Source organism: Pseudomonas sp. S5F11 (assembly GCF_019641515.1).
Taxonomy (GTDB): domain Bacteria; phylum Pseudomonadota; class Gammaproteobacteria; order Pseudomonadales; family Pseudomonadaceae; genus Aquipseudomonas; species Aquipseudomonas rhodesiae.
Genome location: NZ_JAIFJZ010000001.1, coordinates 1,492,453 through 1,605,804, shown reverse-complemented (window position 1 = coordinate 1,605,804; position 113,352 = coordinate 1,492,453). Strand labels below are relative to the sequence as shown.

The 113,352-nt window shown below is 59.7% G+C and carries 100 protein-coding genes, 10 tRNA genes, 2 rRNA genes and 1 pseudogene (1 of these 113 only partly in view); 61 read left to right on the top strand and 52 right to left on the bottom strand.

Annotation, left to right across the window (positions count from 1 at the left end; translation table 11 throughout):
• The 10 genes from sdhD to K1567_RS06930 all read left to right on the top strand — a co-directional run.
• Nucleotides 1–325: the 3' portion of a succinate dehydrogenase, hydrophobic membrane anchor protein gene (sdhD, locus tag K1567_RS06975; RefSeq protein ID WP_003172805.1), read on the top strand. 44 nt of this gene lie to the left of the window's left edge; 325 of the gene's 369 nt are visible here — the last part of the coding sequence; its start codon lies off the left edge, out of view; the stop codon is at nt 323–325.
• A 3-nt stretch (nt 326–328) separates the two neighbouring features.
• A complete protein-coding gene (sdhA, locus tag K1567_RS06970; protein WP_034096663.1) occupies nt 329–2,101 on the top strand; it encodes a succinate dehydrogenase flavoprotein subunit in 1,773 nt (590 codons plus the stop codon).
• Between the two features lie 11 nt (nt 2,102–2,112).
• Complete coding sequence (locus K1567_RS06965; RefSeq protein ID WP_034096664.1) at nt 2,113–2,817, top strand: succinate dehydrogenase iron-sulfur subunit; 705 nt, start codon at nt 2,113–2,115, stop codon at nt 2,815–2,817.
• Between the two features lie 261 nt (nt 2,818–3,078).
• A complete protein-coding gene (locus tag K1567_RS06960) occupies nt 3,079–5,910 on the top strand; it encodes a 2-oxoglutarate dehydrogenase E1 component (protein WP_034096665.1) in 2,832 nt (943 codons plus the stop codon).
• A 44-nt stretch (nt 5,911–5,954) separates the two neighbouring features.
• Nucleotides 5,955–7,178, top strand: a complete 1,224-nt coding sequence (gene odhB, locus K1567_RS06955) for a 2-oxoglutarate dehydrogenase complex dihydrolipoyllysine-residue succinyltransferase (protein WP_034096666.1) — start codon at nt 5,955–5,957, stop codon at nt 7,176–7,178.
• Between the two features lie 99 nt (nt 7,179–7,277).
• Nucleotides 7,278–8,714 (top strand): dihydrolipoyl dehydrogenase, encoded by a 1,437-nt coding sequence (gene lpdA, locus K1567_RS06950; RefSeq protein WP_034096667.1) that lies wholly within the window; start codon nt 7,278–7,280, stop codon nt 8,712–8,714.
• 204 nt (nt 8,715–8,918) lie between these two features.
• Entirely contained in the window at nt 8,919–10,085 is a 1,167-nt protein-coding gene (gene sucC / locus K1567_RS06945) for an ADP-forming succinate--CoA ligase subunit beta (RefSeq protein WP_034096668.1), read from the top strand.
• The gene (sucD, locus tag K1567_RS06940) at nt 10,085–10,966 is read left to right on the top strand and encodes a succinate--CoA ligase subunit alpha (RefSeq protein WP_034096669.1); all 882 of its coding nucleotides are present in this window, start codon (nt 10,085–10,087) and stop codon (nt 10,964–10,966) included. Before sucC ends, sucD begins: the two co-directional genes overlap by 1 nt.
• Nucleotides 10,967–11,376: 410 nt before the next feature.
• Entirely contained in the window at nt 11,377–12,690 is a 1,314-nt protein-coding gene (brnQ, locus tag K1567_RS06935) for a branched-chain amino acid transport system II carrier protein (protein ID WP_034096670.1), read from the top strand.
• Nucleotides 12,691–12,862: 172 nt separating this feature from the next.
• Complete coding sequence (locus K1567_RS06930; protein ID WP_047882242.1) at nt 12,863–13,603, top strand: DUF599 domain-containing protein; 741 nt, start codon at nt 12,863–12,865, stop codon at nt 13,601–13,603.
• Between the two features lie 83 nt (nt 13,604–13,686).
• On the opposite strand, the gene K1567_RS06925 is transcribed toward K1567_RS06930, so the two are convergent.
• Nucleotides 13,687–13,929 carry a hypothetical protein gene (locus K1567_RS06925; protein WP_017477534.1) on the bottom strand — a complete coding sequence of 81 codons (243 nt, stop codon included), beginning with the start codon at nt 13,927–13,929 and terminating at the stop codon, nt 13,687–13,689.
• A 158-nt stretch (nt 13,930–14,087) separates the two neighbouring features.
• Between K1567_RS06925 and K1567_RS06920 the strand changes: the two genes are divergently transcribed.
• The 4 genes from K1567_RS06920 (at nt 14,088) to K1567_RS06905 (ending at nt 17,803) form a co-directional block, all read left to right on the top strand.
• Nucleotides 14,088–14,564 (top strand): PaaI family thioesterase, encoded by a 477-nt coding sequence (locus tag K1567_RS06920; RefSeq protein ID WP_220698281.1) that lies wholly within the window; start codon nt 14,088–14,090, stop codon nt 14,562–14,564.
• On the top strand, nt 14,561–15,013 hold the full coding sequence (locus K1567_RS06915) for a PaaI family thioesterase (RefSeq protein ID WP_034096673.1): 453 nt from the start codon (nt 14,561–14,563) through the stop codon (nt 15,011–15,013). Before K1567_RS06920 ends, K1567_RS06915 begins: the two co-directional genes overlap by 4 nt.
• A gap of 89 nt (nt 15,014–15,102) precedes the next feature.
• On the top strand, nt 15,103–17,007 hold the full coding sequence (gene htpG, locus K1567_RS06910) for a molecular chaperone HtpG (protein WP_047882274.1): 1,905 nt from the start codon (nt 15,103–15,105) through the stop codon (nt 17,005–17,007).
• Nucleotides 17,008–17,074: 67 nt separating this feature from the next.
• On the top strand, nt 17,075–17,803 hold the full coding sequence (locus K1567_RS06905) for a dienelactone hydrolase family protein (RefSeq protein WP_184336666.1): 729 nt from the start codon (nt 17,075–17,077) through the stop codon (nt 17,801–17,803).
• A gap of 99 nt (nt 17,804–17,902) precedes the next feature.
• Here the strand turns inward: K1567_RS06905 and K1567_RS06900 are convergent, their stop codons facing one another.
• Together K1567_RS06900 and K1567_RS06895 are read right to left on the bottom strand one after the other, a co-directional pair.
• The gene (locus tag K1567_RS06900; RefSeq protein ID WP_220698280.1) at nt 17,903–18,769 is read right to left on the bottom strand and encodes a pirin family protein; all 867 of its coding nucleotides are present in this window, start codon (nt 18,767–18,769) and stop codon (nt 17,903–17,905) included.
• A gap of 64 nt (nt 18,770–18,833) precedes the next feature.
• Entirely contained in the window at nt 18,834–19,250 is a 417-nt protein-coding gene (locus K1567_RS06895) for an OsmC family protein (RefSeq protein ID WP_169903252.1), read from the bottom strand.
• Between the two features lie 141 nt (nt 19,251–19,391).
• Here K1567_RS06895 and K1567_RS06890 point away from each other — a divergent pair, with 141 nt between their 5' ends.
• Nucleotides 19,392–20,414, top strand: a complete 1,023-nt coding sequence (locus tag K1567_RS06890; protein ID WP_047882239.1) for an amidohydrolase family protein — start codon at nt 19,392–19,394, stop codon at nt 20,412–20,414.
• An 87-nt stretch (nt 20,415–20,501) separates the two neighbouring features.
• On the opposite strand, the gene fabB is transcribed toward K1567_RS06890, so the two are convergent.
• The 5 genes from fabB to K1567_RS06865 form a co-directional block, all read right to left on the bottom strand.
• On the bottom strand, nt 20,502–21,722 hold the full coding sequence (gene fabB / locus K1567_RS06885) for a beta-ketoacyl-ACP synthase I (protein WP_034096678.1): 1,221 nt from the start codon (nt 21,720–21,722) through the stop codon (nt 20,502–20,504).
• A gap of 11 nt (nt 21,723–21,733) precedes the next feature.
• Entirely contained in the window at nt 21,734–22,249 is a 516-nt protein-coding gene (gene fabA / locus K1567_RS06880; RefSeq protein WP_010211704.1) for a 3-hydroxyacyl-[acyl-carrier-protein] dehydratase FabA, read from the bottom strand.
• Between the two features lie 249 nt (nt 22,250–22,498).
• Nucleotides 22,499–24,400 carry an ATP-binding protein gene (locus K1567_RS06875; RefSeq protein WP_169868326.1) on the bottom strand — a complete coding sequence of 634 codons (1,902 nt, stop codon included), beginning with the start codon at nt 24,398–24,400 and terminating at the stop codon, nt 22,499–22,501.
• Nucleotides 24,397–25,326, bottom strand: coding sequence for an ABC transporter substrate-binding protein (locus tag K1567_RS06870; protein ID WP_034096680.1), 930 nt, complete (start codon nt 25,324–25,326; stop codon nt 24,397–24,399). Before K1567_RS06870 ends, K1567_RS06875 begins: the two co-directional genes overlap by 4 nt.
• Nucleotide 25,327: 1 nt before the next feature.
• Entirely contained in the window at nt 25,328–27,448 is a 2,121-nt protein-coding gene (locus K1567_RS06865; protein ID WP_405045999.1) for a TonB-dependent receptor plug domain-containing protein, read from the bottom strand.
• A gap of 195 nt (nt 27,449–27,643) precedes the next feature.
• Between K1567_RS06865 and K1567_RS06860 the strand changes: the two genes are divergently transcribed.
• From K1567_RS06860 to K1567_RS06820, 9 genes are all read left to right on the top strand, one after another.
• A complete protein-coding gene (locus K1567_RS06860) occupies nt 27,644–28,669 on the top strand; it encodes an NAD(P)H-dependent glycerol-3-phosphate dehydrogenase (RefSeq protein WP_034137574.1) in 1,026 nt (341 codons plus the stop codon).
• 10 nt (nt 28,670–28,679) lie between these two features.
• Nucleotides 28,680–29,027, top strand: coding sequence for a DUF4389 domain-containing protein (locus K1567_RS06855; protein ID WP_034096682.1), 348 nt, complete (start codon nt 28,680–28,682; stop codon nt 29,025–29,027).
• The gene (gene sixA, locus K1567_RS06850; protein WP_169868322.1) at nt 29,024–29,473 is read left to right on the top strand and encodes a phosphohistidine phosphatase SixA; all 450 of its coding nucleotides are present in this window, start codon (nt 29,024–29,026) and stop codon (nt 29,471–29,473) included. The genes K1567_RS06855 and sixA overlap by 4 nt, the downstream gene beginning before the upstream one ends.
• Nucleotides 29,474–29,558: 85 nt before the next feature.
• Nucleotides 29,559–31,214, top strand: a complete 1,656-nt coding sequence (locus tag K1567_RS06845) for an AMP-binding protein (RefSeq protein ID WP_220698279.1) — start codon at nt 29,559–29,561, stop codon at nt 31,212–31,214.
• A gap of 31 nt (nt 31,215–31,245) precedes the next feature.
• A complete protein-coding gene (locus K1567_RS06840; protein WP_034112721.1) occupies nt 31,246–31,689 on the top strand; it encodes a hotdog fold thioesterase in 444 nt (147 codons plus the stop codon).
• 97 nt (nt 31,690–31,786) lie between these two features.
• Nucleotides 31,787–32,590: an alpha/beta fold hydrolase gene (locus tag K1567_RS06835; protein ID WP_034096686.1), complete on the top strand. Its 804-nt coding sequence runs from the start codon at nt 31,787–31,789 to the stop codon at nt 32,588–32,590.
• A complete protein-coding gene (locus K1567_RS06830; protein WP_040266362.1) occupies nt 32,587–33,441 on the top strand; it encodes an alpha/beta hydrolase in 855 nt (284 codons plus the stop codon). The genes K1567_RS06835 and K1567_RS06830 overlap by 4 nt, the downstream gene beginning before the upstream one ends.
• A gap of 114 nt (nt 33,442–33,555) precedes the next feature.
• Nucleotides 33,556–34,374 (top strand): DUF4892 domain-containing protein, encoded by an 819-nt coding sequence (locus tag K1567_RS06825; RefSeq protein WP_220698278.1) that lies wholly within the window; start codon nt 33,556–33,558, stop codon nt 34,372–34,374.
• 74 nt (nt 34,375–34,448) lie between these two features.
• Nucleotides 34,449–35,510 (top strand): AI-2E family transporter, encoded by a 1,062-nt coding sequence (locus tag K1567_RS06820; RefSeq protein ID WP_034096689.1) that lies wholly within the window; start codon nt 34,449–34,451, stop codon nt 35,508–35,510.
• On the opposite strand, the gene K1567_RS06815 is transcribed toward K1567_RS06820, so the two are convergent.
• Nucleotides 35,507–36,541, bottom strand: coding sequence for a HAMP domain-containing sensor histidine kinase (locus K1567_RS06815; protein WP_034096690.1), 1,035 nt, complete (start codon nt 36,539–36,541; stop codon nt 35,507–35,509). The two genes, K1567_RS06820 and K1567_RS06815, sit on opposite strands and share 4 nt — an antisense overlap.
• Complete coding sequence (locus K1567_RS06810) at nt 36,541–37,305, bottom strand: response regulator (RefSeq protein WP_034096795.1); 765 nt, start codon at nt 37,303–37,305, stop codon at nt 36,541–36,543. Before K1567_RS06810 ends, K1567_RS06815 begins: the two co-directional genes overlap by 1 nt.
• A gap of 259 nt (nt 37,306–37,564) precedes the next feature.
• Here K1567_RS06810 and pyrF point away from each other — a divergent pair, with 259 nt between their 5' ends.
• Nucleotides 37,565–38,263, top strand: a complete 699-nt coding sequence (gene pyrF, locus K1567_RS06805; protein WP_034096691.1) for an orotidine-5'-phosphate decarboxylase — start codon at nt 37,565–37,567, stop codon at nt 38,261–38,263.
• Between the two features lie 80 nt (nt 38,264–38,343).
• Here pyrF and K1567_RS06800 read toward each other — a convergent pair whose 3' ends face one another.
• Nucleotides 38,344–39,348 (bottom strand): NADP-dependent oxidoreductase, encoded by a 1,005-nt coding sequence (locus K1567_RS06800; RefSeq protein ID WP_034096692.1) that lies wholly within the window; start codon nt 39,346–39,348, stop codon nt 38,344–38,346.
• A 228-nt stretch (nt 39,349–39,576) separates the two neighbouring features.
• On the opposite strand from K1567_RS06800, the gene K1567_RS06795 reads away from it, so the two are divergent.
• The 4 genes and pseudogenes from K1567_RS06795 (at nt 39,577) to K1567_RS27920 (ending at nt 44,034) form a co-directional block, all read left to right on the top strand.
• On the top strand, nt 39,577–40,338 hold the full coding sequence (locus K1567_RS06795; RefSeq protein ID WP_034096693.1) for an SDR family oxidoreductase: 762 nt from the start codon (nt 39,577–39,579) through the stop codon (nt 40,336–40,338).
• 202 nt (nt 40,339–40,540) lie between these two features.
• Nucleotides 40,541–41,953 (top strand): PLP-dependent aminotransferase family protein, encoded by a 1,413-nt coding sequence (locus K1567_RS06790; protein WP_169903249.1) that lies wholly within the window; start codon nt 40,541–40,543, stop codon nt 41,951–41,953.
• A gap of 80 nt (nt 41,954–42,033) precedes the next feature.
• Nucleotides 42,034–43,125: pseudogene (locus K1567_RS27925) on the top strand (HAMP domain-containing protein); the annotation flags it as partial.
• Entirely contained in the window at nt 43,117–44,034 is a 918-nt protein-coding gene (locus K1567_RS27920; RefSeq protein WP_373873647.1) for a methyl-accepting chemotaxis protein, read from the top strand. The pseudogene K1567_RS27925 and the gene K1567_RS27920, both read left to right, overlap by 9 nt.
• 34 nt (nt 44,035–44,068) lie before the next feature.
• Here K1567_RS27920 and K1567_RS06780 read toward each other — a convergent pair whose 3' ends face one another.
• A complete protein-coding gene (locus tag K1567_RS06780; RefSeq protein ID WP_169903248.1) occupies nt 44,069–44,881 on the bottom strand; it encodes an alpha/beta fold hydrolase in 813 nt (270 codons plus the stop codon).
• A gap of 117 nt (nt 44,882–44,998) precedes the next feature.
• On the bottom strand, nt 44,999–45,769 hold the full coding sequence (locus K1567_RS06775) for a hypothetical protein (RefSeq protein WP_080761411.1): 771 nt from the start codon (nt 45,767–45,769) through the stop codon (nt 44,999–45,001).
• A gap of 379 nt (nt 45,770–46,148) precedes the next feature.
• Between K1567_RS06775 and K1567_RS06770 the strand changes: the two genes are divergently transcribed.
• From K1567_RS06770 to K1567_RS06755, 4 genes are all read left to right on the top strand, one after another.
• Nucleotides 46,149–46,224 (top strand) — tRNA-Glu (locus K1567_RS06770).
• Nucleotides 46,225–46,226: 2 nt separating this feature from the next.
• Nucleotides 46,227–46,302: transfer RNA gene (locus tag K1567_RS06765), tRNA-Gly, on the top strand.
• A 105-nt stretch (nt 46,303–46,407) separates the two neighbouring features.
• Nucleotides 46,408–46,483: transfer RNA gene (locus tag K1567_RS06760), tRNA-Glu, on the top strand.
• A gap of 3 nt (nt 46,484–46,486) precedes the next feature.
• Nucleotides 46,487–46,562, top strand: a tRNA-Gly gene (locus K1567_RS06755).
• 99 nt (nt 46,563–46,661) lie between these two features.
• On the opposite strand, the gene K1567_RS06750 is transcribed toward K1567_RS06755, so the two are convergent.
• From K1567_RS06750 to K1567_RS06725, 6 genes are all read right to left on the bottom strand, one after another.
• The gene (locus K1567_RS06750; protein ID WP_220698277.1) at nt 46,662–48,401 is read right to left on the bottom strand and encodes a dipeptidase; all 1,740 of its coding nucleotides are present in this window, start codon (nt 48,399–48,401) and stop codon (nt 46,662–46,664) included.
• Nucleotides 48,402–48,496: 95 nt separating this feature from the next.
• Nucleotides 48,497–49,714 carry a phospholipase D-like domain-containing protein gene (locus tag K1567_RS06745; protein ID WP_034096699.1) on the bottom strand — a complete coding sequence of 406 codons (1,218 nt, stop codon included), beginning with the start codon at nt 49,712–49,714 and terminating at the stop codon, nt 48,497–48,499.
• A gap of 50 nt (nt 49,715–49,764) precedes the next feature.
• A complete protein-coding gene (locus tag K1567_RS06740; protein ID WP_034112732.1) occupies nt 49,765–50,412 on the bottom strand; it encodes a MotA/TolQ/ExbB proton channel family protein in 648 nt (215 codons plus the stop codon).
• Between the two features lie 18 nt (nt 50,413–50,430).
• The gene (locus K1567_RS06735; protein ID WP_034096701.1) at nt 50,431–52,710 is read right to left on the bottom strand and encodes a TonB-dependent receptor; all 2,280 of its coding nucleotides are present in this window, start codon (nt 52,708–52,710) and stop codon (nt 50,431–50,433) included.
• 24 nt (nt 52,711–52,734) lie between these two features.
• On the bottom strand, nt 52,735–53,460 hold the full coding sequence (locus K1567_RS06730; RefSeq protein ID WP_034112736.1) for an energy transducer TonB: 726 nt from the start codon (nt 53,458–53,460) through the stop codon (nt 52,735–52,737).
• A 2-nt stretch (nt 53,461–53,462) separates the two neighbouring features.
• The gene (locus K1567_RS06725) at nt 53,463–53,870 is read right to left on the bottom strand and encodes a biopolymer transporter ExbD (RefSeq protein WP_034096703.1); all 408 of its coding nucleotides are present in this window, start codon (nt 53,868–53,870) and stop codon (nt 53,463–53,465) included.
• A gap of 190 nt (nt 53,871–54,060) precedes the next feature.
• Here K1567_RS06725 and K1567_RS06720 point away from each other — a divergent pair, with 190 nt between their 5' ends.
• Together K1567_RS06720 and K1567_RS06715 are read left to right on the top strand one after the other, a co-directional pair.
• Nucleotides 54,061–54,615, top strand: a complete 555-nt coding sequence (locus tag K1567_RS06720) for a GNAT family N-acetyltransferase (protein WP_034096704.1) — start codon at nt 54,061–54,063, stop codon at nt 54,613–54,615.
• Entirely contained in the window at nt 54,612–56,186 is a 1,575-nt protein-coding gene (locus K1567_RS06715) for an alkaline phosphatase (RefSeq protein WP_034137622.1), read from the top strand. Before K1567_RS06720 ends, K1567_RS06715 begins: the two co-directional genes overlap by 4 nt.
• Before the next feature lie 31 nt (nt 56,187–56,217).
• On the opposite strand, the gene K1567_RS06710 is transcribed toward K1567_RS06715, so the two are convergent.
• The gene (locus K1567_RS06710) at nt 56,218–56,844 is read right to left on the bottom strand and encodes a serine-tRNA(Ala) deacylase AlaX (protein WP_034096796.1); all 627 of its coding nucleotides are present in this window, start codon (nt 56,842–56,844) and stop codon (nt 56,218–56,220) included.
• An 89-nt stretch (nt 56,845–56,933) separates the two neighbouring features.
• Between K1567_RS06710 and K1567_RS06705 the strand changes: the two genes are divergently transcribed.
• Complete coding sequence (locus K1567_RS06705) at nt 56,934–57,866, top strand: LysR family transcriptional regulator (protein ID WP_220698276.1); 933 nt, start codon at nt 56,934–56,936, stop codon at nt 57,864–57,866.
• Nucleotides 57,867–57,892: 26 nt separating this feature from the next.
• On the opposite strand, the gene K1567_RS06700 is transcribed toward K1567_RS06705, so the two are convergent.
• Nucleotides 57,893–58,300 carry a PA2817 family protein gene (locus tag K1567_RS06700; RefSeq protein ID WP_034096707.1) on the bottom strand — a complete coding sequence of 136 codons (408 nt, stop codon included), beginning with the start codon at nt 58,298–58,300 and terminating at the stop codon, nt 57,893–57,895.
• Between the two features lie 74 nt (nt 58,301–58,374).
• Nucleotides 58,375–60,822, bottom strand: coding sequence for an acyl-CoA dehydrogenase (locus tag K1567_RS06695; RefSeq protein ID WP_220698275.1), 2,448 nt, complete (start codon nt 60,820–60,822; stop codon nt 58,375–58,377).
• A gap of 192 nt (nt 60,823–61,014) precedes the next feature.
• Here K1567_RS06695 and K1567_RS06690 point away from each other — a divergent pair, with 192 nt between their 5' ends.
• From K1567_RS06690 to K1567_RS06675, 4 genes are all read left to right on the top strand, one after another.
• Entirely contained in the window at nt 61,015–61,674 is a 660-nt protein-coding gene (locus K1567_RS06690; protein WP_169868313.1) for a transglutaminase family protein, read from the top strand.
• Between the two features lie 44 nt (nt 61,675–61,718).
• Complete coding sequence (locus K1567_RS06685) at nt 61,719–62,336, top strand: glutathione S-transferase family protein (protein ID WP_034096710.1); 618 nt, start codon at nt 61,719–61,721, stop codon at nt 62,334–62,336.
• Nucleotides 62,337–62,470: 134 nt separating this feature from the next.
• Nucleotides 62,471–63,403, top strand: coding sequence for an ABC transporter ATP-binding protein (locus tag K1567_RS06680; RefSeq protein ID WP_034137625.1), 933 nt, complete (start codon nt 62,471–62,473; stop codon nt 63,401–63,403).
• The gene (locus tag K1567_RS06675) at nt 63,400–64,179 is read left to right on the top strand and encodes an ABC transporter permease (RefSeq protein ID WP_034096712.1); all 780 of its coding nucleotides are present in this window, start codon (nt 63,400–63,402) and stop codon (nt 64,177–64,179) included. The genes K1567_RS06680 and K1567_RS06675 overlap by 4 nt, the downstream gene beginning before the upstream one ends.
• A gap of 61 nt (nt 64,180–64,240) precedes the next feature.
• Here the strand turns inward: K1567_RS06675 and K1567_RS06670 are convergent, their stop codons facing one another.
• Nucleotides 64,241–64,780 (bottom strand): TetR/AcrR family transcriptional regulator, encoded by a 540-nt coding sequence (locus K1567_RS06670; RefSeq protein WP_034137626.1) that lies wholly within the window; start codon nt 64,778–64,780, stop codon nt 64,241–64,243.
• Nucleotides 64,781–64,871: 91 nt separating this feature from the next.
• Between K1567_RS06670 and K1567_RS06665 the strand changes: the two genes are divergently transcribed.
• From K1567_RS06665 to K1567_RS06650, 4 genes are all read left to right on the top strand, one after another.
• Entirely contained in the window at nt 64,872–66,065 is a 1,194-nt protein-coding gene (locus K1567_RS06665; RefSeq protein WP_213549196.1) for an MFS transporter, read from the top strand.
• A 42-nt stretch (nt 66,066–66,107) separates the two neighbouring features.
• Nucleotides 66,108–66,419 (top strand): cupin domain-containing protein, encoded by a 312-nt coding sequence (locus K1567_RS06660; RefSeq protein ID WP_034112745.1) that lies wholly within the window; start codon nt 66,108–66,110, stop codon nt 66,417–66,419.
• Between the two features lie 106 nt (nt 66,420–66,525).
• Nucleotides 66,526–67,674: a TDT family transporter gene (locus K1567_RS06655; protein ID WP_034137628.1), complete on the top strand. Its 1,149-nt coding sequence runs from the start codon at nt 66,526–66,528 to the stop codon at nt 67,672–67,674.
• Between the two features lie 68 nt (nt 67,675–67,742).
• Complete coding sequence (locus K1567_RS06650) at nt 67,743–69,617, top strand: MFS transporter (RefSeq protein ID WP_034137629.1); 1,875 nt, start codon at nt 67,743–67,745, stop codon at nt 69,615–69,617.
• Nucleotides 69,618–69,677: 60 nt separating this feature from the next.
• Here K1567_RS06650 and sugE read toward each other — a convergent pair whose 3' ends face one another.
• The 3 genes from sugE to rdgC form a co-directional block, all read right to left on the bottom strand.
• On the bottom strand, nt 69,678–69,992 hold the full coding sequence (gene sugE, locus K1567_RS06645; protein WP_034096718.1) for a quaternary ammonium compound efflux SMR transporter SugE: 315 nt from the start codon (nt 69,990–69,992) through the stop codon (nt 69,678–69,680).
• 105 nt (nt 69,993–70,097) lie between these two features.
• On the bottom strand, nt 70,098–71,063 hold the full coding sequence (locus K1567_RS06640; RefSeq protein WP_034137630.1) for a bile acid:sodium symporter family protein: 966 nt from the start codon (nt 71,061–71,063) through the stop codon (nt 70,098–70,100).
• 160 nt (nt 71,064–71,223) lie between these two features.
• Nucleotides 71,224–72,144 (bottom strand): recombination-associated protein RdgC, encoded by a 921-nt coding sequence (rdgC, locus tag K1567_RS06635; protein ID WP_047882847.1) that lies wholly within the window; start codon nt 72,142–72,144, stop codon nt 71,224–71,226.
• Nucleotides 72,145–72,303: 159 nt separating this feature from the next.
• On the opposite strand from rdgC, the gene K1567_RS06630 reads away from it, so the two are divergent.
• A tRNA-Val gene (locus K1567_RS06630) sits at nt 72,304–72,379 on the top strand.
• Between the two features lie 19 nt (nt 72,380–72,398).
• Nucleotides 72,399–72,475 (top strand) — tRNA-Asp (locus tag K1567_RS06625).
• A gap of 139 nt (nt 72,476–72,614) precedes the next feature.
• On the opposite strand, the gene K1567_RS06620 is transcribed toward K1567_RS06625, so the two are convergent.
• The 3 genes from K1567_RS06620 to K1567_RS06610 all read right to left on the bottom strand — a co-directional run bounded on the left by K1567_RS06620 (nt 72,615) and on the right by K1567_RS06610 (nt 76,634).
• Entirely contained in the window at nt 72,615–75,047 is a 2,433-nt protein-coding gene (locus tag K1567_RS06620) for a TonB-dependent siderophore receptor (protein WP_034096721.1), read from the bottom strand.
• A 78-nt stretch (nt 75,048–75,125) separates the two neighbouring features.
• Nucleotides 75,126–76,109 (bottom strand): FecR domain-containing protein, encoded by a 984-nt coding sequence (locus K1567_RS06615; protein ID WP_220698274.1) that lies wholly within the window; start codon nt 76,107–76,109, stop codon nt 75,126–75,128.
• A 6-nt stretch (nt 76,110–76,115) separates the two neighbouring features.
• A complete protein-coding gene (locus K1567_RS06610) occupies nt 76,116–76,634 on the bottom strand; it encodes a sigma-70 family RNA polymerase sigma factor (RefSeq protein WP_034096723.1) in 519 nt (172 codons plus the stop codon).
• A 202-nt stretch (nt 76,635–76,836) separates the two neighbouring features.
• Between K1567_RS06610 and K1567_RS06605 the strand changes: the two genes are divergently transcribed.
• Together K1567_RS06605 and K1567_RS06600 are read left to right on the top strand one after the other, a co-directional pair.
• A tRNA-Val gene (locus tag K1567_RS06605) sits at nt 76,837–76,912 on the top strand.
• 19 nt (nt 76,913–76,931) lie between these two features.
• Nucleotides 76,932–77,008: transfer RNA gene (locus K1567_RS06600), tRNA-Asp, on the top strand.
• Nucleotides 77,009–77,315: 307 nt separating this feature from the next.
• Here the strand turns inward: K1567_RS06600 and K1567_RS06595 are convergent.
• Together K1567_RS06595 and K1567_RS06590 are read right to left on the bottom strand one after the other, a co-directional pair.
• Nucleotides 77,316–78,482 (bottom strand): catalase family protein, encoded by a 1,167-nt coding sequence (locus K1567_RS06595; RefSeq protein ID WP_169868309.1) that lies wholly within the window; start codon nt 78,480–78,482, stop codon nt 77,316–77,318.
• A complete protein-coding gene (locus K1567_RS06590) occupies nt 78,479–80,287 on the bottom strand; it encodes a di-heme-cytochrome C peroxidase (RefSeq protein ID WP_169868307.1) in 1,809 nt (602 codons plus the stop codon). Before K1567_RS06590 ends, K1567_RS06595 begins: the two co-directional genes overlap by 4 nt.
• A gap of 247 nt (nt 80,288–80,534) precedes the next feature.
• Between K1567_RS06590 and K1567_RS06585 the strand changes: the two genes are divergently transcribed.
• The 4 genes from K1567_RS06585 (at nt 80,535) to K1567_RS06570 (ending at nt 82,823) form a co-directional block, all read left to right on the top strand.
• Nucleotides 80,535–81,266: an FKBP-type peptidyl-prolyl cis-trans isomerase gene (locus K1567_RS06585; RefSeq protein WP_034096726.1), complete on the top strand. Its 732-nt coding sequence runs from the start codon at nt 80,535–80,537 to the stop codon at nt 81,264–81,266.
• Nucleotides 81,267–81,564: 298 nt separating this feature from the next.
• Nucleotides 81,565–82,020 carry a YkvA family protein gene (locus tag K1567_RS06580; RefSeq protein WP_034096727.1) on the top strand — a complete coding sequence of 152 codons (456 nt, stop codon included), beginning with the start codon at nt 81,565–81,567 and terminating at the stop codon, nt 82,018–82,020.
• Between the two features lie 96 nt (nt 82,021–82,116).
• The gene (locus K1567_RS06575) at nt 82,117–82,455 is read left to right on the top strand and encodes a helix-turn-helix transcriptional regulator (protein WP_034096728.1); all 339 of its coding nucleotides are present in this window, start codon (nt 82,117–82,119) and stop codon (nt 82,453–82,455) included.
• Entirely contained in the window at nt 82,452–82,823 is a 372-nt protein-coding gene (locus tag K1567_RS06570; protein ID WP_034096729.1) for a hypothetical protein, read from the top strand. Before K1567_RS06575 ends, K1567_RS06570 begins: the two co-directional genes overlap by 4 nt.
• Here the strand turns inward: K1567_RS06570 and K1567_RS06565 are convergent.
• From K1567_RS06565 to K1567_RS06530, 8 genes are all read right to left on the bottom strand, one after another.
• Entirely contained in the window at nt 82,820–84,589 is a 1,770-nt protein-coding gene (locus K1567_RS06565; protein WP_034096730.1) for a bifunctional diguanylate cyclase/phosphodiesterase, read from the bottom strand. The two genes, K1567_RS06570 and K1567_RS06565, sit on opposite strands and share 4 nt — an antisense overlap.
• Before the next feature lie 118 nt (nt 84,590–84,707).
• The gene (locus tag K1567_RS06560) at nt 84,708–86,789 is read right to left on the bottom strand and encodes a carboxy terminal-processing peptidase (RefSeq protein ID WP_169868305.1); all 2,082 of its coding nucleotides are present in this window, start codon (nt 86,787–86,789) and stop codon (nt 84,708–84,710) included.
• A 277-nt stretch (nt 86,790–87,066) separates the two neighbouring features.
• Nucleotides 87,067–87,720, bottom strand: coding sequence for an HAD family phosphatase (locus K1567_RS06555; protein WP_220698273.1), 654 nt, complete (start codon nt 87,718–87,720; stop codon nt 87,067–87,069).
• A gap of 28 nt (nt 87,721–87,748) precedes the next feature.
• Nucleotides 87,749–88,738 (bottom strand): ABC transporter ATP-binding protein, encoded by a 990-nt coding sequence (locus K1567_RS06550; RefSeq protein ID WP_034096733.1) that lies wholly within the window; start codon nt 88,736–88,738, stop codon nt 87,749–87,751.
• Entirely contained in the window at nt 88,735–89,535 is an 801-nt protein-coding gene (locus tag K1567_RS06545; RefSeq protein WP_103387496.1) for an ABC transporter permease, read from the bottom strand. Before K1567_RS06545 ends, K1567_RS06550 begins: the two co-directional genes overlap by 4 nt.
• Nucleotides 89,522–90,358 (bottom strand): ABC transporter permease subunit, encoded by an 837-nt coding sequence (locus K1567_RS06540; protein ID WP_162276720.1) that lies wholly within the window; start codon nt 90,356–90,358, stop codon nt 89,522–89,524. The genes K1567_RS06545 and K1567_RS06540 overlap by 14 nt, the downstream gene beginning before the upstream one ends.
• Before the next feature lie 5 nt (nt 90,359–90,363).
• On the bottom strand, nt 90,364–91,170 hold the full coding sequence (locus K1567_RS06535; RefSeq protein WP_034096736.1) for an alkaline phosphatase family protein: 807 nt from the start codon (nt 91,168–91,170) through the stop codon (nt 90,364–90,366).
• 127 nt (nt 91,171–91,297) lie between these two features.
• Nucleotides 91,298–92,374, bottom strand: a complete 1,077-nt coding sequence (locus K1567_RS06530) for an ABC transporter substrate-binding protein (RefSeq protein ID WP_034096737.1) — start codon at nt 92,372–92,374, stop codon at nt 91,298–91,300.
• Between the two features lie 350 nt (nt 92,375–92,724).
• Between K1567_RS06530 and K1567_RS06525 the strand changes: the two genes are divergently transcribed.
• On the top strand, nt 92,725–93,438 hold the full coding sequence (locus tag K1567_RS06525) for a UTRA domain-containing protein (protein WP_034096738.1): 714 nt from the start codon (nt 92,725–92,727) through the stop codon (nt 93,436–93,438).
• Nucleotides 93,439–93,481: 43 nt separating this feature from the next.
• On the opposite strand, the gene K1567_RS06520 is transcribed toward K1567_RS06525, so the two are convergent.
• From K1567_RS06520 to soxR, 10 genes are all read right to left on the bottom strand, one after another.
• On the bottom strand, nt 93,482–94,402 hold the full coding sequence (locus K1567_RS06520) for a metal ABC transporter solute-binding protein, Zn/Mn family (RefSeq protein ID WP_220698272.1): 921 nt from the start codon (nt 94,400–94,402) through the stop codon (nt 93,482–93,484).
• Nucleotides 94,402–95,301, bottom strand: coding sequence for a metal ABC transporter permease (locus K1567_RS06515; RefSeq protein ID WP_040266411.1), 900 nt, complete (start codon nt 95,299–95,301; stop codon nt 94,402–94,404). Before K1567_RS06515 ends, K1567_RS06520 begins: the two co-directional genes overlap by 1 nt.
• Nucleotides 95,298–96,044 (bottom strand): metal ABC transporter ATP-binding protein, encoded by a 747-nt coding sequence (locus tag K1567_RS06510; protein ID WP_034096741.1) that lies wholly within the window; start codon nt 96,042–96,044, stop codon nt 95,298–95,300. Before K1567_RS06510 ends, K1567_RS06515 begins: the two co-directional genes overlap by 4 nt.
• The gene (locus tag K1567_RS06505; RefSeq protein WP_034096742.1) at nt 96,041–96,961 is read right to left on the bottom strand and encodes a metal ABC transporter substrate-binding protein; all 921 of its coding nucleotides are present in this window, start codon (nt 96,959–96,961) and stop codon (nt 96,041–96,043) included. The genes K1567_RS06510 and K1567_RS06505 overlap by 4 nt, the downstream gene beginning before the upstream one ends.
• Before the next feature lie 19 nt (nt 96,962–96,980).
• On the bottom strand, nt 96,981–97,541 hold the full coding sequence (locus tag K1567_RS06500) for a DUF6162 family protein (RefSeq protein ID WP_034096743.1): 561 nt from the start codon (nt 97,539–97,541) through the stop codon (nt 96,981–96,983).
• Nucleotides 97,538–97,858, bottom strand: coding sequence for a hypothetical protein (locus K1567_RS06495; RefSeq protein ID WP_034112764.1), 321 nt, complete (start codon nt 97,856–97,858; stop codon nt 97,538–97,540). The genes K1567_RS06500 and K1567_RS06495 overlap by 4 nt, the downstream gene beginning before the upstream one ends.
• On the bottom strand, nt 97,855–98,394 hold the full coding sequence (locus tag K1567_RS06490; protein WP_034096745.1) for a hypothetical protein: 540 nt from the start codon (nt 98,392–98,394) through the stop codon (nt 97,855–97,857). The genes K1567_RS06495 and K1567_RS06490 overlap by 4 nt, the downstream gene beginning before the upstream one ends.
• Nucleotides 98,391–99,593, bottom strand: a complete 1,203-nt coding sequence (locus K1567_RS06485; RefSeq protein WP_034096746.1) for a PepSY domain-containing protein — start codon at nt 99,591–99,593, stop codon at nt 98,391–98,393. Before K1567_RS06485 ends, K1567_RS06490 begins: the two co-directional genes overlap by 4 nt.
• A gap of 280 nt (nt 99,594–99,873) precedes the next feature.
• Nucleotides 99,874–100,335, bottom strand: coding sequence for a VOC family protein (locus K1567_RS06480; RefSeq protein WP_034112802.1), 462 nt, complete (start codon nt 100,333–100,335; stop codon nt 99,874–99,876).
• Between the two features lie 101 nt (nt 100,336–100,436).
• Nucleotides 100,437–100,877 (bottom strand): redox-sensitive transcriptional activator SoxR, encoded by a 441-nt coding sequence (soxR, locus tag K1567_RS06475; RefSeq protein ID WP_034096748.1) that lies wholly within the window; start codon nt 100,875–100,877, stop codon nt 100,437–100,439.
• A gap of 99 nt (nt 100,878–100,976) precedes the next feature.
• Here soxR and K1567_RS06470 point away from each other — a divergent pair, with 99 nt between their 5' ends.
• A complete protein-coding gene (locus K1567_RS06470) occupies nt 100,977–101,342 on the top strand; it encodes an antibiotic biosynthesis monooxygenase (RefSeq protein WP_040266416.1) in 366 nt (121 codons plus the stop codon).
• Here the strand turns inward: K1567_RS06470 and K1567_RS06465 are convergent.
• Nucleotides 101,331–102,434, bottom strand: a complete 1,104-nt coding sequence (locus K1567_RS06465; protein ID WP_040266418.1) for a sigma-54-dependent Fis family transcriptional regulator — start codon at nt 102,432–102,434, stop codon at nt 101,331–101,333. The genes K1567_RS06470 and K1567_RS06465 overlap by 12 nt on opposite strands.
• A gap of 272 nt (nt 102,435–102,706) precedes the next feature.
• On the opposite strand from K1567_RS06465, the gene K1567_RS06460 reads away from it, so the two are divergent.
• The 3 genes from K1567_RS06460 (at nt 102,707) to K1567_RS06450 (ending at nt 106,229) form a co-directional block, all read left to right on the top strand.
• Nucleotides 102,707–102,976: a hypothetical protein gene (locus K1567_RS06460; protein ID WP_034096751.1), complete on the top strand. Its 270-nt coding sequence runs from the start codon at nt 102,707–102,709 to the stop codon at nt 102,974–102,976.
• A 234-nt stretch (nt 102,977–103,210) separates the two neighbouring features.
• Entirely contained in the window at nt 103,211–104,371 is a 1,161-nt protein-coding gene (locus K1567_RS06455) for a cysteine desulfurase family protein (RefSeq protein ID WP_169868286.1), read from the top strand.
• Nucleotides 104,372–104,420: 49 nt separating this feature from the next.
• A complete protein-coding gene (locus K1567_RS06450) occupies nt 104,421–106,229 on the top strand; it encodes an aminopeptidase P family protein (protein ID WP_169868284.1) in 1,809 nt (602 codons plus the stop codon).
• Nucleotides 106,230–106,287: 58 nt separating this feature from the next.
• Here the strand turns inward: K1567_RS06450 and K1567_RS06445 are convergent, their stop codons facing one another.
• Together K1567_RS06445 and rhtA are read right to left on the bottom strand one after the other, a co-directional pair.
• On the bottom strand, nt 106,288–106,569 hold the full coding sequence (locus tag K1567_RS06445) for a hypothetical protein (protein ID WP_034096797.1): 282 nt from the start codon (nt 106,567–106,569) through the stop codon (nt 106,288–106,290).
• Nucleotides 106,570–106,733: 164 nt separating this feature from the next.
• Nucleotides 106,734–107,621 carry a threonine/homoserine exporter RhtA gene (rhtA, locus tag K1567_RS06440; protein ID WP_047882859.1) on the bottom strand — a complete coding sequence of 296 codons (888 nt, stop codon included), beginning with the start codon at nt 107,619–107,621 and terminating at the stop codon, nt 106,734–106,736.
• Nucleotides 107,622–108,315: 694 nt separating this feature from the next.
• Here rhtA and K1567_RS06435 point away from each other — a divergent pair.
• From K1567_RS06435 to K1567_RS06420, 4 genes are all read left to right on the top strand, one after another.
• Nucleotides 108,316–109,852: ribosomal RNA gene (locus tag K1567_RS06435) — 16S ribosomal RNA — on the top strand.
• A gap of 81 nt (nt 109,853–109,933) precedes the next feature.
• Nucleotides 109,934–110,010: transfer RNA gene (locus tag K1567_RS06430), tRNA-Ile, on the top strand.
• A gap of 30 nt (nt 110,011–110,040) precedes the next feature.
• Nucleotides 110,041–110,116, top strand: a tRNA-Ala gene (locus K1567_RS06425).
• Nucleotides 110,117–110,363: 247 nt separating this feature from the next.
• Nucleotides 110,364–113,255, top strand: a 23S ribosomal RNA gene (locus K1567_RS06420).
• The 16S and 23S rRNA genes sit together here with 2 tRNA genes alongside, the layout of an rRNA operon.
• Nucleotides 113,256–113,352 lie beyond the last annotated feature (97 nt).

Below are 113,352 nucleotides of genomic sequence, written 5' to 3'. Positions count from 1 at the left end.
TTGGATGGCGCAGCGTGTGTCTGCGGTTGTTCTCGCGGCTTATTTCATTTTCCTGATCGGATACCTCGTCGCAAACCCGGGCATCGGCTATGAGCAATGGCATGGCCTGTTTTCCCACAATGCGATGCGAATCTTCAGTCTGCTGGCCCTTGTAGCCCTGGGCGCTCACGCCTGGGTCGGCATGTGGACCATCGCGACCGACTACCTCACGCCGATGGCGCTGGGCAAGTCCGCGACTGCAGTACGTTTCCTCTTCCAGGCAGTATGCGGCGTCGCGATGTTCGCTTACTTCGTCTGGGGTGTGCAGATTCTTTGGGGTATCTGAGTCATGGCTAACATTCCAACTATTTCCTTCGACGCCATCATTATTGGTGGCGGCGGTGCCGGCATGCGCGCTGCGCTGCAGCTGGCCCAGGGTGGTCACAAGACTGCCGTGATCACCAAGGTATTCCCGACACGTTCCCACACCGTGTCCGCCCAGGGTGGCATCACCTGCGCCATCGCTTCGGCCGACCCGAACGATGACTGGCGCTGGCACATGTACGATACCGTCAAGGGTTCCGACTACATCGGTGACCAGGACGCTATCGAATACATGTGTCAGGAAGGCCCGGCAGCGGTGTTCGAACTGGACCACATGGGTCTGCCGTTCTCGCGTACCGAGCAAGGCCGTATCTACCAGCGTCCGTTCGGCGGCCAGTCGAAGGATTACGGTAAAGGCGGGCAGGCTGCCCGTACTTGCGCCGCTTCCGACCGTACCGGTCACGCGCTGCTGCACACGCTTTATCAGGGCAACCTGAAAGCCGGTACCACGTTCCTGAACGAGTACTACGCTGTCGACCTGGTCAAGAACGCCCAAGGCGAGTTCGTCGGTGTAATCGCTATCTGCATCGAAACCGGTGAAACCACCTACATTCGCGCCAAGGCTACCGTGCTGGCAACCGGCGGTGCAGGCCGTATCTACGCATCGACCACCAACGCCCTGATCAACACCGGCGACGGCGTGGGCATGGCCCTGCGTGCCGGCGTGCCGGTGCAAGATATTGAAATGTGGCAGTTCCACCCGACCGGTATTGCCGGCGCCGGCGTTTTGGTGACCGAAGGTTGCCGTGGTGAAGGTGGTTACTTGATCAACAAGCACGGCGAGCGTTTCATGGAGCGCTATGCTCCGAACGCTAAAGACCTTGCCGGTCGTGACGTTGTTGCCCGTTCGATGGTTAAAGAGATCATCGCTGGCAACGGTTGCGGTCCGAATGGCGACCACGTAATGCTCAAGCTCGATCACCTGGGCGAAGAAGTGCTGCACAGCCGTCTGCCAGGTATCTGCGAACTGTCCAAGACATTTGCGCACGTTGACCCGGTTGTTGCTCCGGTCCCGGTTGTTCCGACTTGCCACTATATGATGGGCGGCGTGCCGACCAATATTCATGGTCAAGCGATCACTCAGGACGCCGATGGCGTCGACGCGATCATCCCTGGTCTGTTTGCAGTGGGTGAAGTGGCGTGCGTATCGGTTCACGGTGCCAACCGCCTGGGCGGTAACTCGTTGCTCGACCTGGTGGTATTCGGTCGCGCCGCTGGCCTGCACTTGGAAAAAGCCCTGAGCGATGGCATCGAGTACGACGACGCCACCGACGCCAACATCGAGGCCGCCCTGGCGCGCCTGTCCGCTCTGAACGAGCGTACCGATGGCGAAGACGTGGCAACCCTGCGTCGCGAGCTGCAAAGCTGCATGCAGAACTACTTCGGTGTATTCCGTACTGGCGAATACATGCAGAAGGGTATTGCCCAGCTGGCCGACCTGCGCAAGCGCATCGCCAACGTCAAGATCAACGATAAGAGCCAGGCGTTCAACACCGCTCGTATCGAAGCCCTTGAGCTGCAAAACCTGCTGGAAGTGGCCGAAGCGACCGCGATTGCCGCCGAGGTTCGTAAAGAATCCCGTGGTGCTCACGCTCGTGAAGACTACGAAGACCGCGACGACGAGAACTGGCTGTGCCACACCCTGTACTTCCCGGGTGAAAAGCGCGTTGCCAAGCGTGCCGTGAACTTCTCGCCGAAAACGGTTCCGACGTTTGAACCGAAGATTCGGACTTACTAAGGGTGGCTGCCATGTTGAAAGTCAGTGTTTATCGCTACAACCCTGATCAGGACGCTGCGCCGTTCATGCAGGAATTCCAGGTCGATACCGGTGGTAAAGACCTGATGGTGCTGGACGTGCTGGCCCTGATCAAAGAGCAGGACGAAGGTTTCTCCTATCGTCGCTCTTGCCGTGAAGGTGTCTGCGGCTCCGACGGCATGAACATCAACGGCAAAAACGGCCTGGCGTGCATCACGCCGCTGTCCGCCGTGGTGAAAGGCAACAAGCTGATCGTTCGTCCACTGCCAGGTTTGCCGGTTATCCGTGACCTGGTCGTCGATATGAGCATCTTCTACAAGCAATACGAGAAAGTTAAGCCGTTCCTGCAGAACGACACGCCGGCCCCGGCCATCGAGCGTCTGCAGTCCCCGGAAGAGCGCGACAAGCTCGACGGTCTGTACGAGTGCATTCTGTGCGCCTGCTGCTCGACCTCCTGCCCGTCCTTCTGGTGGAACCCGGACAAATTCCTGGGTCCAGCTGCCCTGCTGCAAGCGTACCGCTTCCTGGCAGACAGCCGTGACACCAAGACGTCCGAGCGTTTGGCTTCGCTGGATGACCCGTTCAGCGTATTCCGCTGCCGCGGGATCATGAACTGCGTCAACGTATGTCCCAAAGGCCTGAACCCGACTAAGGCCATTGGTCACATCCGTAACATGCTGCTGCAAAGCGGCGTGTAACTGACGTTGTAACAAAGCAGGACCGTTGTGCCCGTAAATGCTGCGGCGCAGGCTTCAACCGGCGCCGTAGTTTTAACTTGAGCAGCGACTTACAAAGCCGCGGCTCTTATTTTGAAGAAATGAGACAAGCAGGGGCATTCGGGTTGGTACCCGAACTATCAGCGTGATCCTAAGTGGCTTGTTTTGGTCGCTGCACTTGGCCTTTTGCAAGCAAACTCGGTGTTTTCGCCGGTGGTGTCCCCAAATCGAGGGTGACCAAGCATGCAAGAAAGCGTGATGCAGCGCATGTGGAACAGCGGCTATCTTTCAGGTGGTAACGCTGCCTATGTGGAAGAGCTTTATGAGCTCTACCTGCACGACCCTAACGCTGTGCCAGAAGAATGGCGCACCAAATTTCAGACGTTGTCTTCAGACGGCAACGCTGCCACCGATGTATCGCATGCAACAATTCGCGATCAGTTTGTGCTGCTGGCAAAGAACCAGCGCCGCGCCCAACCGGTTTCCGCCGGCAGCGTGAGCAGTGAGCATGAGAAGAAGCAAGTTGAAGTACTGCGACTGATCCAGGCCTACCGGATGCGTGGCCACCAGGCGGCCCAGCTTGACCCGCTGGGGCTCTGGCAGCGTCCTGCACCGGCTGACCTGTCGATCAATCATTACGGCTTGACCAATGCCGATCTTGATACGACCTTCCGTGCCGGCGACCTGTTCATCGGCAAAGAGGAAGCGAGCCTACGCGAAATTCACGAGGCGTTGCAGCAGACATATTGCCGCACCATCGGCGCTGAGTTCACGCACATCACCGATTCCGAGCAGCGCCAGTGGTTCCAGCATCGCCTGGAAGGTGTGCGCGGCCGTCCGGCGCTGTCCGCCGACGTTCGCAGCCACCTGCTTGAGCGCGTGACCGCTGCCGAAGGCCTGGAAAAATACCTGGGGACCAAATACCCGGGCACCAAGCGTTTCGGTCTGGAAGGCGGCGAAAGCCTGATCCCGATGCTCGACGAGCTGATCCAGCGTTCCGGTTCCTACGGCACCAAGGAAGTCGTGATCGGTATGGCCCACCGTGGTCGCTTGAACGTGTTGGTCAACACCTTCGGCAAGAACCCGCGTGAGCTGTTCGACGAGTTCGAAGGCAAGAAGAAGGTCGAGCTGGGTTCCGGTGACGTTAAATACCACCAGGGCTTCTCGTCCAACGTGATGACCTCCGGCGGTGAAGTTCACCTGGCCATGGCATTCAACCCATCCCACCTGGAAATCGTTTCGCCAGTGGTCGAGGGGTCGGTGCGTGCTCGCCAGGACCGTCGTAACGACACTACTGGTGAAAAGGTTCTGCCGATTTCCATCCACGGTGACGCGGCATTCGCCGGTCAGGGCGTGGTTCTGGAAACCTTCCAGATGTCGCAGACTCGCGGCTTCAAGACTGGCGGTACCGTTCACATCGTCATCAACAACCAGGTGGGCTTCACCATCAGCAACCCGTTGGACTCGCGCTCCACCGAGTACGCCACCGACGTTGCCAAGATGATCCAGGCGCCGATCCTCCATGTGAATGGTGATGATCCGGAAGCCGTATTGTTCGTGACCCAACTGGCCGTCGACTACCGCATGCAGTTCAAGCGTGACGTGGTGATCGACCTGGTTTGCTACCGCCGTCGCGGTCACAACGAAGCGGACGAGCCAAGCGGCACCCAACCGTTGATGTACCAGCAGATCACCAAGCAGCGCACCACCCGTGAGCTGTACGCCGAAAGCCTGACCAAGGCCGGCGTGGTGGACGAAGCGCGTGTTCAGGCGAAAGTCGACGAATACCGCAACGCTCTGGACAACGGTCTGCATGTAGTGAAAAGCCTGGTCAAAGAGCCGAACAAAGAGCTGTTCGTTGACTGGCGTCCGTACCTGGGCCACACCTGGACCGCGCGTCACGATACCTCGTTCGACCTCAAGACCCTGCAGGAACTGTCCGCCAAGCTGCTGGAAATTCCGGAAGGCTTCGTGGTTCAGCGTCAGGTCTCGAAGATCTACGAAGACCGTCAGAAGATGCAAGTCGGCGGCCTGCCAATCAACTGGGGTTACGCCGAAACCATGGCGTACGCGACCCTGGCGTTCGAAGGTCACCCGATCCGCATGACCGGCCAGGACATCGGCCGCGGTACGTTCTCGCACCGTCACGCGGTACTGCACAACCAAAAAGACGCCAGCACCTACGTGCCGTTGCAGAACCTGTACGAAGGCCAGCCACGTTTCGACCTGTACGATTCGTTCCTGTCCGAAGAGGCTGTACTGGCCTTCGAATACGGTTACTCGACCACCACGCCGAATGCGCTGGTGATCTGGGAAGCCCAGTTCGGCGACTTCGCCAACGGCGCCCAGGTGGTGATCGACCAGTTCATCACCAGCGGCGAGCATAAGTGGGGCCGTCTGTGCGGTCTGACCATGCTGCTACCGCACGGTTATGAAGGTCAGGGTCCGGAGCACTCCTCGGCCCGTCTGGAGCGTTACCTGCAGCTGTGCGCCGAGCACAATATTCAGGTCTGCGTACCGACCACCCCGGCTCAGATCTACCACTTGCTGCGTCGCCAGGTGATTCGTCCTCTGCGCAAGCCGCTGGTTGTGCTGACTCCGAAGTCGCTGCTGCGTCATAAATTGGCCGTCTCGACCCTGGAAGATCTGGCGGACGGTTCGTTCCAGACCGTGATTCCAGAAATCGACACGCTGGACGCGGCCAAGGTCACTCGCCTGATCCTGTGCAGCGGCAAGGTCTACTATGACCTGCTGGAAAAACGCCGTGCCGAAGGCCGCGAAGATATCGCCATCGTGCGTATCGAGCAGCTTTACCCGTTCCCGGAAGACGACCTGATGGAGGTCATCGCGCCTTACACCAACCTCACGAATGTGGTCTGGTGCCAGGAAGAACCGATGAACCAGGGCGCGTGGTACAGCAGCCAGCATCACCTGCGTCGCAGCATTGGCAACCATAACAAGGCCCTGGGCCTGGAATACGCCGGCCGTGATGCTTCCGCCGCACCTGCGTGTGGTTATGCGTCGATGCACGCCGAACAGCAGGAAAAACTGCTGCAAGATGCTTTCACTGTTTAACGCCTTCGCGCTGACTGAAACCGAATTTTAAGGACCCACAGATAATGGCTATCGAAATCAAAGCCCCGTCATTCCCGGAATCGGTTGCCGATGGCACCGTTGCCACCTGGCACAAAAAACCAGGCGAAGCTGTCAAGCGCGACGACCTGATCGTCGACATCGAGACCGACAAAGTCGTGCTGGAAGTGCTGGCCGAAGCTGACGGCGTGCTGGGCGCAATCGTTGCCGAGGAGGGCGCTACCGTCCTGTCCAACCAGGTGTTGGGCTCGATCGAAGAGGGCGGCGCTGCTGCACCTGCACCTGCTCCGGCTGCTGCACCTGCTGCTTCGGCTCCAGCTGCCGCTCCGGCCGCTGGTGCTGAAGACCCGATCGCTGCACCGGCTGCGCGCCAGTTGGCTGAAGAAAACGGTATCAACCTGGCTTCCATCAAAGGCACCGGCAAAGACGGTCGCGTGACCAAGGAAGACGTGGTTGCTGCGGTTGAAGCCAAGAAGAACGCTCCAGCTGCCGCACCTGCCAAGCCGGCTGCCCCGGCTGCCGCTGCTCCTGTGTTCGCCGCCGGCGACCGCACCGAGAAGCGCGTACCGATGACCCGCGTGCGTGCCACGGTGGCCAAGCGTCTGGTTGAAGCCCAGTCGAACATGGCAATGCTGACCACCTTCAACGAAGTCGACATGACCGAAGTCATGGCCCTGCGTTCGAAGTACAAAGACCTGTTCGAGAAGTCTCACAACGGCGTGCGCCTGGGCTTCATGTCGTTCTTCGTGAAAGCGGCCACCGAAGCGCTGAAACGCTTCCCGGCAGTCAACGCTTCCATCGATGGCAACGACATCGTCTACCATGGCTATGCAGACATCGGCGTTGCCGTGTCCAGCGACCGTGGCCTGGTGGTTCCGGTCCTGCGTAACGCCGAACTGATGAGCCTGGCTGAAATCGAAGGCGGCATCGCCACCTTCGGCAAGAAAGCCCGTGACGGCAAGCTGACCATCGACGAGATGACCGGTGGTACCTTCACCATCACCAACGGTGGTACCTTCGGTTCGATGATGTCGACGCCGATCGTCAACCCGCCACAAGCCGCGATCCTGGGCATGCACAACATCATCCAGCGTCCGATGGCCATCAACGGCCAAGTCGTGATCCGCCCGATGATGTACCTGGCACTGTCCTACGATCACCGCCTGATCGATGGTAAAGAAGCCGTGACTTTCCTGGTGACCATCAAGAACCTGCTGGAAGACCCGGCTCGTCTGCTGCTGGATATCTAAAGACGCAGCTGCAAGTTGCAAGCTACAAGCTGTAGGAAAAAGCAGCTTGGCTTGCAGCTTGTCGCTTGAAGCTTGTCGCTGAATAGAGGAATTTTTTTCATGTCGCAGAAATTTGACGTTGTAGTGATTGGCGCGGGCCCTGGCGGCTATGTTGCCGCCATCAAGGCTGCTCAACTGGGCCTCTCGACTGCTTGCATCGAAAAATACACTGACAAGGAAGGCAAACTGGCGCTGGGCGGTACTTGCCTGAACGTTGGCTGCATTCCTTCCAAGGCGCTGCTGGACAGCTCCTGGAAATTCCACGAAGCCCAAGACGGCTTCGCGATCCACGGTATCAACCACGCCGGCGTGACCATGGACGTGCCAGCAATGGTCGGCCGTAAAGCCAACATCGTTAAAGGCCTGACTTCCGGCGTTGCCACCTTGTTCAAGGCCAACGGCGTGACTTCCCTGCAAGGCCACGGCAAATTGCTGGCCGGCAAGAAAGTCGAAATCACCAAGCCTGACGGTTCGGTTGAAGTGATCGAAGCTGAAAACGTGATCCTGGCCCCAGGTTCGCGCCCAATCGACATTCCGCCTGCTCCAGTCGACAACAACGTGATCGTTGATTCGACCGGCGCCCTGGAATTCCAAGCTGTGCCTAAGCGCCTGGGTGTGATCGGTGCTGGTGTGATCGGCCTGGAGCTGGGTTCGGTATGGTCCCGTCTGGGTGCTGAAGTGACTGTTCTGGAAGCTCTGGACACGTTCCTGCTGGCTGCCGATACCGCAGTCTCCAAGGAAGCGTTCAAGACCCTGACCAAACAGGGCCTGGACATCAAGCTGGGCGCTCGCGTGACCGGCTCGAAGGTCAATGGCGAAGAAGTGGTCGTGACCTACACCGACAAAGATGGCGAACAAACCATCACCTTCGACAAGCTGATCGTGGCCGTGGGCCGTCGTCCAGTGACGACCGACCTGCTGGCGGCCGACAGCGGCGTGAACATCGACGAGCGTGGCTTTATCCACGTTGACGATCACTGCGCTACCACCGTTCCAGGCGTGTACGCCATCGGTGACGTGGTGCGCGGCATGATGCTGGCGCACAAGGCTTCCGAAGAAGGCATCATGGTTGTCGAGCGCATCAAGGGCCACAAAACCCAGATGAACTACGACCTGATTCCATCGGTTATCTACACCCACCCGGAAATTGCATGGGTCGGCAAGAACGAACAGCAGTTGAAAGCTGAAGGCGTTGAAGTTAACGTCGGCACCTTCCCGTTCGCCGCTTCTGGCCGTGCCATGGCAGCCAACGACACCGGTGGTTTTGTCAAAGTCATCGCTGATGCCAAGACTGACCGTGTATTGGGCGTCCACGTGATTGGCCCAAGCGCAGCAGAACTGGTTCAGCAGGGCGCAATCGGTATGGAATTCGGCACCAGTGCCGAGGACCTGGGCATGATGGTCTTCTCCCATCCGACCCTGTCCGAAGCGTTGCACGAAGCCGCGTTGGCAGTGAATGGCGGCGCCATCCACATCGCCAACCGCAAGAAGCGCTAAGCGAGATAATAAGAAACCACGGCGGAGTTGCCCGTCGTGAGCCTTGCGCGCAAGACTCACCGCGGAATATCCGCTGGACGCAGCCTTGCGCAGCTTTACGGGCCATAAGCCCCGCAAGTTGCGCAAGCAGCAGTCACAGGTGGTGCGGCACTCATAATGAGCGCAGCGCCGAATGCGCAGTACCTAACGAAGACGGTAAAAAGCATGAATCTTCACGAGTATCAGGGTAAGCAGCTGTTCGCTGAATACGGCCTGCCAGTATCCAAGGGCTACGCAGTAGACACCCCGGAAGCAGCAGCAGAAGCTTGCGACAAAATCGGTGGTACCGAGTGGGTTGTCAAAGCCCAGGTCCACGCGGGTGGTCGCGGTAAAGCGGGCGGCGTTAAGCTGGTTCGCAACAAAGAAGACGCCAAGGCCTTCGCACAGCAGTGGCTGGGCAAGCGTCTGGTGACTTACCAGACTGATGCCAATGGCCAGCCAGTCACCAAGATCCTGGTTGAATCGTGCACTGATATCGCTAAAGAGCTGTACCTGGGCGCTGTCGTTGACCGTTCGAGCCGTCGCATCGTGTTCATGGCTTCCACCGAAGGTGGCGTGGACATCGAAAAGATCGCTCACGAAACCCCAGAAAAAATTCTGAAAGCCACCATCGATCCACTGGTTGGCGCTCAGCCGTTCCAGGGTCGCGAGCTGGCTTTCCAGCTGGGCCTGGAAGGCAAGCAAGTTGCCCAGTTCGCCAAAATCTTCGTAGGTCTGGCCAAACTGTTCCAGGATCACGATCTGGCTCTGCTGGAAGTGAACCCGCTGGTGATCAAGGCTGACGGCGATCTGCACTGCCTCGATGCCAAGATCAACATCGACGCCAACGCCATGTACCGTCAGCCTAAGCTGAAGACTTTCCACGATCCGTCGCAAGACGATCCGCGCGAAGCCCACGCTGCCAAGTTCGAACTGAACTACGTGGCCCTGGAAGGCAACATCGGTTGCATGGTCAACGGTGCCGGCCTGGCCATGGGTACCATGGACATCGTCAACCTGCATGGCGGCAAACCAGCCAACTTCCTCGACGTGGGCGGTGGTGCTACCAAAGAACGCGTGACCGAAGCTTTCAAGATCATCCTGTCCGACGCCAACGTCGCTGCAGTATTGGTCAACATCTTCGGCGGCATCGTTCGTTGCGACATGATTGCCGAAGGCATCATCGGTGCAGTGAAAGAAGTCGGCGTTAAAATCCCGGTTGTTGTTCGCCTTGAAGGTAACAACGCTGAACTGGGCGCTAAAGTACTGGCAGAAAGCGGTTTGAACATCATCGCGGCTACCAGCCTGACCGACGCTGCTCAACAAGTTGTCAAAGCTGCGGAGGGCAAATAATGAGCGTCCTGATCAATAAAGACACCAAAGTTATCTGCCAGGGTATTACCGGTTCGCAAGGTAGCTTCCACACCCAGCAAGCCATCGAATACGGCACCCAGATGGTTGGCGGCGTAACGCCAGGCAAAGGCGGCACCGAGCACCTGGGCCTGCCGGTGTTCAACACCGTGAAAGACGCTGTAGCTGCCACTGGCGCCACCGCCAGCGTGATCTACGTTCCGGCTCCTTTCTGCAAGGACTCGATCCTGGAAGCGGCATTCGGCGGCATCAAGCTGATCGTTTGCATCACCGAAGGCATTCCTACCCTGGACATGCTGGACGCTAAAGTTAAGTGTGACGAACTGGGCGTAGTCCTGATCGGCCCTAACTGCCCAGGCGTGATCACCCCAGGCGAATGCAAGATCGGCATCATGCCAGGTCACATTCACTTGCCAGGTAAAGTCGGTATCGTTTCCCGTTCCGGCACCTTGACCTACGAAGCTGTGAAGCAGACTACTGACGCCGGTTTCGGTCAGTCGACTTGCGTCGGCATCGGCGGTGACCCGATCCCAGGCTCCAACTTCATCGACATCCTGAAGCTGTTCCAGGAAGACCCGAAGACCGAAGCGATCGTGATGATCGGCGAGATCGGCGGTTCGGCTGAAGAAGAAGCGGCTGCCTACATCAAGGCACACGTGACCAAGCCAGTTGTTTCCTACATCGCTGGTGTGACTGCCCCTGCTGGCAAGCGCATGGGCCATGCGGGCGCAATCATCTCTGGCGGCAAAGGCACTGCAGACGAGAAATTCGCTGCGCTGCAAGACGCAGGCGTGAAAACCGTGCGTTCGCTGGCAGACATCGGCAAGGCCCTGGCCGAGCTGACCGGTTGGGCTGTCAAGTAAGCCTCGCGCTTAACTGACGCTCCGCCCACAAAGGCCACCTTCGGGTGGCCTTTGTGCTTCTTGGATGTCTTCGACCAATGTGGGAGGGGGCTTGCCCCCGATGGCAATGGGGCCGCCACGCAATCATTGGCTGACACACCGCCGTCGGGGGCAGGCCCCCTCCCACATGTGTTCGTATTGCCAAGTTAAGTACGAAAATGCGACATCGTGATGTCGCTTATCGGACAGTTCGCCCCGCAACAGTGCGTTTGTCGCCCTAATTCTGTACTCTGGCCGCCTCTTTATGCGCCCGCATCCCAAAAGGACGCTTCGCGCTGGAACGGTCGGTCCCCAAAAGGGCCGCCGGTATTTCCCTCATCCACAGGGAATCCCTCTCTAAATTCCGATTCAGCAGTGTGGTATTTCCTTAAATGAAAGTGTTGAAAGGCCAGGATATCCTGGCGTTGGGCTTTATGACCTTTGCCCTGTTCGTGGGCGCCGGCAACATCATCTTCCCGCCTATCGTTGGCTTGCAGTCCGGACCTAACGTCTGGATGGCGGCACTGGGTTTTCTGATCACTGCGGTCGGCCTTCCGGTGGTCACCGTAATCGCGCTGGCCAAAGTCGGTGGCGGCATGGACGCGCTGAGCAGCCCAATCGGCAAAATCGCCGGTGGCCTGCTGGCGGCAGCGGCGTATCTGGCGGTAGGCCCGCTGTTCGCCACGCCGCGTACGGCGACCGTGTCCTTTGAAGTGGGCCTTGCGCCCTTGACTGGCGAAAGCCCTCTAGCGCTGTTTCTCTACAGCTCCGTGTACTTTCTGGTGGTGTTCTTTGTGTCCCTGTATCCAGGGCGCCTGCTGGATACCGTGGGGCGTTTCCTCGCGCCGCTGAAGATCATAGCGCTGGCCGTGCTGGGCATCGCCGCATTTGCGCTGCCGGCCGGTGACGTCGGTGTCGCCACCCCGGAATATGTCGCTGCGCCGTTTTCCCAGGGTTTTATCAATGGTTACCTGACCATGGATACCCTGGGCGCGCTGGTGTTCGGCATCGTCATCGTCAATGCGATTCGCTCCCGTGGTGTTGAATCGCCAAAGCTGATCACCCGTTACGCCATCATCGCCGGCCTGATCGCGGGTGTGGGCTTGGCGTTGGTGTATGTAAGCCTGTTCCGCCTCGGTTCGGGTAGCCATGCGGTAGCCGCTGGGGCCAGCAACGGCGCTGCGGTACTGCATGCTTACGTGCAGCATACCTTCGGCTCTCTGGGCAGCGGTTTCCTGGCCGTGCTGATCTCCCTGGCGTGCCTGGTGACGGCGGTGGGCCTGACCTGCGCCTGCGCCGAGTACTTCAGCCGCATCCTGCCGCTGTCCTACAAGACCCTGGTGGTGATCCTGGCGCTGTTCTCCTTGTTTGTGTCGAACTTGGGCCTGACCAAGCTGATCGCTTTCTCGATCCCAGTACTCACCGCCATCTATCCGCCCTGCATCGTGTTGGTGGCTCTTAGCTTCTGCAAAGGCTTCTGGCAGGAGCAAGGGCGTATTGTTGGACCGGTGATGCTGGTGTCGTTTATCTTCGGCTGCATCGATGCCCTCAAGGGTGCGGGCTTGGCGGATTGGCTGCCGGCGCAGTTGGCTAACCTGCCGCTGAGCGAGCAGGGCCTGGCCTGGTTGGTGCCGTCGGTGATGATCCTGGTTGTGGCGGTGGTGATTGACCGTCTGCTCGGCAAGCGCAGCGAAGCCATCGCATAAAGCGCCCGCTTTGAGGATTATTGAAATGCCCCGTATCAATCGATACGGGGCATTTTTTATGCTTTATGAGAGCGCAGCTTCTAAAGTTGCAACTGGATCAATGTGGGAGGGGCTGGCTCCCTCCCAACGTTGGAGCGCATCGCGCCACCATTCACCTTCTAACAGGACCCTCATGTCATTCGTCGAAGCCAATCAGATCCACTTGCTTGCCGCCCTGTGGTTCGTGCTGTGTTGGGGCGGCTATACCCGTTATGCCACTTGGAAGGCGCGAGACACCGCGTGCCTGGCCAGTGTGTTGCACTTGTATCGCGAAGACTGGATGCGGCGCATGCTGCTGCGGGACAACCGTATCGCCGACGCCAGCGTGATCGGCAATCTGGAGCGCAATGCCTCCTTCTTCGCCTCCAGTACCTTGATCATCCTCGCCGGTATTCTCACGGTGCTCGGCGCCTCCGAACGCGCCGTGTCGTTGCTGGCGGATATCCCCTGGGTACAACAGGCATCCCAGGGCATGTCGGAAATCAAATTGCTGTGCCTGGCGCTGGTGTTTGTCTACGCGTTTTTCACCTTCAGTTGGTGCATGCGCCAATACAATTTTGCGGCGGTGCTGGTGGGGTCGGCGCCGATGATCGGCGAGCGACATGTGTCCGAACAGGAGCGTAAAGCCTTCGCACTGAGGGCGGCGCGGGTGATCTCCATGGCGGCCAACCAGTTCAACTTCGGCCTGCGTTCTTATTACTTCGGCATGACCATGCTGGCGTGGTTTGTCAGCCCATGGTTGTTCATGTTGATGAGCGCCGGTGTAGTGTTCGTGCTGTATCGCCGAGAGTTTCATTCCGACGTATTGGAAGTGATGGTGTATACCCCAACCGACACGCCATTGCCGGAGCCGACGAAGGAGGCGGTGTCTTAGCCATCTAGTTAAATGCCGGACAAAGTAAAGCCCGCTATATAAGCGGGCTTTCTTTTTGCAGCACTGCTAATTCAAGCCAGGTCTCAAGAACCGGTGGCAGGTGCTGCTTCTTTCGCGGCGGCTTCGTTGGATTCGGCCTGAGCTTTGGCAGCATCGGCGTTTTCTTTCGCAGCGTCGTTCACTTTATCCTGAGCCTTCGCCATATCTTTCTGAGCTTGCTCAGAATGTGCAGCGGCGTCTTGGGCTTTGTCTTCGGATTTCTTGTCGCAGGCAGCCAGACCGAGGGCAGCGGCCAGCATCATGGAAATAGCTAAAGTCTTGCGCATGGGGTGTTTCTCCTTATTGAAGATATCTACTGGCCTTTCGAGCCTGAGGGTTCAGCATTAGTTCCTTTAATTACGCAGATATATAAACCGCACCCTGCAAGGAACTTTGGCCCGCACCACATACTCCGCGGATTAACACGAATAAGAGTCTAGACCGAATGACCGAAAACTCACTATTAAAACGTGCCCGACGCTTCGTTTCGGCATTGCGCCATTGCCAGGTGCTGGGCATTACCGTGCATGAGGCCAATCGGGACGGCATGACCCTCGTCTTGCCTTACAGCCCGGCGATTGTTGGTGACCCCCAGTCCGGCGTGATCCACGGCGGTGCGCTGACCTCCTTGATGGACACGGCCTGCGGCATGGCGACTCTATGTGTGCTGGAGGAATTCGAGGTGTGCCCGACCCTCGATCTACGCATCGATTACATGCATCCGGCCGCACCTCACAAGCCGGTGTATGGCTTCGCCCAGTGCTACCGAGTCACGACCGACGTGATCTTCACCCGTGGCTTCGCCTATCAGGATGACCCGCAGCAACCCATCGCCCATGTGGTGGGCACGTTTATGCGCATGGGCAAGCGCCTCAAGGGCGCGCAGGGGCTGGGCGATACGATCAAGGGAGCGCAGGCATGAGTCATCGATTCAAAACACGCCTCGAACAAGCCCATACGCGCGGTGACTATACGGCGCTGCTGGACGGGATTCCGTATGCCCAATTGATCGGTATTGAATGCACACGGTTGGGCGATGAATTGCTGTTTCGCCTGCCGGCCAACAAAGACAACATTGGTAACCCCATCTTGCCGGCCCTGCACGGCGGAGTGATCGCCGGGTTCATGGAGTTGGCCGCAGCGTTGCACTTGCTGGTGTTTACCGGGGCGCCGGGGCTGCCGAAAATCATCGACTTTTCCCTGGATTACCTGCGTGCCGGTCAGTTCCGCGACACCTACGCCACGTGTCAGGTGTGGCGCCAGGGGCGGCGTGTGGCGAATGTGGCGATCACCGCGTGGCAAAGCACGGCGGCAGAGCCGATTGCCACGGCCCGTGCGCATTTCAAGATCGAGGAGGCGAGTCGCCCTTGAAATCCTGGTCTTAGCCCCCAACTTTGATGACAACCCGCCGCCGACCCTAAAGGTCGGGGCCACTGCCATCCAATTGGAGTTTGATGACCATGAGTGTGGAAACTCAAAAGGAAACCCTGGGCTTCCAGACCGAGGTGAAGCAACTGCTGCACCTCATGATCCATTCGCTGTATTCCAACAAGGAAATCTTCCTTCGCGAATTGATCTCGAACGCCTCTGACGCTGTCGACAAATTACGTTTCGAAGCCCTGTCCAAGCCCGAGTTGCTGGAAGGTGGCGCCGAACTGAAAATCCGCGTGAGCTTCGACAAGGACGCCAAAACCGTCACCCTCGAAGACAACGGTATCGGCATGAGCCGTGACGATGCGGTCACCCACCTGGGGACCATCGCCAAATCCGGCACTGCCGATTTCATGAAGAACCTGTCGGGTGACCAAAAGAAGGATTCGCACCTGATCGGCCAGTTCGGCGTGGGCTTCTACTCGGCCTTTATTGTCGCCGATAAGGTTGAAGTGTTTAGCCGTCGTGCCGGCCTCGACGCCAGCGAAGGCGTGCACTGGGCGTCGAAAGGCGAGGGCGAATTTGAAATCGCCACCATCGACAAGCCAGACCGCGGTACTCGCATCGTGTTGCACCTCAAGTCCGGTGAAGAAGAATTCGCCGATGGCTGGCGCCTGCGCAATATCATCAAAAAGTACTCCGACCATATCGCACTGCCGATCGAGCTGCCTAAAGAACAAGCTGCCGCTGAAGGCGAAGAAGCCCCGGCCCCGGAATGGGAAGTGGTCAACCGCGCCAGCGCCCTGTGGACCCGTCCTCGCACCGAGATCAAGGACGAGGAGTACCAAGAGTTCTACAAGCACATCGCTCACGATTACGAAAACCCGCTGAGCTGGAGCCACAATAAGGTTGAAGGCAAGCTGGAATACAGCTCGCTGCTCTACGTACCGGCCCGCGCGCCGTTTGACCTGTACCAGCGTGAGGCGCCGAAAGGCCTGAAACTCTACGTACAGCGCGTATTCGTGATGGATCAGGCGGAATCCTTCCTGCCGTTGTACCTGCGCTTTATCAAAGGCGTGGTCGACTCCAACGACTTGTCGCTGAACGTGTCGCGGGAAATCCTGCAGAAAGACCCGATCATCGACTCCATGAAGTCGGCGCTGACCAAGCGCGTACTCGACATGCTGGAAAAACTGGCGAAGAACGAGCCTGAGCAATACAAAGGCTTCTGGAAAAACTTCGGCCAGGTCATGAAAGAAGGCCCGGCGGAAGATTTTGCCAACAAGGAAAAAATCGCTGGCCTGCTGCGTTTTGCTTCGACTCAGGGCGAAGACGGCGAGCAAGTGGTGTCCCTGGCCGAGTACCTGGCACGCGCCAAGGAAGGGCAGGACAAGATCTACTACCTGACCGGCGAAACCTACGCTCAGGTCAAAAACAGCCCACACCTGGAAGTCTTCCGTAAAAAAGGCATCGAAGTGCTGCTGCTGACCGATCGTATCGACGAGTGGCTGATGAGCTACCTCAGCGAGTTCGACGGTAAGTCGTTCGTCGACGTGGCCCGTGGCGACCTGGACCTGGGTAACCTGGATTCGGAAGAGGACAAAAAAGCCGCTGAAGAAGTGGCCAAGTCCAAAGAAGGCCTGGTTGAACGCATCAAGACCGCCCTGGGCGAAGCTGTCAGTGAAGTACGGGTTTCCCACCGTCTGACCGATTCCCCGGCGATCCTGGCCATCGGCGAGCAGGACCTGGGCATGCAAATGCGTCAGATCCTTGAGGCGAGCGGGCAGAAAGTGCCGGACTCCAAGCCGATCTTCGAATTCAACCCTGCGCATCCGTTGATCGAGAAGCTCGACGGCGAGCAGAACGAAGAGCGTTTTGGCGACCTGTCGCACATCCTCTTCGACCAGGCAGCCCTGGCCGCCGGCGACAGCTTGAAAGACCCGGCCGCCTATGTGCGCCGACTGAACAAGCTGTTGGTTGAACTGTCGGTTTAACAACGTTGTAGGAAAAACCCGCTTCGGCGGGTTTTTTCGTTCCAGTGCACCTTAATCGGAGTCAATGATGAGCCAAGTCACCGTGCGTTCCGTGGTCTATCAGATCGATGGCCAGCCGTATGAAAGCCGCCTGGCGTTCGACGCCAGCCAAAAAGGCCCGCTGCCGGGTCTGTTGATGGCGCCCAACTGGATGGGCGTCAGTGCCGGCGCCGAAGAAATTGCCAAGGCCGTTGCCGGCAAGGGCTATGTGGTGCTGATTGCTGACCTGTATGGGCAAACCGTGCGCCCGTCCAATGCCGATGAGGCCGGTGCGGCGATGATGCCGTTGAAGAATGATCGCCCGTTGCTCAACAAGCGCATGCAGGCTGCTCTCGACCAACTGCAGGCCCAGACCGAGGCGGCAGTGGATACCTCCCAGCTCGCTTCGTTCGGCTTCTGTTTCGGCGGATGCTGCACCCTTGAGCTGGCCCGTACCGGCGCGCCGTTGAAGGCTGCGGTGTCGTTCCACGGCACCCTCGACACACCAAACCCGGCGGATGCCAAGAACATCCAAGGTTCCGTCCTGGTGCTGCATGGCGCCTCGGACCCCTTGGTGCCCAAGGAGCAGTTGCCGGCGTTCGAGGATGAAATGAACGCCGCTGGTGTGGATTGGCAGTTGCTCAGCTACGGCGGTGCGGTGCATTCCTTCACCGACCCGCACGCCAATGTGCCGGGCAAGATGATGTACGACGCGAAGACTGCCGCGCGGGCCTTCCAGTCGATGCATAACTTGCTGGATGAAGTGTTCAAGGGCTGAGTTTTCAGCGCCTGTTCCGGCGTTATCGGGGGCGAGCCCCCTCCCACACATGATTGGATTCAGATCGTCAAAATGTGGGAGGGGGCTTGCCCCCGATGGCTATCTCCCAGGCAACTCAATCCTTTCCGATTCCCCCGGCACCGTTGGCCAATCCCCAGCCGCCCAACGCTGCCTGGCCTGCTCGATCACCGCAGGATCACTCGCGACAAAATTCCAATTGATCCGCCTCGGTCCATCCAGCGGTGCTCCGCCCAACACCACCAGATGACAGTCGGATTCGGCAGACAACGTCATCGTCTCTCCCTTCGGCAATACCACTAGGCTATGCGTCTGCAACGGTTCGCCGTCGAGCTGCGCGTCACCTGCCAGCACATACACGGCGCGTTCCTCATACTCATCGGGAATCAGCAGCGTGGTGGCCGTTTGCATGTGCACATCGGCGTACAACGTGGGCGACAGTACGGGCACCGGTGACTTAAGGCAGAAGCCAGTGCCGGCAATCAAGCGAATCTGCACGCCCAGTGCGTCGCTGACTGGCAAACTCGCCGCCGGGTGATGGCTGTAATGGCCTGGCCCGGTTTCGTGGTCCCTGGGGGACGCCAGCCACACTTGCAGGCCATGCAGCGCAAAACCGCTGGCCTTGAGCGCCTCGGGTGTGCGCTCGACGTGGGCAATTGCGCTGCCGGCGGTCATCCAACTGACATCGCCCGGCTGCACCACTTGATCGGAGCCCAGGCTGTCTTTGTGCTGCAGTTCGCCCTCGAACAGGTAGGTAAGGGTAGAAAGCCCGATGTGCGGATGCTGGCGGATATCCATGCCGGTGCCGGGGGCATAGCGAGTCGGCAGCATATGATCGAAGAAAACGAATGGCCCGACGCTGCGGCAGTCTCGCGACGGTAGCGGGCGCAGAATCGGCTGGCCCTCGACATCTTCCTGGCGCGGGCGAATCACGGTGAGGGTGGTCATGGTGCATCCCTGTCTGAGCGGGTTGGAATGCGCTGAGCATAACCCGCTCGACAGGAGCTTGCCGCTATTGGCTGAAGGCGCCTTCGGAGAGGGTGGTCTCGATGTTGATGTCGGCGGTGGTCATCAGTTTGTGGACCGGGCAGCGATCGGCCACGTGGTGCAGCTCATCACGCTGAGCGTCGCTGAGCACGCCCTTGAGGGTCAGCTTGACGTTGAGCGCGTAGCGGCCTTTTTGCTCTTGGGCGGCGTCGTGGGTCACTTCAACGGTGACACCGGTCAGCGGAATATCCTTTTTTTGCGCGTAGAGCCTGACCGTCAAGGCCTTGCACGAGGCCAGCGCGGCGTCGAAATAATCGTGGGGGGAGGGCGCAGAGTCGTCGCCACCCAGGTCTTTGGGCAGGTCGGTAAACAGCTCGTGGTGATTGATATTGACGCTGTGGCGATAGTTTTCGGTGTTCAGCGTGTTGACGATAACAGGCATGGCAAACCTCACAGGGATGGCAGGATGAAGGTCATGCAGTTATAGAGCATGCTGGCACTTAGGTGTTCCTGCTTTTTTTGGGATGAACCCGGCAAGGGAGGGCAGGGTCTACCTGTATCCCACGCCTATCGAGAGCTTACCGTGCCCTGGACCCGCTTGAGTCTTGCCCTGTTGGTCGCCTGCAGCAGCACCGCCTTGGAGGCGCGCGACTATGCCTACAGCGATGCGCACCTGCATTACGTGGATTTCTTTCAAGAAAGCGCGGGCATGGACAAACTGCTCAAGGCCATGACGGAAAATCGCATCGAGCATGTGATGATTTCTGGCATACCCGTGGCCAAGAAATGGCATGAAGACGAACCCAAGCGCCCACGCTACTACGCTGGCGATGATGCTGATGCCTACTGGTACAGCGCCACCGATGTGATCGTGGCGGCCGCGGTGAACAAGCTGACCCCGGCCCAGCGCCGGCACTTTCACCCGTTTCTGTCTGGCTTCAACCCCAATGACAAAAACTCCGACGCGCATATCCAGCGCATGCTCGACCTCAATCCGGGGCTGTGGCAGGGCATCGGCGAGGTGTTCACCCGTCACGATGATCTGACGGCCCTGACGTCCGGCGACACCCCGCGCGCTAACAACGAGGCCATGACCCGCATTTATCACTTGGCCGCCGAAAACGACCTGCCGGTGATGCTGCATTCCAACATCACCTCCAAGCGCGAGCGCAACCCGCTGTACCTGGCCGAAGTGGAAGAACCGCTGCGCAACCACCCGCACACCCGGTTTATCTGGGCGCATGCCGGTACCAGCAAAGAGATTCACCGGCATCAGGTGCAGATGGACTTTCTATTGCCCACCTTGAGCCGTCTGCTGGAGTCGTACCCCAACCTGTATGTGGATTTGTCTTGGAGCATGCTCACGCCTTATCTGCTGGACGAGGCGGGCAAGCCACGGCCTGAGTGGGTGGCCCTGGTGGAGCGTTTCCCGGAGCGCTTTATGCTGGGCTCTGACGTCGTCGGACGCTTCAATAAGCTGGGTAAGGAAATGCACCGCTTCGACCCCTTTCTTGACGCGCTGCCTGAAGCGGTGGCCCGTAAAGTGGCGCGGGATAACTTCCTGGCCGTGCTGCCTAAGAGCAATCAAGATGACGGCGCTCCTTGAGCCCCCGTACCTGCACCAGGATTTTCCGAAGCCCATAAAAAAGCCCCGAACTAGTCGGGGCTTTTTTATGGGAACAACCTACAGGGCTTACTTGCCCTGCCAGCGCTTCAGCACCAGGGTGGCGTTGGTGCCACCGAAGCCGAAGCTGTTGCTCATCACGGTGTCGATCTTGGCGTTCTCGACAGTCTTGGTCAGGATCGGCATATCGGCGACGACCGGGTCGATCTCTTCGATGTTGGCCGAGCCGGCCATGAAGTTGCCTTCCATCATCAGCAGGCAGTAGATCGCTTCGTGAACGCCGGCCGCGCCCAGGGAGTGACCGGATAGGCTCTTGGTGGAGCTGATTTTCGGAGCCTTGTCGCCGAATACCGCACGCACGCCTTCCATTTCCTTGGCATCGCCGACCGGGGTCGAAGTGCCGTGGGTGTTCAGGTAGTCGATAGGGGTATCCACGGTGGACATGGCCATCTGCATGCAGCGGATGGCGCCTTCGCCGCTTGGCGCAACCATGTCGTAGCCGTCGGAAGTGGCGCCGTAGCCGACGATTTCCGCGTAGATCTTGGCGCCACGGGCCAGAGCGTGTTCCAGCTCCTCGACCACCACCATGCCGCCACCGCCGGCGATGACGAAACCGTCACGCTTGGCGTCGTAGGCACGGGAGGCTTTTTCCGGAGTTTCGTTGTACTGGGTGGACAGCGCGCCCATGGCGTCGAACAGGAACGACTGGCTCCAATGTTCCTCTTCACCGCCGCCGGCGAAGACGATGTCCTGTTTGCCCAGCTGGATCTGCTCGACCGCGGTACCGATGCAATGTGCACTGGTGGCGCAGGCGGATGAGATCGAGTAGTTCACGCCCTTGATCTGGAACGGCGTGGCCAGGCAGGCCGAAACGGTGCTGCCCATTGTGCGGGTGACACGGTACGGGCCGACGCGCTTCACGCCTTTTTCGCGCAGGATATCCAGCGCTTCCATCTGGTTCAGGGTGGATGCACCGCCCGAGCCGGCGATCAGGCCGGTGCGCACGTTCGAAACCTGGTCGTCGCTCAGGCCGGAGTCGGCGATGGCGTCTTTCATGGCCAGGTAGGCGTAGGCGGCGGCGTGGCCGACGAAGCGGTAGATCTTGCGATCGATCAGTTCTTCGAGGGGCAGGTCGATGGAGCCGGAAACCTGGCTACGCAGACCCATTTCGGCATATTCCGGGTTGAAGCGGATGCCAGGGCGACTTGCACGCAGGTTAGCGGTGACGGTCTCTTTGTCATTGCCCAGGCAAGAAACGATGCCCAGACCAGTGATAACGACGCGGCGCATGCGGATAACCCTTAAAAGTTGTCAGTGGAAGTGAATACGCCGACCCGAAGGCCTTCGGCAGTATAGATCTCGCGACCGTCGACGCTCACCGAACCATCGGCGATGGCCAGGTTCAGCTTGCCCTTGAGGACGCGCTTGATTTGAATGTTATAGGTGACTTTCTTGGCGGTCGGCAGGACCTGGCCGAAGAACTTCACTTCGCCCGAACCCAGGGCGCGGCCGCGGCCCGGCAGGCCTTGCCAGCCGAGGAAGAAACCGACCAGCTGCCACATGGCGTCAAGGCCCAGGCAGCCCGGCATGACAGGGTCGCCTTCGAAATGGCACGCGAAGAACCACAGGTCCGGGGTGATATCCAGCTCGGCGACCAATTCACCTTTGCCGTACTTGCCACCCTCTTCGCTGATATGGGTGATGCGATCCACCATCAGCATGTTAGGGGCGGGCAGTTGCGCGTTACCTGGGCCGAACAGCTCACCGCGACTGCAGCGCAGCAGGTCTTCCCGGGTAAAGGCGTTTTGTTTGGTCATGCGAGCTCCTCAATAATCCCATGCGGCAGGGTAGGGCAAATCTTCCCGAACCGACTGAAGCGTTCATGCCTCAGACCGGCAGCCTACACATAGACTATTGCGTTGTAGTGAAAGTCACAGCGTCAAGGTACTGAATGTACACTTGTTCACTGAAATTTTAAACCGGGCCCGTTCAAGGGCCCGTTTGGGTGCCTAAGACTGCCGCACTTTCGCCTTTCACGCCAGTCGCAGTTGGCTGATAAGGCCGTATTACTGCACCCAACGCTGCAGGACATGCTGCAAATCCGTACGTTTGAACGGCTTGGCCAGGTAATCGTTCATTCCGGCCGCCAGACAGGCTTCACGGTCGCCCTGCAAGGCATTGGCGGTGAGCGCAATGATCGGCAAATCGGCGCAGCCGGGTAACTGGCGAATCTGTCGGGTGGCTTCGTAGCCGTCGATCAGCGGCAGTCGGCAGTCCATCAGGATCGCGGTGAAAATCAGGCTCTCGGCGCTGCGTATCGCCTCGGCGCCGTCGGTGGCCAGGCTCACCTCAAACCCCAGACTGCGCAGCATGGCCTCGACCACCGTGCGGTTGACCGGGTTGTCCTCCACCAACAGCACATGGCGCCCTTCGCCAGCGCTATTTTTACGTTCGGCATCCGGGGCGATGGACGGCAGGCTCTGCTGATCAATAGCCAGAGGGATTTCCAGGGTAAACACCGAGCCGCGACCTTCTTCGCTCTGGGCGCGCAGGGTGCCGCCCATGCGTTCGGCCAGTGTGCGGGCGATGGGCAGGCCGAGGCCGGTGCCGCCGTAACGTCTTGAAATGGAACTGTCGGCTTGCTGGAACGCGTCGAACATCAATTCCAGGCGTTCGGCGGAAATCCCGATGCCGCTGTCGCGCACCGTGCAGGTGAACCACACCAGTTCATGGTCGAGGGGCTGCCAGTGCGGCTCGACACTGACGCTGCCGTGTTCGGTGAACTTCAGCGCATTGCCGATCAGGTTCACCAGAATCTGGCGGATACGCGTAGGGTCGCCCCGCACCCGTAGTGCGTCCATATCCGGCGGGATCGGCAAGCGCAGCGCTAGCCCTCGTTGCTGGGCGCTATGTTGGAAGGCCTGGGCGCAACTGTTGATCAGGTCGGTGAGGTTGAACGGAATATGTTCCAGTTCCAGAGCCGCGCGTTCGATGCGCGAAAAATCAAGAATATCGTTGATCACCTTGAGCAGATGCTCGGTGGATTCGGAGGCTAGCGCCGCGTATTCGGTCTGCTCCTCAGTCATCTCGGTGGTTTCCAGCAATTGCAGCATGCCCAGTACACCGTTCATCGGCGTGCGCAATTCGTGGCTCATCATCGCCAGGAAATCCGATTTGGCATTGTTGGCGCGCTCGGCTTCTTCGCGGGTCTGGATCAACTGGGCCATGGCTTGCTGCTGTTCGCGGCTGGCCTGGTTGAGGCCTTCGGCCAAGTTGTTGATATGCCGCGACAGGTCACCCAGTTCCGAGTCGTCCACAATCGGCAGTGCCGTCTTGTACTGGCCTTGCTGAATGGCCTTCACGGCGTTGCCCATGGCGCTGATCGGCTGGGAAAGGCTGGCGGCCAGGCGCCGGGCGAGCAAGAAGGTAAACAGCAGCGTGAACAGCGCGAGAATCCCGGCCTTGAACAGGATTTCCTGCTGGCGTTGGCTGAACGCATCGTTGGACATGCCGACAATGACCCGGCCCAGATAATCCGCGCGCGGGGCTTTGGGCTCGGTGAGGTTGTCCTGGAAAAAGTCATTGCCCAGTTGAATGTGCTGTAGACGGATCGGCGCCTGGAACACTTTCACCGACAGCGAGCGGTCATGTTTTTCCGAGGGCTGTTCGACATATACCAAGATGTTTTCGGCGCTGTCCTGGATTTCCAGAAAACGCACATGGGGCGTTGCCAGGGTGGCGCGCAGCAGGCTTTCGAGCACATCGTTGTTGCCGGAAATCACCCCGTATTCAGTGGCCGGGGCCAGTTGGTTGGCGATCAATTGGCCGGTGTGATCCAGCTCCTGGCGCAAGTCCTGGATACGCACGAAGGTAAAGAAGCTGATCAACAGCAACGTCAGTAGCAACGCCGGCCCCAAGGTAATGAGCTGGGTGCGGGTGTTGATGCCCCAACGACGGCGCAGGCTCATGGGCGTTTTTCTCCTTCGGCCAGGCGGGCGGCGACGTTGGCTTCGTCGAACTGTTCGATGCCCAGTGAGCGCGCCACTTGCGGGTTGCCCACGACTTTGAAGTGGTCCGGATACAGCGAGCGCGGCCAGTTGGCCGGGGCGTGGTCGAGCAGGCGGTCCAGTACCGCCAGCCAATCGGCCTGGTCGCTGTAGGTACTGGCCAAGCTGCCGGCCCGCACGAATCCTGCATTTGGGCCCACCAATGGCAATTGTTGGGCATAACTGCTCAGTAACAGGTTTTTCGCGGTTTTCGGGTTGTACAGCTGCGGGTCATCCAGGCCGAGCAGTACGTCGCTATTCCTGAACAGGTTTTGCAGCGGGCGACTGTCACTGATGGTGTCCCAGCGCTGGGGCACGATGGTCATGTCCAGGGGCTCCGCATGCTGGCGCAGTTCCGGCAGCAGGAACTCGCTCTCGGTGCCGTAAAGCACACCGATGCGGCGGGCTCGCGGCAGGATGCTGGCAATCAGGCGCAATTGCCGTTCCAGAGGCGGATCGCTCCACAGCAAGCTCACGCGCGGATGCTGGGCGGCGCCAGGACGCTGGTGAGCCTGCAACCGGCTGATACGCAGCACCAGTGTCGGTGGGCCCAGGTTGTCTTGCAGGCGCCAATCGAGGCTGGCCAAGTCCAGCAGGATCAGGCGCGTGCTGGCAGGCACGCGACCGGGGGCGGGTAAGTCTTTGAGCGGGGTGAACGTTACGTGGTCTTCGGGACGTTGCTGGGCCAGGGCCTGGGTGAAAGCATGCACACCGTCACTGTCTTCGGCGGCGGTCAGCAGGATCTCGGCCGCCCACGTCGGCGACGCCAGCAGCAGGCACGCCAGCAGCGCACAATGGCGCCAGAGCTTATGGATAGAAAGGGAAGTCATCCGTGACGGGCCGGCCATGCTAGAACTCTAACTCTGCGCTGAAATACAGCACATGGCGCTGGTCGTAGGTGTTATCAGCCCAGGTGGTCGGCTGGTCGTCGAGGCGTTGTTGCAACATGCCGGCCAGCTCCACATTGGCTTTGCCCAACGCGATGCGCTTGGCCACCCGCAAGTCGACCCGTTCGAAGCGGTATTGGTTGAGCGCATCGTCGCCGTAGTAGAACAGCGCGCTGGACCAGCCATGCCCCCATTCACGCAGCCAGCCGGCCGAGCCACTGTTGCGCGCGGTTTGCGCTTTGTCCAACCGGTTGCTGGCGCTGGCATCGACATACGCATACGTCAGCCGCAGGCGGTCGGCGTTACTCACGCGCCAGTCGAACTGAGATTCGGCGCCGGTAAAGCGCGAGCTGTTGGCGTTGCTGGCGATGTATTGGTTATTGCGCAACGGCGAACTGATCATGTCGGTGATTTCGTCATAGAACAGTTTTACGTCCATGTTCAACCCGAGGTCGGCGAAGAAGCCGTTATAGCCCAGTTCCCGCGAGCGCATCCGCTCTTTGTCGAGGTTACCCGGCCCCCGGGTTTTGACGAAGTATTGCGCGGAGGTCTGGCCAAACGCCGGGGAACTCAGGTTGGTGACGCGGTAGCTCCAGTTGACGTTGTTCTCGAACATGTCCGGCGAGCGGATCGCCTCGGAGTACACGGCGCGCAGGCCATGGCGCGGGTTGATCAGATAGTTGACCGCCACCCGCGGTGTCAGTGAATTGCCGCTCAGGTGGGTGTCTTCATACATGGCGCCGCCCTGCAGCAGCCAATGTTCGCTGGCGCGCCATTCCAATTGGCCGAACAGGCGCCAGGTGGTGTCGTCCAGGGTGCCGTTGAAGTAGGTGTCGGAGTCGGCGCGGTCGTAGCGGTAGTTCATGCCGCTGACCAGGCGCAGGCTGTCGGACAGGCTCAGCGTGTCCTGCAGCTCCAGGTCGTAGCGGCTTTCGCGGGTGCTTTGGTCGATATCGCCGCAGACGCTCTGGTTGGCGCCGTTGCGCCATTGATCCAACACCTGATTGGCCAGCGCTTGTTCGGCGGCACTGCCCGGCGGTGCGCTGCCTTGGCTGTAGACCTCCATATGCCGGGCCAGTTTTTCCGCGTAGTTGGGGTTCAATTGCCACAGCTGGGTCAGCTCGGGGCTGAACGAGACCTTGGCGTCGCAGGCTTTCCAGATTTGCCGACGATCCCATTGCTGGGCCGACCCTTGGATGTACAGGCTGTGTTCGGGGTTGAAATCGACATTCCAGCGCAGGGAAGCGGCGTAGTCCTTGGCGGTAACGTCAGAATTATTACCGCCTTCGGTGATGCCGGCGAACACCGGGCTGTAGGTATATGGACGCTGATTGGTGCCTTCCTTGGCATCCAATTGCCAGTCGATGCTTTGCTGCGCATTCAGCGTCTGGCTGACCGCCAGGCTGAAGCGGTTGAGGCGTCGGCCGTCACGGCGGTCGGCGCCGGCGGCGTCGTTGTCGAAGCCGTCGTCCTGTTGCCCGGACAAAGACAGGCGCAGATCGCCGGTCTCCCAACCCACGCCCTGGCTGGCATAGAAGTCGTTGATGCCGCGCTCGCCGCGAATCACCTTGACCCGCGAACCGTGGCTGTTGGCCGGGGAGCGCGTGAGGATATTGACCACCGCCATCAGTGCATTGGCGCCATAGCTGACGGTGTTGGGGCCGCGGAACACCTCGATGCGCTCGATATCCTCCATGGCCACCGGGATGTCGCTCCAGTCCACGGTGGCCAGACCCGCGCGATACACCGAACGGCCGTCGATCAACACCTGCATGCGCCGCGCGTCGCTGGCGCTGGTGCCGTGGTAGTTGACCGCCGCCTGATTGCCGCTGGTGTAGCCGACCATCATGCCCGGCACCAGACGCAGCAGTTCGCTGATGTCCCGCGCGCCGCTGGCCTTGATCAACTCGCTGTCGATCACCGTCATGCTGCCGGGTACGGCGGCGGCCGATTGCTTGAGGCGCGTGGCGGTCAATACCTGCGGCAGCGGCTGGCTGTCGAGGAACAGATCGTCGGCCAGCACGGCGTTGCTGCACAACAGCATCAGCAAGAGAGAGGAACGCGGAGGAGGGCCCGAATACACGGTGCGGCCTTGATAATGACGGATAGCCGCCCATGTTAACTGAGGCGCGGCCATTTGCCATTCGTCGCGCCCGTAATTACGTCATGCCGCTATGGCATTTTCCGACAAACGCGCGAATTGACACGGGGGCTGGCCGCAAGCGGGTCGCTCCGTATAATGCCGCCATCGCCACTGGTATGGATTAACGGATTGCATATGACTGAACAGCGCCCTATTGCGGTCCTGGGAGGCGGAAGTTTCGGTACCGCCGTGGCTAACCTGCTGGCGGAGAACGGCCACCCGGTGCGCCAGTGGATGCGTGATCCCGAACAGGCCGAGGCCATCCGTGTACACCGGGAAAACCCGCGCTACCTTAAAGGCATCAAGATTCATCCGGCAGTCGAGCCGGTCACCGATCTGCTGGCCACTCTTACAGACTGCGAGCTGTGTTTCGTCGCGCTGCCCTCCAGCGCCTTGCGCGCGGTGCTATCGCCCCATGCCGAACGCCTGGCGGGCAAGATGCTGGTCAGCCTGACCAAGGGCATCGAGGCGCAGACTTTCAAGCTGATGAGCCAAATCCTCGAAGAAATCGCGCCCCAGGCCCGCATCGGCGTGCTATCCGGGCCGAACCTGGCGCGGGAAGTGGCCGAGCACGCCTTGACCGCCACTGTGGTGGCCAGTGACGACGAGGCGCTGTGCGAGCGCGTCCAGGCGGTGTTGCATGGCCGCACGTTCCGGGTCTACGCCAGCAGCGACCGTTTTGGCGTGGAGCTGGGCGGCGCGTTGAAAAACGTCTACGCGATCATCGCCGGCATGGCGGTGGCACTGGGCATGGGCGAAAACACCAAGAGCATGCTGATCACCCGCGCCCTGGCGGAGATGACCCGCTTCGCGGTGAATCAGGGGGCCAATCCGATGACCTTCCTCGGGCTGGCCGGCGTGGGCGATTTGATCGTCACCTGCTCGTCGCCCAAGAGCCGCAACTACCAAGTGGGCTTCGCCCTCGGCCAGGGGTTGAGCCTGGATGAGGCCGTCACGCGCCTGGGCGAAGTGGCCGAAGGGGTCAACACGCTCAAAGTGCTCAAGGCCAAGGCCCAGGAGGCGGGTGTGTATATGCCGCTGGTCGCCGGGTTGCACGCGATCCTGTTCGAAGGGCGCACCTTGAACCAGGTCATCGAACTGCTGATGCGGGCCGAGCCCAAAACCGACGTCGACTTTATTTCCACCAGTGGTTTCAACTGAGGAACGCACCATGAACGATCCGAAAGCAGCCCCCAAGTATGAAGCCATCGGCCTGCGCATCCTGTGGATGCTGGTGTTTGCCCTGGTCTGGCAAGTGGCGCAGTTTCTCCTCGGTGTGCTGGTGGTGGTGCAATTGATTTATCGCCTGATCTACGGCGCGCCGAACCTCGGCTTGATGAATGTCGGCGACAGCCTCAGCCAGTTCCTGGCGCAGATCGGTCGTTTCGGCAGTTTCCATACCGAGCAAAAGCCTTGGCCGTTCGCTGATTGGCCGGCACCGCGCGTACCCGAAGGCGAAGCGGCTCACAGCGTGCCACCGGCGCCGCACCCGGTCCGCGACGAAGAGCCGAAACTGTGAAGCTGTGGATTCTGCGCCACGGCGAGGCCGAGGCCCATGCGCGCACCGACGCCGAACGCAACCTTACCGAGCGTGGCCGCGCTGAAGTATTGCGCAGCGCCGCGCACCTGATCGGTCAGCCCCTTAACGCGATCATCGCCAGCCCCTACGTGCGGGCACAGCAGACCGCCCGACTGGTGCGCGAGGCGTTGGGTTTTGTGCCGGACATTCGCACGGTGCCGTGGTTGACACCCGAGGGCAGCCCAGAGCAAGTGCTGGCGCATCTGGAGGCTGAGGACAACGTACTGCTGGTCAGTCATCAACCGTTGGTGGGCAATCTGATCAGCTTTCTGCAACACGGCCATTCGCGCCAGCCGCAGCCGATGTACACCGCCAGCCTGGCGCAGCTGGAGGGCGAATTTGCGTTGGCGGGGCTGATGAGCCTGGTGAGCGTAAAAAATCCTTAAGGGATGGATCTTCTTTGTGGGTGCTCTATAGTCAGCCGAGCAAGTGCTTGGTTGGTTATAGTCGGACCACAGAGGAGCGCGTTCCATGCCTGTCGCTGTTCGTTTGCCGCTACCGGTGTTATTCGAGCGAGAAACCCGTCACCCACACAAGACGTTTCTGGTGCAGCCCTTGGGCGGCGGCGAGGTGCAGCGCCTTACCTGGGCGGACGCGGGCCAGCAGGCCCGCCGCGCCGCCCAATGGCTGCGTGAGCGGGCGTTGCCCCCCGGCTCGCACATTGCCCTGATTTCGAAAAACTGCGCCCACTGGATCATCGCCGATCTGGCGATCTGGATGGCCGGGCACGTTTCGGTGCCGCTGTACCCCAATCTCACCGCTGATTCCGTCGTCCATGTGCTGACCCATTCCGAGGCGGCGCTGGTGCTGGTCGGCAAGCTCGACGACTGGCCCGCCATGGCGCCTGGCGTGCCCCACGGCGTGCCGACCATCAGTCTGCCGTTGTGCCCGCCTGGCGTGTTCGATTTCAGTTGGGCCGATCTACAAGCCTGCGCACCGATTGAGGACGATCCGACGCCCGATGCCACGGCGCTTGCAACCATCATCTACACCTCCGGCACCACCGGCCTGCCTAAAGGCGTGATGCACAGCTTCGGCGCCTTGGGGTTTGCCGCCACCCGTGGCACGCAACTGTTCGGCCTGGGGGAGGGCGATCGGTTGCTGTCGTACCTGCCGCTGTGCCATGTGGCAGAGCGGATGTTCGTGGAATTGGCGGCGATCTACACCGGGCAAACGGTATTTTTCGCCGAGAGCCTCGACACATTTTTAACCGACCTGCGCCGGGCGCGGCCCACCGCTTTGTTCGGCGTACCGCGGATCTGGAGCAAATTCCAACTGGGTGTCTACGCCAGGGTGCCGCCGCGCCGCCTGGATAGGCTATTGCGCCTGCCGTTTATCGGGCCGCGTATAGGCCGCAAGGTACTTGCCGGCCTGGGGCTGGACGCGCTGCGCATTGCGCTGTCCGGTGCGGCGCCAGTGCCCGAAGCTCTGCTGCACTGGTATCGGCGCCTGGGGCTGGATGTACTGGAGGTGTACGGGATGACCGAAAGTTGCGGCTATTCCCACGTATGCCGCCCCGGCCAGCAGACCATCGGCTGGATCGGCACCCCATGCCCCGACGTCGAGGTGCGCATCGACCCCGCCGGTGAAGTGCAAGTGCGCAGCGAGGCCACCATGCTCGGTTACTTCAAAGACCCGGTTAAAACCCGCGAAACCCTCACCGCCGACGGCTTCCTGCGTACCGGTGACAAGGGCGAGCAGGATGCCGACGGGCGCCTGCGCCTGACCGGACGGCTCAAGGAAATCTTCAAGACCAGTAAGGGCAAATACGTCGCGCCGGCGCCCATCGAAAACCGCCTGGCCGAGCATGCACGGATCGAACAGGTGTGCGTGGTCGGCGATGGCCTGGCGGCGCCGATGGGCCTGTGCGTGTTGTCGCAAGCGGCCCCGAGCGAAGCGCGCGCGGCCTTGCAAGGCAGCCTTGAGCGTTGGTTGCAACAGACCAACGCCACGCTGGATAAACATGAGCGCTTGAGCCGATTGGTGGTGGTCAACGGCGTATGGGGCGTGGAAAACGGCTTTCTCACGCCCACCCTCAAAATCAAGCGCAACGTGATCGAAGCGACTTACGGCGCACATTTGCACGCTTGGAGCGAGCGCACCGAAGCGATTGTGTGGCAGGATTAGGGTCATCATAAAAACACCAAAGGACACCTGCATGAGCCTGTGGCGCACCCAACCGAATATCGAACACCTCAATGCCAGCCAGAAAAACACCATCGGTGAATTGCTGGATATCCGCTTCGAAAGCTTCGACGACGAGTCCCTGACCGCGAGCATGGTAGTCGATGCGCGCACGCACCAGCCATTTGGCCTGCTGCATGGCGGCGCGTCGGTGGTGCTGGCCGAGAGCATCGGCTCGATGGCCGCGTACCTGTGCGTGGACACCAGCAAGTACTACTGCGTGGGCTTGGAAGTAAACGCCAACCACCTGCGCGGTGTGCGTAGCGGGCGGGTAACGGCGGTGGCCAGGGCCGTGCATATCGGCCGCAGCACGCAGGTATGGGATATCCGCTTGAGCAACGAAGAAGGCAAGCCCACCTGCATCTCGCGCCTGACCATGGCCGTGGTGCCGTTGGGCGAGAACCCGCCGGCCCGATAGGCATGGCGTGAGTGTCATCATTCCTGGCAGTTACAGTCATTGCCGTGCCTGCCGGGCATGCTGACAATCGAGTTCGGTTATTGCAGATGGATCCGGTATGTCGCAGCACGTGTTTTTCGCCCACGCCAATGGGTTCCCATCGGCCACCTACGGCAAGCTCTTTGCGGCCCTGGCCCCGGAATATACGGTGGCCCACCTGCCGCAGCACGGTCACGACCCACGGTTTCCGGTGGATGATAACTGGCAGAACCTGGTGGACGAACTGATCCACCATCTGGAGCAGCAGCCGCAACCGGTGTGGGGCGTGGGCCATTCCCTGGGCGGCGTTTTGCACCTGCACGCCGCCCTGCGATGCCCGCAGTTGTATCGTGGCGTGGTGATGCTCGATTCCCCGGTACTGACCCGCGCCGACCGCTGGGTGATCCGTGCCGCGAAGCGCTTTGGGTTTATCGACCGGCTGACCCCGGCCGGGCGCACCCTCGGCCGGCGCGAGGAGTTCGCCGACCTGGATGCCGCGCGCAGCTACTTCGCCGGCAAGACCCTGTTTCGGGGCTTCGATCCGGATTGCTTCGACGCCTACCTGCAACATGGCCTGCAAACGGTGGGCGATCGTCTGCGCCTGCGCTTCGACCCGGCTACCGAAATCAGCATCTACCGCGGCGTGCCCCACACCAGCCCTGGCCAAGTGCGCCAGATGAAGGTGCCGCTGGCGGTGGTGCGCGGTCGGCAGAGCCGCGTGGTAATGCGTCACCACGCCAGCGGCGTCGGGCGTTTGCCCATGGGCGAAATGCTCACCATGCCTGGCGGCCATATGTTCCCCCTCGAACGCCCGCAGGACACCGCGACCTTGATCAAGAACCTGTTCGCCCGTTGGGACGCCCGTGAGCGCAGCTGCGCATGAGCACATCAGTCGAAGAAGTGCGCCTGAGCCTGCCCCATATCGAGTTGGCCGCCCATTTGTTTGGGCCCGAGGACGGTTTGCCAGTGATCGCCTTGCATGGCTGGCTGGACAATGCCAACAGCTTCGCGCGCCTGGCGCCGAAGTTGACCGGGCTGCGCATTGTGGCCCTGGACATGGCCGGCCACGGGCACTCGGCGCACCGCCCGGTGGGCGCCGGCTATGCCTTGTGGGATTACGTGTTCGACGTGCTGCAAGTGGCCGAGCAACTGGGGTGGAAACGTTTTGCACTACTGGGGCATTCCCTCGGCGCCATTGTGTCCATGGTGCTGGCCGGGGCCTTACCCGAGCGTGTGACCCACCTGGGGTTGATTGACGGTGTGATCCCACCCACTGCGCCGGGCGAAAATGCGGCCGAGAGGCTAGGCATGGCATTGCAGGCGCAATTGAACCTGCAGGGCAAACGTAAACCGGTGTACGGCACGCTGGAGCGCGCGGTCGAGGCGCGCATGAAAGGCTTGGTGGCCGTCAGCCGCGAGGCCGCTGAACTGCTGGCCCAGCGCGGTTTGATGCCGGTGCCTGGCGGTTACACCTGGCGCACGGACAGTCGCTTGACCCTGGCTTCGCCGATGCGCCTGACCGATGAGCAGGCGATGGCCTTCATACGGCGAGTTGACTGCCCTACGCAGTTGGTGGTCGCTGCCGACGGCATGCTATCGAAACATCCCGAATTGCTTTCCCAGCTACCCTTTACGGTAACCACGCTGCCGGGTGGCCATCATTTACACCTGAATGATGAGCCTGGCGCGGTCCTTGTTGCAGACTGTTTCAATCGGTTCTTCTCCGCGCCTTGACTTGGCGCGGTCAACTGCCGAGGCTGGGCGGATTGAACGGGAGTCAACCATGCACATATTCAACACCGATCTTAATACCGCGACGCTTACCCTCGGTCAGGGCTCACCAATCCGATGAGCGTGCGCAACCGATCTATTCGTGCTCTGGGGTTATGCGTATTCAGCCCGTTGGTGTTCGCCGCCGACGTGCCGGGCAGCCAGGACCTGCCCGCCGTGGCCCGTCAGGTCGACGCGCAGATTGTCGATTATCGCCCCGCCGAAGAAAAAGAACGCATCTACCCCCTGGGCGCGATCCGCAAGATCAGCGGCCAACTGCGTTATGAAGGCCAGGCCCTCGCGCGGGGCCAGACTACCGCCATTACCTATGAACTGCCCCCCGAGCACAGCTCCAGTGCGGCGTTCACCGCCACGCGCGAGGCGTTGCAGGCCCAGGGCGCGCAACTGCTGTTCTGGTGCAAGGCCCGGGACTGCGGCGAAAGTAGCCTGTGGGCCAACGAGGTTTTCGGCAACGCCAAGCTGGTGGGCGCCGATAGCCAGCAGGAATACCTGCTAGTGCGCCTGGCCGAGCCCCAGGCCAATTCGCTGGTCGCGCTGTACGGCATCACCCGCGGTAATCGTCGCGCCTACTTGCACATCGAGCAATTGGACGCCGCGACACCGCTGGGCGACCTGTTGCCCACCTCGGCCACACTGTTGCGCGAGCTCAAAAGCACCGGCGAGCTGGACTTCCCCGCATTGAACGGTGAACCGGACGCCACGTGGCTGACCCTCATTTCCCGTGGCCTTAACCTGGATACCACCCTGCGCGTAAGCCTCAGCGGCCCGAATGCCGAAGCCTGGCGTCAGGCGCTGATCGAGCAGGGCGTGCGCGCGGCGCGTATGGAGAGCGGCAACGGTGAAACCCAAGGTCTGCACCTGCATCTGATACGCTGATCGCCACCTGGCGAACGGGCCCGCACCGTTCGCCTAATCTTTCTTCCTAAAGCCTCCTTTTTCAGAGATTCCCCATGCTCAATAACGATCGCCTGCTGGTGCAAATCCTGCTGCTGGTGCTGTTCGGTGCCAGTTTCTGGGTGTTGGCGCCGTTCTGGTCGGCGCTGTTCTGGGGCGCGGTGCTGGCATTTGCCAGTTGGCCGCTGATGGTGTTGCTCACGCGTTGGCTGGGTGGGCGCGAGTCCCTGGCTGCCGCGATCCTGACCTTGGGTTGGATGCTGTTGGTGGCGGTGCCGCTGGTATGGCTGGGGTTCAACCTGGCCGACCATGTGCGTGATGCCGTGGCATTGATCAAGGATATTCAGGTCGATGGCCTGCCCGAGGCGCCGACGTGGCTGGGCGCGATCCCGTTGGTAGGCGAGCGATTGGCGGCGATGTGGGACAGCATCGATCAGCAGGGCGCTGCGTTGATGGTCAGCCTCAAACCGTACCTGGGGCAGGTGGGCAACTGGCTGCTGGCGCGCAGCGCGCAGATCGGCGGGGGCATTCTGGAACTCACCCTGAGCCTGGTCTTCGTGTTCTTTTTCTACCGCGACGGGCCGCGTTTGGCGATGTTCGTCCATCGTTTGCTGGAACGCTTGATCGGCGACCGCGCCGGTTACTACATCGAACTGGTGGCCGGAACCGTGCAACGGGTGGTCAACGGCGTGATCGGCACGGCTGCGGCCCAGGCCGTGCTGGCGTTGGTGGGGTTCATTATTGCCGGCGTGCCTGGGGCGCTGGTGCTGGGCATCGTCACCTTTATGCTCAGCCTTATTCCCATGGGCCCGCCGCTGGTGTGGATCCCGGCCACCGCGTGGCTGGCCTGGAAGGGCGATTACACCTACGCGATATTCCTCGGCGTGTGGGGCACCTTCATCATCAGCGGCGTGGACAACGTGCTCAAACCCTACCTGATCAGCCGTGGCGGCAACCTGCCGCTGGTGATCGTGCTGCTGGGGGTGTTCGGCGGCTTGATTGCCTTTGGCTTTATCGGCTTGTTTATCGGTCCGACCTTGCTCGCAGTGGCCTATAGCCTGTTGATGGATTGGAGCGCAACTCACGCCCAGGGCCGTCGGGACGACCAGGCTCTTTAAGCCCTGGGCAAGCGCATCACCGCGGTCAAGCCGCCGCCCGGGGTTTCTTCCAGGCACAGGCGGCCGCCGAGGCGTTCCACGGCTTCCTTGGCAATCGTCATGCCCAGGCCGACACCGCCGGAGTTGCGGTTGCGTGAGCCCTCCAGTCGAAAAAACGGCTCGAACACCGCCTCGCGCTTGTCCGCCGCAATCCCGGGGCCGTGGTCGATTACCCGGATCACCAGCGCTTCACGGCTGTCGGTCAGTTCGATACGCGCCGTGCCGGCGTACCGCAGGGCGTTGTCGATCAGATTGTTCAGGCACGAACGCAAGGCCATGGGTTGCACCTGCAGCGGTGCGCAGGTGCCGGCAAACTGCACGTCGCAGCCTTGGTCCTGGGCGTTTTCGCTCAGGGATTCCACCAGCGCCTGCACGTCCAGCCAGTGTCGGGTCTCGCTGGTGCGTTGTTCGTGCAGGTAACTCAACGTCGCGTCCAGCATGCCGATCATGTCGTCCAGGTCCTGGCGCATCTGGCCCTGGAGGCGGGTGTCTTCGATCTGCTCCAGGCGCAACTTGAGGCGCGACAACGGCGTGCGCAGGTCATGGGACACCGCGCCGAGCATGCGTGCGCGTTGGCTGACCTGCTCGCGGATGCGCCGTTGCATCAGGTTGAAGGTCGATGCGGCCTGTTGCGCTTCCAGCGGGCCGGATTCGTTGAGCGGCGGGCTGTCGAGGTCCAGGCTCAAGCGTTCGGCGGCTTCGCTCAGACGCTGTATCGGCCGGCTGAGCAGCTTGGCGCCATACCAGGCGGCAATGATCAGCGAAATAAATTGAAACGTCAGGGGCACCACCGGGCCGCCGAACCAGGGTCGCTGATGCTTGGGCAAGGGTTTCATCGTGCCGTCCGACTGCTCGATAAAGGTCTCCTCGGGCGGCGGCGGGGGCGGGCCGTAGTGGTGAAACCAGAAAAACGCCAGACCATGGGCCAGCACAATGGCCACCAGCAACACGCCGAACAGCCGCCCAAACAGCGTGTTGAAGGTGCCGCGCATCAGCCGATGTCCCGTGCGTCGAACAGGTAGCCTTCGCCGCGCACGGTCTTGATCAACTGCGGTGCCTTGGGGTCATCCCCGAGTTTTTGCCGCAGGCGCGAGACCAGCAGGTCGATGCTGCGATCGAACGCTTCGATGGAACGCCCGCGCGCGGCATCCAGCAATTGCTCGCGGCTCAGCACCCGGCGCGGGCGTTCGATAAATACCCAAAGCAGGCGAAATTCGGCATTGGACAGCGGCACCACCAGGCCGTCGTCGGCCACCAGCTGGCGCAGCACGCTGTTCAGGCGCCAGGTGTCGAAGCGGATATTGGCGCGCTGCTCGCTGCGATCGTCGCGCACGCGGCGCAGGATGGTCTGGATGCGCGCCACCAGCTCGCGGGGCTCGAAGGGTTTGGACATGTAGTCATCGGCCCCCAGTTCCAGGCCGATGATGCGGTCGGTGGGTTCGCAGCGCGCGGTGAGCATCAGGATCGGAATATCCGACTCGGCCCGCAGCCAGCGGCACAGCGACAGGCCATCCTCGCCCGGCAACATCAGGTCGAGCACCACCACGTCGAAAGTCTCGGCGTGCATGGCCTGGCGCATCTCGGCGCCATCGTTGACACCGGTGGCCAGAATACTGAAGCGGGCCAGGTAGTCGATCAGCAGTTCGCGGATCGGCACATCGTCGTCGACCACCAGTGCGCGGGTCGTCCAGCGCTTATCGTCGGCGCTGGCCGGGTCTTTTTGCTCGTCGTTCACAGGGGCGCAAGGAGTTTGCATAGTGCGGTCATCTGCCAGGTGATTGCGGTCAGCATAGGCGCCCAGCCCCATGGCTGGTAGTGCTGGTCGGTGGGTCGTGCGAGCGAGGCTAGCGGCGGGGCGTGTTGGGGGCGTGTCGTGAATGTATCGGATTTGAAATATATGCGCGAAATGCCGGCCTGCGCACGCTTGGTCAGTATTTACCGATCATCGGATCCCGCAACGGCGTCGCTTGCGCTACAATCCGCGCCGATTTCGACTTGCCTGAGAGCCCATTCCAATGTCCGCCTGCCAGACTCCTATCATCGTCGCCCTGGATTACCCCACCCGTGACGCCGCACTGAAGCTGGCTGACCAGTTGGACCCAAGCCTCTGCCGGGTCAAGGTCGGCAAGGAACTGTTCACCAGCTGCGCCGCGGACATCGTCGGCACCCTGCGTGACAAAGGCTTCGAGGTGTTCCTCGACCTGAAATTCCACGATATCCCCAACACCACCGCCATGGCTGTCAAGGCGGCTGCGGAAATGGGCGTGTGGATGGTCAACGTGCATTGCTCCGGCGGCCTGCGCATGATGAGCGCTTGCCGTGAAGTGCTGGAACAGCGTAGCGGCCCCAAGCCGCTGTTGATCGGTGTGACCGTGCTGACCAGCATGGAGCGCGAAGACCTGGCCGCGATCGGCCTGGATATCGAGCCTCAGGAGCAGGTACTGCGCCTGGCGGCCCTGGCGCAGAAAGCCGGCCTCGACGGTCTGGTGTGCTCGGCCCTGGAGGCCCAGGCGCTGAAGGCCGCGCACCCGTCGCTGCAACTGGTCACCCCCGGCATTCGCCCGGCGGGCAGTGCTCAGGACGACCAGCGCCGCATCCTGACCCCGCGCCAGGCACTGGACGCCGGCTCCGACTACCTGGTGATCGGCCGTCCGATCAGCCAAGCGGCGGATCCGGCCAAGGCGCTGGCGGCAGTGGTTGCCGAGATCGCCTGATCACGTCAAGCGCGAGCCACTGACGAGAACGCCTGCACCCTGAACCGACGGGATGCAGGCGTTTTTTTTGGCCAGTGCGCTTAGACCTTCAACACCAACTTGCCAAAGTTCTCGCCGTTGAACAGTTTCATCAGGGTTTCCGGGAACGTCTCCAGCCCCTCGACGATATCTTCCTTGCTCTTGAGCTTACCTTGCGCCATCCAGCCGGCCATTTCCTGCCCGGCGGCGGCGAAGTTCGCGGCATGATCCATGACCACGAAGCCTTCCATCCGTGCGCGATTGACCAACAGTGACAGGTAATTGGCCGGGCCTTTGACCGCTTCCTTGTTGTTGTACTGGCTGATTGCGCCGCAAATCACGACCCGAGCCTTGAGGGCCAGGCGGCTGAGCACCGCGTCGAGAATATCGCCGCCAACGTTATCGAAATACACATCCACCCCTTTGGGGCATTCGCGCTTGAGGGCGGCGGGTACGTCTTCGTTCTTGTAATCGATGGCCGCATCGAAGCCCAGCTCATCCACCAGGAATGCACATTTGTCGGCTCCGCCGGCAATGCCCACCACGCGGCAGCCTTTGAGCTTGGCGATCTGACCGGCAATGCTGCCCACGGCGCCGGCGGCACCGGAGATCACCACCGTCTCACCGGCCTTCGGCGCGCCAGTCTCCAGCAAGGCGAAGTAGGCGGTCATGCCGGTCATGCCCAGGGCGGACAGATAGCGCGGCAATGGTGCCAACGTTGGGTCGACCTTATAGAAACCTCGGGGCTCGCCGAGGAAATAATCCTGCACCCCCAGGGCGCCGTTCACGTAATCGCCGACGGCAAACTTGGGGTTGTTGGACGCAATCACTTTGCCTACGCCCAGCGCGCGCATTACTTCGCCGATGCCGACCGGTGGGATGTAGGACTTGCCCTCATTCATCCAGCCGCGCATGGCCGGGTCGAGGGACAGGTATTCGTTACGCACCAGTACTTCACCGTCCTTGGGGGTGCCCACTGGGACTTCCTGGTACGTGAAGGTATCCCGCGTAGCGGCGCCGACCGGGCGTTTGGCGAGCAGGAATTGGCGATTGGTCTGGGCGGTCATGGCAGGGACTCGTTAGAAATGAATGCTCAGTGATAGACCCTGGCGGGCCTGGGAGCAAGGTCGGCGAGAGGTGCGAATGCTCGTCGATAGGCCGCGCTGATGGTAGGCCCAGTCGCCTTATCACTGCCGCTCATGCAGCGCCAACCGGCCTTTTGATAGTGCTGACGTGTGCATCATGACCTTGGCTAGACTCCCGCCACGTATATTTCCTCCATAGGACATCCCTCCATGAGCATGACGTTTTCCGGCCAGGTCGCCCTGGTCACCGGCGCCGCTGCGGGTATCGGCCGCGCTACTGCCCTGGCGTTCGCCGCCGAAGGTTTGAAAGTCGTGGTGGCCGACCTGGATGTGGCCGGCGGCGAAGGGACGGTGACGCTGATCCGTCAGGCCGGTGGCGAGGCGTTGTTCGTGCGCTGCGACGTGACTCAGGAAGCCGAGGTGCAGCAATTGATGGCGCAGACCCTGGCGGCGTATGGGCGTCTGGACTACGCCTTCAATAACGCCGGTATCGAGATCGAAAAGGGCAAACTTGCCGACGGCAGCCTGGACGAGTTCGATGCCATCATGGGCGTCAACGTCAAAGGCGTGTGGCTGTGCATGAAGCACCAGTTGCCGCTGCTGCTGGCCCAGGGCGGCGGTGCCATCGTCAACACCGCTTCGGTGGCGGGCCTGGGGGCGGCGCCGAAGATGAGCATATATGCCGCGTCCAAGCATGCGGTGATCGGCCTCACCAAGTCGGCGGCCATCGAATATGCGAAAAAGAAAATCCGCGTCAATGCCGTATGCCCGGCGGTGATTGACACCGATATGTTTCGGCGCGCCTATGAAGCCGACCCGCGCAAGGCCGATTTCGCCGCCGCCATGCACCCGGTGGGGCGTATCGGCAAGGTCGAGGAAATCGCCAGCGCGGTGCTGTACCTGTGCAGCGATGGCGCGGCGTTCACCACCGGCCAGGCATTAGCGGTGGACGGTGGCGCAACAGCGATTTAGGACGCGGTGTGACGCCCCATTCGAAAAGGTCTGGGAGGGATGTGGGGCGTTTCCGGAGCTGGCTAAACGCCGCGATCGAATATGTATCACAAGGTAAATAACTCAATAAAATCAATACTTTAATAAATCTTGGCCACCGGTCATTACGCGCTTCTGTGCTTAACTCGTTGGGTTGAAAACAAACAGTTGAAGTGAGTGGCGCATGGATTTAGGGATCGATCGACAAGCCCTTGTACCGGTGGTGCAGCAAATCGTCAGTGCAGTGACGCAATGGATTCGCAAGAACGAGGTGAGCCCCGGCACTCGCTTGCCGTCGGTGCGGCGGTTGGCCCTCGATAATCTGCTCAGTCAGTCCAGCGTGATCGAAGCTTTAGAGCGCATGGTCGCCCAAGGATTGCTGGCCCACAGGCACGGCGCCGGCTTTATGGTGGCCGAGCCGCCTGTGGCCCATGAGTGCCAATGGTATGAAGGCGCCGAGCGCGACTGGGGCGATTTTGCCGATAGCCCCTTGGGCGAGTTGAAGCTAGGCTGCGGCTGGCTGCCGGAGGCCTGGCATGAAAGCGATGACATCAGTTACGCGATTCGCGAAGTCAGCCGTACCGACACCGCCGGGCTGTTCAATTACAGCACGCCATTGGGCTTGCCCGTGTTGCGTGAACAACTGCTTAAGCGCCTGACGCACCTTCATATCGACACTCGTCTTGATTGCATTCTCACCACCGGTGGCGCCAGTCATGCCGTGGATTTGCTGATCCGTGTGCTACTGCGCGCCGGTGACTGCGTGGTGGTGGAAACCCCGGGATACGGCAATCTTTACCGGCAACTGGCGTTCCATGGTGTGCACCTGCTGGAAGTGCCGCGCACACCGGGCGGGCCGGACATCCAGGCGCTCGAAGCGCTGTTGCAGCGCCATCGTCCAAAATGCTTGTTCACTCACAGCCTGTATCACAACCCGACTGGCTCCAGCCTGTGCCGTGTCGTGGCCGAACGGCTACTGGAGCTGGCTCGTCGCGATGACTTCCTGATCATTGAGGAGGATGTCTACGGCGACCTGCAGCACGCCACCTGCACCCGGCTCGCGGCGTTGCCCCATGAAGGTCGGGTGATTTACGTGGCCAGCTTTTCCAAGACCTTGAGCAGTGCTTTGCGCGTTGGCTACCTCTGCGCGGAAGCAAGTCTTATCGCCCGGCTGGCCACCCTCAAGACCTCCACCGGTTTCGGCACCTCGCGGTTTGCCGAAGCGGTGGTCAGCACGCTGCTGGCCAACGGTACCTATCGCAAATGGGTGCAGCGCTTGCGCAAGCGGCTGAGCACTGAGATGGCTGCTACCTTACAGGTGCTGGAAGACGAAGAGTGGGAGGTGTTTACCGTGCCCGCCGGCGGCATGTTCCTATGGGCGCGACCGGGGGCGAATGCCGTCTCGCGGGTGCAGGCGTTTGCCCGCCGGCTCGGTGTTTTGCTCTCGCCGGGCTCACTTTTCAACCCAACCGGCGAATACAGTGAGTGGCTGCGCATCAATGTAGCCTATGCTTCAGACCAACGGGCTCTGGCGCTGATGCGTGCCGTGGGGCCCGCTAGATCGACCTCGACCATTCTGAAAACGACGGGCGTGTAGCTTTTTGCCATTATTCCGGCGTCAGTGTCTTGTGTTGAGGCCCCTGTCGTTGCCAATCTGCTGCTTGTCTACCGGGCTTGATGGCATCTGCCATTGCAAGAGGATCAAGTGCAATGATTTCGGCCGTGCAACGACGTTTCGCCAACCTGGGTATGGCGAAAAAACTGGGCTTGGGTTTCACCCTGGTGCTGCTGTTGACGGCGGTAGTGGCGGCCATCGGCGTATGGTCCCTGCAAACCGTCGGGCAACGGTTCGAAGGGCTCAAGGCCATGTCCTCGCTCAACAGCGGTTTGCTCAAGGTGCGCTTGATCGAACAGGACTACGCTTTGCACGCCGACCCCAAGGCGGTCGACGCGCTGCATGAGGCCGTCGATGCCCTGGCCGCTGAGGCGGCCAGCCTCAAGACCCAATCCGCTGCCAATGTGCCAGCCATGACCGATGTCGAGCAGGCCCTTGCCGCCTATCGCAAGGCTTTCGATGAGTTTGTCGAACTGACCCAGACCAAGGACCTGGCCCTGGAAATGGCCAGTTGGTCAGTGTCCAGCGTGGCCAACAACCTTGATGTGTTGCAGGCCGGTCTGGCGGACGACGGTGCCTATGGGCTCAAGGAAAGCCAGGGCAAGGAGGGCGCCGAGTTTATCGAGCAGGCCGGTCAGGTTAGCCAGGTGTCGCGCTTGATGCTGCAAGCCATGAACGAAGCCCATGTGCGTCTGAATCAGAGCCGTAAGGTAGACGAAGACAATATCGAGCAAGGCAAGATCGAGCAGGCAGAACAGGCCCTGGCGCAGGTCGAGCAGTTGAAAACCTCAGTCAAGGATGCGGGCTACCAGACCGTACTTGGCGAGGTGTCGGGACATATTGCCGCCTTCGGCGAAAAACTCGGCGAATACACGGACCTGCTGGCTCAGGAAAAACTGGTTTACACACAATTGCATGATCGAGCGGAGCAGGTGGTCAGTCGGGTCAACCAGGCCTATAACGCCGAAGATCAGTCGATGCAGGCGCAATTGAAGAAAAGCGCGTTGCTGATAATCGGCTCGTCGGCACTGGCCCTGCTGGTGGGCTTGATTGCATCTTGGGTGATTACCCGCTTGATCGTTGCGCCCCTGCGCAGTGTGATCTCCGTGGCTCAGCGGATTGCCGATGGCGATTTAAGCGGTCGGATGGAGGTCAACCGGCGCGATGAAATCGGCCAGTTGATGCAGGCCATGCAGCAGATGGGTAATGGTTTAAGCCATATGGTCAGCGGGTTGCAGGCCGGTATCGAGCAATTGGCCAGCTCCGCTCATTCGCTGTCCAGCGTGACCGAGCAGACCAATGTCGAGGTGAGCAGCCAGAAGGAAGAGACCGAGCAGGTGGCCACCGCCATGAACCAGATGACCGCCACTGTGCACGATGTGGCGCGCAACGCCGAAGAAGCGGCGCAGGCGGCACAGACCGCCGACGAGAAAGTCGACAGCGGCCAGCAGGTGGTGCGTCAGAGTTTGCAGCGCATCGAGCTGTTGGCCACGTCCAGCACAGGCGCCAGTGCCAGCATCGAAAGCCTGAGTGCGGAAATCCAGCATATCGGTACGGTGTTGAGCGTGATCAAAAGTGTTGCCGAGCAGACCAACCTGCTGGCGCTGAACGCCGCCATTGAAGCCGCACGGGCGGGCGAACAGGGCCGCGGCTTTGCCGTCGTGGCCGATGAAGTGCGAGCGTTGGCCAAGCGTACGCAACAATCGACCGAAGAGATCGAACGGCTGGTCGGCACCTTGCGCAGCGCCGCACAAACGTCGGTGCAGCAGATTCAACAGAGTGGTGAACTGGTGAAGCTGGCGGTCAGCGATGCGCTGGAAACCGAAAGTGCTCTGGGCAGCATTGCGTCAGCGGTGTCGCTGATCCAGCAGATGAATCAGCAGATTGCCGCCGCCGCCGAGGAGCAAAGCTCGGTGGCCGAAGAGATCAACCGCAGTGTCACCAGTATTCGAGCCAGCGCCGATCAGTCGGCGTTGAGCATGCAGGAGAACGCCGCGTCGAGTATCGAGCTGGCGCAGTTGGGCGCCGAACTCAAGGGTATGGTGGGGCACTTCCGCCTCTGATTGCCGCGCTGACGGCGACCAAAGGCGCGGGCAATTAAGCGTGGTTGGCCAGAAACGTCAGCAGGGCTTCATTGACGAAGTCCGGGTTTTCCCGCGAAGAGATATGCCCCGCGTCCGGAATCGGGATCAGGCTGCAACCGATCAGCTTGGCCATTTCTGCCGATTCTGCCGGTGGCCGAGGCTTGTCCTGCTGGCCGCACATTACCAAGGTGGTGTCGCGGTCCAGGCGCGGCAGCTGCGCGAGCACATCCTTGCGACTGAAGATCAGCCGGCCCAGAGGCACAATGCTGTCCAGCAGGCGTTCCCGGGGGAAGTCTCGCAGGGACTGGCGAAAGTTCTGATACAACGCCGACTCGCGGTCAATTTCGGCGCGGAAGAAAATCGGTGCGATCACATCCAGCAGCGGCTCAGGGATAGCGCCGGCTTCTTCAATCATCTTGAACAGTGAGAAATAGTACTGAAGCGTGGCCTCGGGCTCGGCGCCCAGGTACGTGTCCATCAGTACCAGGCTGTTAACGCGTTCAGGCGCGAGCAGGGCAAGGCGCGCGCCCCACATGCCGCCGACCGACAGACCCACCAGGTTTACGCTGGGGATATCCAACTGGTCCAGCAGGGCCAGGGACTGGCGCGCCAGGTCGTCAAGAGATTGGGTGCGCGGGGGCAGTGGGCCCGATTCGCCGTGGCCCCATAGCTCGGGCACGATCACGCGGTACTTTTGCGACAGTGCCTCGACCTGCGGCGCCCACATAGTGCGGTCCCACAGGTAACTCGAGCCCAGCAGGACAGCCGGGCCGCAGCCCTGGTCGATGTAATGCAGCGGTTGTCCATCAATCACGGCGACAGGCATAGCAGGCCTCTTTCTTCACGGTGTGAGGGGCACTTTTTTACGCTAGTCGTAGGCGGGAGGATAGATGCAAAGTGATGGCATCTGGCGAACAAGGTTCGCCAGATAGGGAGGAGGGGATCAGTCGTAAATGACTTTCTTTTTCCACTCGGCGTCGGCGTCCACCACTTTCAAGCCTTCGGTCAATTCATTGACCTCGTCTTCGGCCGGCTTGCTGTTGGTCAGCACGGTGGAGTTGGCGCGGGCCAGCTGGGATTCGAGCATTTGCAGTTGGGCGCTGTAGAGCACCGGCTCCGGCTGCTTACGCAGGTACTGCACGCCACGCTCGAAAGCCAGGCGCGCCTGGCCCGGCTGGCCTTGTTGCAGCGCATGCTGGCCGAGATTGTTGAAAAACTCGATGTGCAGCAACACCAGAATGTGGCGAATTTCCCTGATCCAGTGCTTGGCTTCGTTGGCCGGCAGGAAACCATCCTGGGCGGCGCGGGTAACCTGGCCGTGCAGGGCTTCGAGGAGGAAGCGTACATCCTTGGCCTTAGCTTCGGTCTGGATCGGTGCGGGCGGGTTGTTAACCGGTATCGATTCGCCCTGGCCAACCAGCGCATTCAGCTCAGTAATTCGGGCCTTGAGCGCGGCGTTGGTCTTATTGAGGTTCAACAGGCGCTGATTGACGTTCAGTTCAAGGCGGGTCATCAGCAACTTGAGTGCCGGGGTCATGAGCTGGCCAGGAAACGTCTCGGTGATTTCACCGCAACGGCGCAGGCGATCGTTGAGTTCGATCTCGGTGCGCTGTTTTTCCAGCTTGTTGTTTTCCACCACATGGTTCATGTAGCCAATGGCGATCAGTATTGCGATCCCGGCTATTACCAGCAGGGTGATCATGAGTGGTGTCACCGGTGTGACCTCTTTATAGGGTTTACAGGAGAGTGTAGTGACTGGACCATCAGGCGGATAGGTCTGATCGACCAGATGCCGCGTAGTTCTTTCTTCTCAGGCTCCCTTGCTATCTATATAGGTGAGCGCTGAAATGGTTGGCTTCATATTGCCATCACTCGTCAGGGTGGACTATAGCGTCTTGTCATGCGCCAGAATATAGGCGTCAAGGTGCGGGCGGGCAAAGTGCCCTCGCAGGCCCCAGAACGGGGGCGAAGTCATTGATTTAAATAAATTTATCCTTGGGGGTTGACGACCTTTCAATCCATCCATAGAATGCGCGCCACTTACAGCGTAAAGCACACAGCGAAACGCGGTAGGGAGTGAATGTTGTACGTGTGTCCCCTTCGTCTAGTGGCCTAGGACACCGCCCTTTCACGGCGGTAACAGGGGTTCGAGTCCCCTAGGGGACGCCAATGCGGGAATAGCTCAGTTGGTAGAGCACGACCTTGCCAAGGTCGGGGTCGCGAGTTCGAGTCTCGTTTCCCGCTCCAATTTTTAAGCAGTGTTGCTCTCGGGCGGCACTGAGTGAAACCAGGACCAAGTCTTCGGATGAGGCCTCTGGGCACTGAAATACACACCATGTGTTTCAGTAGCGTGTCCCCTTCGTCTAGTGGCCTAGGACACCGCCCTTTCACGGCGGTAACAGGGGTTCGAGTCCCCTAGGGGACGCCATTTGCGGGAATAGCTCAGTTGGTAGAGCACGACCTTGCCAAGGTCGGGGTCGCGAGTTCGAGTCTCGTTTCCCGCTCCATATTCAATGAAAACGCCGATCAGCGATGATCGGCGTTTTTGTGTGCGCTTGATTTTTATCAAGCTGGAGAAGCCCGCCAACACGGCGGGCTTTTTGCTATTACAGCTTCGGCAACTGCCCGACGCGCCCCATCATTTCAGTGACGATCTGCAAGTCCAGCAAGAACTGATCGACCGTCTTGAACTCATTGTCGGTATGCCCGGTGTACTTCACTTCCGGGCGAGCCAGGCCGAATTGCACGCCGTTGGGCAGTTCATGCACCGAGGTGGCGCCGGCCGAGGTGCCGAATTTATGTTCCATGCCCAGGTTTTCAGTGGCGACCGCCAGCAACGCTTTGACCCATTCGCCTTCCGGGTTGCGGTACATCGGCTCGGCAATCGAATAGGTGAAGTCCACCGCCACTTTGCTGTTTTTGTCCCAGGCGCTGAGTTTGTCGGCGATTTCTTTTTTGAGCGTTTCCGGCGACTTGCCCTTCGGCACGCGCAGGTTCACCGCTAGCTTGAAGGCTTTGTCGTCCTGGCCGACGAATGTCAGCGAGGTGGTCAGCGGGCCCATAAATTCGTCGGCAAAGCCCACGCCCAACTTGCCGCCCAGGTAATCCAGGCCCCAATTGTCCGACGCATAACGCGCGGCATCGGTGATGTGGTTGTGCTTGAGGGCAATCTTGCCGTCGACGCTGTGGATCAACTCCAGCATGCGCGCCACCGGGTTGACACCCGACTCCGGCTCGGACGAGTGTGCCGACACGCCGGTGACGGTCAGTTTCACATCCTTGCCCTCAACCTTGGCGGCCACTTCGAAATCACCACCGTTGCGCTTGGCATATTCCGCGCCGGCCTTTTGCAGGCTAGCCGCCAGTTCGGCCGGCTGATCGGTGACAAACGTGGCAACCGATGCCGATGGAATCTGGTTGGTGGCCATGCCGCCGGTCATCGCCACGATTTCCGCGCCGCTGCCTTCACCTTTGCGACGCGGGAACGTGGCCATGACCGTGCCGTAGCCTTTCTCGGCAATCACCACCGGGTAACCGCCATCCAGTGCCAGGTTGTACTGCGGGGTCGGGTTGTGTTCGAAGTAATACGGGATGGCGTCGCCGGACGTTTCCTCGGTGGTGTCCACCAGCAGCTTGAACTGGCGCGCCAGCGGCAGCTTCTCTTCCTTGATCACCTTCATGGCATATATCGCCACTACGATGCCGTTTTTGTCGTCTTCGGTGCCGCGGCCGTACATGCGATCGCCGATCAGTGTGACTTTGAACGGGTCGAGCTTGGTGCCGTCCTTCAGCACCCAATTTTCCGGGGTCACCGGCACCACATCGGCGTGGGCATGGATGCCGACCACTTCATCGCCGCTGCCTTCCAGGGAAATTTCGTACACGCGGTTGTCGATGTTACGGAAGTTCAGGTTGAAAGCTTTGGCCAGGGCCTGGATCTTGTCGGCGATCTTGAGGAATTCCGGGTTCTGGTACTGCGGTACGCCGTCCACGTTGAAGGTCGGGATTTCCACCAGTTCCCGCAGCGTCTCCAGAGCGGCCTTGCCGTATTTGATCCGCGTGTAAATGCCCAGCAAACGGTTGATTTCGTTCTGCTGCTCGGCGCTCAGGGTTTTGTTGTCGAGAAAGGCGTTGATCGCCGGGCCCACATCGGTGGTCTTGCCCAGATCGCCCTTGCCCAGGGTGGCCAGGAAACCGCGGAAATCGCTGACCGGCGTTTCGCCGAAGTGCTTGAGAATCGCCGTGCTTTGCTCGGCGGTGATATTGGCGAATGCCGGGGAGCTGACTGCCGTTAGCGTGGCCGCGAACAGGCTCGCAGCCACCAATTGCTTGAGTGGAAAGTGCATGGAAAGTCGCATTCCTTTGCCAGTAGTGAGTAGGACGTTTCTGATCAAACTGTCAGAAACATTTCTACACACTACCACCACTCAGGTGTATCGGGTCAATGCTGGCCAGGGTGGGGCGCTGGATACTCATCGGTCACGTTCAGGGCTCTAGCGTAGGGGCCGTCCCACAACTGTCGGTGCAAATCCCCGACACGCTTGGCCATGGTTTCGCTGCGCATCACCACCTCCAGGTTGCGCGAATTATCCAGATAGCCGCCCAGCCAATTACTGGTGCCCACCCACGCGAGCTGACCATCGATCTCCATGGTCTTGCTGTGAATTACCCGCGCGTAGGGGATAAAACCCTGTTTGGCCTCGGGCAGGGTGACAATTTTGATCTGCACATTGGGCAGCACGGCCAGACTCTTGAGGTAAGGCAGTTCCAGTTTGTCGGTGTTCCAGTTGGACACCATCAGCTTGATCGACACACCGCGCGCGGCCGCGGCCCGCACGGCATTGTCGATCACTGCATAGTAGGGGCGCGTATTGTCCGGTCCATAGGACAGCGGTGCGTAGTCGAGCAATTGCACGCGGACTTCTTTTTTCGCTTCCGCCAACAAGCGGGGCAATTCCAGCTGTGAGTCGCCCACCCCCGGCGGGTTGTAACGCTGCGGGCTGGCCACCAGGTAATTGCCGGTGCGTACAGGCGCCTGGCCGGTCGCCGGCAATGGCACCGGTCGGTGCTCGGCCAGCGCCTGCTGGGCTTGCCAGTCCTGATCGAAAATCGCCTGTACCTGGCCCACCACCGTGGCATCGCTGATGCGCAACCCGGTTTCATGGATATGTTCCAGGGAGCGCCAGTCGAAATTCTGGCTGCCGACAAATGCCTGCCGAGCGTCCACAATCATGTATTTGGCGTGGATGATGCCGCCGCTGACTTGCCCGTAGGGCATCACGCGGAAGGTCAGGTTGGGGATCGCACGCAAGCGTTCCAGGGTTGAACCCTCCGATAACTTGATGCCTTTTTCTTCCATCAAAAAGCGAATCTTCACACCGCGCTTGCCAGCGGCTTCCAGGTGGTCGATGACCTTGTCCATGACCGACCCAGGATGATCGGCCGCGTAGAACTGGCCGATATCAATGGTGTTTTTCGCCCCGTCGAACAGTTCGATCCAGACCGGGCCCGGCTGACGTAGATCGGCGGTGCCGAGGGCAGTGTCCACTGGTACGGTGTGTACCAATTCAAATCCTGGAATTGAAAAGTCCGCCTGGGCAAGCGGACTGAGGAGCAAACCGGCAAGGCCTGCGATACGCATTTTCAAGGAGGCGGACATAAGGCTCTCTTTTAAATAGAAGCGGGCGCATTGCGCGCCCGCTCAAACGGTTATGCGGTGCGGCTGTGCAACGGCGTCGGCACCAGGTGCGGCGTTTCGCTCTGCACGCGGGCGCCAGTGGCGGCGCGGATCAGCAGGATTTTCAACTGATCGTTGATGCGCTCCAGGCTGTCTTGGAAGAAGTTATGAAACACCACGCAGAACAGCGCGATGGCAATCCCCAAGCCCGTGGCGAACAACGCCGTACCGATGCCGCCGGAAATCTGCCCAGGGTCCGACACCCCCGCCGTGGCCAACGCCTTGAAGGTGTCGATAATGCCGAGGATGGTGCCCAGCAAGCCCAACAAAGGCGCGGCGGTGGTGATGGTTTCGATGATCCACAGGCTGCGGGCCAACGGTGCGCGAGTGCTCAGGTACTGGGTTTCGATTACGTCATCCAGGTCTTTGCGCGAGCCGTGGGAGGCTTTTTGTGCCAGTACTGGCAAGACCATATCCAACGGCAGGCTATGGCGACGGGCCAACTCCTGAGGCAAGTCGCGTTCGCTGTGCACATTGGCGCCAAGCACTTTGTTAAGGGCGCGGGCCTGGCGGCGCACATAGGCGAAGTAGATGCCGCGCTCGATGGTGATAAAGATGGCAATCGCCATCGCGGCGTACATCACATAGAAGGTGATGTCGTGGAGCAAATTCATGTCCATGTTCACTGACCTCGCAAGTTAGAAATTGGCTTCCAGGGAAACCGTCACGGTACGTTCCAGGCCTACGATGTACGCCGGGTCGCCGTCGCGAAAACCGCTGTAGCTGGCGGAGTTGGTCTTGGTGGTGTAGACGCCGTCCAGGTACTTCTTGTCGAACAGGTTGTCGACGTTCAGGCGCAGGGTCGCGTCCTTCACCACTTTCTTGTCCACCGGCAGGTAGATACCGGCACCGGCGTTGAATACGGTGCGGCCGGAGATGGCTTCGTCGTTGGTCAGGTCGCCGTAGAGCTTGCTGGTGTATTTGCCGCCGAAGGTGCCGTAGTAGTGGCCATCGTCATAACCGATGTTGGCCGCCAGCATGTTCTTCGGCACGTTGGCGAACTGCTTGCCGCTGGTGGGCAACAGGATGGCTTTGCCGGCGTTATAAACGGTGAGGTCGTCTTGCTGCTCGGCCTTGGTGTAGGTGTAGGAGGTGTAGTAGTTGAAGTGGTGGGGCAGCAGGCCGCTCCATTCCAGTTCCAGGCCACTGTTGTTGACGGAGCCGGCGTTGATATCGGCGAAGTCGCCGTTGATGTCCTTGGAGGAGACCTGGCGATCCTTGAACTGCATGTAGAACAGCGTGGCGGCCACGGTCATGTCGTCATCGGTGTAGCGCCAGCCCAGCTCGTGGTTCCAGCTGGTTTCCGGTTTGGCGTCGATGGAGCCGGCGCCCTTGTCGTACAGCACGTAGTTCTGCGGGATGCGCATGTTGCGCGAGAGGCTATAGAACAACTGGTCCCGCTCATCCAACTGGTATTTGAGGCCGGCGTTGGGCAGCAGTTTGTTGTAGGTCTGGTTACGTTTTTCGGCTTGCTCGGTGAGGCTGCCGTGGTTGGTGCCGTCACGCTTGACGTTCATGTAGGCAAGGCCGGCCACCAGGGTCCAGTCCGGGTTGATGTACCAGGTGTCCTGGGCCCAGACCTTCTGCGCCGGGGTCACGGTAAAGCGGTCGCGACCCTGTACGGTGTTGCCGTTGGCATCGACCACGGCATCGCCATCCGGCCAGGTGTCGCTGGGCTTGCCGCTGTTTTTCAGGGCAATGAACGGCTGGGTCTGGCTTTGGCGCGCGCGCTCATACCAGTAACCGAATTGCAGGCTGTGCTCTTCCAGGTCCCAGTTCAGCTTGGTGGTGATGCCGGGGCGCCAGGTCTGCGTGCGTGAAGGACGGTAGTAAACGCCGGTGGTGGACGAACCGTCGGCGTTGTACTGCGCGGCGGTCGGCAAATTGCTCAGGTCGAACACCCCACCGACGTTGGAGCCGCGGTTGAGTGCATAGCTGGACGAACCGACCCCGCTGCCGTTGCCCCAGTAGTAATACGGGATCACCGACAGGGCCAGGTTGTCGGCCAGTTTGAATTGGGTGTTGAGCACGCCGGTAAAAGTCTGGAACGGGTTCTGTGCCAGGGCGTAATAGCTGTTGACCTTGCCGTTGCTGCCCACCGATGGGGTGGCGGGGTAGGGGTCGAACTTGCGGCCGTTCTGTTGGAACTGGCTCTTGGTCAACTGGCTGTAACTGTTGTTGTCCTGCTCGTGGTACTTGAGGATCAGGTTGGCGGTGTTGCCATCGCCGGCGTCGAAAAAGCTGTTCCACTCGACTTTATCCGCGCGCACGGCGCCGGAACCACGCCACATGTCCCCTTCGGTATGCGAAGCCGACAGCCAGTTGCTCAGGCCGTTGATCTCTCCGGTATTTAGCCGCGCGAAGGTCTTGCGCGTGGCGTTGCTGCCCATGATCTGTTTGACGAATGCGCCGGTTTCTTTGGTTGGGCGAACGGTCACGATCCCGATGTTGCCGCCGCTGGAGCCGATGTGCGGGCCGTCGGCCTCCGCTGAGCCCTGGGTGACGAAGATCTGCTCGATGTTTTCCGGGTCGCCCAGCAGGTTGGAATACAGCGCGTAGTTGCCCGAGTCGTTGATCGGCATGCCATCCACCGACATCCCCACCTGGTCGGAGTTGAGGCCGCGCATGGTGAAGCGAAAGCCCGACAGCCCGGTGTTGTCTTCGCTGGAGATGTTCAGGCCCGGGGTGTATTTGAGCTTGTCCACGGCGTTGCCGGTGGCGGTCTGTTTATCCAGCGCTTCCTTGGTCACCGTGGAGCGGCCCTTGATGCTTTCTTCCTGCACCATGTAGCCGCCACCCGCCGTGGCCTTGCCTTGCACGCCAATGGTGCCGACATCGCTGTCGTTGGTGTCGGCCATGACCATGCCATGCCCCATGCTCGCGGCAACGAGTGCCAGATGAATCCGTGTGAACCTCATCAGTGTCGTCCTGGTGTCGGGTGCTTATTGCACGCTGTAGTTAAAGGTGGCGGTGAAGCGCTGCTCATTGCGGCCCCCGAAGGCTTGCTCGGGGAACGGCTTGACTTGCTTGATACGACGCAAGCTGTTGGTGGCGGCCCGGTTGAGCAACATGCTCGACGCCGGGGTCTGTAGGCCGGAATCCAGCACGCGGCCCTGGCGATCCACCAACAACCACACCACCACCTCGCCGCTCGGGCGTTCGAGGGATGCCTGGCGGCCGGTGGGATACTGCTTGTACGTGTCCAACTCGTTGCGCAGGCCCTTGAGATAGCCACCCTCCAGGGCTTGGCCGTCGACTTTCGGCGGCGCGGGCGGTGCCGGCGCAGGTGCCGCTGGGGCGGTTACGGCTGGTACCGGTTTGGCGGCGGCAACCGGGGGCGGAGTAGGCGCGGCTTTCGCCACTACCGGTTTGGGCAGCGGTTTGGGCTTGGGCTTGGGTTCGGGTTTTGGCAACGGTTTAGGCGGTGGAGGCGGCGGCGCCGGCTCGGCGTCGGCTTCCTCGATCACCGGTGGTGGCGGCTCAACCACCGGTTCCGGGATGACTGGCGGCTCTGGCTCCGGATCGACCAGGGCCAGCTCGACCGCCGACTCGTCATACACCGGCTCGACCTTCAATGTCTGGGACTGGATCCCCATGGCAATCAGCACCAGGGCGATCACGGCCGGGACACTGCCCAGCAGTTGGCGCACACGAAACAGAACGTACATGGTCAGGACTTACGCGTGGCAATGGACACGGAGGTGAAGCCACCCAGGCGCAGGGTGTCCATCACTTCCACCAGGCGCGAAACCTCCACGCCCTTATCGCTGTTGACGATGATCGTCGACTTGGTATCGGGCTTCTCTGCGGCTTTGAGCGCCGGTACCAGGGCGTCGACGGTGAGGTCCTTGCCGTCGAGTTGCAACTGGCCTTCCACGCCCAGGGTCAGGATGAATTTGTTCTGCGGCTTGAGCTGCTGCGAGCTGCTGGCGCTGGGCAGTTGCGTCTTCATGCCGAGGGCCGGAATCACGTTCAGGCTCACGAGTACGAAAAACACCAGAAGGAACATCATCACGTCGATCATCGGGATCAATTCGATGTGCGCCTTGCGTTTTTTCGGTTCGTCCCAGGTTCTCATTCCCTTACCCCGTTATTGAATTAGGGGCGACACGCTAACAAGCAAAAATGACCGATTGGTTAACTTTAATTGACGTTTTGAGGGCTCTAGGACGGGTCTTACAGAAGACTCTAGGGTCATTTTTCCGGCGTAACAGAATTGAAATCCAAGGCGCGCATTCTCAAAAAATTTACATTGAGGGCCCTTAGGAATGAGTTGCCAATTGCCGTATCTGTCGACCCCGCGCCTGCTGCTGCACGCACTGGAACCGCACCAGGCCGAGCGGTTATGCGCCCTGGCCAACGGGCCGAAGATCGCCGATAACACGGCCAGCATTCCGTCGCCCTACACGCTGCAAACCGCGCAGGATTTTATCGAGGGGATGCAGGAAAAGTTTCGCGCCACGGGGTTGCTGAGCCTGGGTATGCACCGGCGCGACGATGATGAATTGATCGGCGTCGTCAGTCTGCGCATCAACGCGGCACACGGGTATGGGCACTTGGGCGGCTGGGTGGCGGCGTCTGAGCGCAACCAAGGGTTTGCGGCTGAGGCCGCCACTGCCTTGATGGCCTATGGGTTTGAGGCGTTGGGGCTGCACCGCGTGGGCAGTCAGTGCTTCAGCCGTAATAAAGAATCGGCGCGGGTCATGGAAAAAATCGGTCTGCACTACGAGGGGTGTCTGCGCGGGGCGTTTCTTAAGAACGGTGTGCATGAGGACATGCTGGTGTTCGCCGCCCTGCGTTCTGAGTGGGAGCACCGCGTATGAACGGCCCGGTCGATCAGGGGCGACGTCGGGTGCTGGCCGGGCTGGCGGTGGCCACCACGTTTTCGATCCTCAGTCCGTTCGCCCGCAGTGCCGGGGTGGACTATCCGTTCACCCTCGGGGTGGCCTCGGGGGATCCGCTGCCGGATGGCTTTGTGATCTGGACGCGGCTGGCGCCGCGGTTCAATGCCGTAGACGGGCGCGGTGGCTTGAGCCGCGCGGTGCCGGTGCGTTGGCGGGTGGCCAGCGATGCGGCGATGACGCGCATCGTGCGCCAGGGGGAGGTCATGGCCAGCGAGCGCTGGGCGCATTCGGTGCATGTGGAGGTGGCAGGGCTGCAGGCGGGGCGGCCGTATTGGTATCAGTTTGAAGGGCTGGGCGCGCAGAGCCCGGTGGGGCAATCACGTACGGCGCCACCGTTGCAGGCAATGACATCGGCGCGTGTGGGATTTGTCTCGTGCTCCCATTGGGAGCGTGGCTATTTCAGTGCGTATCGCCACTTGGCCGCCGAGCAGCCGGACCTGGTGTTTTTCCTGGGCGACTATATCTACGACAGTTCCTACGCGCCGGAGTCAGGCAAGGTATTTCGCGCCCATGGCAGTGGCAACGCGGTGAGCCTCAGCGATTACCGCAACCGCTATGCACTGTATAAAACCGATCCGGATTTGCAGGCCCTGCACGCTGCCGCCCCCAGCGTGGCGACCTGGGACGACCACGAAGTGCAGAACGACTACGCCAACCGTTGGTCCCAGGACCCGAGAACCCCGATGGCGCCATTTCTCCAGCAGAGGGCGGCGGCTTATCAGGCGTATTACGAACATATGCCGCTGCGCGCCAGCAGCCAGCCCAAAGGCGCCGATATGCGCATTTACCGGCGCCTGGACTACGGACGACTCGCCCGTTTTCATGTACTCGATGGTCGGCAATACCGCTCCGAGCAACCCTGCGTGTTGGCCAATGGCAGTCATCAGGGGCATGTGGTGACTAACCCGTGCAGCGAGTTGCGCGATCCTGGTCGCACGATGCTGGGTTGGCAGCAAGAGGCTTGGCTGGATCAGGGCTTTGCCCACTCCAGGGCGCAGTGGAATGTGATCGCTCAAGACTTATTGGTGGCGCCGCTGGTGCAACGGGACCTGACCAACCACAAGCCGGGGCGCTGGACCGACGGTTGGGATGGCTACATGGCCAATCGTTCAAGGATGCTGGCGTCTATTCAGCGCAACCGGGTGAACAACCCGGTGTTCTGGGGCGGTGATATCCACTCGTTTTGGGCCAACGACCTACACGTCGATGGCAATGACCCGGATTCGCCGGTGATCGCCACCGAATTCGTCGGCACCTCGGTGACTTCCGATGGGCCGCCGTTCGAGGCGTTCAGCAAAATCCTGCCCATGAACCCCCATGTGAAGTTTTTCGACAGCCGCCAGCGCGGCTACGTTTCGGTGGAGATGCAGGAGCGGCAGATGCTTACGCACCTGCGTGTCATCAGTGACCCGCAGGACCCTGCGGCGACGGTGTCGACCCTCAAATCGTTCGCGGTGGAGCCGGGGAGAGCAGGGGCGGTCGCGATTTGAGGGCGTCAGGGGTGAACGCTCAACACACGCTTCAATCCAGGGTATAGCGCACCGACAGCGCGCCCTTTTTCTCGGACAGGGCCTGGATGGTAACTTGGCCCAATTCGCTTAATGTCTGCACATGCGTACCGCCGCAGGCGTAGGCGGGCAGTTCGCCGAAGCCGACTTCGCGAGTGCCGTTGTCCACGGCCATATGACGGGGATAGTCGGCGGCGATCCATTCGTTGAGCTGCTGTTGAATCGCCTCGGCCTGCATGGCTTGCGCCGCGTCGCCTCGGATAAACGTCACTTTGGCTTCGCCCGGCCAGTGGTGGGCTTTGATCGGCATCCAGCCGAGGGTTTCGCCGACGTTGCCGATCAAGTGACCGGCCGAATGCAGGCGCGTGTGCAGGGCGCGGCGCTGTTCATCGACCCTTGCGGTGATCGGACCGGGTTCTACAGGGCAGTCGACATAATGCACCACGCGGTCGGCCTCCTGGGTGACACGCAGCACCTGGCTTTCGCCCAGCCAGCCGGTGTCGAACGGCTGCCCGCCGCCTTGAGGGTGGAAGAGGGTCGATTGCAGGATCACCGCGAAGTGATCGTCGTGGGGCGTGCAACTCAGCACTTCAAGCTCGGCGGTCAGGTGGTCGTGGGTAAAAAACAGGCGTTCGGTCATCATCTGCATCCGCATCAGGGTTCTACGGGCAGTATAAATACTGCTCGAATGGGTGATAATCCGTTCAATTATCAATGGACCTGTGCGTCATGAGCATTAATCTTCCGTTGCCCCTGCTGGGGGAAATGGCGATGTTCGTCAAAGTGGTGGAGGCCGGCAGCTTTTCCGAAGCGGCGCGCCAACTGAGCGTTTCGCCTTCGGCGGTGAGTCGCAGTATTTCGCGTCTTGAGCGGGCGCTGGCGACCCGCTTGCTGCAACGCACCACGCGCAAACTGCGCCTTAGCGAGGGCGGTGAAGAGGTGTTCAAGCGCTGCCAGGAAATGGTCAACGCGGCGCGTTCGGTGATGGAGATCAGTGGCCAGTTCACCCATGAAGCCGAGGGGCTGGTGCGGGTCAGCGTGCCCAAGGCGGTGGGGCGGTTTGTCGTACATCCGCACATGCCGGAATTCCTGCGACGCTATCCCCAGGTGGATGTGCAGCTGATCCTTGAGGATCGCCATGTGGACCTGATCGACGACAACGTCGACCTGAGTATTCGCATCACCGACAGCCCGCCGCCGGGGCTGGTGGGCCGGCAGTTGTTGCCGATCGAACATTTGCTCTGTGCGACACCGCAGTACCTGGCCGAGCACGGTACGCCGGGCCATCCCCATGATCTGGCGGCGCACAGCTGCATTTATCTTGGCGAGACACCGGCGGATTCACGCTGGAAGTTTCGCCAGGGCCCCAAGGCCGTGACCGTTGCGGTACGCGGGCGCTATGCGGCGAACCATACCGGCGTGCGTCTGGATGCGGTGTTGCAGCATGTGGGTATTGGCAGCCTGCCGTATTTCACGGCGCGCCATGCCTTGGAGGAGGGGCGCTTGGTGCAGGTGTTGCCGGCGTGGGATTTTATTGCGTCGTACCACGGCGAGGCGTGGCTGCTGCATTCGCCGACACGCTATTTGCCGCCGAAGCTACGGGTATTTATCGATTACCTGGTGGCGTGCATGGCCAAGGAGCCGACGCTGAGAAAACGTTAGGAGCGAGCAGGCTCGCTCCTGGCAGATCAGTGTTTGCTCTGGTCGTCCGGCATGGCTAGCAGCTGCTTTTCTTGGTTCCAGTCGAACGGTTCGTCGTTCTGTTCGGCTTCGTAGCGACGTTCTTCCAGGGCCTGGTACAGGTCCAGTTCTTCATCGGGCATGAAGTGCAGGCAGTCGCCGCCAAAGAACCACAGCAGGTCGCGCGGTACGAGGTGGGCAATTTGCGGGTACCGCAGGATGACCTGACTCATCAGGTCTTGGCCCAGGTACTGGCTTTCGATTGGGTCGATGGGCAACAGGGCGCGCAGTTCGTCGAAGCGCTCCAGGAACAGGGCGTGACTTTCCTCGGGCACCTGTTCGGCTTCGCCGACGGCTACCAGGATGCTGCGCAGGTGGTCGAGCAAGACGAGATGATCGGCAACGACGTTGGACACGAGATAAGTCCTCAAAGCAAAAACGGGCGCGAGAGTATATAGCTCACGCGCCCGTAATTATATGACCGCTCGTATCAGCGGACTTTGCCCTCAGCCTGGGCCAGTTCTTCCTTGCTGAAATCATCCACGTCGATCACCTTGCGGCGTGCCGCTTCGGCGTCGCGCAGTGTCTGCGCTTCAGCCGCCTGCAACACGCCGGCGGTGAGTGCCGCGTCGATGGCGTGCTCGCCGGCAGCCGGTTTGAGCTGGCCGCTTTTGAGCGCGGTGTGCAGTTTCTTTTGCAGCGGGTGGCTGGCGTTCAGCAGATCGTAGGCATGTTGCAGGGCGCCCACCGGATCTTCCGCCGATTGCGGGCGATAGCAGCCGGCCAGCAATTCTTCCAGGGTCGGGTCGCCTTTCGCACGACCGATCACTGCGGCCACTTCGGCATCCAGCGCATCCGACGGACCAGTATGGCGACGCCCAAACGGGAATACGATTACCCGCATCAGGCAGCCAAGCACCTTGTTCGGGAAGTTGCTCAGCAGTTCATCCAATGCACGCTCCGACTCACCGAGGCTTTCCTCCATGGCCCAGACGAACAAGGGTTCCAAGTGATCCGGCGAATCCAGGTCGTGGTAGCGCTTGAGTGCCGCCGATGCCAGGTACATGTGGCTCAGTACATCCCCCAGACGCGCCGAGAGGCGTTCGCGACGTTTCAATTCGCCGCCCAGCAACATCATGCTCAGGTCGGCGAGCAGCGCAAACGCCGCTGCCTGGCGGTTCAATGCACGGAAGTAGCCCTGGCTCAGGCGGTTGCCCGGCGCTTTCTCAAAGTGGCCGATGCCCAGGTTCAGCACCAGCGTGCTGGCAGCGTTACTGACAGCGAAGCCGATGTGCTGCATCAGCAGGCTGTCGAATTCCTTGAGTGCCTGGTCCTTATCTTCACGCCCGGCCAGCGCCATTTCCTTGAGCACGAAGGGATGGCAACGGATGGCACCCTGGCCAAAGATCATCAGGTTGCGCGACAGGATGTTCGCGCCTTCCACGGTGATGAAGATCGGCGCGCCTTGCCAACTGCGGCCCAGGTAGTTGTTCGGGCCCATGATGATGCCCTTGCCGCCATGCACGTCCATGGCGTGGCCGATACATTCGCGGCCCCGCTCGGTGAGGTGGTACTTGAGAATCGCCGACAGCACCGAAGGTTTTTCGCCCTGGTCGACGGCATTGGCGGTGAGCATCCGCGCGCTGTCCATCAGCCAGGCGTTACCGCCGATACGGGCCAGGGCTTCCTGGATGCCTTCGAAGGCCGATAGCGGCACGTTGAACTGTTCACGTACCTGGGCGTACTGGCCGGTCACCAGGCTGGTGAACTTCGCGGCGCCGGTGCCCACCGCCGGCAGGGAAATCGAACGGCCTACCGACAGGCAGTTCATCAGCATCATCCAGCCCTTGCCGAGCATTTCCTGGCCGCCGATCAGGTAGCTCAGGGGGATAAAGACGTCCTTGCCGGAGTTGGGGCCATTCATAAAGGCCGCGCCCAAAGGCAGATGGCGACGGCCGATTTCAACACCGGGGGTGTCGGTGGGAATCAAGGCCAGGCTGATGCCCAGGTCTTCTTCCTCGCCCAACAGGTGGTCGGGGTCGTAGGCCTTGAACGCCAGCCCCAGCAGGGTCGCGACCGGGCCAAGGGTGATGTAGCGTTTTTCCCAGTTCAAACGCAGACCGATGGTTTCCTGGCCTTGCCATTCACCTTTGCAGATCACGCCGGTATCGGGCATGGCGCCGGCGTCGGAACCGGCCAGCGGACCTGTCAGGGCGAAGCAGGGGATATCGTCGCCACGCGCCAGGCGCGGCAGGTAGTGGTTGCGTTGTTCGTCGGTGCCGTAATGCAGCAGCAATTCGGCCGGGCCGAGGGAGTTGGGCACCATTACGGTGGAAGCCAGGTCACCGCTGCGGGTTGCGAGCTTCATCGCAACCTGTGAGTGGGCGTAGGCCGAAAAGCCCTTGCCACCGTATTCCTTGGGAATGATCAGGGCGAAGAAACCGTGGGTCTTGATGTGCTCCCAGGCGGCTGGAGGCAGGTCCATGGCCTGGCCGATTTCCCAGTCGCTGACCATCGCACAGAGTTCTTCGGTGGGGCCGTCGATGAAGGCTTGTTCTTCTTCAGTCAACTGCACCTTGGGGTAGGCGAGCAATTTGTCCCAGTCGGGACGCCCGCTGAACAGTTCGCCGTCCCACCACACCGTACCGGCGTCAATGGCGTCGCGCTCGGTTTCGGACATCGGCGGCAGGACTTTCTGGAACCAGCTGAACAGCGGCCTGGTGAAATATTGGCGACGCAGGTCCGGCAGCAGCAGCGGCGCCGCGACGACGGCCAGCAGCACCCAAAGGATCACCAACAACCAGCCCGGTGCGTGGCTCCAGGCGCCAATCGCCAACAGGTAAACGGCGACCACTCCCAGGGCGGGCAGGGGCGCGGTGCGGCGGTGTGCCAGGTAGGCAATGCCGACCACCAGAACCAGTATCCACAACAACAGCATATTCAATCCTCCGTGAAACCAAGGGCGAAACCACCAAGGAGCTTAGTCGGCATCCGGGAAAACGCGGTGGTCAGGGTGTAACCAGTTGTGCTGACAGCCCCCTGCAGCGGGCGCCGACATTTGGCCGAATCGTCGTTATCCGTGGGGTGAGCCTGTGGTTAAACTCCAGGCTTGCCTCGGAGATGAAACATCATGAATGCGTACTTGAGTCCCAGCCGCTTCATCGATAGTGACCACCCTGCGGTGGTGGAGTTCGCGGTAAAACATCGCGGAACCAGCGCGGATTTAAGTGACCAGGCGGTCAGTCTTTACTATGCCGTGCGTGAGGCGATTCGCTATAACCCCTACACCTTCAGTCGCGATCCGCGCACCCTCAGTGCCAGTTTCGCCCTGGCCAGCCGTGAGAGTTACTGCGTGCCCAAGGCCACTTTGCTCGCCGCCTGCGCCCGGTATTGCGGCATCCCCGCACGCATCGGCCTGGCGGACGTGCGCAACCACCTGTCGACCCCACGCCTGATCGCATTGCTCAAGAGTGATGTGTTCGCCATGCATGGGTACACCGAACTGTATCTGCACGGTCGCTGGGTCAAGGCCACGCCGGCGTTCAATGCCCAGCTGTGCGAACTTTTCGATGTGCCGCCCTTGGCGTTCGACGGTATCAACGATAGCGTTTTCCACCCCTTCAATCGCCAAGGCCAGCGCTCGATGGAATACGTGGTGGACCATGGGCAATTTACCGATGTGCCGGAGGCTTTTTTCTTTTCCCACCTGCAGAAATGTTACCCGCACCTGTTTGACGATGGGCTGCCTCCCTTGCTCGGCGACTTGCAGGCGGATTTAAGCCGCTCGTGAACCGGCGTATGCTGCTGCGTCCACCCATCCACTAAGGCGCGGTCATGCTGAAAATCTGGGGTCGTAAAAATTCATCGAATGTCAGGAAGGCACTGTGGTGCGCCGAGGAACTCGGCCTGGACTATGAAGCCATCGATGCGGGCGGCGCTTTTGGGGTGGTCGACACGCCGCAGTACCGTGCATTGAACCCCAATGGTCGGGTGCCGATGATCGAAGACGGCGACTTCGTGTTGTGGGAATCCAATACCATCGTGCGCTACCTGTGCGCCAAGCACGGGGCGAGCTGGTATCCGACCGACCTCAAGGCCCGCGCCAACGCGGAAAAGTGGATGGACTGGACCACCTCGACCCTCGCCGAGCCATTCAAAGCAGTGTTCTGGGGCATCGTGCGCACCCCAGCGGAGCAACGGAACTGGGATGCCATCAATGCCGGGCGCAACGCCTGCATTGACGCGCTCGGTATGGTGGACAAGGCGCTGGCCGAACAACCCTACCTGTCCGGCGACGCCATCGGCATGGGCGATATTCCCCTGGGCAGCTTTATCTACGCGTGGTTTGAAATGCCCATCGAACGGCCGGCCATGCCGCATCTGGAGGCGTGGTACCAGCGTTTGCAGCAACGCCCGGCCTACCGAAAAGCCGTCATGACCGCGTTGACTTAATACCTACTATTAATACGGGTGACTGTACTTGTGCGGCGCGGCCAAGCACCATGCCTGTCCTGCGCTGTCGTTGAACTAAGGGCGGTGCGCCCTCATCTACTCTTTCTATTCCCTTCTCTGGTGCGTAATCCGATATGAGTTCCGCTCTGTCCATCCGGCAGCTAACCAAAACCTACGGCAACGGTTTCCAGGCCCTGAGTGGTATCGATCTGGACGTTGCTGAGGGTGACTTCTTCGCCTTGCTCGGCCCCAACGGTGCCGGCAAATCCACCACCATCGGCATCTTGTCGACCCTGGTCAACAAAACCAGCGGCACGGTGAATATTTTCGGTAATGACCTGGACCAGTCCCCGGCGGCGCTCAAGCGTTGCATCGGTGTGGTGCCCCAGGAATTCAACTTCAACCAGTTCGAAAAGACTTTCGACATCGTCGTGACCCAGGCGGGCTACTACGGCATCCCGGCGAAAATCGCCAAGGAGCGCGCCGAGCAGTACCTCACCCAATTGGGCCTGTGGGACAAGCGCGACGTGCCTTCGCGTTCGCTGTCCGGCGGCATGAAGCGGCGTTTGATGATCGCCCGCGCCTTGGTGCATGAGCCGCGCCTGCTGATCCTCGATGAGCCCACCGCCGGCGTGGACATTGAGCTGCGGCGTTCGATGTGGACCTTTCTCACCGAGCTGAACGAGAAGGGCATCACCATCATCCTCACCACCCACTACCTGGAAGAGGCTGAGCAGCTTTGCCGCAATATCGGCATCATCGACCACGGCACCATCGTCGAGAACACCAGCATGCGTAACCTGCTGAGCCAGTTGCATGTGGAAACGTTCCTGCTGGACTTGAAGAACAATCTGACCGTCGCACCGCAACTGCTCGGCTACCCCTGCCGCCTGGTGGATAGCCATACCCTGGAAGTCCAGGTGGACAAAGCCATGGGCATCACCGCGCTGTTCACGCAATTGGCGACCCAGAACATCGAAGTGCTGAGCCTGCGTAATAAAACCAATCGCCTTGAGGAGTTGTTCGTGTCCCTGGTGGAGAAAAATCTGGCGAAGGTGGCGGTATGAGTTCCGAACTGCAACCCAACCTCGTCGCCCTGCAGACCATCGTCTATCGCGAAGTGAAGCGCTTTACCCGGATCTGGCCGCAGACGTTGCTGCCGCCTGCAATCACCATGGTCTTGTACTTTGTAATCTTCGGGAACCTGATCGGTCGGCAGATCGGCGACATGGGTGGCTTCACCTACATGGAGTACATCGTGCCGGGCCTGATCATGATGTCGGTGATCACCAACTCTTACGGCAACGTGGTCTCCAGCTTCTTTGGCAGCAAGTTTCAGCGCTCCATCGAGGAACTGATGGTGTCGCCGGTGTCGCCCCACACCATCCTTATCGGTTACACCCTGGGCGGTGTGTTGCGCGGTTTGATGGTGGGCGTGATCGTGACGCTGTTGTCGCTGTTCTTTACCCATCTGCAGGTGCATCACCTGGGGGTGACGATTCTGGTGGTGGTGCTAACGGCGACGATTTTCTCGCTGCTGGGCTTTATCAACGCGGTGTTTGCGCGCAATTTCGATGACATCTCGATCATCCCGACTTTCGTGCTGACACCGCTGACGTACCTGGGCGGGGTGTTCTACTCCATCAGCCTGCTGCCGCCGTTCTGGCAGACCGTATCGTTGGCCAACCCTGTCCTGCACATGGTCAATGCCTTCCGTTACGGCATCCTCGGCGTATCGGATATCAAGATCAGCGTGGCGATCACTTTTATGATCGTGGCCACTGTGGTGCTTTACATCGGGTGTGCACGGTTGCTGGTCAGTGGGCGCGGGATGCGCACCTAAGCTGCTCCGAACGCAGTGAAAATGTGGGAGGGCCAAGCGCTCTCCCACCTATGGTTTTGCATCAGGTCTTCAGTGCCAGCTCGATCAGCTCGTGCAGTTCTTCAACTGCCAACGGCGCGCTCGAGAACAGAATACGAAACACTGTCGGCGCCGCCAGCAGGTTGATCAAGCGGTCCACGCTTGGCGCTGTTTCGCCGGGGTAGCGATCGACAATTGTCTGCAACTGCCCGCTCAGAATGCTAACGCAGTAGCCTGGCGTTGGGCTGCATTGCACGTCGCGCATCATCATGCGCCCCGGTTCCGAACTCATCTCATCCAGGTACTGCTCGGCCCAAGCTCGCAGGTCGCCGCGCAGGCTGCCGGTATCGGCCGGCTCGCTGTCCGGGCGCATGCGTGCCACGGCCACATCGGCGAGCAGGGCGGAGAGGTCCCCCCAGCGTCGGTAGATGGTCGACGGCGTCACCCCGGCGCGCGCGGCAATCATCGGCACAGTCACGCTGGATCGCTCGTGGGCTTCCAATAGTTCACGCACGGCACAATGTACCGATGCTTGTACCCGGGCACTGCGGCCTCCCGGGCGAAGGCCTTCTTTAATCACCATGGACGCGACCTTAACACAAAGAATTTGCTTTAAGCGTCGGCGAGTCGCACACTGCGCAAAAGCAAAATATTAGCTTTAGCGGAGCGTGCCCATGTCCAGTCTCACTTCCCATCGCCCCAGCCTGGTGTTCCTGGCGATCACCTTGCTGACGTTTCTCGCCGCCTCCAGCGCGCCGACGCCGTTGTATCACCTGTATCAGCAGCACTTGGACTTTTCCGCAGGCATGCTCACGCTGATCTTTGGTGTGTACGCCCTGAGCTTGTTAGCGGCGCTGCTGACCGTGGGCTCGCTGTCGGATTACCTGGGGCGCAAGCCGGTGATCTTCGCCGCACTGATCCTTGAGATGCTGGCGATGCTGCTGTTTATCAATGAAAGCAGTGTGGCCTGGCTGATCGTCGCGCGCACATTACAGGGCTTCGCCACTGGTATGGCCACCGCAGTGCTGGGCGCAGCGCTGCTGGATACCGATCACGAACAGGGCCCACTGATCAACAGCCTTGCGCCGTTGCTGGGCATGGCCTGCGGAGCGATGGGCTGCAGCCTGCTGGTGGAGTTCGCGCCATTTCCGACCCAGTTGATTTACTGGGTGCTGTTCGGCGCGATGCTGCTACAAGCCTTGCTTGTGTTGCGCCTGCCGGAAACCGTCAGTCCCATCGCCGGGGCGTTGGCGTCGTTGTGGCCTACGTTGCATGTGCCTGCCCAGGCGCGCCGCGCATTGTGGATTGCATTGCCGGTGGATATCGCGGTTTGGGCCATGGGCGGTTTCTATTTATCCCTGGCGCCTTCTCTGGTGCGGGCGGCGACCGGGTCGACATCGAACCTGATCGGCGGTGGATTGGTGGCGGTGCTGACCGTCAGCGGGGCGCTGATGATTTACGGCCTGCGCCACCGTGCGGCTGACAAAGTCCTGCGTCTGGGCGCCATGCTGTTGGCGCTGGGCGTGGCGCTGATCCTCGGCGCCGTACACACAGCCAGCCTGCCGCTGTTCTTCGTCGCCACCCTGATCGCCGGCAGCGGGTTCGGCGCCGGGTTTCTGGGCGCTGTGCGCAGCGTCGTGCCATTGGCTCAGCCCCACGAGCGCGCAGGCTTGATGTCGGCGTTTTACGTCCTGAGCTACTTGGCGTTCTGCATACCCTCGTTGTTGGCGGGCACCCTGACGCGCACGTTCGGCCTGATCGCCACCACCGACGGCTATGGCGCCTCGTTGATCGTGTTGGCCCTCAGTGCCTTGATGGCGTTGCTGCTCCAGGACTGCACCAGGAGCCGCGCGACATCCAGTCGGTGATCCGGTCATAATCCGCGACTTCAACAGCCGAAGGGTTCGACGATGAAGATTATCCGCAGCAAAGACTTCACCGGCAGCCGTGCCTGGGAGGCGCTGGATATCGCCACTATGAACGGCATTACCACCCGTTTGCACTGGACCGATCAACCATACCGCTGGCACATCAACGACGGCGAAGAAGTATTTGTCGTGCTCGACGGTCGGGTGCTGATGCACTACCGCGATAACGGCTTTGAACAGGTAGCTGAGTTGGCGGTGGGGGACATCTTTTATGCCAGCGTCGGTACCGAGCATGTCGCCCATCCCCAAGGTCCGGCACGCATCCTGGTGATCGAAAGTGAAGGCAGTGTCTGATGCTTATCGGTTAAATAGATAACAGTTAGAGAAATTACCCGTTATATAGATATGTGAACAGGTTCTATCATGAAATCAACCTCATAAGAGGAAGAGGACTGACACGATGACCTGCTCCACAACGCTTAGATATAAACCTTTCAGTCACCTGACCCGGCCTCGGGAAGTGATTCGCCAGTTCACACCCAATTGGTTCGCCGCGACCATGGGCACCGGCGTGCTCGCGCTGGCCTTGGCCCAATTGCCGGTGGCGCTGCCGGGCCTGCATGTTTTGGCCGAAGCGCTGTGGCTGTTCACCATCGTCTTGTTCATGCTGTTCAGTGGGCTGTATGCCGCGCGTTGGGTGATGTTCTTCCATGAAGCGCGACGGATCTTCGGGCACTCCACGGTTTCGATGTTCTTCGGCACCATCCCCATGGGCCTGGCCACGATTCTCAACGGCTTGCTGCTGTTCGGTCTGCCGCGCGGGGGCAGTGCCGTGGTGCCGTTGGCCGAGGTGCTGTGGTGGCTGGATGTGGCTATGGCCTTGGCCTGCGGCGTGCTGATCCCGTTCATGATGTTCACGCGCCAGGAGCACAGCATCGACCAGATGACCGCCGTGTGGCTGTTGCCCGTGGTCGCCGCCGAGGTCGCTGCTGCCAGTGGTGGGCTGTTGGCGCCGCACCTGGCCGATGCCCATTCGCAACTGGTGATGTTGGTGACCAGCTACGTGCTGTGGGCGTTTTCCCTGCCGGTGGCATTCAGCATCCTGACCATTCTGATGCTGCGCATGGCCTTGCACAAACTGCCCCACGCCAACATGGCCGCATCCAGCTGGCTGGCCTTAGGTCCCATCGGCACCGGCGCCCTCGGCATGTTGCTGCTGGGGGGCGATGCACCGGCGATCTTCGCCGCCAACGGCTTGCCAGGCATCGGTGACATCGCCAACGGCCTCGGCATGGTGGCCGGTATTACGCTGTGGGGCTTCGGTTTGTGGTGGATGCTGATCGCCGTGTTGATCACGCTGCGTTACCTGCGCGCCGAAATCCCCTTCAACCTGGGCTGGTGGGGCTTTACCTTCCCTCTGGGGGTGTACGCATTGACCACTCTGAAACTGGCGAACGTGTTGCACTTGGCGTTCTTCAATGTAGTGGGCAGCGTGCTGGTGGCGGCGTTGGCATGGATGTGGTTGATCGTGACCAAGCGCACCGTGGTGGGGGCCTATAAAGGTGAGCTTTTTGTTTCACCGTGTATTGCAGGATTAGGGAATAAGTAACCAGGATTAGGTAAAGTCGTGGCCTGATAATCGATAAGCCTTCAGGCCACGCAGGAACACGGACGACGATGAGCCATCCTTCCCAATTCACCTTGCTGCGCACTCGGCGATTTTTGCCGTTTTTCATCACCCAGTTGTTGGGTGCGTTCAACGACAACATCTTCAAGCAATCGCTGATCCTGGCGATCCTCTACAAACTCGCAATCGACGGCGATCGCGCCATTTGGGTCAACCTGTGCGCGCTGCTGTTTATTCTGCCGTTCTTCCTGTTCTCGGCGCTGGCCGGGCAGTTCGGCGAAAAATTCAATAAGGACGCGCTGATTCGGGTGATCAAGATCGCCGAGATCGTGATCATGGCCGTGGGCGCCACCGGTTTTTTGTTCAACCACCTGGAATTGATGCTGCTGGCGCTGTTCGCCATGGGCACGCACTCGGCGCTGTTCGGCCCGGTGAAGTATTCGATCATGCCCCAGGCATTGCGCGACGACGAGTTGGTCGGCGGTAACGGCCTGGTGGAAATGGGCACCTTCCTGGCGATCCTGGCGGGCACTATCGGCGCTGGGATCATGATGTCGTCCACCCATTACGCCAAGGTGGTGTCGGTGGCGATTGTCGGCGTGGCGGTGCTGGGTTACCTGGCCAGCCGCAGCATCCCGCGCGCGGCGGCCTCCACGCCGCAATTGCGCCTGAACTGGAATATCTTCAGCCAATCGTGGGCCACCTTGCGCATGGGCCTGGGGCAAACGCCGGCGGTGTCGCGCTCGATTGTAGGCAACTCGTGGTTCTGGTTTGTCGGCGCGATCTACCTGACGCAAATCCCGGCCTATGCCAAGGAGTGGCTGTACGGCGACGAAACCGTGGTGACGCTGATTCTTACCGTGTTTTCGGTGGGCATCGCCCTGGGTTCGATGCTGTGCGAAAAGCTCTCCGGCCGTAAGGTGGAAATTGGTCTGGTGCCGTTCGGATCATTCGGCCTGACGGTGTTCGGCCTGTTGCTGTGGTGGCATTCCGGCGGCTTCCCGCAGAACGTCCAGGCCAACGATTGGCTGGCGGTGCTCAGCTACGGGCAGGCCTGGTGGGTACTGGCGGATATTCTCGGCCTGGGTGTGTTCGGCGGTTTCTATATCGTGCCGCTGTATGCGTTGATCCAGTCGCGCACGGTTGAACATGAGCGCGCACGGGTGATCGCCGCCAACAACATCCTCAATGCGCTGTTCATGGTGGTGTCGGCGCTGGTGTCGATTCTGCTGTTGAGCGTGGCCAAGCTGTCGATTCCGCAGCTGTTCCTGGTGGTGTCGCTGCTCAATATCGCGGTCAATACCTACATCTTCCGAATCGTCCCCGAGTTCACCATGCGCTTCATGATCTGGCTGCTCAGCCATTCCATGTACCGCGTGGAGCACCGCAACCTGCAGGCCATCCCGGACGAAGGCGCGGCGTTACTGGTGTGCAATCATGTGTCGTTTGTCGATGCGCTGCTGATCGGTGGCGCGGTGCGTCGGCCGATTCGTTTTGTCATGTACTACAAGATCTACCGTTTGCCGGTGCTCAACTTTATCTTCCGCACCGCCGGGGCGATTCCGATTGCCGGGCGCAACGAAGATATCCAGATCTATGAGCAAGCCTTCAAGCGGATTGCCGAGTACCTGAAAGAAGGGGAGTTGGTGTGTATCTTTCCGGAGGGCAAGCTGACCGCCGATGGTGATATGAATGAGTTTCGCGGTGGTGTGACGCGCATTCTGGAAGAGACGGCGGTGCCGGTGATTCCCATGGCGTTGCAGGGGTTATGGGGCAGTTTCTTCAGTCGCGATCCGAATAAAGGCTTCTTCCATCGCATCTGGTCGCGGGTGGTGCTGGTGGCCGGCGAGCCGGTTGCGGTGGAGGCCGCTACACCTGCGCAGTTGCAGGAAGTGGTAGCGGGACTGCGCGGCACGGTCCGTTAGATTTGTACGGCTAATCAGCGCTTACCGCGGTCGGGTTTGCCCACGGTAAGCGCTGGCGACCTAGGTGCTGAGCTTGAGACCAATCAACCCGAAGATGATCAATGCCACGCTGGCCAGCCGGAACAACGCCATGGATTCGCCAAACAGGATAATCCCGGCGATGACCGTCCCGACGGCACCCACGCCCGTCCATACGGCATAGGCAGTACCCAGCGGCAGCTCTTTTACGGCCAGCCCCAGCAGGCCAAGGCTCACGGCCATGGCGGCAAGCGTCAGGACGGTGGGCAGCGGCTTACTGAAACCATCGGTGTACTTCAAGCCGACGGCCCAGCCCACTTCGAACAACCCGGCAAAAAAAAGAATGATCCAAGACATGGGTAACCCCTTCTGTGGATGGGGTCGTCCCCGGAATTGGCGCTTGGAAGCGTCGCGGGGTCGTCCCCGCGAAGGGCGTTAGAGTGCCGAACATCGATCACGCGATCAAGTTGGCGGGGTGCTCTCCAGTGGGAGACGGTCTTGCGCTTCGCTCATCCGGCGGAAGTAAGTCGACAGCAATGCCCCGGAAATATTGTGCCAGACGCTGAACAGCGCGCTCGGCACCGCCGCCAATGGCGAGAAGTGCGCGCTGGCCAGCGCGGCGCCCAGCCCGGAGTTTTGCATGCCCACCTCCAGCGCCAGGGATTTGCGTTGTGCCAAGGGCAGTTTGAACAGGCGACCGGTGAAGTAACCCAGCAAGTAGCCGAAGCTGTTATGCAGCATCACCACTGCCATGATCAACAGGCCCGACTCGGCAATCTTGGCCTGGCTCGCCGCAACCACCGCCGCGACGATCGTCACGATGCTGATCACCGACACCAGCGGCAGTACCTCCACCGCATGGCGCACGCGCTCACCAAGCACGCGTTGCGCCACCACGCCGAGCACGATCGGCAGCAGCACCACTTGCAGGATCGACCAGAACAGCTCCATGAACGACACCGGCAACCAGGCTGACGCCAGTAACCAGATCAGCGCCGGCGTCAGCAGCGGGGCGAGGAGGGTGGTGACGCCGGCGATGGCCACCGACAACGCCAGATCGCCACGGGCCAGCCAGGTCATGACGTTGGACGAGGTACCGCTTGGGCAGCAGCCCACCAGGATCACACCGACGGCAATCTCCGGCGGCAGATGAAACACCTGGCACAACAACCAGGCCACGCCGGGCATGATCACAAAGTGCGCCACCACGCCCAGCGCCACGCGCCATGGGTGCCGGGCGACTTCAGCGAAGTCATCCAGCTTCAGGGTCAGCCCCATACCGAACATCACCAGCCCCAGTAACGGCACGATGGCGCTTTTCAGGCCAATGAACCAGGACGGTTCGAAGAACGCCACAACGGCGAAAATCAACACCCAATAGGCGAAGGTGTTGCCGACGAAGCGGCTCAGGCTGGCGAGGGCGCGCATGGGAATGTCCTTTTTCGTTGGTCTTTTTTTGAGGGGTTGATACGGTCAAAATGTGGCAGGGGGCTTGCCCGTGATCGCACTGTGTCAGCCAATGAATAAGTTGACCGACACAGCGCAATCCCGAACACGCGCCTCTAACGCCTCCCGATCCTCACACGGCTTAGATGCCCTGCGGGGTCTCTTCTCCGCCCAGCGCTTCGATCAGCGCCGGCAGGAAGTCGCCGAAGGTCAGCATCATCAGGGTAAAGCTGGCATCCAGCTGGCCCAGGGCTTCGTCGCCGCCGTCCTGTTCCGCCTGGTCCTGCAGCAGGTCTTCGAACTTCAGGCGCTTGACGGTCATTTTGTCGTCGAGCATGAAGGACAGTTTGTCTTGCCAGGCCAGGGCCAACTGAGTCACGACTTTGCCGGTGGTCAGGTGCAGCTGGATTTCTTCGCTGGTCAGGTCCTGACGCTTGCAACGTACGATGCCGCCGTCTTCGTGAGTGTCGCGCAGCTCGCACTCGTCGAGGACGAAGAAGTCATCGGCCGGTTTCTGGGTGGTGACCCAGTCGGTCATGATGGCGGTCGGTGCGGTTTTCACCGTCAGCGGACGTACCGGCAGGGTGCCGATCACTTCACGCAGGGTGGAGAGCAGGTCTTCGGCGCGCTTGGGGCTGGCCGAGTTCACCAGGATCAGACCCTGTTTCGGCGCGATGGCGGCAAAGGTCGACGAGCGACGAATAAATGCGCGGGGCAGGAAGGCCTGGATGATCTCATCCTTGATCTGGTCGCGTTCTTTCTTATAGACCTTGCGCATCTGCTCGGCCTCGATCTCTTCGACTTTCTCCTTGAGCGCATCGCGCACCACGCTGCCCGGCAGAATGCGTTCTTCCTTGCGCGCGGCGATCAGCAGGAAGTCACCGCTGACGTGCACCAGGGGCGCATCTTCACCTTTGCCGAACGGGGCGACAAAACCGTAAGTGGTCAACTCCTGGCTTGCACATGGGCGCGCCAGTTTGGTGGCCATGGCCGCTTCCAACGCCTCGGCATCAACAGGCAGATCTTGGGTCAGGCGATAGATAAGCAGGTTCTTGAACCACATGGGGTGAGTCTCTCCTTTATACAAAGGGGGGCATTATTCTCTTCATATCGCGCCAGGCCAACCCTGCCTAAGCCATTGGAAGCTATCAAAAAAAAGATTTAAGAAAGTGCTTGCCAGACTTGGGGACGCTCCGTAGAATGCGCGCCACACCGAAACGAAGGGTGATTAGCTCAGCTGGGAGAGCATCTGCCTTACAAGCAGAGGGTCGGCGGTTCGATCCCGTCATCACCCACCATTCGCTTCAAGTGTTACGCGCAGCGGTAGTTCAGTCGGTTAGAATACCGGCCTGTCACGCCGGGGGTCGCGGGTTCGAGTCCCGTCCGCTGCGCCATATTCGGTAACCTGGAACACTGAACGCCAGGTCACCACAGAAAGCCCGCTCATTGAGCGGGCTTTTTGCTGTCTGGACTTTGCATAAACTGAAAAACGCCGCCGATCAGGTTTGATCAGCGGCGTTTTTTATTGGGGCTCTAGAAATCCCAGCGCGTGGTCACCATAAAGTTGCGCGGCTCGCCGTAAGCGGCGGAGTTATAGAAGCCGATATTGGTGTAGTAGTGCTTGTCGAACAGGTTGTTGACGTTCAGTGTGGCCGACAGATTCTTAGTGACCTGGTACTTGGTCATCACATCCACCAGCCAATAAGCGTCCTGGGAGAACTCTTCGTATTGCTTATGCGGGTTGTTGTAGATGTCCTGCCAGCCAACGCTCTGCCAGCGTACGCCACCGCCGACGGTCAACTTGTCCAATTGGCCCTTGAGTTGGTAGGTGGTGTACAGCTTGACCTGATCTTCAGGCTCGAAGGTGGAGATTTTTTCGTCCTTGTCGTCGCGCACTATCTTGTGGGTGTAGCCGGCCTGAAGTTGCCAGCCAGGAGCAATCTCGCCGGACATCTCCAACTCATAACCTTTGGTAACGGCCTTGCTGCTTTTGTAGGCGTAGTTGTTTGGGATTGGCGTTTGGTTGTTGTACTCGTCATCCGAAAGCGCGCGATTGGATTCATGGATTTCAAAGTAGGCTGCACTGGCGTTCACGCGACCGTCGAGGAAGTCGGCTTTCAGACCCAGCTCCCAGTTCTGGCCTTCGTCGGGCTCAAGCAGCTTGTTGTCGCGGTCGCGGTTGTAATTCTCCTGCGGCATGAAGATATCGGTGTAGCTGGCGTACACCGAGTAAGTGTCGTTAAGGTCGTACACGGCACCGACGTAAGGCACGAAACGTCCAGACTCACGGTAATTGGGGTTGTAGCCTGTGACCTGGTAGTTGACCACGCGTCCGCCCAGCAGCAGCTTGAGGTCGTCGGCAAGGTTCAGGCGCGTGGTGACATAAGCGCCTGTCTGGCGCACGGTGTCATCGGTCAGCGATTGTGCCTGACCCCAATCCGGTATGGCGGCGTGGCCGTGCCAGTTATTGAAATCGACGATATTCGGCGAGAGATTCCAGTAGCCTTTACCTTTCCATTCGGAGGCGCTGATGGAGCCGCCCAGCACCAGTTCATGTTCTCGACCTCCCAGGCTGAACGGGCCGCTCACGTATAGGTCGGCGGAATCGCTGACAGTTTCCCCGGTGTACTTGCCCGACGTGAGTTGTGCGGTGCCATCCGGTTGAGGCTGGTCGCCTTGGATCGAACCCATCAACGCGTGGTAGCCGTTGATCTTGTGATCCAATTGCAGCTTGGTCACCCATCCATCACCCAGATCGTGCTCAAGCACGGCAAATACGGTGCGTGTGTATTGCTCCCAACTGCTCCAATCGGCGGCGTTGTTGAACGAGCGCTTGACGCTATTGCGATCGCCTTTGGCGTTGATCAGCGGAAAACTGCCCGACCATGAAGAACCCTTTGGCAGCGTGTCCTGATAGTCGCCGCCTACGGTCAGCAGGGTGTCGGGTGACAGATCGAACTCCATGATGCCGTAGTACGTGGGACTCTGGCGCGAGTAGTGATCCATGAACGAATGCTTGTCCTGGTACGCCGCCACGGCTCTGCCGCGCACGTTGCCACTTTCGGTCAGCGGACCGCTGACATCCAGCTCGCTGCGGTAGTTGTCCCAGGAACCGGCGCCGAGGGTGGCGTGTCCTTGAAAGTCTGCGGTAGGTTTCTTACGCACCAGGTTGATTGTCGCCCCCAGCGAGCCTGCGCCAGTTAGCAGGCCGGTGGCACCCTTGAGCACTTCGACGCGGTCGTAGATCGCCATGTCGCTCAGGGTGTTGCCCGCTGAGTAAGCGACATTGCGCGCCGTGGACGGAATGCCGTCGTACTGGAAGTTGTTGATGGAAAAACCCCGGGCATAGTAGTTGGTACGCTCGGTGTCGAAGGCTGACACAGTGATGCCGGGTGTATGGCGCATCACATCGTCGACGTTGTTCAGGCCGAAATCATCCATGTGCTGGCGGGTGACTACCGAGACCGATTGCGGCGTTTCCTTGGGCGTCAGCACCAGCCGTGTCGAGGTCGCGATTGTGCCGGGCGTGTAGGATCCGGTGCCCTCGGTGACGTTACCGAGCTGGTTACCGCTGACTTGGGTCGGGCTCAGCTCCATGGTGTCGCCGCCGCTGACGGGCGCGGGTTCCAGCGCATAGACCTGATCGCCTTTTACCGCACGGTAGCCGCTGCCTTGCAGCAAACTATCGAAACCGTCCTGGATGCCGTAGGAGCCTTTCAGACCTTGCCCTTGAAGGCCTTCCAGTTCGTGGGACTGGAACACGATGGCGACGCCCGCCTGCTGGGCAAACCGATTGAGCGAGCTGCCTAGCGGCCCGGCTGGAATGTCGTACGTCCGAGTGGTGATGCTGGCGACGTCTGCATGGGCCAGACTCATATTTAATGTGATGGTGGTGATCAGCGCCAGCGACAGTGGCGCGCTTTTCAGGAGTCGAAAACGTCTGCCCGCGGGGGAGGGGGTAGGCATGGTGAAGGTAGTCCTTTATGTGCTGAATTACCTTCCTTGACGGGCAGCTTCATAAAAACCGGAAGCAAATGCGAATAATTATTCATTGGGCGGCATTTCGGGTGTGACGACGATCAGCCAAGGGGTGAAAGCCTGGGCCCGTATCGGCAGTGTTTGCGCCAACAGTTGCAAGGCATGGTCGCTGTCATCCAGCGGTATGACGGCCGACACTCGTATGCCTTGGAGCGCATGGCGATCGAATTGGACACGGCCGGCGCGATGCCGGGCGATTTCGTCCAGCACCTCGGGCAATGGCCGATTCTCGACCACCAATTGATGACGGCGCCACGCCTCGTTGATGCTGGCCGGGTCGACCGTGCCGCTTAGGCGGACATCATTCGAGCGCATCAGGGCCCGCGAGCCTGCGTCGACCTCCAGCGTCTGCTCGCCATCGGCACTGTGTGCGGCTACGCGGGATTCGAGCATGCTCAGTACGGTGACATCACCGTCTCGCTTGACCACGAACCGTGTGCCCCGCGCGCGCAATGTGCCTTGGGGTGTCTGCACGACAAACGGCCGCGTGCTGTCGTGGGCCACTTCCACCAGTATTTCGCCTTGCAGCAAATCGATACGGCGCTGCTTGCCATCGAAATGCAGGTTCACCGCGCTGACGCCGTTGAAGGCCAGCGTCGAGCCATCTGCCAATTGCAGGGTTTGCCATTGGCCCGGACCGTTGCGCACATCGGCCATCCATTGCTGGGGGTAAGGGCTGACAAACAATGCGGCTGTTGGAATCGCCAGGCTGCACGCCAATACCAATGCGCGCACGGCGTTCTTGCTACGGCGGTTTTTAGGCTGCGCGAAAGCCGCGTTCAGCGCCGCCTTGGCTAGGTTTTTTTTGCCGCGCAGGGCCTGCATGCGGACAATGACTGCTTCCATTCGAGCGGCGGCCGCAGCGTGATGCGGGCCTTGCTGTTTCCAGCGCTCGAACGCCTGGCGCTGGGGCTCGTTCAGTTCGCCTTCATGCAGGTGCAGGAGCCATTCGGCGGCTTGCTCTTCGATCTCTGGGTGGCTATCCGACATGCTTTATCAAGTATCCATGCTATGGCCGCAGTGCATGAGCGCCTGGATCAGATATTTGCGTACAGTGCGTTCCGACAATTTGAGCTGGCGGGCGATTTGCTGCTGGGTCATTTCTTCCAAGTAATACAGCACGAATGCCTGGCGCGCGTATTCGTGCATGCCTTCCAGGATAAACGCGATCTGTTCAAGGGCTTCAAGGGTGGTGTGGATCTGCTCCGGGGATTGAAACCCCTCCAATGCGTCCACCGTGAGGGCCAATTCCTGCAGGTAGGCTTGTTCAATCTGTCGGCGCCGCGTCTGGTCAATGATCAGGCGCCGGGCTGTGGTGCTCAGATAAGCCCGGGGTTCGCGAATGCCGGCCACGGACTCGCGCGCGTTCAGGATGCGTGCAAACGTATCCTGGGCCAGGTCGGCCGCATGATGCCGGCAGCGCAGTTTGCGTCGCAGCCAAGTGAGCAGCCAGCCATGATGCTCGCTGTAGAGCTGGGAAATTTCCCGTTGGAATGGCGGTTCACCCACAGACATAGGTGTGACTCAGGCGTTATTGAGAATGGTTTTTAATTGTGCGGCCAAGCAACAGGTAAACGCAATAGACTCGCGTTTGAAGGGGAGTGGAGCCTGTTTTTACGGGCCTTTTCCGGTCATCAGAAAAATTTTTAAATAAAGTGCATTTAAATCAAGACATTGCGAAATTTTGCTGTATGATGCCGCCCACACCGAAAGTGAAGGGTGATTAGCTCAGCTGGGAGAGCATCTGCCTTACAAGCAGAGGGTCGGCGGTTCGATCCCGTCATCACCCACCATTCGCTTCAAGTGTTACGCGCAGCGGTAGTTCAGTCGGTTAGAATACCGGCCTGTCACGCCGGGGGTCGCGGGTTCGAGTCCCGTCCGCTGCGCCATATTCGGTAACCTGGACCACTGAACGCCAGGTCACCACAAGAAGCCCGCTCATTGAGCGGGCTTTTTTGTGCCTGGGATTTGGTTAGTCGGCTTTTCCTTGCGCGGCTGACGGATAGCCAGGTGCTCGAAGCAAAACGAGGCCGTGCCGAACACCGCGATAAGGGTCAGTACGATCATGCCTAGGGTTGAGCTTTCCACAGTGAGTTCCTAAATGATGGGGTAGGAAATCACGCTAAGTGCATGGCGAAAACACCTCAATAGACCCGACGCAATCCTTACAGCGTCGGGCCCTTTGTTACGTACTCTTTACGGCGCGTTGCGGCTATGGCGGTAGTCGCTGACTGCTTCATACACCGCCTTGCGCAGGCGGTTGATACCGCCGATGGGGCGGTGCTCCGCGACGCCAAACCAGGGGTTGAACGATTGGTTGTCGCACGCCAGGTTTTGCGCCGGGGTGTCGAAGTCCTGAGCCGGAATCCGGACGGTGGCTACGGTTTCATAGGGCGCGTCGCTCTCTTTCCACTCGATGCTGGTGTCTTCGATGGGCATGAACTTCTGCGGATTCTGCCGCTGGATCTGCAAGACGAAGCACGCCGGTACACGATCTGTCGACAGCTGCTGGCTCAAGGCACTGCGCAAGAAGTTCGGCAGGTCCTGGTTCTGTTTGGGCAGCACGTACTCCGGGCAGTTCTGTGGGGCGGGCGCTACGCGGAATTTGGCATTGGCCGCGCCGAACTTGTAGGGCGATACCGAAAAGTAGGTGGTCTGCGTCGGGCTGGCCGGTGCCGGCGCCAGAGTTGCCAGGGCGATAAACAGATGGCGCACTTGCCATGTGCGTGGGTCGATCTTGGGAAAGAACGCCAGCACTTTCTTGCCGTCCGCCTGGGCGCCGATGTTCTGGGCGTACTCCGCGACGTCGCTGACGAAAAAGTTGGGATGGCTGAACATCACAAAGTCTTGTTCGGTACGGCTTTGCTGGTCCGCCAGCAGTTGTTTGCCCGGTACGTCGAGTAACTTGAGCGCCATGCCCCGCGCGTCGCGGATGCTGTCGAACTGTGGGTAGGCATTGCCGTTTGACAGCCGCATGCTGGCCTGCCAGGTCTTACCGGGTTCGGCGAACACGCCCTGGCGCAGCGCAGGGTCCAGATCGCTCAATACACTGACTTCGGCCTTCACGCAGCCATGTGCTTTGGCGTGGGCGTCGCGCAGGTAGCGCGTGCCTTCGCGATGCTGATCGACGATGCGTACCGCCGTCTGGATGATGCCTTGGGTCATCGCTGCTTCACCCGGCGACACTTGCTCATCTGCCGACACCGGGCCGCTATGTTGCCATGCATACCAGGCCGTGGTCGCCAGCCAGCCAATCAGGCCCAGCGTTACCAGCCAGAGCAACGTCTTGCCAAGAAAGCGGCCAACCCACAACCAGAGGCGTGCAAGCAGGGAAGGGCGGTCATATTGAGATCGAATCATCATGGCAGTTGTTGCTCCAAAGGGCCGCCCAGTACTTTGAGGTATTCCAGCAGCGCCCAGCGCTCCTGCGGCAGCAGGCCACGGCCAATCACGCCGTTGCCTCGTTGGCCGGCACGGAATTCGTGGCCGCTGTTATGGTTACCCGTCACCCGGGTGTCGAACAGGAAGGCATTCTTGAACGCCGCGGTCTCAAAGCCCAAATGGCGCGGATCGTACTCGAAGGTGCCCTTATAAAAGGTGGTGCTGCGCTCATCCTGGGGCGAGAGCAGTTGGTAAATAGTCGGCACCGAGCCATTGTGCAGGAACGGTGGCGTGGCCCACACGCCGGCCAGTGGACGCGCCTTGTAAGCACGCAACTCGCGCACGCCGATCGGCAGGCCATAGCCATCCAGGCGTGGGCGCTCGGCTGGAGTCACGCCGGCGGCACGGTAGGCGTGGTCTTCGACAAAGGCGGTGACGTAGGCCAGGCCTTTGGCCACCGACATTTTCTTCAGGTCCAACGGTTCGGTCGGGGTGGGGTGCAGTTCGACATTCAGTCGGGCCAGTTCGGCCGGGTCCCATTGCAGGGCGCTGAGGTCGTAACGTTGATCGGCGATATTACTGGCGGTACCAGGGTCGGTGCCGATGTATTCAACCGGCAGCATTTTCAAGTGCTGCACTGGCCGACCATTTTCCTCGGTCACATTCGGTACGTGGCAGCCTGCGCAGTTTTCGGCGAACAGCGCGCGACCTTGGGCGGCCAGAGGCTTGTCGATGGCGCCGAACAGGTCTTCCGGCCAGGTGGGCGGTTTGAGGCGTTGCAGGGTTTCTTCAATCAGGTTGAGGTCGCGCACCCGTACGCTGGAAGGGTAGCGCGCCTCGCCTTGCAGGGGTTGGCCGGCGCTGTCGAAGAAGGTCAGGGTCGCGCCGACGCCCAGGGCTTCGCCGATGTTGCGTGCCATGGGTTGTTGCGCCGAGCCGTTCCATTGCACCCAGTCGAAGGTCCAGATGTCCCACAGCTGCGGGTAGTCCACGGGGGCATTGGCGACGCGGTAGTTGTCCGGCGAAATCCCATCGCCAAAGCTGGCGTTGGCGATGCGGCCAAAGGCGTCGGTGCGACCGGGGCCCTCTTCGGTGGGATAGAGGCCGCGGTGGGTATCGTTCCAGGCCACTTTGAGAAATTGATTCAGCGATTGTTTGAAATCCTGACGCAGTTGGCTGCGGTCGGTTTCATATCGATCCCCCAGCACCTGACGGGCGAAGCGCTCGAATTTCCAGGGGTTGTAATAGGTTGCCGCCAGGCTGGCAACGAGTGCCTGGCCGAAGCTACCGCCGCGCAGGGTGGGTACGCTTGATGGCAAAACGTGTTGGGCCGAGCCGCCATCGATACGCAGCGCCTGGCCTTGGAAATGCAACTCGCCGGTATGGCACGCGGCGCAGGTGATATCCAGGTATTCAACGTTGCTGTCGGCGTTTTTGTGGCGGGCGAACCCTACAGGCAGATTGCCGGGGTTTTGCGCGCTGGGCACCTGCTTGGGGTCGACCAGAAAGCCGAAGCGCGCCAGGTATTCTGGTGTGGCAAAGCGTCGCTCGGAGAACGGCAATTCCAGGGCGGTGAACCAATCGTAATGCAGGCCTTTTACCTGGGTGCCCTGAGGCGTGAAGTAGTAGGTCTGGCGGTCGGCGGCGCTCCATTGGTCCTGGTAATGCACCTGCTTCACCGGCACAGGGTCCGGCAGCGTGGGGTTGACGATGTAATAGATCACCACCGTCAGAATCAGGCCCAGCACGAGCCCGATCAGCAGCAAAATACGGGAAAAAATGCGCAAGATAACTATCCTTGTCGAGGGGTTGCGTTGTTATGCCACTAGGCCAGAGGTGCGGCAAGTGGCCATGAGCCTGGATGAAGGCGGTCCCGCGGTCCGTCGCGGGCCCTCATAATGAATGAAAATGCTTTTAAACACGTGAACTTATCGGAAGTTTCCTGCTCACATGCCGGTAGCCATTGGTCGTGGCCGCCTGATAAGCTCGCGACTTTATTCAAATGCCCTATTGGCGCATGAACAAGGAAATAGCATGAAACAGCATCGGTTGGCGGCGGCGGTGGCCCTGGTTAGCCTGGTACTTGCGGGTTGTGATTCGCAGACCAGCGTAGAGCTGAAAACCCCGGCGCAAAAAGCTTCCTATGGCATCGGCCTGAACATGGGCAAAAGCCTTGCCCAGGAAGGCATGGATGACCTGGATTCCAAAGCAGTAGCCCAAGGCATCGAAGATGCCGTCGGCAAGAAAGAGCAGAAGCTCAAAGACGACGAACTGGTTGAAGCGTTCGCCGCACTGCAAAAACGTGCTGAAGAACGCATGGCCAAAATGAGCGAAGAGTCGGCAGCCGCCGGCAAGAAATTCCTCGAAGACAATGCCAAGAAAGACGGCGTCGTCACCACTGCTTCCGGTCTGCAGTACAAGATCACCAAGAAAGCCGATGGCCCGCAGCCTAAGCCTACTGACGTGGTCACTGTTCACTACACCGGTAAGCTGACTAACGGCACTACCTTTGACAGTTCCGTGGATCGCGGCAGCCCGATTGACCTGCCGGTCAGCGGCGTGATTCCAGGTTGGGTCGAAGGTCTGCAATTGATGCACGTTGGCGAAAAGGTCGAACTGTATATCCCGTCCGACCTGGCCTACGGTGCTCAGAGCCCGAGCCCGGCGATTCCAGCCAATTCCGTGCTGGTATTTGACCTGGAGCTGCTGGGCATCAAGGACCCAGCCAAGGCTGAAGCTCCTGCCGCACCGGCCGCCAAGAAGTAATCGGCGCCTGAACACACAACGCCCCGTCTCGACGGGGCGTTGTTGTTTCTGCGGTTCGCGTACATCCAAACGAACGTCCGCAACCTGTAACAGTCTGATATAACACTCGAGCACGGGTAACCGCACAGCAACGCCAAGTCAATGAAATCTTGGGTTTTTTTGAGGTGCGCAAAAAACGCCCGATCTGACTGTAAGCCTTGTAACCCGTGGCTTTCAGGCCGCAAAACAGGCTCTGTTCACAAGGTTATCCACAATTTGTGTGGATAACCTTGTGTGTCGACTGGAACTGGAGTGACCGATGAAACCACCCTTCAATTTCACCCGCTTTCTGCCCATGGCGGCACGTTTGTTGGGGCGTGGACGTTTGCCGACCTTGTTGTTCGCCGTCGCCGCCAAAGGTTCCAGCCAGGGCAGCCGCCTCGGCAAGCTCAAGGACGACCTCAAGCTGCTTCAAGCCCTTTGCCTGGCTTACTGGCGCGGCGAATACCGCGCCATCAGCCCCAAGGCACTGATCTCGATCGTGGCGGGGCTGATGTACTTTCTGAGCCCTGTCGACGCGATCCCGGACTTTATCCCGATGTTTGGTATGTTCGATGATATCGCCGTACTAGCATGGATCATGAAGACGCTGGACGGCGAACTTAACGCCTTCCGTGCTTGGCGTGAGGCACAGCGCCCGGAGAAGCTCGCCGTGGTCGAGCGCCTGCCTGCCACGCCTGCGCTGTTGGCCCAGGAAAACCCGCAAAAAAACTGATTGCATCGCTATCCCCCTGCGACCTATACGGCTGTTAGGATTACACTCCTAAGGAAAGTGCTTACGTTGTAAGTGTTGTTATCCTACGGGGCAGTCATGGATATTCAGATAATTTCACGCAACGGCGCACCCGAATACGCGGTGTTGCCATGGGAGCAGTACCAGGCGCTGCTTAAAGCGGCCGGTCAGCAACAGCCTCCATCTCCTTCTTACTCCTCCGCCCAGGCCGCGTCCGATCAGGACCTGCGCCCTCTCGCCGACCTGCGCGGCCTGCGTGAGACCAAGGGCCTTGCCATTGAAGCGCTGGCCCGCACGGTGGGTATCAGCCCTTCTTATCTTGGATTGATCGAAAGTGGTGAGCGTCAGCCGGATGCTGCGATCCGCCGCAGCCTGGCCTGGGAATTGGGCGTTGCAGGTTGGAGGGATGAATCTTGAGCCTACGTATCAGTCGTCAACACTGGGATGGGTTGCTCAATGAACTGGATCAGGCGCGCCGCCAGCGCCATCTACTGACGTATCGGGCGCTGCTGGAGCGTTTGCAGTTTCCCTCGCCGGCCATGCAGACCTTGGCCGCCGCCCTGGAGCACCTGGCGGCCTTGGATGCCAAGGCCGATCAGCCGCTGCGTAGCTCCTTGGTGATCAGCCAGGGCGCCAGCCGCCTGCCGCGTACTGGTTTTTTTGAATGCGTGGAGCGTCTTGGGCGTTTCAGCGGACCGTCCGACGGTGTGGCCGCTGCCTCCTGGCATGCTTCGGAAGTGGTACGGGTATTCGAATACGAGTATCCGGAGTCCGCCGAGGCTTAAAGCGTTGGCGAGAGCATGTCCATGCTGTTGATCACATGGACGCTATAGCCCTCCATGTCCTTGGCATGATGCTTGGCCTGCGACGCCAGCTCTGCCAACTGGCTGGCGTCGAGCTGTTCACAGGCCTGTGGATGTAGATGGACAACGCCGATCGACAGCGAAAGCAGGGCAAACTCCTGGCGCACACCCTGGCGGTTCAATGCGACGAAGCAGCCGGCATCCAGGTGTTCGGCGCGGTAGAAGCGCCGGCATTGGGTGTGAAAATCATCCAGCAACTGGTTGAGCCGTCTGCGCCAATCCTGCGGCCCCAGTACCAGCAAAAAATCATCGCCACCGATATGCCCGACGAAGTCGCGGCTGGGGTCGACCCGGTCGTTCAGGCACTGCGCCAGGCACAGCAACACCTCATCCCCCCGTCCGTAGCCATAGATATCGTTGAAGGGCTTGAAGCTGTCGATGTCCACGTAGCAGATCACGGATTCCCGTTGCTGCTGTAACAGGCGCGTGAGGCACTGCTGAATCGGCACGTTGCCCGGCAGCAACGTCAGTGGATTGGCGTAGCGCGCCTGTTGGATTTTCAGCTCGGTGATCAGCTTCAGCACGTCGATCACCCGACCCAGGCCTAGGTAGTCACCATTGAGTGTGATGATGAAATCTTCTTCAATCCGTTGCCGCGCGCGGCTGGTCAGCAGGCGGCTGACCTGTTGCAGCGACTGGCTTAGCTCCACTGCCAGGAAGTCACTGCTCATCAGGCGGCTGATGGGCTTGCGCGCGAAAAGATCGGTGGCGAACGGCTTGAGCAGTGCGTCGGACAGCGAATGCCGGTGCACGATGCCCACAGGGTGACCGCGGCCATCGAGCACTGCCAGGGAGTTGAGATTGGCCTGGCGGCGAAAGGCCTCCAAGACTTGGGCGGTGGCGGTGTCTTGATCCACCGCCGGTTGTTCGTTCAGCAGGGCGCTGAGGTCGCTGCCTTCTTCGTTGAGGGACATGTTGGCGCTGTCGGGTTTGGGCAGCATCAACCGCGCTTCCTGCGGTGGCTGTTCCTGTGGCCGACAGAGCAAATAGCCCTGGACCAGGTCGACGCCCATTTCCATCAATACCGCCAGCTCTTCCGGCAACTCGATACCTTCGGCGATCACTTGCGCGCGCGATGCCTTGGCGATTTGCAGGATCGAGCCGACAAACTCGCGCTTGAGCGCATCTTGGTGGATGCCGTCGATAAAGTGCCGGTCGATTTTGACGTAGTCGGGACGTAGCTCTGACCACAGGCGCAAGCTCGAATACCCGGCGCCCAGATCGTCCAAGGCGATGGAAAATCCCATGTTGCGATAGTGGTGCAGGGCGGTCTGCAGTAGATCGAAATCGTCAGTGGGGGTTTGTTCGGTGAGTTCGATCACCACTTGGCTGGGCGGGATGCCGAAGTCGTGCAGCAGTTGCAGAGTGCGGCCCGGCTGGTGTGCCGTTTCCATCAAGGATTCCGGCGAGATGTTGAGAAACAGCTTGCCCGGCAGTTGCTGTTCGCTGAAGCGTCGACAGGCACTCTCGCGACATGCCATTTCCAAATCGCTCAGGCGTCCGGCCTGGCTGGCCACGGCGAACAGCGCGACGGGGGAGTGCAGGGGGCTGTTGGAGGGGCCGCGGCTGAGCGCTTCGTAGCCCAGAATACGTCGTTCGGATAAGCACAGGATCGGCTGGAACAGGCTGTGCAAACTGCCTTGAGCCAGGATTGAGCCCAATGCGTTCAGCTGTTCGGTCATGGTCATGGCGATCTCGATCGAAAAAAAAGGACCCCAGGCATAATGCCTGGGGTCCTTTATTTCACGACAGAATGATGTCTATTTGATGACACTCCGGAGAGCGTTCACATTAAATCGCCATCATTTACTGCTTGGCTACCTGCTTGCTGACCTTCAGGTAGTCCAGCAGAATTCGGCCCGTCTCGGCCAAGTAGGCGTCGTCTTCCGGCTTGGTTTTATCCGCCTCGGTTGGCAACGCGTCTTCGTCTTCTTTCTTAAGCTCCTTGAGCGGGTCTTCACCCTTCGCCTTGCGGCGGATGTTTTCCAGGGCCAGTTGCTTGTTTTCGATATCGCTATGCTGCGCACGGCGGTCCGCTTCATTGAGGCTGACGGTTTTTTCTTCCATCAACTTCTTGGCCAGGGCCAGCTTGTCGCGGATGAACACGAATTCGGCGTCCTTGGCGGAGCGGGTGTCGTGGTCAGCTTTGAGCTGTGCGAGGAATGGCTTGAACGGGTCGGATGCCGGCTTGATAGCGGGACGGATGGTGTCCCACGGCATGGCTTCCGGCAAAGCGCTTTCGCCGATTTCCTTGGTGTCGATGACCGACGGAAAATCGATATCCGGCAGCACGCCCTGGTGCTGGGTGCTCTGTCCGGACACCCGGTAGAACTTGGCAAGTGTCAGCTTCAGCTCGCCATGGTTGAGCGGCTGGATAGTCTGCACGGTGCCTTTGCCGAAGGTCTGGCCGCCGATGATCAGCGCGCGGTGATAGTCCTGCATGGCACCGGCGAAAATCTCCGAAGCCGACGCCGAGAGGCGGTTGACCAACAGCGCCATCGGCCCTTTGTAGAACGCGCCCGGGTTTTCGTCTTCCAGCACGTCGACACGGCCGTCGGCGTTGCGTACCAACACGGTCGGGCCTTTGTCGATAAACAGGCTGGTCAGCTCGGTGGCTTCTTGCAGCGAGCCGCCGCCGTTGTTGCGCAGGTCGATGACCACGCCGTCGACTTTTTCCTTCTGCAGTTCTGTCAGGATTTTCTTAACGTCGCGGGTGGTGCTCTTGTAGTTCGGGTCGCCAGCACGGAAGGCTTTGAAGTCCAGGTAGAAGGCCGGGATCTCAATGACGCCCAGTTTGTAATCCTTGCCATCCTGTTTGAGGTTAAGGACTTTCTTCTGCACGGCCTGGTCTTCGAGCTTCACCGCTTCACGGGTGATCGACACAATCTTGCTGGTCTGGTCGTTGGGGGCATTGGTGTGCGGAATCACTTCCAGGCGTACCACGCTGCCTTTTGGACCACGGATCAGCTTGACCACTTCGTCCAGGCGCCAACCGACGACATCGACCATCTCTTTGTCTGCCTGGGCCACGCCGATGATCTTGTCGGCCGGTGCGACCTGCTTGGTCTTGTCGGCCGGACCTGCTGGCACCAGACGCACGATCTTGACTTGGTCGTTGTCGCTTTGCAGGACGGCACCGATGCCTTCCAACGACAGACTCATATTGATATCGAAATTTTCCGCGTTATCTGGCGACAGATAATTTGTGTGCGGGTCGTAGGACATCGCGAAGGTGTTGATGTACGCCTGGAAGATATCTTCGGCGCGGGTCTGATCCAGACGCGCCAGCTGATTCTTGTAACGCTTGGTCAACAGCTCTTGGATGGCCTTGGGCTCTTTGCCGGCAATCTTCAGGCGCAGCACTTCGTCTTTGACGCGTTTGCGCCACAGATCGTCGAGGGCAGCGGTGCTGGTCAGCCAAGGGGCGTCCTTGCGGTCCACCAGAAGAGTTTCTTTCTGGGTGAAGTCAAGTTTGTCGACGCCTTTGTCCAGTTCAGCCAGCGCGAAGTCCAGACGCGCTTTGACGCGGTCCAGGTAGCGCTTGTAGATGGTGAAACCGGGTTGCAGGTCGCCGCTCTTGAGGAAGTCGTCGAACTGGGTCTTCCACTTGTCGAACTCAGCGATGTCGCTGGCCAGGAAGTAGCTGCGCGACGGATCCAGCAGCTTGAGGTAGCTGTCGTAGATGATCACCGAGCGCGCGTCGTCCAGCGGCGGCTTGCTGTAGTGATGGCGCTTGAGCAACTCGACGACGTTTAGGCTGGCGATCACCTCATCGCGATCCGGCTGAAGGTTGTCCCAGCTGTTGGCTGCGAACGTATGGGTCGACATCGACGCAAAGCCGAGACCAATGAAAAGAGCGAGGGCGGTGCTGGGGAACAGATGCTTCATGCTGGTTCGACGCGGGGGCAATTGATAACGCATATTAGGCCGTCTTTGAAGTCGCCGGTTCCGTGTGGGCCGGTCGCATAATGCAAAAAGCCCGGCGCTACTGCTACGGGCTCAGTCCAGACTCACTATGGAGGCACTGTGAAAGCATTGCAAGGCGTTGAAGGTCATGTGATGCGCTTGGCGCCCCGAGTCCTACATAGGATGTAGGCTCATTTCACATTCTAATGACGACTTCTGGCCTTGATCGCGTCGATTTATAGCAGCCTCCAGGGCGGCATCAAACCCAGTGATGAATCGGCCAGCCCGCCTGCTCGGCATGTGCCCGCAATACCGGGTCCGGGTTCACCACCTGGGGATGATCGACCTTCAGCAGCAGTGGCAAGTCATTGCGCGAATCCGAATAGAAGTACGCACCGTCCAGGTTTTCATCTTCCTGCGCCAGCCAGTCCAGCAAACGCTTGATCTTGCCTTCCCGGTAAGTCAGTACGCCCACCGTTTTACCGCTGTAAACACCATGGCTGACCTCCAGCTCGATGCCCAGCACTTCGTCGATGCCGATACGCGCAGCAATCGGCTTAACCAAATGCGTGCCCGACGCGGAGATCACCACAATCCGGTCGCCCTGAGCTCGGTGGCGGGCAATGGTTTTGGTGGCGTCGCTGTAGATCAGCGGTTCGATCACGTCTTCGACCCACGGCTCCACCAAGTGCTCGATTTCCTCCGGCGTGCGGCCGATCATCGGCTCCAGGCTGAAGTCCATAAAGTCTTCCATCGCCAGTTTGCCCTGGCTGTAGGCGTCCATCAGTTCGTTGTTCCTGCGCATGAACGACTCGGGGTCGACCCAGCCCAGACGGCCCATCTGCTCGCTCCATAAGGTGGCGCAGTCGCCGTGGATCAGGGTGTCGTCCAAATCAAAAATTACCAATGCCATCCGTTACGCTCTCTCAATAAATCACTGCTCAGGCTACTTCACATAGCGCGCTGGGGTCGATGGAAAGTGCCAGGCGCTGGCCGTCAGGGTGCAGATCCTGCGCCGAACGGTTGAGCACATCCACCACCAGCTCTACGCCGCGGGCTTCGATACGATAGCGGATCACGTTGCCCAGCAGACTGTGGCTGCGCACTAGTGCGTCAAGTTCGCCGCTGCGGCTCAGTTCGATGGATTCCGGGCGAATCGCGATGCGGCCGCTGATCGGGCGTTGCAGCAAGCGACTAGCCGTGTCGGAGTCCAGCAGGTTGTAGTTGCCGATAAAACCGGCGGCGAATACGTCCACCGGCGCCGTATAGAGCGTCTCCGCATCGCCGCTCTGCACGATCTTGCCCTGGTTCATCAGGAAGATGCGGTCGGACATGGTCAGCGCTTCCTCCTGGTCATGGGTCACGAAAATCGTGGTCAGCCCCAGCTCGCGCTGAATCTCGCGGATCTGTTCGCGCAGGTGCTTGCGAATCCGGGCATCAAGCGCCGACAGCGGTTCATCCAGCAGCAACAGGCGTGGGCGGGTCACCAGAGAGCGGGCCAGGGCGACACGCTGGCACTGGCCGCCGGACATCTGGTGCGGATAACGGCCTGCCAGGTCTTTGAGTTCCACCAGTTGCAGTACTTCCTGCACGCGCTTGTGGCTGTCAGCGGCGTTGACCTTTTGCATGCGCAGGCCAAACGCGACGTTTTGCTCGACGGTCATGTTGGGGAACAGCGCATAGCTCTGGAACACCATGCCGATGTGGCGCTTCTGTGGGCTCAGCGGAACGATGTCCTGGCCATCCAGCAGGATTTGCCCACTGTCCACGGCTGTCAGGCCGGCGATGCAGCGCAGCAGGGTCGATTTGCCGCAACCGGACGGGCCGAGCAGGGTGACGAATTCACCCTTGGCGATTTCGCAATTGATGTCGCTGAACACCGGCGTGCCGGCGTAGCTTTTCTGCAGATGTTGCACGCTGACGAAGCTCATTGGCTTTTGTCCTTGTTCAAGAAGGTGGCGACCCAGGTCAATACCAGTACAAAGAAGAAGTAGGAAATGACCACGGCGCTGGTGAAGTGGCCGCTGCTGTTGCGCATATTGTTGAGGTACACCTGCAGGGTTTCGTAGCGGGTGCCCACCAGGATGTTGGCGAACACGAACTCACCGAACAGGAACGAGAACGACAGTAACAGTGCCACCATCAGGCCTTTGCGCAGGTTGGGCAGCACCACCAGGATCGCGGCTTGCCAGGTGCTGGCGCCGAGCAGTTGCGAGGCGTCCATCAGGTCGCGCAGGTTGATGGCCTGCAGGTTGTTGGTGATCGCCCGATACATAAACGGCAGCGCGACCGTGAAGTAGCAGCCGATCAGGATCCACGGCGTGCCCACCATCGCCATCGGCCCGGAGCCGTAAAGCTGCAGCAAGCCTACCGACGACACCACCGGCGGCACCGCAAACGGCAGCAGGATCAGGATATTCATCAGCGCGTCGAGTTTGGGAAAGTGGTAATGCACCACGAACAGCAGCGGCAGGATCAGCACCACCGACAGGATCAGCGCGCCCACGCACACTACCAATGATTGACCGAAGGCCATCAGAAAGCGCGGGTCGCTCCACAGCTGCACATACCATTTCAGGGTAAAACCGGCCGGCAGAATGGTCGCCGACCAACTGCTGGCAATCGAATAGATAAACGTGCCCACCAACGGCAGTACCAGAATGGCAAACAGCAGGTACACCATGACGCGATGGTAGAGGGAGGCCGGGCCGGCTTCAGCGCGAGACATGGTAGCTCCTCTTGAGCAGCAATTGATGGACCACGGTGATCACGGTCATCAACGCCACCAGGACCACGGCGAGGGCGCTGGCCATGTTCGGGTCCAGGGAGATATCCCCGGACACCATCGCGGCGATGCGGATCGGCAAGACGTTGAAATTGCCGGTGGTCAATGCGTACACCGTGGCATAGGCGCCCAAGGCATTGGCCAGCAGGATCACGAAGGTGCCGAGCAGCGCGGGCGTGAGCACTGGCAGGCCAATGTGTCGCCAGAACTGCCAGCCACTGGCGCCCAGCAGCGCTGCCGACTCACGCCAGTCCTCGCGCAAGGCATCGAAGGCCGGGTAAAGCAGCAACACGCCGAGGGGAATCTGGAAATAGGTATAGAGGATGATCAACCCGGTTTTCGAGTACAGGTTGAAGTCTTCGATGATGCCCGCCTGCTTGAGCATGATCGTGATACTGCCGTTGAACCCCAACAGAATGATGAAGGCGAAGGCCAGGGGGACGCCGGCGAAGTTGCTGGTCATGTTGGCGAAGGCGGTGACGAAGTTGCGCAGGGGCGAGTCCACCCGGCGCAGCGAGTAGCTGCCCAGCACGGAAATGATGATCCCGAACACACTGGAGTAGAAACTGATCTCCAGGCTGTACTGGATGGCCTGCAGGTAGAACTTGGAGCTGAAGATCCGCGTGAAGTTGTCCACGCCCCAGCCGGACTCTTCGGTTTGCAGGCTGTTGATCAGCACCCATACCAACGGCGCGATTTCGAACACGATAAAGAACAGTGCAAAAGGCATCAGGCACAGCAGGGCCAGCCATTTGCCGCGGGTCATGGCATTCACTTGAGCAACTCCCGGCAGACAGGCTTGTCGTGGGGCACGCCCAATAATTCGCAGACAGTGCCGCACAGCTCGGTTTGTTTCGGCGCCGCGCCGGCATCCAGGCTGAAGGCATCGCCCAGCACAAATAGCGGTACTTCGCGCTCTTCCGGCAGCAGGCCGTTGTGGGAGCGGTCGTTGTTCATGCCGTGGTCGGCGGTCACCAGCACCTGGTAGCCGGCATCGAGCCAGCCTTGCAGGTAGTCGGCCAGGATGATGTCGGCTGAGCGCGCGCTGTTGCGATATTGCGCGGTGTCGAGGCCATGTTTGTGGCCGGCGTCGTCGATGTTCATCGGGTGCACCAGCAGAAAGTTCGGCGTGTGCTTGAGCCGCAAGCTTTCGGCATCGGCGAACAGGTGGGAGTCCGGGTAGTGGTCATTCCAGTAGAAATGCCCGTGTTGGATCGCCAGCGCCGGGTCGTGGGTATGACGGTCCCGCGCAGGCATGAACGGCGTGCGGTTGTACAGCTCGCTGACCCAGTGATAAGCCGCCGCTGCGGTACTAAGGCCGGCGGCGGTGGCGTAATGGAATAGGCTGCGCTGGTTGGACAGGCGCGAGACGTTGTTGTGGACGATACCGCTCTGGATCGGCGGTACGCCGGTGAGGATGCATTCGTACAACGGGCGGGACAGCGCGGGCAGTTCACAATCCAGTTTGTAGAGGGCTGCGCGTCCTGCGCTGACATACGCTTGCAAATGTCCCATGGCGTGCCTTGCAACCTCGAAGTTCAGGCCGTCGAGCACGACAAGGATGACGTTGTGCTTCATGGGGGAGAGCGCTCCGCAGCAATAGACTTGACTCAATTCCTCAGGAGGAACGAGGTCAAAAGTATGGGAGGGGGCTAACCCCCTCTCATATTGGATCTCCAGTGGATTTCCAATGTGGGCGACAGGCTTATTTCATCTCTACGATGACCTGCTCGTTCCACAGCTGAGGCAACTTCTTGGACGTTTTTTCCCAGGCATCGGCATCCTTGATCGGCTGCGGGTTGGCCTTGGTGTACTGCTCGCCCGGGATCAGGTTCTTGGCGATATCGGCCGGCAGTTTCAGGTCGGTTTCGGCACGGATCGGGCGCGCATTGCCCCGGGCCAGGTTGAGCTGGCCGGCATCGCTGAAGATGTACTCGCGGGTCAGCTTCGCCGCGTTCGGGTGCTTGGCGTATTTGTTGATGATGGTGGTGTAGCCGGATTTCACCGAGCCGTCCGATGGGATCAGCACCACGTAGTCATCCGGGTTGGCCATTTTGGCTTTGTAGCTCAGGCCGTTGAAGTCCCAGACGATGCCCACTTCGACTTCGCCTTTTTCCATGGTGGCGATGGTCGGGTTGGACAGTGAGAGGCGCCCTTGCTGGGCGATCTTGGTGAAAAACTGCAGCCCAGGGGCAATGTTCTTCTCGTCGCCTTTGTTGGCGATAGCTGCTGCCAATACGCCGTTGGCCGCCTGTGCCGCTGTGCTGACGTCACCCACGGACACCTTGTACTTGCCGGTTTGCAGGTCGGCCCAGCTGTGGGGGACTTCAGAGCCGTGCAGCAGCTTTTTGTTGACGATAAACGCGATAGTGCCGGTGTACGCCAGCGCCCAGTGGCCGTCCTTGTCTTTTGCCCAATCCGGCACCTGTGCCCAGGTGGACGGTTTGTAAGGCTGGGTCACTTCCTGCTTCACCGCAATCGGGCCGAAGGCGGCGCCGACGTCGCCGATATCGGCGCTGGCATTGTCCTTTTCGGCTTTGAACTTGGCAATTTCCTGGGCGGAACTCATGTCGGTGTCGATGTGCTTGAGGCCGTAGGTCTTGGCCAGATCGTCCCAGGTGCCTTTCCAGTTGGCCCAGTCATCGGGCATGCCGACGCTGTTGACGGCGCCTTCCGCTTTCGCGGCGGCTTCCAGGGTTTTTAGATCGGTATCGGCAGCCATGGCCGCGGTGCACATGGCAATGGTCGAGCCTAACAGTGATGCCAGGAAAAGCTGTTTCATCCGAAGCTCCTATGGGCGTTAACAACGCTGCGTTTTTACGAACGATTGCGGTGGTTTGGTCTAGGTCAGCAATACCTGAGCCAATCTAGGCTCGATGGATGACAGTTTCATGTCGATGTCGTTTTTAAAGCGTTGATGTCGGTCAGCGCAAACTTAGCGTAGACCCTGCCCCAGGGCCCGCATTGACTGGACTTGGCCGATGTATTGCAGAGTGTGGTATGCCACCCCGGCAGGTGCTGTCATCTCTCGGTCATTTGTAATGCCTAGGCTGACACGCAGTAACAAGGGCCCATTTATCGAGCGCTTTATGCACCTGAACGGTGCTGGTCTAGTCCAGATAGGTAACGTTGATGCGTGATGAAGCAATCAAGGCGGTGACTTCCATCGGCCTGGCGCTGCAGGAGCAGATCGATCACGGTCTATTGCCCCCCGGCCACAAATTGCCTGCCGAACGCAAGCTTAGCGAGTTGTTTGGTACCACTCGCATAACCGTGCGGGAAGCCTTGTTACAACTGGAGGCTCAAGGGCAGATCTATCGCGAGGAACGCCGTGGCTGGTTTGTATCGCCGCCGCGACTGGCCTACAACCTGATGCAGCGCAGCCACTTTCACGCGATGGTCAGTGATCAGGGCCGGGTGGCGTCCACCGAAGTACTCAGCGCACGCTTGCAACCGGCCTCGGCGGCGGTGTGCGCCTGGCTGCAGTTGCCGGCGTTGTCCAGCGTGATTCAGATCTGCCGGGGCCGGCGGATCGATGGGCGCTTGGTGTTGTATGTAGAGCACTACCTGAACCCGCTGTATTTTCCCGGAATCCTGGCGTGTGATTTGACCCAGTCGATGACTGAGCTGTACGCAAGCAAGTACGACGTGCATTACGGGCGGGTGCGTTTCGAGATCGTCCCGACCTCACTGCCCGTGGAGGCGGCCGCTGCGTTGCGCGTCTCGGTGGGCAGCCCCGGCCTGCGCATTGCCCGGGTCAACTATGACCAGCACCAGCGCCTGATCGACTGCGATCTGGAGTTTTGGCGGCATGACGCGATTCACGTGGGGGTGGATGTCGTCTGAGTGAACAGCGGCCAATCCAAGTCCCCCTTAAGACCGCTGTCATTTAGCCGCGCGGCGTAAGGCTTTTGATCACCTGATCCACATTGTTTTCCAACTCCGTCACCGGCTCCGCGCCGTCGACGTTGAGTACCAGAAGCTGCGCGCCACCTGCTGTCACTGCGGCTTTTACCGCCTCACTCGGCTGACGATGATGCAGCACCACTCCGACGTCATTGTCCTTCAGATCAGCGGTGAGTTTGCGCAATGCGTCGGGCGTCCACTCGGCGTCGGGGCGGGCGTCCGTGCTGAGCGCTTCCAGGTTCAGGCTGCTGATCAGGTAGGCGAAATGATCGCTCAGGCTGACCACGCTCAGGTTGTCCGCCTTGGCCAGGCGTGCCTCGCTGTCGGCGCTGAATTTAAGCAGGCGTTGCTTGAGGGCGGCGAGGTTGGCGTCGATCTTCGTTTTGGCCCCCGGCGCCAGACGGCTCAGGTCGGCGGCCACTACATCGGCCATGCGGCCCAGATTGTTACTCGATTGCCAGGGCTGGCTATTCAAACCGTCGGAGGCGCCGGGTTGCACGGCGATCCCCGGCAAACCCCCGTCCACTGGACGCGCGGCATCCACTTCGACGATACGGATATTGCTGCGTCGCGCCACCGGGTACAGCGCGTCATCCGGCCATAGCGAGCGCAAACCGATGGCGGCGTCGGCGTCTTGGGCCAATGTGCTGAGCGCCGATGCGCCACGCCCCGTGAAATACGATACCTGTCGCGTGCCGGGTAGGTTGGCCGGCGCGGCACGTTCCAGCTGCACGTCGGTGCCTTTGAGCAACACGTCCGCCAGGCCATAGGTGATGGGCAGCGAGGCCAGCACTTTCACAGGTTTGGCGGCATGCACCGCCGGTTTTACCGATTCGGTCGCCATCAGCGGTGTGGCGATCAGGCAGGCGAAGGCCAGAGTCAGAGGGTGTAGAACGAAGCGCATTATCCAAGGTTCCCTTTCAGGCTGGGGACGACGCCCCGCGCGATGGCCGCGCAGGCGAAGGCGATACCGGCGACGAGGATGATCGCGGCGCCGGAGGGGATGGGCAGGTCAAATATGATTGGTAGCAGAATGCCACAGAGGGTGCTGACGGTGGCGATCACCACCGAGACCCAGAAAAACCCTTTGAGCGACTGGCTCAACAGCCGCGCCGCCGCCGCCGGAATCACCAGCAGCGCGCCCACCAGGATCGCGCCGATGACCTTGACCGCCGCCACGGTGATCAGTGTCACCAGGATCACGAACAGATAATCCAAAGTCTTCACTGCCACGCCACGCACGGCCGCCAGTTGGGGATTGAAGCTGGCGAGCATGATGCGGTTGTACAGCGGCAATGCCAGGGCCATCACCAGGGAACCGACAATCGCCAGCACCAGCAGATCGTTGCCGTTAACCGTCAGTACCGAACCGAACAACACGTTTTCCAGGATGTGTACATTGATCTTGCCCGCCAGGATCAACAGCAGGCTCGCGCCCAATGCCAGGGAAACCGACAGGAACACGCCGATCAAGGTGTCCGGCGCCAGCCCGGTGCGGTTGCGCAAGTAGTTGAGCAGGATGCCGAACAACAGGCAGTAGCCGAACAGGCTGCCGTACGGCCCGGTGTAGGGCTCGCCGAGCAGAATGCCCACGGCTACGCCGGTCAGCGCGGCGTGGCCGACCGCTTCGGAGAAGAACGCAAAGCGTTTGACTACCACCAGCGTGCCCAGTCCACCCAATACCGGGCCGATCAACAGGCCCGCGAGCAATGCGTTGACTACAAAGCCGTAGGCCAAGGCTTCCGGCAGGTAACCCGAAGAAGCCCAGCCCTGGACCATCAGGCGAAATGCTTCATAACTCATGGCGCCGTGCTCCGAGGGTGAGTAGAGAACAGGGTCAGCAGGCGGTCAGGCGTCAGCGCTTCTTTGGGCGTGGCATCGAACAGCACGCGGCGATTCAGGCCAGTTACCCGATCAGCCAGGCGGCCAACCGCTTCCAGATCGTGTTCGATCCACAGGACGGTGATGCCAGCCAGGCGCCAGTCGTTGAGCAGGCGTTCGAACACCTGGATACCGGCCTCATCGAGGGCCGACATCGGTTCATCCAACACCAGCAATTGGGGGGCCGGGATCAGGCCCTGGGCCAGCAGCACGCGCTGGCGTTCGCCGCCGGATAACGCGCCCATGCGGCGCTTGCGCTTATCCTGCATGCCCACCCGCTCCAGCGCCTCGCCGATGGCGGCCGCGTAATGCCGGGACAGGCCAAGAAACGCCGGGCGCCGCTGGCACATTGCAGCCATGAAATCGTCGACGGTCATCGGCAAACCTCGGTCGAACTCCAAGGCCTGGGGGACATAGCCGATGGTGCCGGGCGAGGACGGCCACGCCAGACTCAAGCGGCCCTGGTGCGGTGTCTGCCCCAGCAAGGTCTTGATCAGCGAGCTTTTCCCGCCGCCGTTTGGTCCCACCAGCGCGTGGATGCTGCCCGGCTGGACCTGAAAACTCACCTCGGCCAGGATCGCGGTACGGCCCAGGGTCAGCGACACCTTGTCGAAGTCGAGGGTCGGCCCGATGCTGGCGACGTTCAGCTGTTCGGCGGCGGTCATGCGCCTGACTCCTGAATGGCACGGACCACGGTGTTGAGGTTGCCGGTCATTTCCACTTCATACTTTTCAGCGCTGTATTCGCCGTAGGAAATATGCGAGAGCGGGTACAGCTTGACCCCGGATTCGCGCTGGATGGTATCGACGTAGGTGGACGGGAAATCCATCTCCGAGAAAATCACCTTCACATCCAAGGCGCGCAGTTCATCGATGGTTTTCTTCAACTGGCTTGGGCTGGGTTCGATACCGTGGGCTGGCTCGACCACTGCGGTGACTTCCAGGCCAAACTCACGCAGCAGGTAGTCGTAGGCCGCGTGCACCGTGGCGACACGCAGGTCTGGGTTGGGCGCGCTGGTGAGCTTGGCCAGGGCGTCGGCGCGCATCTGGCGCAGGCGCTTGCCGTAGGCGCGGGCGTTCTGGGTGTAGGTCTTGGCGTTGTCGGGGTCGAGCTTGCCCAGTTCGCGGGCGATGTTGTTGACCTGGGCAATCGACGCGCTGATCGACAGGAAGGTATGTGGGTTGACCACTTTGCCCGCGCCGCGCGCGGCGTTGCCGGTGGCGGCCAGCAACGGCACATTGGCGTTGGCCTCGATCACCGGGATGTCGGGGCGTTCGCTGGTGGCGATCATGCGGTCGGCGAAATCGTCATGGCCGACACCATTGAGCACGATCACGTCCAGCGTGCCGATGCGCTTGATGTCCTCGGCGCGCGGCTCGTAGGCGTGGGGGTTGAACCCGGCCGGGATCAGCGGCACCACCTCGGCCTTGTCGCCGACGATATTGGCCACGTAACTGTAATAAGGGTGCAGCGTGATGCCGATGCGCAGGCGCTTGCCCGCTTCGGCGTTGGCGAAAGGGGTGAGCATCAGGCTGAGCAGGCCAACCAGCAGCAGGCGCAACAGGGGAGATGAAATAGACATGGGCAATCGGTCTTCTCGTTCAGTGACGGTGCTGGCGGGTCACGCCGGCATCGAATTGCGTGACCACCTGTTGCCAGCCGGCTGCGATCAGCGCCTGGTCAGTGAGGTCGGAAGGGGCGGCGATGTCGTTGGATCGGTTGAGCCAGATATCCGGTTCGCTGCCTTGCACGCGCATCAGCAATGAGCCGCTCACCCCAGGTGCCTGGCTCACTCCCAGATAAGCCGACGGTGCCAGCAACTGCCAGCGGTGATCGCCACGGCTGACCGAGCTGGCATCTTGAGCGAACGGCGCGAAGCCTTCCTCGGCCAGTTGCTCGGGCGTCGGCAGGGCGCTCTGCTCTTGTTGCAACAGATGGATTTCATCCAGGGTCACGCGCAGGTCGGCGTAGATGCCTTGTTCAGCGGCGCTCAGGTCGCGCCGCGCGTCCAATTGATGGCTGGGCAGGGTCGCGACCTGCTGGGACTCGCCGTGCAGGGCCACCACCGTCCCGGCGACTGCCAGGATGATCAGGCACAACAGCAGGACGTAGAGGGTTTCGTGGCCGGCACCAGCGGGGCGTACAACCTGGGTAGTACTCATTGGGGCTGGATATCCGCTTGATCGATTTCCACCACATGGCCAGGGCCGGCATCGAACAACACGTAGAACTCGGCCGAAGGTTTCTTGAACGTGAGGGTCGAATCCTCGCCGAGTTTGCCGGGCATCAGGATGGTTTCGTCGTAGCCGATCACGTCCAAGGTCACGCCAGGCGCGCCGCTGCCATCGGAGAATCCACCTTTGCACTGGATTTGCTCGCCGGGTATTTCCTTGCATTCGCACATGGGATTGTGGGCCACGGCGGTGGCGCTGAAGCCCACACACAGCAGCGCGATATAGGTGCGCAGGATCGAGGTCATGGTTTTACTCCTTGCTTGTTCAGCCAGGCAATGGTGGCAGGGGAGGCCTGGCTCAGCGGGATGGAACCCTGGTGCATCGTGCCGTCCCAGCCTTCCATGGTGACCCACAGTTCGGCGTCTACCGGCGTGCGCTCCGGCACCGGCAGACCGGCCCCCATGCGATACGGCGTGCCAAAGAAGATCACGCCGGCGGCGCGTAGGCTGCGGGGTTTGCCGATACGCAGATAAGTGGCCTTGACCTGATCGGCGCAGACGTCACACAGGGCAGCATTGAAAAATTTCATCGGGCCCGCCGGGTCGGGGCGCGGGCCCTCGTTACGGAACTCGGCGAGGGTCAGGCTCCAGGGGCCGACCTGCACTTCACCGGCTACCCGTTCGCCGATACCGGTGTCCCCGCGAAACAGTGCGGCGTCGGCGAAGTACTTGGGCATAAAGCCCAACGGCACCAGCACGAGGAGGATGTTGATATGGAAACGCCATTTCAGCCAGAACGCCCGCAGCGGCGACGGCGGTGCAGCGGCAGCGACTTTGCTCATCGGTTGGTCTCCGGGGTTTCAGCCTGCATGGCCGGGATGGACGCGGCCTGGCGCGGCGCTTTGTGGCTGCGTTTGAGGGCATTGGCGGTGGCCAGGGCGGTGCGTTTGGTCCAGATCAGCAGGCCACTCAATACCATCATGCTCAGCACCAGACCGAAGAACGCCCAGATCAGCTTGATCCACAGGCCACCGAAGTCTCCGGTGTGCAGCGGGCGCATGGATTCGGTGACGAACTCCAGGGCAGTGCGGTCGGACAACAGGTGCGAAACGGCGATATCGCCGTCATAAGGGTTCAGTTGCGCGGTCTGGAACATCAGCGGGTACCAGCCGCGGCCACCGATCTGCAGATGGCTGTAAGCGTTGAGCGGCAGGAATACGAAGCTGGCTTCCAGCCCTGGAATGCGCTGGGTGGCGATCTTGATGGCATCGTCCAAGGGAATCATCGGTGCCGGTACGCCAGGGGCGGATGTCGGTACTTTCTCCCGGGCGATTACCGGCACGATGGGTTCGCTGGAAATGGAGATCTGGTTGTCCCCCAGGAACGCCTGGATCAAGAACCAGGTGCCGGTGATGGAAATAACCGCAATGAACCAGATCGACCAGATTCCGCTCAGGCGGTGGAAGTCGCCCCAGAAGATCCGCGCACCATGGCGGATACGCAAGGTCGGGCGCAGGAAACCTTTCCAGAAGCGCTTGTACACCACCAGGCCGGTGATCAGTGACGCCAGCAACGGCAAGCCGAGCAATGAAACCAGGTACCAGCCCCAACTGTAGCCGTTGGTAAAAGGCACCAGCCACCAGCCGTGCAGCGCGCGGGTGAATTGCTGGAAATCGAAAGCAGGGCTGATGCCCTGGATCGCGCCGGTATAAGGGTTGGCATACGCCTCCACCGAACGTCCGTCGGGATAGCTCAGGCCCACACTCAAGGCGAAGTGCGATTCATCGGGGCGAATGATGGAGCGCACGATGACGTGCGGATCGTCGCGCTTGATGGCGGCGATCACTTGGTCAAAGCTCAGCGGTTCGGCATCGTCGGACGGTTTGCTCGCGCGGATGTCAGGGTTGGCCAGCCAGACGATTTCCTGGCTGACCACCGCCAGGGTGCCGGTGACGCAGACGATCAGTACAAAAAACCAGATGGGCAACGCCAGCCAGCTGTGTACGAGAAACCAGAGTTTGGAGCGCGACTTCTTCGACATGTGAATGAGGGTCTTGATCGGAGGGGCAATGCGGGCCCGGAAAAGGCCAGTCGTAGCTTTTGCTGACGCGACAGGCTGTATCTAAGTTAAGACGGATGAGAATGAGAAATCCCTAAGGCACAAATGAAAGAAAATGTTTCAAGCTTTCATCCGTGCCTTATCGCTTGCTTGATATCGCCCAACAAACGGGGGGTGGGGCTTGCTCTGGTCAGGTCGGCGACGTCTATGGCCGAACGGGCTTCCATGGCGAGCAAGCCTGGTGCTACACAGCTCGAAGGTCTCAGCTTTGCTGGAACAACGCCTTCGCGCGCTGTTTAATTTGATCTTCAGACAAAGACTCTTTTTGCGTCGCCACGAACCACACATGGCCGAAAGGATCGCGCAGTGTGCCGGAACGATCGCCGTAGAATTGGTCGCTTGGTCTGGAGATGATTTTAGCGCCGGCGTCGATGGCTTTTTGATACTGCGCATCGACGTCCTCTACATATAAATGCAGGCCAACACTGGTATGACCGTTGTTTGGGCTGTGTAGAGCGCTTTCTTCGCAGGGCGAGCCCAGCATGAATGCCGAATCGCCGATGCGCAGCTCGGCGTGACCGACCCTGCCGTCGGGCATGTCCAAGCGCATGATTTGCTGGGCGCCGAAGGCTGTCTTGTAAAACTCGATGGCCTCAGCGGCTTCGTTGATTCCCAGATACGGCGTGATGCGGTGATAGCCTTCCGGGATAGGTTTGACGCTCATATCGCTCTCCTTGATCAGGTGGATTGGAAGACGTCGGGGTGTACCGACCACTTCACTATAGGTCACGCCAATCAGGGAGGCGGCGATGTGGACCAGGACAGTCAATCCGGTTCGAGCAAGTGCGCGCCTGGCCCGCGCTCGCCGAGCTGATCGCCCTGATTGCGTAACGGGCACGCCTCCAATGACAGGCATCCGCACCCAATGCAGCCGTTGAGCTTGTCGCGCAGCAATTGCAGTTTATGGATGCGCTCATCCAAGTCTTCGCGCCATTGCGCCGACAAGCGCTCCCAATCCTGCGCCGTAGGAGTACGGCCATCCGGCAAGGCCTGCAACGCTTCGCCGATCGTCGCCAACGGAATCCCCAGGCGTTGCGCGATTTTGATCACCACCACGCGACGCAATACGTCCCGCGGGTAGCGCCGTTGATTGCCGGCGTTGCGATGACTTTTGATAAGCCCTTTGGTTTCGTAAAAGTGCAGGGCTGTGACGGCCACACCGCTGCGCGCGGCCAACTGGCCGACGGTCAGTTCTTTATTGAGCATGAAAACTCCGAATCAGTGCTTGACCTTGACTTAACTCGAGGTTTTACCCTGCGTGGCATCTAATCGCAAGATTCTGCCTACATAGAAAGGAGACAGTCCATGCGGGTAATAGAGAAAAGTCGCAGCTTCACTCAACTGATCGAATTCCACGTCGAGCCCCCGCAACAATTGGCACTGGTGGCGGCCTTGTCTACCCAGAGTGAGCGCCTGGCCCAGAGCCAGGAGGGTTTTCTGAGCGCCAGCGTCCAGATCAGTGCTGACGGGCGACGCGTGCTCAATTACCTGCAATGGCAATCGCGTGAGGAGGGCGAGGCGGCGTTCCAGCGTTTCGAGCAGGGCGATGAGGACTTCTGGACGCTGATTCGCGCCCATCGCGCCACTGCGGTTACCTTCGGTTCTTTCCAAGTGTTGCAGAGTTTCGAACGTGGCCCCGACAACGCATTGCACTGTCGTTTAAACGGATAGGTGCAGCATCCGCCCACCTTGAAGGGTTTCCCCTGGCCGACGTTTGTTCACCGCCAGTTCACCGATTTTGATCAGACGGCTACGGGCCACATTCCGGCTCAGGCCCAGCAGGTTGGCGGTGTGTACCTGGTTGTAATGGCTGAATCGGTAGGCGGCGCGCAGCAGGGCGTCTTCAACCTTTTCATGCAGAGCACCGGCCTGCTCTTCGAACAGCTTCTGAAATGCGCGCTCCAGCAGGGCCTCGGCGCTGTTGTCGAGGGCGTGCGCGGAGTCGTCCTGGCGATCAATGCGCAGATTCGACAGGCGCAAATCCTCGCGCTCGATCACGCCATTACGGCAGATCAGCAGGGTGTGATGGATAACGTTTTCCAGCTCGCGGATATTGCCCGGCCAGCTGTAACTTTTCAGCTTGAGCTGCGCCTCGTGGTTGATAGTCACCGATCCGTAGCCCAGGCGCTGGCTGTAGGTTTGGATAAAGTGGCGCACCAACGGCAGGATATCGCCGGGCCGTTCACGCAATGGGCTGAGTTCTAGGCTGACTACATCCAGACGGTAATAGAGGTCCTCGCGGAAATGTCCGGCGTTGATGGCTTTCTCTAACTGAACATTAGTAGCAGCCACTACGCGCACATCAATCGGAATGCTCTTACGCGAACCGAGGCGCACCACTTCTCGCTCCTGCAGTACCCGCAACAATTTGACTTGGATCGCCATGGGCAAATCGCCTATTTCATCCAGAAACAGCGTGCCGCCATCGGCCTCCTCAAACCAGCCGGCCTTGGCAGTGAGGGCGCCGGTGAAGGCGCCTTTTTCATGCCCGAACAATTCGGCTTCCACCAGTGATTCAGAGAAAGCCCCGCAGTTCACTGCCACGAACGGTCGGTGACGCCGTGCGCTGAGGTTATGGATGTGGCGCGCCACCAGCTCTTTGCCAGTACCGGTTTCACCGATAATCAGCACGCTGGCTTCGCTGGGCGCTACTTGCTGGATATGGGCGAGCAGGGCCTGAGACTTCGGGTCCTCGAAAACCTGGGCCGTGGCGCGGATAGAGGTCGCCAGGGCTGGGGAGGAGGGTAAGGTCAGAAGCTGCATGGATACCTCTCTTGTCAGTGCGCGTCAGGACTGGTTTATGTCGTCGATGGGGGGAGCGCGGGCACATGTTGTGGCTTGTTATAGAGGGTTGTTGTTATTCCGTAAATTAATCAATTTCCATATTGATAGATCAATTTAGAATATTTGACGATGTAGCTATCGAAGGTGCCTGAGCGGTTGATAGCAACTATCGAAGACGGTGATTTTTCACTGTGAATAGGCGGGAGTAGCCTGTGTTCATTGACTTGGGCCCCACCAACAGGACTGTCGCCATGAACCGATTTCTCGCTGTTTCTTTATTACTTGTAGCTTCTGTGTTGGGCGGTTGTGCGAACCATCCTTCGCCCGAATTGCGTCCCTATACGGCGGAAGAAACCAAGCAGTTGGCGCTGGAAACCCTCAGTCGTCGCGGGCTGTCCTTTGATGAGTACCAACGCCAGCGCGCCGCTTTGATGGGGCAGCCACAGCAACCGTTCGGCTTTGATCACCAGGGTGAAATGAACGCCGAGCGTAGCGTCACGCTGCACGGTCGTCCCAGTTGAGCCTGCGTCCAGTAGCAAAAAGCCCGAGGTTTCCTTTAAGGACCTCGGGCTTTTTGTTTGCCTTGGCGCCGTCCGAGCCTGTTAAGCTCAATTTCAGGAGCGTTCCTACGCACATTTAAATAACGTGGTCCTTTTTCAATGGCATCCGATTGGGTAAACCTGACGACCTCTTGTTCTGGTCGATGCCCCTGAGACGCTGTTCTCGGGAACCTGCTCTGCGAGTGTTTGAACGTTATGACGAAACGTCCGTTGTATTTCGACTACGCCGCCACCACGCCGGTGGATGAGCGGGTCATCCAGGTGATGGTCGAATGCCTGGGCTTTAATGCCAATTTCGGTAACCCTGCGTCCAGCTCCCATGCGTTCGGCCAAGCGGCCAGGCAGGCGGTGGAGCAGGCGCGCGAGCAGGTCTCCGCGTTGGTGGGCGCACGGCCCGAACAGATCGTCTGGACCTCCGGCGCTACGGAATCCAACAACCTGGCGATCAAGGGCGTGACCCAGGCGCGGGGAGTGGCTGGTGGGCATATCATCACCAGCCAGATTGAGCACAAGGCCACTCTGGATACCGCGCGGCAATTGCAGGAGTCCGGCGTGGCCGTGACTTACTTGGTACCGGACGCCGACGGGTTGATCAGCGCCGATGCGGTGAGTGAGGCGCTGCGTGAAGACACCTTCCTGGTGTCGCTGATGCTGGTGAATAACGAACTGGGCACCCTCAATGACATCCCCACCATCGGCGCGCGCGTGCGCAAGCATGGCGCATTGCTGCACGTTGACGCGGCGCAGGGTGCAGGCAAGGTGGCGATTGACCTGGCACAGTGGCCAGTGGATCTGATGTCGTTTTCCGCGCACAAGTTGTATGGGCCCAAGGGCATCGGCGCGTTGTACGTCGGCCCACGTGCGCAGCAGAAGGTATTGGCGCAGATCCACGGCGGTGGGCATGAAGGCGGCTTGCGTTCCGGCACCTTGGCAACCCATCAGATTGCCGGCATGGGGATGGCGTTTGCCCTGGCCGCCGAATCGTTCGCCGAAGAACAGGTTAAGATCGCGGCCTTGCGTCAACGCTTGTTGGATCAGTTGGACAGCATTCCTGGGATGCGCCTCAATGGCAGCCCAACCCAACGTATTCCCCATACTCTGAGCCTTACGTTTGGCGAAGGTGAATTCAATTCGGCTGCGCTGAGTGCGGACATTGCGTTTTCCGCGACTTCGGCGTGTAACTCGGCCAGTAATACGCCTTCTCATGTGCTTCTTGCATTGGGCCATGATGCCCGTAGCGCCGGTCGCACGATTCGCTTGAGCCTGGGACGGTTTACCACTGAGCAGGACATCGATCGGGCGGCACAGTTGATCAAGGCCGCACTCGCCAGTGCGCCGGCCTTCTGGGCCATCTGAGTATTTATTCGCAACGCATAACAATTATTTGTGGTTAGCAGGAGACACAATGAGCACGCAGCCTTTGACCCATGGAACGGTTCCCCAGCGCCTGGCGCATACCCGTGAACTGATGAGCCGCGAGGGGATCGATGCCTTGCTGGTGCCGTCGGCCGACCCGCATCTATCCGAATACCTGCCGGGTTACTGGCAGGGGCGCCAGTGGCTGTCTGGTTTTTATGGGTCCGTGGGAACGTTGATCGTTACGGCGGATTTCGCCGGTGTATGGGCTGACAGCCGTTACTGGGAGCAAGCCACCAAGGAACTTAAAGGCAGTGGTATCGAGCTGGTCAAGCTGCAGCCAGGTCAGCCTGGGCCATTGGAGTGGCTGGCCGAGCAAACACCCGAAGGGGGTGTAGTGGCAGTGGACGGTGCGGTGATGGCGGTTGCTTCGGCGCGAACCTTGAGCGCCAAGCTCGCAGAGCGCGGCGCACGGTTGCGCACGGATATCGATTTGCTCAATGAGGTTTGGAAAGATCGGCCGAATTTACCCGATCAACCGATCTATCAGCACCTGCCGCCCCAAGCGACCCTTGGCCGTGGCGAGAAACTCGCCGCATTGCGCGCCAGTCTGAAAGAGAAGGGCGCTGATTGGCATTTTATTGCCACCCTGGATGACATCGCCTGGTTGTTTAACCTGCGTGGCGGTGATGTGTCGTTCAATCCGGTATTTGTGTCCTTTGCGCTGATCAGTCAGCAGCAGGCCACATTGTTCGTAGCGTTGACTAAAGTCGATGCCGAGTTGCGTGCGGTGCTGCAGCAGGACGGTGTGACTTTACGCGACTACGGCGAGGTAGCGCAGGCGCTGCGTGCGGTGCCGTCGGGTGCCAGCGTGCAAGTTGATCCCGCGCGCGTGACGGCCGGTTTGCTGGAAAACCTGGATGCCGGCGTCAAGCTGATTGAGGGGCTAAACCCGACGACGCTGGCCAAATCCCGCAAAAGTCTGGCGGACGCGGAACATATCCGTCGCGCGATGGAACAGGATGGCGCCGCGTTGTGCGAATTCTTCGCTTGGCTGGACGGCGCGCTTGGGCGCGAGCGCATCACTGAACTGACGATCGACGAACACTTGACGGCAGCTCGTGCCCGCCGTCCCGATTATGTTTCGCTGAGTTTCAACACTATCGCGGCATTCAACGCCAATGGCGCGATGCCCCACTACCACGCCACTGAAGAAGAGCATGCGGTTATCGAGGGCGACGGCTTGCTGTTGATTGACTCTGGCGGTCAGTACTTGGGCGGCACTACGGACATTACGCGCATGGTGCCTATCGGCACGCCAAGCGACGAGCAGAAACGTGACTGCACTCGTGTGCTTAAGGGTGTGATCGCACTGTCGCGCGCGCACTTCCCCAAAGGGATTCTGTCACCGCTGTTGGATGCCATTGCCCGCGCTCCTATCTGGGCCGAAGGCGTGGATTACGGTCATGGCACAGGGCACGGCGTAGGTTATTTCCTCAATGTGCATGAGGGCCCGCAAGTGATTGCCTATCAGGCGGCTACCGCGCCGCAGACAGCGATGCAGCCGGGGATGATCACCTCTATTGAGCCGGGTACCTACCGGCCTGGTCGTTGGGGGGTGCGCATCGAAAACCTGGTGTTGAACCGTGAGGCCGGCAAGACCGAGTTTGGCGAGTTTCTCAAATTCGAAACGTTGACCCTCTGTCCCATCGATACCCGTTGTCTGGAGCCTTCGCTGCTGACAACGGATGAGCGCGAGTGGCTCAATGCCTATCACGAACAGGTGCGTGAACGTTTGAGTCCATTGCTCAGTGGCGCTGGTCTTGAGTGGTTGCTGGTACGCACGTCGGCCATTTAAAGGTTGTGGTTCTCAAAGCGTGGGCGGCTATAAAATCGACCCACGTTTTGAAAGTCGGCTACTTACAAATGACAATCATGCTCCGGCTGGTGTAACCCGCCGGGTTGAGGCCGAAGGGGTAATCGCCAGGTTCTTCGGAATTGTCACCGGACTTCGCGATCACCCGATAGCCCTTAGTGCCGCATGAATTTGTTGCGCTGGTGTAGCACTGCTCCCAAGAGGAGGACAGGCCAGAACAGTTGATATGCAGCCCTTTCTTGCCCCGTTTTACTTCTGTTTTTGTGGTCGCGGCACAGCCTGCAATCGCCACGACCATCAACAGTATCAATATTCTTCTCATTCCTATCCTTAAAAAGCCGCCTCGTAAGACTTGAAGCAGGCTGTGCTCGCTGCCGAGCTTGGCGTTCGCGCTGTCCTTGTCGAAAAACTCCATGAGTGACGTTCGTTAAGCACTAAACATGGCTTAAACGAGCGGCAATTACCAGAGCTACGTTCAACCATGAATCAATCCGCCGGAACCAGCGGCTTGGACTCGTCGCGCATCGTCAGTGTGGCACCTACCGAAGCCAGGATAATGCAGGTTATGGCCATCCATTGGGGGATGGAGAGATGTTCTTGTAGGAAGAGCAAACCAGAGAGTGCGCCGAATGCGGGTTCGATACTCATAAGGGTGCCGAAAGTGCGAGCCGGCAGGCGTGTGAGTGCGACCATCTCAAGGGTGTAGGGCAGCGCGGTAGAGAGGATAGCCACACCGATGGCGACCGGAATCAAGGCGGGTGTCAGCAATGCTGTTCCCGCATGAACGATGCCGATAGGTGCCACAAACAATGCAGCGATCATCACGCCTAGGGCCGCGGTTTGCACACCGTTGTCGTTCCCCGCCTTCTGCCCGAACACTATGTAAAGCGCCCAACAGATACCGGCACCCAGCGCATAGGCACCTCCCAGCAAGTCAATGCCATTGCTGGCTTCTCCCATCGGAATCAAGAGGAGTAGGCCGATGATCGCCAAGGCAATCCACAGGAAATCAACCGCTCGCCTGGAGGCATAGATAGCTACGGCCAGCGGCCCTGTGAATTCGAGTGCTACGGCAATACCCAGAGGAACACTGCGTAATGACATATAGAAGAGAAAATTCATGCCGCCCAGTGCCATGCCGTAGACAACCACTGTACGCAGAGACTTTGCAGTCAGCCTGGCGCGCCACGGACGTAACAGAACCAGCATGATCACGCTGGCGAAAATCAAGCGCAAAGCAGTAGTACCTTGTGCGCCCACGACCGGGAACATGCTCTTAGCGAGCGATGCGCCGGATTGGATGGATGCCATGGCAATCAAGAGCAGGCCGACCGGAAACAGTGTTGATGCCAGGCTGCGTGGAGAGGAGGTCATTGTTGTTCGTCCGAGATCATATTGGATAGGCGAGGACGGTATGATGCTCAAGTGGATAAAGATGAGCAATATATTGCTCAGCTTTAGTGAGGCGCTTATCTATATAGAGTATTTTGGTTTCTTTCATAGGGGGTTAATAGAAAACGCAAATTAACGCTTGACGGCAGATTCCAGAAGTCTATAATTCGCCCCACTTCCGGCGCAGTCGAAACGGAAAACTCCTTGGTAAACAAAGAGTTACGCAAGATCGACAGCGGATCGCTTCAGTTCATCGAAGCCCAGAAGGAGTTGGTGGAGCAGTGTTGTTTGGCTCTAATAACGTTTCGATCTTCTCGATCGAAAGCGGAGAAAAAGAGGTGTTGACAGCAGCGTGTAACGCTGTAGAATTCGCCTCCCGCTAACGAGAGATCGGAAGCGCAAGTGGTTGAAGTTGTTGAAGAAATCTTCGAAAACTTCTGAAAATAATCACTTGACAGCAAATGAGGCTGCTGTAGAATGCGCGCCTCGGTTGAGACGAAAGATCTTAACCAACCGCTCTTTAACAACTGAATCAAGCAATTCGTGTGGGTGCTTGTGGAGTCAGACTGATAGTCAACAAGATTATCAGCATCGCAAGTTACTCCGCGAGAAATCAAAGATGTAACCAACGATTGCTGAGCCAAGTTTAGGGTTTCTTAAAAACCCAAAGATGTTTGAACTGAAGAGTTTGATCATGGCTCAGATTGAACGCTGGCGGCAGGCCTAACACATGCAAGTCGAGCGGTAGAGAGAAGCTTGCTTCTCTTGAGAGCGGCGGACGGGTGAGTAATGCCTAGGAATCTGCCTGGTAGTGGGGGATAACGTTCGGAAACGGACGCTAATACCGCATACGTCCTACGGGAGAAAGCAGGGGACCTTCGGGCCTTGCGCTATCAGATGAGCCTAGGTCGGATTAGCTAGTTGGTGGGGTAATGGCTCACCAAGGCGACGATCCGTAACTGGTCTGAGAGGATGATCAGTCACACTGGAACTGAGACACGGTCCAGACTCCTACGGGAGGCAGCAGTGGGGAATATTGGACAATGGGCGAAAGCCTGATCCAGCCATGCCGCGTGTGTGAAGAAGGTCTTCGGATTGTAAAGCACTTTAAGTTGGGAGGAAGGGCCGTTACCTAATACGTGATGGTTTTGACGTTACCGACAGAATAAGCACCGGCTAACTCTGTGCCAGCAGCCGCGGTAATACAGAGGGTGCAAGCGTTAATCGGAATTACTGGGCGTAAAGCGCGCGTAGGTGGTTTGTTAAGTTGGATGTGAAATCCCCGGGCTCAACCTGGGAACTGCATTCAAAACTGACTGACTAGAGTATGGTAGAGGGTGGTGGAATTTCCTGTGTAGCGGTGAAATGCGTAGATATAGGAAGGAACACCAGTGGCGAAGGCGACCACCTGGACTGATACTGACACTGAGGTGCGAAAGCGTGGGGAGCAAACAGGATTAGATACCCTGGTAGTCCACGCCGTAAACGATGTCAACTAGCCGTTGGGAGCCTTGAGCTCTTAGTGGCGCAGCTAACGCATTAAGTTGACCGCCTGGGGAGTACGGCCGCAAGGTTAAAACTCAAATGAATTGACGGGGGCCCGCACAAGCGGTGGAGCATGTGGTTTAATTCGAAGCAACGCGAAGAACCTTACCAGGCCTTGACATCCAATGAACTTTCTAGAGATAGATTGGTGCCTTCGGGAACATTGAGACAGGTGCTGCATGGCTGTCGTCAGCTCGTGTCGTGAGATGTTGGGTTAAGTCCCGTAACGAGCGCAACCCTTGTCCTTAGTTACCAGCACGTAATGGTGGGCACTCTAAGGAGACTGCCGGTGACAAACCGGAGGAAGGTGGGGATGACGTCAAGTCATCATGGCCCTTACGGCCTGGGCTACACACGTGCTACAATGGTCGGTACAGAGGGTTGCCAAGCCGCGAGGTGGAGCTAATCCCATAAAACCGATCGTAGTCCGGATCGCAGTCTGCAACTCGACTGCGTGAAGTCGGAATCGCTAGTAATCGCGAATCAGAATGTCGCGGTGAATACGTTCCCGGGCCTTGTACACACCGCCCGTCACACCATGGGAGTGGGTTGCACCAGAAGTAGCTAGTCTAACCTTCGGGGGGACGGTTACCACGGTGTGATTCATGACTGGGGTGAAGTCGTAACAAGGTAGCCGTAGGGGAACCTGCGGCTGGATCACCTCCTTAATCGACGACATCAGCTGCTCCATAAGTTCCCACACGAATTGCTTGATTCATTGAAGAAGACGAAAGAAGCAGCCCGAAATTGGGTCTGTAGCTCAGTTGGTTAGAGCGCACCCCTGATAAGGGTGAGGTCGGCAGTTCGAATCTGCCCAGACCCACCAATTTTGTGTGGGAAACGCCTGTAGAAATGCGGGGCCATAGCTCAGCTGGGAGAGCGCCTGCCTTGCACGCAGGAGGTCAGCGGTTCGATCCCGCTTGGCTCCACCACTACTGCTTCTGTTTGTATAAAGCTTAGAAATGAGCATTCCATCGTGTCGATGGTGAATGTTGATTTCTAGTCTTTGACTAGTTCGTTCTTTAAAAATTTGGGTATGTGATAGAAAGATAGACTGAACGTTACTTTCACTGGTAACGGATCAGGCTAAGGTAAAATTTGTGAGTTCTCTTAGTTGAGAAATTCGAATTTTCGGCGAATGTCGTCTTCACAGTATAACCAGATTGCTTGGGGTTATATGGTCAAGTGAAGAAGCGCATACGGTGGATGCCTTGGCAGTCAGAGGCGATGAAAGACGTGGTAGCCTGCGAAAAGCTTCGGGGAGTCGGCAAACAGACTTTGATCCGGAGATGTCTGAATGGGGGAACCCAGCCATCATAAGATGGTTATCTTGTACTGAATACATAGGTGCAAGAGGCGAACCAGGGGAACTGAAACATCTAAGTACCCTGAGGAAAAGAAATCAACCGAGATTCCCTTAGTAGTGGCGAGCGAACGGGGACTAGCCCTTAAGTGGCTTTGAGATTAGCGGAACGCTCTGGAAAGTGCGGCCATAGTGGGTGATAGCCCTGTACGCGAAAATCTCTTAGTCATGAAATCGAGTAGGACGGAGCACGAGAAACTTTGTCTGAATATGGGGGGACCATCCTCCAAGGCTAAATACTACTGACTGACCGATAGTGAACTAGTACCGTGAGGGAAAGGCGAAAAGAACCCCGGAGAGGGGAGTGAAATAGATCCTGAAACCGTATGCGTACAAGCAGTGGGAGCAGACTTTGTTCTGTGACTGCGTACCTTTTGTATAATGGGTCAGCGACTTATTTTCAGTGGCGAGCTTAACCGAATAGGGGAGGCGTAGCGAAAGCGAGTCTTAATAGGGCGTCTAGTCGCTGGGAATAGACCCGAAACCGGGCGATCTATCCATGGGCAGGTTGAAGGTTGGGTAACACTAACTGGAGGACCGAACCGACTACCGTTGAAAAGTTAGCGGATGACCTGTGGATCGGAGTGAAAGGCTAATCAAGCTCGGAGATAGCTGGTTCTCCTCGAAAGCTATTTAGGTAGCGCCTCATGTATCACTGTAGGGGGTAGAGCACTGTTTCGGCTAGGGGGTCATCCCGACTTACCAAACCGATGCAAACTCCGAATACCTACAAGTGCCGAGCATGGGAGACACACGGCGGGTGCTAACGTCCGTCGTGAAAAGGGAAACAACCCAGACCGTCAGCTAAGGTCCCAAAGTTATGGTTAAGTGGGAAACGATGTGGGAAGGCTTAGACAGCTAGGAGGTTGGCTTAGAAGCAGCCACCCTTTAAAGAAAGCGTAATAGCTCACTAGTCGAGTCGGCCTGCGCGGAAGATGTAACGGGGCTCAAACCATACACCGAAGCTACGGGTATCACGTAAGTGATGCGGTAGAGGAGCGTTCTGTAAGCCTGTGAAGGTGAGTTGAGAAGCTTGCTGGAGGTATCAGAAGTGCGAATGCTGACATGAGTAACGACAATGGGTGTGAAAAACACCCACGCCGAAAGACCAAGGTTTCCTGCGCAACGTTAATCGACGCAGGGTTAGTCGGTCCCTAAGGCGAGGCTGAAAAGCGTAGTCGATGGAAAACAGGTTAATATTCCTGTACTTCTGGTTATTGCGATGGAGGGACGGAGAAGGCTAGGCCAGCTTGGCGTTGGTTGTCCAAGTTTAAGGTGGTAGGCTGAGATCTTAGGTAAATCCGGGATCTTAAGGCCGAGAGCTGATGACGAGTGTTCTTTTAGAACACGAAGTGGTTGATGCCATGCTTCCAAGAAAAGCTTCTAAGCTTCAGGTAACCAGGAACCGTACCCCAAACCGACACAGGTGGTTGGGTAGAGAATACCAAGGCGCTTGAGAGAACTCGGGTGAAGGAACTAGGCAAAATGGCACCGTAACTTCGGGAGAAGGTGCGCCGGTGAGGGTGAAGGACTTGCTCCGTAAGCTCATGCCGGTCGAAGATACCAGGCCGCTGCGACTGTTTATTAAAAACACAGCACTCTGCAAACACGAAAGTGGACGTATAGGGTGTGACGCCTGCCCGGTGCCGGAAGGTTAATTGATGGGGTTAGCTAACGCGAAGCTCTTGATCGAAGCCCCGGTAAACGGCGGCCGTAACTATAACGGTCCTAAGGTAGCGAAATTCCTTGTCGGGTAAGTTCCGACCTGCACGAATGGCGTAACGATGGCGGCGCTGTCTCCACCCGAGACTCAGTGAAATTGAAATCGCTGTGAAGATGCAGTGTATCCGCGGCTAGACGGAAAGACCCCGTGAACCTTTACTATAGCTTTGCACTGGACTTTGAATTTGCTTGTGTAGGATAGGTGGGAGGCTTTGAAGCGTGGACGCCAGTCTGCGTGGAGCCATCCTTGAAATACCACCCTGGCAACTTTGAGGTTCTAACTCAGGTCCGTTATCCGGATCGAGGACAGTGTATGGTGGGTAGTTTGACTGGGGCGGTCTCCTCCTAAAGAGTAACGGAGGAGTACGAAGGTGCGCTCAGACCGGTCGGAAATCGGTCGTAGAGTATAAAGGCAAAAGCGCGCTTGACTGCGAGACAGACACGTCGAGCAGGTACGAAAGTAGGTCTTAGTGATCCGGTGGTTCTGTATGGAAGGGCCATCGCTCAACGGATAAAAGGTACTCCGGGGATAACAGGCTGATACCGCCCAAGAGTTCATATCGACGGCGGTGTTTGGCACCTCGATGTCGGCTCATCACATCCTGGGGCTGAAGCCGGTCCCAAGGGTATGGCTGTTCGCCATTTAAAGTGGTACGCGAGCTGGGTTTAGAACGTCGTGAGACAGTTCGGTCCCTATCTGCCGTGGACGTTTGAGATTTGAGAGGGGCTGCTCCTAGTACGAGAGGACCGGAGTGGACGAACCTCTGGTGTTCCGGTTGTCACGCCAGTGGCATTGCCGGGTAGCTATGTTCGGAATAGATAACCGCTGAAAGCATCTAAGCGGGAAACTAGCCTCAAGATGAGATCTCACTGGAACCTTGAGTTCCCTGAAGGGCCGTCGAAGACTACGACGTTGATAGGTTGGGTGTGTAAGCGCTGTGAGGCGTTGAGCTAACCAATACTAATTGCCCGTGAGGCTTGACCATATAACACCCAAGCAATTTGAGTCGAAAGGCCAGATTGCGGTGTGTGAAGACGCAATGAACCGAAAGTTCGATGCTCACAAAACACCGACAGCTGTCA

What these genes read in the sequence shown, in the direction of transcription:
- K1567_RS06640 (WP_034137630.1), bottom strand. Translation starts at nt 71,063, where the DNA reads ATGCGCGCCCTCGCCAGCCTGAGCCGCTTCGTCGGCAACACCTTCGCC.
- sugE (WP_034096718.1), bottom strand. Translation starts at nt 69,992, where the DNA reads ATGTCTTGGATCATTCTTTTTTTTGCCGGGTTGTTCGAAGTGGGCTGG.
- rdgC (WP_047882847.1), bottom strand. Translation starts at nt 72,144, where the DNA reads ATGTGGTTCAAGAACCTGCTTATCTATCGCCTGACCCAAGATCTGCCT.
- K1567_RS06830 (WP_040266362.1), top strand. Translation starts at nt 32,587, where the DNA reads ATGAGCACATCAGTCGAAGAAGTGCGCCTGAGCCTGCCCCATATCGAG.
- K1567_RS06925 (WP_017477534.1), bottom strand. Translation starts at nt 13,929, where the DNA reads ATGCGCAAGACTTTAGCTATTTCCATGATGCTGGCCGCTGCCCTCGGT.
- K1567_RS06585 (WP_034096726.1), top strand. Translation starts at nt 80,535, where the DNA reads ATGAAACAGCATCGGTTGGCGGCGGCGGTGGCCCTGGTTAGCCTGGTA.
- K1567_RS06530 (WP_034096737.1), bottom strand. Translation starts at nt 92,374, where the DNA reads ATGAAACAGCTTTTCCTGGCATCACTGTTAGGCTCGACCATTGCCATG.
- fabB (WP_034096678.1), bottom strand. Translation starts at nt 21,722, where the DNA reads ATGCGCCGCGTCGTTATCACTGGTCTGGGCATCGTTTCTTGCCTGGGC.
- K1567_RS06455 (WP_169868286.1), top strand. Translation starts at nt 103,211, where the DNA reads ATGACGAAACGTCCGTTGTATTTCGACTACGCCGCCACCACGCCGGTG.
- K1567_RS06895 (WP_169903252.1), bottom strand. Translation starts at nt 19,250, where the DNA reads ATGCCTGTTATCGTCAACACGCTGAACACCGAAAACTATCGCCACAGC.
- K1567_RS06565 (WP_034096730.1), bottom strand. Translation starts at nt 84,589, where the DNA reads ATGACCATGACCGAACAGCTGAACGCATTGGGCTCAATCCTGGCTCAA.
- rhtA (WP_047882859.1), bottom strand. Translation starts at nt 107,621, where the DNA reads ATGACCTCCTCTCCACGCAGCCTGGCATCAACACTGTTTCCGGTCGGC.
- K1567_RS06655 (WP_034137628.1), top strand. Translation starts at nt 66,526, where the DNA reads ATGACCTGCTCCACAACGCTTAGATATAAACCTTTCAGTCACCTGACC.
- K1567_RS06450 (WP_169868284.1), top strand. Translation starts at nt 104,421, where the DNA reads ATGAGCACGCAGCCTTTGACCCATGGAACGGTTCCCCAGCGCCTGGCG.
- htpG (WP_047882274.1), top strand. Translation starts at nt 15,103, where the DNA reads ATGAGTGTGGAAACTCAAAAGGAAACCCTGGGCTTCCAGACCGAGGTG.
- K1567_RS06495 (WP_034112764.1), bottom strand. Translation starts at nt 97,858, where the DNA reads ATGACCTCGATCCTGCGCACCTATATCGCGCTGCTGTGTGTGGGCTTC.
- K1567_RS06795 (WP_034096693.1), top strand. Translation starts at nt 39,577, where the DNA reads ATGAGCATGACGTTTTCCGGCCAGGTCGCCCTGGTCACCGGCGCCGCT.
- K1567_RS06685 (WP_034096710.1), top strand. Translation starts at nt 61,719, where the DNA reads ATGCTGAAAATCTGGGGTCGTAAAAATTCATCGAATGTCAGGAAGGCA.
- K1567_RS06560 (WP_169868305.1), bottom strand. Translation starts at nt 86,789, where the DNA reads ATGAAGCATCTGTTCCCCAGCACCGCCCTCGCTCTTTTCATTGGTCTC.
- K1567_RS06505 (WP_034096742.1), bottom strand. Translation starts at nt 96,961, where the DNA reads ATGTCTATTTCATCTCCCCTGTTGCGCCTGCTGCTGGTTGGCCTGCTC.
- K1567_RS06860 (WP_034137574.1), top strand. Translation starts at nt 27,644, where the DNA reads ATGACTGAACAGCGCCCTATTGCGGTCCTGGGAGGCGGAAGTTTCGGT.
- odhB (WP_034096666.1), top strand. Translation starts at nt 5,955, where the DNA reads ATGGCTATCGAAATCAAAGCCCCGTCATTCCCGGAATCGGTTGCCGAT.
- K1567_RS06855 (WP_034096682.1), top strand. Translation starts at nt 28,680, where the DNA reads ATGAACGATCCGAAAGCAGCCCCCAAGTATGAAGCCATCGGCCTGCGC.
- K1567_RS06690 (WP_169868313.1), top strand. Translation starts at nt 61,015, where the DNA reads ATGAATGCGTACTTGAGTCCCAGCCGCTTCATCGATAGTGACCACCCT.
- K1567_RS06960 (WP_034096665.1), top strand. Translation starts at nt 3,079, where the DNA reads ATGCAAGAAAGCGTGATGCAGCGCATGTGGAACAGCGGCTATCTTTCA.
- fabA (WP_010211704.1), bottom strand. Translation starts at nt 22,249, where the DNA reads ATGACCAAACAAAACGCCTTTACCCGGGAAGACCTGCTGCGCTGCAGT.
- K1567_RS06905 (WP_184336666.1), top strand. Translation starts at nt 17,075, where the DNA reads ATGAGCCAAGTCACCGTGCGTTCCGTGGTCTATCAGATCGATGGCCAG.
- K1567_RS06740 (WP_034112732.1), bottom strand. Translation starts at nt 50,412, where the DNA reads ATGGACATGAATTTGCTCCACGACATCACCTTCTATGTGATGTACGCC.
- K1567_RS06620 (WP_034096721.1), bottom strand. Translation starts at nt 75,047, where the DNA reads ATGCCTACCCCCTCCCCCGCGGGCAGACGTTTTCGACTCCTGAAAAGC.
- K1567_RS06485 (WP_034096746.1), bottom strand. Translation starts at nt 99,593, where the DNA reads ATGTCGAAGAAGTCGCGCTCCAAACTCTGGTTTCTCGTACACAGCTGG.
- K1567_RS06845 (WP_220698279.1), top strand. Translation starts at nt 29,559, where the DNA reads ATGCCTGTCGCTGTTCGTTTGCCGCTACCGGTGTTATTCGAGCGAGAA.
- K1567_RS06750 (WP_220698277.1), bottom strand. Translation starts at nt 48,401, where the DNA reads ATGCACTTTCCACTCAAGCAATTGGTGGCTGCGAGCCTGTTCGCGGCC.
- K1567_RS06840 (WP_034112721.1), top strand. Translation starts at nt 31,246, where the DNA reads ATGAGCCTGTGGCGCACCCAACCGAATATCGAACACCTCAATGCCAGC.
- K1567_RS06820 (WP_034096689.1), top strand. Translation starts at nt 34,449, where the DNA reads ATGCTCAATAACGATCGCCTGCTGGTGCAAATCCTGCTGCTGGTGCTG.
- sdhA (WP_034096663.1), top strand. Translation starts at nt 329, where the DNA reads ATGGCTAACATTCCAACTATTTCCTTCGACGCCATCATTATTGGTGGC.
- K1567_RS27920 (WP_373873647.1), top strand. Translation starts at nt 43,117, where the DNA reads ATGGAGGTCAACCGGCGCGATGAAATCGGCCAGTTGATGCAGGCCATG.
- pyrF (WP_034096691.1), top strand. Translation starts at nt 37,565, where the DNA reads ATGTCCGCCTGCCAGACTCCTATCATCGTCGCCCTGGATTACCCCACC.
- K1567_RS06515 (WP_040266411.1), bottom strand. Translation starts at nt 95,301, where the DNA reads ATGAGTTATGAAGCATTTCGCCTGATGGTCCAGGGCTGGGCTTCTTCG.
- K1567_RS06815 (WP_034096690.1), bottom strand. Translation starts at nt 36,541, where the DNA reads ATGCGCGGCACCTTCAACACGCTGTTTGGGCGGCTGTTCGGCGTGTTG.
- soxR (WP_034096748.1), bottom strand. Translation starts at nt 100,877, where the DNA reads ATGCTCAATAAAGAACTGACCGTCGGCCAGTTGGCCGCGCGCAGCGGT.
- K1567_RS06675 (WP_034096712.1), top strand. Translation starts at nt 63,400, where the DNA reads ATGAGTTCCGAACTGCAACCCAACCTCGTCGCCCTGCAGACCATCGTC.
- K1567_RS06510 (WP_034096741.1), bottom strand. Translation starts at nt 96,044, where the DNA reads ATGACCGCCGCCGAACAGCTGAACGTCGCCAGCATCGGGCCGACCCTC.
- K1567_RS06460 (WP_034096751.1), top strand. Translation starts at nt 102,707, where the DNA reads ATGAACCGATTTCTCGCTGTTTCTTTATTACTTGTAGCTTCTGTGTTG.
- K1567_RS06445 (WP_034096797.1), bottom strand. Translation starts at nt 106,569, where the DNA reads ATGAGAAGAATATTGATACTGTTGATGGTCGTGGCGATTGCAGGCTGT.
- K1567_RS06470 (WP_040266416.1), top strand. Translation starts at nt 100,977, where the DNA reads ATGCGGGTAATAGAGAAAAGTCGCAGCTTCACTCAACTGATCGAATTC.
- K1567_RS06665 (WP_213549196.1), top strand. Translation starts at nt 64,872, where the DNA reads ATGTCCAGTCTCACTTCCCATCGCCCCAGCCTGGTGTTCCTGGCGATC.
- sucD (WP_034096669.1), top strand. Translation starts at nt 10,085, where the DNA reads ATGAGCGTCCTGATCAATAAAGACACCAAAGTTATCTGCCAGGGTATT.
- K1567_RS06720 (WP_034096704.1), top strand. Translation starts at nt 54,061, where the DNA reads ATGAGTTGCCAATTGCCGTATCTGTCGACCCCGCGCCTGCTGCTGCAC.
- K1567_RS06520 (WP_220698272.1), bottom strand. Translation starts at nt 94,402, where the DNA reads ATGCGCTTCGTTCTACACCCTCTGACTCTGGCCTTCGCCTGCCTGATC.
- K1567_RS06670 (WP_034137626.1), bottom strand. Translation starts at nt 64,780, where the DNA reads ATGGTGATTAAAGAAGGCCTTCGCCCGGGAGGCCGCAGTGCCCGGGTA.
- K1567_RS06825 (WP_220698278.1), top strand. Translation starts at nt 33,556, where the DNA reads ATGAGCGTGCGCAACCGATCTATTCGTGCTCTGGGGTTATGCGTATTC.
- K1567_RS06465 (WP_040266418.1), bottom strand. Translation starts at nt 102,434, where the DNA reads ATGCAGCTTCTGACCTTACCCTCCTCCCCAGCCCTGGCGACCTCTATC.
- K1567_RS06660 (WP_034112745.1), top strand. Translation starts at nt 66,108, where the DNA reads ATGAAGATTATCCGCAGCAAAGACTTCACCGGCAGCCGTGCCTGGGAG.
- K1567_RS06545 (WP_103387496.1), bottom strand. Translation starts at nt 89,535, where the DNA reads ATGTCTCGCGCTGAAGCCGGCCCGGCCTCCCTCTACCATCGCGTCATG.
- K1567_RS06930 (WP_047882242.1), top strand. Translation starts at nt 12,863, where the DNA reads ATGTCATTCGTCGAAGCCAATCAGATCCACTTGCTTGCCGCCCTGTGG.
- K1567_RS06615 (WP_220698274.1), bottom strand. Translation starts at nt 76,109, where the DNA reads ATGTCGGATAGCCACCCAGAGATCGAAGAGCAAGCCGCCGAATGGCTC.
- K1567_RS06920 (WP_220698281.1), top strand. Translation starts at nt 14,088, where the DNA reads ATGACCGAAAACTCACTATTAAAACGTGCCCGACGCTTCGTTTCGGCA.
- K1567_RS06500 (WP_034096743.1), bottom strand. Translation starts at nt 97,541, where the DNA reads ATGAGTACTACCCAGGTTGTACGCCCCGCTGGTGCCGGCCACGAAACC.
- K1567_RS06965 (WP_034096664.1), top strand. Translation starts at nt 2,113, where the DNA reads ATGTTGAAAGTCAGTGTTTATCGCTACAACCCTGATCAGGACGCTGCG.
- lpdA (WP_034096667.1), top strand. Translation starts at nt 7,278, where the DNA reads ATGTCGCAGAAATTTGACGTTGTAGTGATTGGCGCGGGCCCTGGCGGC.
- K1567_RS06900 (WP_220698280.1), bottom strand. Translation starts at nt 18,769, where the DNA reads ATGACCACCCTCACCGTGATTCGCCCGCGCCAGGAAGATGTCGAGGGC.
- K1567_RS06875 (WP_169868326.1), bottom strand. Translation starts at nt 24,400, where the DNA reads ATGAGCCTGCGCCGTCGTTGGGGCATCAACACCCGCACCCAGCTCATT.
- K1567_RS06710 (WP_034096796.1), bottom strand. Translation starts at nt 56,844, where the DNA reads ATGACCGAACGCCTGTTTTTTACCCACGACCACCTGACCGCCGAGCTT.
- sucC (WP_034096668.1), top strand. Translation starts at nt 8,919, where the DNA reads ATGAATCTTCACGAGTATCAGGGTAAGCAGCTGTTCGCTGAATACGGC.
- K1567_RS06870 (WP_034096680.1), bottom strand. Translation starts at nt 25,326, where the DNA reads ATGGCCGGCCCGTCACGGATGACTTCCCTTTCTATCCATAAGCTCTGG.
- K1567_RS06575 (WP_034096728.1), top strand. Translation starts at nt 82,117, where the DNA reads ATGGATATTCAGATAATTTCACGCAACGGCGCACCCGAATACGCGGTG.
- K1567_RS06555 (WP_220698273.1), bottom strand. Translation starts at nt 87,720, where the DNA reads ATGGCATTGGTAATTTTTGATTTGGACGACACCCTGATCCACGGCGAC.
- brnQ (WP_034096670.1), top strand. Translation starts at nt 11,377, where the DNA reads ATGAAAGTGTTGAAAGGCCAGGATATCCTGGCGTTGGGCTTTATGACC.
- K1567_RS06695 (WP_220698275.1), bottom strand. Translation starts at nt 60,822, where the DNA reads ATGCTGTTGTTGTGGATACTGGTTCTGGTGGTCGGCATTGCCTACCTG.
- K1567_RS06535 (WP_034096736.1), bottom strand. Translation starts at nt 91,170, where the DNA reads ATGAAGCACAACGTCATCCTTGTCGTGCTCGACGGCCTGAACTTCGAG.
- K1567_RS06915 (WP_034096673.1), top strand. Translation starts at nt 14,561, where the DNA reads ATGAGTCATCGATTCAAAACACGCCTCGAACAAGCCCATACGCGCGGT.
- K1567_RS06800 (WP_034096692.1), bottom strand. Translation starts at nt 39,348, where the DNA reads ATGACCGCCCAGACCAATCGCCAATTCCTGCTCGCCAAACGCCCGGTC.
- K1567_RS06650 (WP_034137629.1), top strand. Translation starts at nt 67,743, where the DNA reads ATGAGCCATCCTTCCCAATTCACCTTGCTGCGCACTCGGCGATTTTTG.
- K1567_RS06595 (WP_169868309.1), bottom strand. Translation starts at nt 78,482, where the DNA reads ATGATGATTCGATCTCAATATGACCGCCCTTCCCTGCTTGCACGCCTC.
- K1567_RS06730 (WP_034112736.1), bottom strand. Translation starts at nt 53,460, where the DNA reads ATGTACGTTCTGTTTCGTGTGCGCCAACTGCTGGGCAGTGTCCCGGCC.
- K1567_RS06610 (WP_034096723.1), bottom strand. Translation starts at nt 76,634, where the DNA reads ATGTCTGTGGGTGAACCGCCATTCCAACGGGAAATTTCCCAGCTCTAC.
- K1567_RS06680 (WP_034137625.1), top strand. Translation starts at nt 62,471, where the DNA reads ATGAGTTCCGCTCTGTCCATCCGGCAGCTAACCAAAACCTACGGCAAC.
- K1567_RS06780 (WP_169903248.1), bottom strand. Translation starts at nt 44,881, where the DNA reads ATGCCTGTCGCCGTGATTGATGGACAACCGCTGCATTACATCGACCAG.
- K1567_RS06705 (WP_220698276.1), top strand. Translation starts at nt 56,934, where the DNA reads ATGAGCATTAATCTTCCGTTGCCCCTGCTGGGGGAAATGGCGATGTTC.
- K1567_RS06790 (WP_169903249.1), top strand. Translation starts at nt 40,541, where the DNA reads ATGGATTTAGGGATCGATCGACAAGCCCTTGTACCGGTGGTGCAGCAA.
- K1567_RS06525 (WP_034096738.1), top strand. Translation starts at nt 92,725, where the DNA reads ATGCGTGATGAAGCAATCAAGGCGGTGACTTCCATCGGCCTGGCGCTG.
- K1567_RS06580 (WP_034096727.1), top strand. Translation starts at nt 81,565, where the DNA reads ATGAAACCACCCTTCAATTTCACCCGCTTTCTGCCCATGGCGGCACGT.
- K1567_RS06725 (WP_034096703.1), bottom strand. Translation starts at nt 53,870, where the DNA reads ATGAGAACCTGGGACGAACCGAAAAAACGCAAGGCGCACATCGAATTG.
- K1567_RS06490 (WP_034096745.1), bottom strand. Translation starts at nt 98,394, where the DNA reads ATGAGCAAAGTCGCTGCCGCTGCACCGCCGTCGCCGCTGCGGGCGTTC.
- K1567_RS06735 (WP_034096701.1), bottom strand. Translation starts at nt 52,710, where the DNA reads ATGAGGTTCACACGGATTCATCTGGCACTCGTTGCCGCGAGCATGGGG.
- K1567_RS06480 (WP_034112802.1), bottom strand. Translation starts at nt 100,335, where the DNA reads ATGAGCGTCAAACCTATCCCGGAAGGCTATCACCGCATCACGCCGTAT.
- K1567_RS06835 (WP_034096686.1), top strand. Translation starts at nt 31,787, where the DNA reads ATGTCGCAGCACGTGTTTTTCGCCCACGCCAATGGGTTCCCATCGGCC.
- K1567_RS06550 (WP_034096733.1), bottom strand. Translation starts at nt 88,738, where the DNA reads ATGAGCTTCGTCAGCGTGCAACATCTGCAGAAAAGCTACGCCGGCACG.
- K1567_RS06540 (WP_162276720.1), bottom strand. Translation starts at nt 90,358, where the DNA reads ATGACCCGCGGCAAATGGCTGGCCCTGCTGTGCCTGATGCCTTTTGCA.
- K1567_RS06745 (WP_034096699.1), bottom strand. Translation starts at nt 49,714, where the DNA reads ATGTCCGCCTCCTTGAAAATGCGTATCGCAGGCCTTGCCGGTTTGCTC.
- K1567_RS06715 (WP_034137622.1), top strand. Translation starts at nt 54,612, where the DNA reads ATGAACGGCCCGGTCGATCAGGGGCGACGTCGGGTGCTGGCCGGGCTG.
- K1567_RS06810 (WP_034096795.1), bottom strand. Translation starts at nt 37,305, where the DNA reads ATGCAAACTCCTTGCGCCCCTGTGAACGACGAGCAAAAAGACCCGGCC.